Raw genomic sequence first — 115,343 nt, 5'->3', positions numbered from 1 at the left:
ACCAGTAGTTGGGTCAAACTTCGCCATTGTTGTTTTTAAGAAGTTCTCATCATCACGGTTAGGGAAATCTGGTTTATAGTGTGCACCGCGAGATTCGTTACGTAATAATGCACCTTTTGTCATTACTTTCGCAAGGTAAATCATATTTTTCAACTGACGCGTAAAGTGAGCACCTTGGTTACTCCATTTTTGTGTATCGTTGATGTTAATGTTTTCCCAACGTTTTTGGAATTCATCAAGTTTGTTTAATGTATCTTCAAGTTGGTCGTTATAACGTACTACTGTCATAGTAGCTGTCATCATTTCACCAAGCTCTTTATGAAGTAAGTAAGCGTTTTCTGTGCCATCCATTTTCATGATAGCTTCCCACTTAGCTTGTTCTTCTTGAACGCGTGCATCATAGATTTCTTGTGGAAGATCTTCAGCATGCTTTTTAAGATGTTTAACATAGTCTACTGCGTTTGGACCAGCAACCATACCACCATAGATAGCAGATAATAATGAGTTCGCACCAAGACGGTTTGCACCATGTTGAGAGTAATCACATTCACCTGCTGCAAATAATCCAGGAATTTCAGTCATTTGGTTATAGTCAACCCATAATCCACCCATTGAGTAGTGAACTGCTGGGAAAATTTTCATTGGTAATTTACGTGGATCATCACCTACGAATTTTTCGTAGATTTCAATAATACCACCAAGTTTTACATCTAATTCATGTGGATCTTTATGAGAAAGATCTAGGTATACCATGTTTTCACCGTTGATACCTAGTTTTTGGTTCACACATACGTCGAAAATTTCACGTGTTGCAATATCACGCGGTACTAAGTTACCATATGCTGGGTATTTCTCTTCTAAGAAGTACCAAGGCTTACCGTCTTTATAAGTCCAAATACGGCCACCTTCACCACGAGCTGATTCTGACATTAGACGGTTTTTGTCATCTCCAGGAATAGCTGTTGGGTGAATTTGAATGAACTCACCATTCGCGTAAGTAGCACCTTGTTGGTAAACGATAGAAGCAGCAGAACCTGTATTGATTACAGAGTTTGTTGTTTTACCGAAGATAATACCAGGGCCACCAGTCGCCATAATAACAGCGTCTGCACGGAATGATTTAATTTCTTCTGTACGCATATCTTGCGCTACGATACCACGACAAACGCCGTCAGGATCGACTATTGCACCAAGGAATTCCCAGTGCTCATATTTGTTAACTAAACCAGCTACTTCGTGAGAACGAACTTGCTCGTCTAGCGCGTATAGTAATTGTTGACCAGTTGTCGCACCAGAAAATGCTGTACGGTGGTGTAATGTACCACCAAAACGACGGAAATCAAGAAGACCTTCTGGTGTACGGTTGAACATTACACCCATACGGTCCATTAAATGAATAATACCAGGGGCTGCATCACACATACCCTTAACTGGTGGTTGGTTCGCTAAGAAGTCCCCACCGTATACTGTATCATCGAAGTGAATCCAAGGAGAATCCCCTTCACCTTTTGTATTTACCGCACCATTAATTCCGCCCTGCGCACATACAGAGTGTGAGCGTTTTACAGGAACTAATGAGAATAAATCAACTTCAGTACCAACTTCAGCTGCTTTAATCGTTGCCATCAGACCAGCTAGACCGCCGCCGACAACAATTACTTTGCTTTTCGCCATGATTATTTCTCACTCCTCTTAAAAAATTGCAATGATTGCCATGTGCTCTATAGTAGCTTCTATTACATTAAGCAAAAGCTAAAATAGCAGCCACACCAACTACACTTAGAATTACGAAAATAATGTTTGTTACATAAGTAGCAATCTTTTGAGACTGAGGAGATTGTGTAATACCCCAGCTTACTAGGAATGCCCATAAACCGTTAGATAAGTGGAAAGTTGCTGATATAATACCAACAATGTAGAATCCAAGCATGAATGGATTTGAAACGATATTTGCCATCATGTCGTAATCAACTTCTGTACCAAGTGCTTTTTGAATACGAGTTTGGAAAATATGCCATGCAATGAAGATCACTAAGAATACACCAGTGAAACGTTGTAATGAGTACATCCAGTTACGGTATGTGCTGAAACGTCCTGTATTTGGTGTAGCAGTGAATGCAATGTAGACACCATAAAATGCGTGGAACATTAATGGAATATAGATGACAATCCATTCAACTAGGATAAGGAATGGAATCTTTTCCATATTAGCGGTAGCCGCGTTGTAACTTTCTGCTCCGCCTGTTGCTGTAAAGTTAATTAACAGGTGCATCGTTAAAAACAGACCTACTGGAATGATACCAAGTAGAGAATGTAAGCGACGCAATAAAAACTCTCGATCTTTCGACAAGACTGTTACCCCCCTTAGTACTTAAAATAGCACAACAAAAGAAGTCATCATTTTGTAACTGATACTTCATTGACTGTGTATTTCATCATGGTACAATATTATGACATGTTTATTGTACTCTCAAGAGCTACGAGCGTCAAGGCAACTTAAAGTTTTTCATATTCCTTATTAAAGAGACAATCTAGTACATGATGCATAGATTTTTCTCGAAAAATCTATCTTTGCTTTATGAGTGTCAAATTTTAAGAAAATTCTAAGAAAGAAGGATTTCAATGTTAAACACTTCATCCCCTACAATCTCACCCTTTGGATATGAGATAATTCGCGATTATATTTTATCTTCCATCCTTGGTAAACATGAAGGTGATGTCCTTTATTGGGCAGGAAAAGACCTAGCACGGAAGTTCCCTTGTAAAAGTCAAGATGAACTTATCGCATTTTTCGCAGATGCCTGTTGGGGTAATTTAGAGCTTATCAAAGAATCGAAAGATGGACGTATATTCCAGTTGACAAATGATCCAGAACTGTTACGAATCGGTCTTCGTAGCTTTAGACTTGAAGCAGGATTTATAGCTGAGCAAATCCAGCAAGCAAAAGGTTATTTAACAGAATGCTATGATGAAAAACGTGAAAAGCAACAGAACGTTATGTTTACAGTAAAATGGGACGTCAAAGAACGAATCATGAACACCGTTCCAACAGAATAAAACGAAAAGGATTGTCACCCTAAATTTATGGATGGCAATCCTTTTTTTGTATATTGTATATTATAGAAGTTAATCGTAGCGTTTACTGGGCAACTCCTTAGAGATCATCAATAGAGGAACGAAGGCTAAAACCATTACGTCCTGTGATAAACCCTTCGCTTTCGCGCAAAAAACATCTGTTGGCGAGACCCCACAGCGGAAATCAACCTCTCGTTATGCCCACGAATCCTTTTTTATATTTATAGTTGAGCATGTCTTTCTTTTAATAGCACATCTATTAACGTAATAAATGCCTCCAAAATATTAAGTGAGTGTTGAATCATTTCTTCTATGTTATTAATTGACAGTTCATTCACTAATTTTTGTGCGGCCATATGTACTAATTCATGTGGCTGTTCAATCTGACGATATTCTGGTAAATTCTGATATTCCTCAAAGTGTCCATAATACCATTTCCCAAACATACATTGATGATGCGTTTTTATCGTTTCTTTATGACCAGCCTTTTGAATAGCATTTCGTAAAAAGCTAGCATGATCCATTAACCTTGCTGCCAACTGGCTAACTACGGTTTGCTCTGATGGTTTTCTAATTGTCGGCGCAATAGCTTTTAACATTTCAGATACTTGATTTTGGATTATATCCGAGAAGTCACTAGAATGTGATAATTCCGTCGTTGTTTCCGCTAAACGACCTACAGCTATTACATTTTCTTCTGATGCAACTGTTATTTGATGAATGCCATGTGCTGCTTCTTCAATATTTCTACTTGATACAGTCAGATTAGCAATATTGTCCTTCATGATACTTAAAAAGTCAGTTAAATAATGTTCGACTTGTTTAATATTTGTTATTGTATTATGTAATTTCGTATCAATGACCGATCGAATCTTTGTCATTTCTTGCAATGAACCTTTCGAGCTACTGGCTAATTTCCCTACCTCCATCGCGACAACATTAAAGCCCTTTCCATGCTCACCAGCACGCGCGGCTTCAATTGAGGCATTTAAGGATAGTAGTTGTGTCTGATCGGCGATCCCGGTTACACTTTTACCGATATCATCCATTTTAATAATTTCTTCATACAACTGCTCTGTTGACTGAGCTCCTTTGGCCAGCAACTCGTGAACCATTTCACCTTTTGTAATGGAAGATTCCATTTCTTCAACAAGGAGTAACGAATGCTGTTTTATTTCTTGAATGTTTGCATTAACATTTTGCTCAACCGCAAGCATCTCTTCTGTATTTGACGACATTTCTTCACTCATCGCTGAAATATCCCCTACATTCGTTGAGACATTTTGAACCTTTAAAGCCGTTTGAAAATTAATTAACTCCATATGCGCTAGTACAAAGTCTAAAATCGCATTTTTCACATCAATGCTTTCCTGCTGAAGTTCCAATTCCAAAATTCGCTTTTTTAATATTTGTATTTCTAGATCGTTATCTCTCTCAACGCTTTCATTCATTGGCTTTTGAAATAAACCGAATAATACCATACAACCTTCCACCTTCCCCTTGGTAAAACATGTCACATTTTATTATATAACAATAGAATTGAATTAAATATTAAAATTGATGTGAACAAAAAAGATGTGCCTTTTACTGACACATCCTCTTCAAAATTATATATAAAGCGCTTTTTCTAAATTAAATTCATCATGTAATACATTTGCTGCATGGATCATTTCGTCCTGAGGTACAACGACAGACACTTTTATTTCAGACGTACTTACCATTTTTACAGAGATATCTTCACGACGTAGACGATCAAACATTCGAGCAGCTACCCCTGGATGTGATGCCATTGCTGATCCAATGATGGAAACCTTTGCTAAACCAATTTCAAAATCAGCAAAACTAAACCCTAGTGATAATTTGCTATCTTCTAGAACACGTAATGCTTCAGCGAACTCTTCTTTTAAAATGGTAAATGATACAGTCGGCTTTAAGCCATCAATTATTGCTTGTACGATTATATCGACGTTTATGCGATTTTCTGCAAGTATTGTGAACATATCTGCTAACGAAGCATTAGAATAAGCATCATAACCAACCGTTAAGCGAATAACGTCTGACTCATAGGCAACACCACGTACAATTAAATTTTTTTCCATTTCAACTTCCTCCTTCAATAAAGTACCTACTGTATCTATTTCGCTCGACCGAATAACAACTGGGATTTGAAACTTTTTTGCTAACTCTACAGCTCTCGGGTGTAAAACTTGTGACCCTAAGTTTGATAGCTCTAGCATCTCATCATAGGAAATTTCTTTTAGCTTCTGTGCTCCAACAACACGGCTTGGATCAGCTGTGTAGACTCCATCCACATTCGTGTAAACATCTACGCGCTCCGCCTTTAACTTTGCTGCAATAGCTATAGCCGAGGTTTCTGCCCCGCCTTTACCAAGCGTCGTAATATTCCGTGAATTATCGATACCCTGTTCCCCTGCAACGATTACAATTTTCCCCTGTTTAAAATGCTTTTCTATTTGACTAGCATCAAGCTCATCAATGCGGGCATTGCTGTACATATCATCGGTTTGAATACCTGCTTGCCAGCCTGTTAATGACACTGCATCATATCCTTCTTCCTGCAAAGCAATTGCCACTAACGTACTTGATAAGTGTGAGGTTGTTGAAAATAGTGCGTCTAGTTCACGCTTAGATGCATTGTCTGATAAATCACGAGCCATTTTTGCTAATTCTTTAGCCATCCCCCTCATAGATGTAGTGACAACGACAACCTCAAAACCTCTTTCCTTTTCTGCAATCGCCTTTTTCGCAACATTTTGAATATGTTCTGTTGATGCTAATGCAGCACCACCAAATTTCATCACAATTCTCGCCATCTTTATCATTCTCCTTCGCATTCAATCATTCCACTGATTATGAAGTAGCTATACTTTTGCAGCAAAATCAAAGTGACACTTACACTCACTTTGATTTGCTCCATTTTTTAACATCTCCTCTCAGGTAGGGTTAACTGCCCTGAAAAAGTTTGTCTCTAGAAAGCAAAAAAGGCAGCTCTCACATAACGTGAAAGCTGCCTATAACATGTACAATAAAAGTAACTTGCGCATGTGTGATAGCTCTCCGAAACGTTTAGATTCGACAGTCTTACATCTCTTAAATGTAAAACCAGCACAGCATCGGAAACAACGACGCTCCACTTCGGCAAGCTCCCCTTTCATACATTTTCACTGGACTTGTTCGCCCTCGAATGTACTACTCTTGAACCTTGCACCTCTATCATCACTTAATAGTGATTGTATATAATTGAACCTTAGTGAAGAAATTTCCATTTTAATATGTAGAAACTACTAAAAAACTAAGGTGCCGAATATAACATTGCTATATTGCAGAGCAATGTTATATTCACCTTAGCATACGTCTAATCCTTTGACAATGTGTCTTTTTGAAAATCAATTTCGCCTTGGCTTAATTGTTGTTGCTGTCGCTTCGCTTTCGCACAGTTAAAGCCTTGTTGCTGTCGCTTCGCTTTCGCACAGTTAAAGCCTTGTTGCTGTCGCTTCGCTTTCGCACAGTTAAATTGCCACAGGACGTGGCGTTCTTGGACTGAGTTCATCTATTTCAGTAGGTGTTTGTACATCCACCGAAAAGGAATTCCATCTGCATTTCTCAGCATCTTTAGAGATGGGAGTCTTCTACTGAATGAAAATAATCATAGATATTGCTAGCTAGATTAGCTGGCATTCCGGCTTCCTGTAATGCCTGCATACTTGCCTCACGAATTTTTTTGACAGAGCCAAAATGCTTGAGTAATTGTTGTTTTCTCTTTGGACCAATGCCCTCTATATTATCGAGGACAGATTGTATAGCATGCTTCTCGTGCTGCTGTCGTAAGAAGGTAATAGCAAAGCGGTGCACTTCGTCCTGAATTCGTTGTAGTAAGTAGAATCCATCGCTTGTACGCTTTAACGCAATTACTTCAGGTGGATCGCCAAATAGAAGCTGTGACGTATTATGCTTTTCATCTTTTGCTAATCCGGCAATCGGAATGACAAGGCCGAGCTCATCCTCTAATACTTCACGTGCGACTTCCATTTGCCCTTTCCCACCATCAATCAGTACTAAATCTGGTAAAGGTAGACCATCTTTTAAAACGCGTGTGTATCGACGACGTATTACTTCCTGCATTGCCCCGTAATCATCGTGCTTGGCGGCGGTACGTGTTTTGTATTTTCGATACTCCTTCTTTGCAGGTTTTCCATCGATAAATACAACCATTGCAGATACAGCATCTGTCCCATGCATATGACTATTATCGAAAGCCTCAATCCGTAAAGGCGTAGAAATGCTCATAGCTTCACCGAGCGCCTCACATGCTCCTATTGTGCGTTCTTCTTGACGTTCAATAAGCTGGAACTTCGCTGCTACAGCAATTTCAGCATTTTTTGTCGCTAATTCAACTAACTCTTTTTTTTGCCCACGTTTTGGTGTCAATACCTTAACTTCCAGTAATTCCGTTAAAATTTCTGCATCAATGGTTTGTGGGATAAAAATCTCCTTAGGCTTAATGTGCTCTAGCTTATCGTAAAATCGTCCAACGAACGTTAAAAATTCCTCTTCTGCCTCTTGATAAATCGGGAAAATCGAGACATCTCGCTCAATGAGCTTTCCTTGACGAACAAAGAAAACTTGAACACACATCCAGCCCTTCTCGATGGCATAGCCAAATACATCGCGGTTAGTTGTATCACTTGAGACGATTTTTTGCTTTTGCATGACTGTATCGATATGTGCAATTTGATCACGAAATTCCTTTGCACGCTCAAACTCTAAATTTTCTGCGGCCGCTAGCATTTTTACCTCTAGCTCCTTTTTGACTTCCTCAACCCCACCATTTAAAAACTTTGTCATATCCTCAATCATATCGTGGTAAATTTCAGCATCAATATCCTTGACACAAGGAGCTAGACATTGCCCCATATGATAATACAAACAAACCTTGGTAGGGAGTTGTACACATTTTCGAAGAGGATATAAACGATCTAGCAGCTTTTTCGTCTCACTTGCGGCATACGCATTCGGATATGGACCAAAATATTTTGCCTTATCCTTTTTCACTTTTCGTGTTGTAATAAGGCGCGGGTGTTTTTCATTTGTAATTTTCAAATACGGATAGGTTTTATCATCCGTCAGCATAACATTGTACTTCGGATCATGTAGTTTTATAAGATTAAGCTCTAAAATTAAAGCTTCAATATTGGAAGATGTCACAATGTACTCAAAATCTTCTATTTCACCTACAAGCCTCTGTGTTTTCCCTTCATGCGAACCAGTAAAATACGAGCGTACTCGATTTTTCAGCACTTTTGCTTTCCCGACATAAATAATAGTTCCTTGTCGATCTTTCATCAAATAGCAGCCAGGCTGATCTGGTAAAATTTCAAGCTTTCGTTTTATTAAATCATTCATCGCCTACCTGCCCCCATTTTCTTAAAATAGCGTTAGCTTTTTCTCTATATTATATAACGAAAAAAAAGCCAAGCACATCTTATTGATGGCTTGACTCTTTTTTTCTTACAGGATCAATTATGCCTCGGCATAATTGCGTCCGGAATCGGCTTTGTGCTTAGGCCTGCTGGATGCAGGTCAGTTAACCGTTATCGCATGGATGCGATGATTTTAGGTTAACATCCTTTAAGAACTCCTTTCCGATTCCGTGACATCCGCCGGAGGTTTTAACTTCTTTCAGCGGGTGTTTGGACACCCCTGAAAAGTAGCTTAAATTCGCATTCATCTCCCATCTGTAGAGGTGGGAGACTTGTGCTGAAAGAAGTTAAGCTTGTTTTGCGATAAACGCTTCTAACGCTTCTTTTGGTTGGAAACCAACTGTTTTATCTACTAATTCACCGTCTTTGAATAATAGTAATGATGGGATAGACATAATTTGGTATTCTGCTGCAGTACCTTGGTTGTTATCTACATCTACTTTTACAATTTTAGCCGCACTACCTGCAGCATCCATTTCTTCAAGAACTGGTCCAATCATTTTACAAGGTCCGCACCAAGCAGCCCAAAAGTCTACTAGTACTAACCCTTCTTTAATATCGTCTTGGAAAGTTGCATCTGTTGCATGTACAATTGCCATTTGAAATCCTCCTTAAACTTACTATGTTTGTAGTATATCATGGATAAATTCTCTTGAGCGAACAATCTGCCTACTATGCAAAATTTATGAAAAATAAGGTCGAAGAAGGCATTATTTTGATTTGCGTTTTAGCTTAATTTTCATGATAACGACCTTTGAAGACATACGTTAACGTAATAAAAAGATAAATAGCTAATGTAATACCTGTTACGATAATCGATGTTGTAAAAATAATTCCAATTAGGATTGCACTTAACGCAATAATAGCGAACCAAGTTGTATAAGGGAACCATTTCACTGCATAGGCACTTGTTTTTTCCGGCTGTATTTTACGCGATTTCAGATGGGCAATCGCAATAATTAGCCAAATAAATAACACAGTATATCCAAGTGAACCCATTAGGAAATCAAATGTTTTGCTCCCCGCAAATAAAGAAAATATTACAGCTATATATAAAGCAAAAGTACACATTAATATAGAATATACTGGAACTTTCCTTTTTGATAAATGTGCAAAGATTTTAGGAACACGCCCGTCTACAGCTTGTGTGTACAAAACTCGTGATGAACCATAAAGCCCCGAGTTCATTGATGAAATAATTGCGAGTATAACAACAGCGTTCATAATATGGTCAGCACCTGGAATTCCAATCATTTTAAAGACCATCACAAACGGGCTTTCTGGCACCCCGTTTACTTCATTCCAAGGAATTAAGCTAACGATAATAAAGAAAGGAACTAAATAAAAAGTCACAATACGTACTAATGTACTGCGGACAGCTTTTGGCACTACTTTCTCAGGATTTTTCGTTTCAGCTAATGTAATACCAATAATTTCAGTACCACCATAAGAGTAAATAACTACAAGCATTGCAGCAACCAATCCCATCGATCCGTTCGGGAAGAAACCACCATGCTCCGTTAAATTAGAAAAACCAACAGCTGTATGATTACCAAAAGTAACAAGCAATAAAATTAATCCGGCTATGATGAACACCACAATTACGGTAATTTTAATTAACGCAAGCCAATATTCTGTTTCAGCAAAAACTTTCACCGATAATAAATTAATAGCTGTAACTAACACCGAAACAGATAATGCAAGTATCCAAATCGGGTAATCTGGCAACCAATATTGAATAAAAATGGCCGCAACTATAGATTCTGCAGCAATATTTAACACCCACATTTTCCAATAGATCCAATCTAGGAAATAAGCTGGATACTTTCCTAAAACAGCTTGCACTAAATCTCTAAATGTTCTGGCCTCGCTATTACGGACTGCCATCTCTGCTAAACCTTGCATAACAAATAGCAGGATGATCCCACCAATTAAGTACGCAATAAGTACTGACGGCCCTGCCATATCAATAGCTGCACTACTTCCTTTAAATAACCCTGCACCAATGGCACCACCTAAAGCCATCATCGTAATATGCCGTGAGGTCATCGTTCTTTTTAATCTCTGATTGTCGTTTTCCATTTTCCTTACCTCCTAAAATGAACAAATGCGCTAAAGCACTCTTTTACATCCGACAAGCGCTGGAGAGCCCAAAGCAAAAGTAAACGCTCCTCCACTTTTGCCCGAGGGATCGAAGCGACCTCGAGTATGTAGCGCTTTAGCCTAGACGAAAAAAAGGCATATCGTCTGTTCCTTCATTATCGAATGAAAGAAGAGACGATATGCCATAAGCAAACCGCGGTACCACTCTAATTGGTTCTTTAAGAACCCAGCTTAAAAACCTAATAACGAAGGTTAACCGTCCAACAAATAGAATATTCTGCAAATTCTATTTATCTTACCGCTCATAGGCAAGTTCAAAGTCTTATTGGACTGCGTCGCACCAACCCGCAGCTCTCTTTACCAAATAATGAGCTTTTACTACTCCTAATCTTTGCGTTTCTTTTGAAGAATTAAATTAATATTCATCACTATACGTTCTAAAATTAATTATGTCAACATTTTATTTTGCGATAACTTTAAAAAATCAAAAAATTAGAACATAAAAAGACGGGGAAGACTCATCCTCCCCGCGACAAAACAAATATTAATTTCGCCTTGGCGTAATTGTGTCCGGAATTTGAATTGTGCCCGCACAATTCAAATTCCGGACATCTGCCAGAGGCTTTATCTTCATTCAGCAAATTTGCTGAATGAAGATAATTTAATTAGGCATTCACTTTTAATGCTTTAAATTCTTCGATTAAAAGAGGTACTACCTCAAATAAATCACCTACGATACCGTAGTCAGCAACTTTGAAAATATTTGCTTCTGGATCTTTATTAATCGCAACGATTACTTTTGAGTTTGACATACCAGCTAAGTGCTGAATTGCTCCAGAAATACCTGCTGCGATGTAAAGGTCTGGTGTTACTACTTTACCTGTTTGACCGATTTGAAGTGAGTAGTCACAATATTCAGCATCACATGCACCACGTGAAGCACCAACTGCACCACCAAGTAAATCCGCTAGCTCTTTTAATGGTTCAAAGCCTTCCTCAGATTTTACGCCACGGCCACCCGCTACAACTACTTTCGCCTCAGAAAGATCGACACCCTCTGAAGATTTACGTACTACCTCTTTAATGATTGTACGAAGGTTTGTAATATCTACAGTAATAGAAGAGATGTCACCTGATTTACCGGCTACTTTTTCTAATGGAGCAATATTATTTGGACGAACTGAAGCTAAAACCAAACCGTCTTTTACTTTAACTTTTTCAAAAGCTTTACCAGAGTAAATTGGACGGATGAATACAACATCATCGCCAGCACCTTCAATTGACGTTACATCAGATACAAGACCTGCTTGTAATTTACTTGCAATTTTTGGTGATAAATCTTTACCGTTTGCAGTATGACCAAATACGATACCAGTTGGTTTTTCTTCCTCAATTACTGCTAATAAAGCTTGACCATAGCCATCAGATGTATATTGTTTTAAATGTGGATGCTCCACCGTTACAACACGGTCTGCACCATATTCAAATAATGGACTTGTTAAGTCTGCTACAGTATCCCCTAAAAGAACACCAACAACCTCACCACCATCTGCGATTTGCTTTGCAGCTGCAATTGCTTCGAAAGAAACATTACGTAAGCTTCCTTCGCGAACTTCACCTAATACTAATACTTTTTTTGACATAGTATATTCCCTCCGTTACCCTTTAAGATTCGATTTGTGTCATCAGATGACTTAAACTACTTTCGCCTCTGTATGCAGTAGGTTTACTAGCTCTTTTACTTGAGCAGAAAGTTCGCCTTCAAGAATACGACCTGCTGCCTTTTGAGCTGGTAAGAAAATATCGACTGTTTCTACCTTAACCTCTACATCATCTTCATCGATATCTAAATCATCTAGCTCAAGTTCTGCAAGCGGTTTCTTCTTCGCTTTCATGATTCCTGGTAAAGATGGGTAACGTGGCTCATTTAAACCTTGCTGAGCTGTTATTAAAAGTGGTAAAGATGTCTCGATAACTTCTGAATCACCTTCAATATCGCGTACAATTTTCGCAGATGTTCCGTCAATCTCAAGCTTTGTAATTGTTGTTACATAGTTAATACCTAGTAAATCTGCAACACGAGGTCCTACTTGACCAGAGCCTCCGTCAATTGCAACGTTTCCTGTTAAAATTAAATCAGCATCTTTATCTTTTAAATATTCAGCCAAAATATATGCTGCTGCATTTTGATCCAGTTCATCTAGATCGTCTTCTGTATTAATAAGAACTGCCTCATCTGCTCCCATTGCAAGAGCTGTGCGCAATTGCTTCTCTGTATCTTCGCCACCAATTGACACAACTGTCACTTTACCGCCAGCAGCGTCACGTACTTGGATTGCCTCTTCAATTGCATATTCATCGTAAGGATTTATGATGAACTCAGCGCCATCCTCTTGGATTTTACCACCCGACACAACAATTTTTTCTTCTGTATCAAACGTACGTTTAATTAATGCAAAAATATTCATATATCCATACCTCCTGCAACGTTTTTTATTTCTAAGTAAACTTATAAATATTATATATTTTCAGTGTCGATAACGTCGATAACACTCTTTCAAGTCGCTATCGACACTGATGGAATATTATTTGCCAGTAAACACAGGCTCGCGTTTTTCAATAAATGCTTGAATTCCCTCTTTTGCATCTTCCGATACGAATACTGTGCCAAAGGATTTTGCTTCTACCTCAATACCTTCATAAAACGAAGCAGGCTTAGCATATTGCAATGTTTGAATAGCTGCTTTTAAAGCAACCGGGCTCTTCTTCGCAATTTTCTTCGCTACCTTTAGCGTTTCTTCCAATAATGCTTCATCTGTAAATGCACGATTCGCTAAACCCCATTGTACAGCTTCTGCACCAGAAATCGGCTCACTTGTAAACATCATTTCTGCAGCTTTTGCAACCCCTACATATCGTGGTAGACGTTGTGTACCTCCGAAACCTGGAATAAGACCTAATTGTAATTCAGGTAGTCCTAATTTCGCAGATTCTGTCACAAAGCGCAGATGACAGCTCATCGCTAATTCAAGGCCCCCGCCTAGTGCAGCACCATGAATTGCAGCAATGATAGGTTTAGAGAACGATTCAACTCGCTCAAAAACTTGTTGACCCGTGCTCGCTAGCTTTGAAAATTCATCACCAGATGTAACCTCTGTAAATTCTTTAATGTCTGCACCAGCTGAGAAGAAACGACCTTCGCCATGAAGTACAAGGACACGTACAGTGTCATCATTTTCTACTTCATCTAGCACAGCATTTACTTCAGCAATAATTCCGCGAGATAATGCATTTGCTGGCGGGCGTGCAATTGTGATAATCGCTACTCCATCCTCTGCTTTCCAACTTAGAAATTCCATTTCTCCACATCCTTTTAAGCTTTAATTCCGTTCAAGATTAATGCCTGAACTTTTGGAACCTGTTCTATCAAATCATATCGATATTCATTCATGACCCACGATGTAATGGTTTCGTCAATTGTTCCAAATACCATTTGACGCGCCAAGCGTACATCCATCGTTTGATTGAACTCACCTGACAGCATACCCTCGATTAAAATTTGATCAAGTAATTGTAAATACTCTCTTAACACCGAATTAATCTTTAGTCGTAAATCTTTATTCGATTGTCGTAGTTCCAATTGTGTGACGGTTGCTAGGTATCGATCTGTCGCTAGAACATTAAAATGATTTTCAATCATTCGTGAAAGTTTGTCCTTAGACGTACTTCCATTTTCTATTATATCTTGTAATGACTCTACAAAAACAGCCATTTTTTCATTAAAGACAGAAATTAATATATCTTCTTTATTTTTAAAATATAAATAGATTGTTCCGTCGGCCACCCCTGCCTGTTTAGCAATCTTCGATACCTGTGCTTGGTGATACCCATTTTCTGCAATAACTATGACAGCTGCATCAATAATCTGCTTATATTTTGGCTTATCACGTTTCACTTTTATATCACCACCTAAAAAAACTTGCACACGTCTTAATTCATGCTTAATACATGATGTCATCCTTCAATGAACAGCCATTTCAAACTGAATTATTGTTAAGGATATGACGTGGTAAACTAAAAAAATATGAAAATATGAATGGTCATTCATTCATATTTTCATATTATAATTTACATCTTTGCTTGTCAATACTTTATCACGTATTTATTTCGCTTCTTTATTCACCAATTTTGTTTTTTCTTCATCAACTAATGCGCGACGCAAAATTTTTCCAACAGCTGTTTTCGGTAGCTCATCTCTAAACTCATAATAACGAGGAACTTTGAAAGCAGCTAAGTTTTGACGACAATATTTATTTAATTCGTCTTCTGTAATCGAAAATCCTTCTTTTAAAACAATATAAGCTTTTACTGTTTCTCCACGATAGGGGTCAGGTATACCCGCAACTATACATTCTTGAATTTCCTCGCGCTCGTATAATACTTCCTCTACCTCACGAGGGTAAATATTAAAACCACCTGCGATAATAATATCTTTTTTACGGTCAACTACATAGAAATAGCCTTCCTCGTCCATATAGCCAAGGTCACCTGTTAAAAACCAACCATCTACGAATGTTGCTGCTGTATCCTCAGGGCGATTCCAATAGCCTTTCATAACCTGTGGACCCTTTACAGCTATTTCACCAACCTCACCGACTGGAAGTTCCTCAGCATCCCCTGTACGCAAAATTATTGAATCCGTATTTGGCCAAGGTAAACCAATCGAGCCCATGACACGCTTACCCCAAATTGGTGTTGCATGTGTGACAGGAGAAGTCTCTGTCAATCCAAATCCTTCTACAAGTTTCCCCCCTGTTACCGCTTCAAATCTCTCCTGCACTTCTACTGGCAATGAAGCGGATCCACTTAAGCATGCTTTTATGGACGATAAGTCGTACTTTGCAATATCAGGGTGATTTAATAAACCAATATATAAAGTCGGTGCACCTGGGAATAGTGTTGGTTTTTGCTTATCAATCGTTTTCAATGCTGTCTCTGCATCAAATTTTGGTAATAACACCATTTTATTTTCCGTGAATACGGATAATAAAATAACAGCCGTCATACCATAAACATGGAAGAATGGCAGTATGCCCATAATGGTTTCCTCACCATGTACACATTTATACATCCACGCATCACACATTGTTGTATTAGCAATTAAGTTTTTATGGGTCAACATCACACCCTTAGGAAAGCCAGTCGTTCCACCGGTATATTGAAGCAGTGCTATGTCCTCTTCAAAATCAAATGGAATATCAATCATTTTGATAGGCGAAGAGCGCATAATTTCTGTAAACAAATGATTTTGACCACTATGTTCAACCTTTACACTAAAACCGTACTGCTTTTTTTGAATATAGGGATAAACCAAATTTTTAGGGAATGGTAAATAATCTTTAATAGCCGTGACAATTACATTTTCAAGTGCCGTTTCTTTTATGATTTTCATAACACGTGGATACAAAATATCCATCAATAAAATAACTTTCGCACCTGAATCAGCCATTTGATATTGAAGTTCACGCTCAGTATAAAGTGGATTTGTTTGTACGACAATCGCTCCAGCATACATTGCCCCGTAGTAAGCGATTACACTTTGCGGAGAGTTTGGCAGCATAATAGCTACTCGATCTCCCTTCTCTACTCCAAGAGCTTGTAAATAGTTTGCGAACCTTAGCGCTGACTCATATAACTCAGTGTACGTCAAATCCTTTCCCATAAAATGAATCGCAACTTTAGATGGATTCTTTTTATAGGCACGTGTCAAAAACTCTTGCACAGGAATTTCCTCAAACGTTAAAGACGATGGTATTTCTTCAGGATAATTTTTTAGCCATGGTTTTGTTGTCATACGTCCTCTCCCCTTTGTCCCAAACTTTGTAAACTCTTATTTTAATTATAATGAAAAAGAATTACTCTTTCAAACACTAAAATAGAAAATAAATGTATTTTCGATTAATTATTATGCATTTAACAACATTTATATAACTACATTCCTCAAGGTTTTGGATCGATACACCTTATGAATACTCATTCATTCTTTCTTTTTTTATGGACAAGTCTGAGCCCATATTTCTATATTCCAAAAATAATTTTTAAATGATAGCTTTTCTGATAGATGAAGGAATATTAATAGGTTTTAGTAGTATTTTATGTTGGTTTGATGTGAGGGGGGATGCGACTTAAATTTTTTTCGAGGGTATTGAGGTTTTTTATTCTACTGGAGTGAAAACATTTAACCTGAGCAGTTTTAAGGCTACCCGAGCAGTTTCCCTCTCTACCTGATGAAGTTTTGGGGCTACCCCGAGCAGTTTTCGAAACTTCAGGAGCTAATTTCTTCTGCATCTTTGCCTATCCTTCAAATAATAAACGGTTTGATTATTGTGTCCCTCCTTTTCATTGGAATATTCTTGAACTATTCTTTTCGCAAGATGTCGATTTGATAATTCTAAAAAATAACGTGCAGTTTGTGTATTAATTTTCTCATTAATTAATACACAGTAATCTTGCAATGCTTGATTAGCCGCGGTTTTATCATATATTTTACATTTCGGGCAAAACCAACTTTGTTTTTGTCGGATTAATTTGAATTGATAACAATGTCTGCAAAATATACCTTTTTTAATAGCTTTGGGATCAATATTATAATGGATACATAGTGGGGGAGTCTGAAAAACACGATGATGCTTAAGTAAAAGGTTGGCTATTTTTGATGTTGGAATCTTACTTTTTGACTTACTATTATTTATATGTTGTCTAAGAAAATACGTCAATTCACGTCTCATTAAAACTGGATACTTTCCTTCTTCATAGTAAACTTCGGCATTATTAAAGGGGAAAACTATGATACCGAATATTTCCGCTTGCAAATTTAGCTGTTTGAAAAATTCACTTAAGCCAAAAATATATTCATCGAGTTGAATTTCTGGGTGATTGAAAATATGTTTATCGCCATTCTCTAAAACACGGACCATTTGCCTTGGGCTACGCTTTAATTCTATATTACCTCGTATATTTTTACTTTCAATTATAACAACAGCATACGGAGTAATAACTACGACATCAAGTTGAATAGGAACAGGTTCAAATAAAGTGATATTATGTAAAATATAGATTTCAAGGCCCCGAGATAGCTTTTGTAATTCTCTTATAATGCTTTGCTCTCCAAAATCACCTGCTTCTAACTGCTGTAAATCTTGAGAAATTTTTATATGGAGCGGATGACTCGAATCCAATCGATGAACCAATGCACGTAATCCAGCTATCATTGCTGCTTGCTCAAATGGTTTTAATAACATGGAATACTCCCTCCTTTTTGTCTTGAATATAGCAAGTATTTCTACCTTTGCAAATAGCTTTTTTTAAAATAAAAATTTAAGCGATTAAATGTAAGCGATATTTTATATTTAAGAAAATTTGTGGATACTTAGATTTTTACTGCCTGGGCGTTACACTTCTGAGTGATCCCACACTTTACTACCTAGGTATAACCTATGCAGTTTTTGAAGGTACCTGAGCGGTTTTCGGAGATACCCGAGCGGTTTTACTCTCTACCTGATCAGTTCTCGACGATACCCGAGCGGTTTTACTCCCTACCTGATCAGTTTTCGACGATACCCGAGCGGTTTTACTCGCTACCCGATCAGTTTTCGGAGATACCCGAGCGGTTTTACTCCCTACCTGATCAGTTTTCGACGATACCCGAGCGGTTTTACTCCCTACCTGATCAGTTTTCGAGGCTACCCGAGCAGTTTCCCTCTCTACCTGATCAGTTTTCGACGATACCCGAGCGATTTTACTCGCTACCTGATCAGTTTTACCGCCAGTTTCCTGAGCAGTTCTTCTCCTTACCCATTACTATAAAAAAAACGCATCCTCATAAAAGGATGCGTTTTTTGCTTAAACGGTCATCATATAATAGACACCGACTGCCAAAAATGCGATGCAAACAATGATTAGTATTTTCGCTAATTTTTCCATGTCATTACACTCCTATGCAATACTTGCCCCAATAACAAACGATAGACCGAGTGAAATGGTAAAGGAAATGAAACCGACTGAGCGATTATCATTTGCGATTTCTTGATCGACATTAAAACGTGGGGTCATAAATTCAAATAAGAAATACGCCACAATAAGTAATGTAAAACCAAAGAGGCCCCAGCCAATCATTTCACTTAGAGTGCTATGGCGTGCAATGGAAAAGCGAAAAATATTACAGATCCCCAGTATTTTCCCACCTGTTGCGAGTGCCACAGCGACATTACCCTTTTTAATTTCTTCCCAATTTTTGTATTTCGTAACGACTTCGAACAATGCCATCGAGACGACTAAACATAACACAACAACACTAAAATATCCTGCCGTTTCGATAATTGGATATCGCCAAAAGCTAGAATTTAGCATTTTCTCCGTCCCCTTTACTGCTTATTTCAATTCCACAACTGTGACGCCTAAGCCACCCTCGCCGGCTTCACCAAAACGGAACGATTTTACACGCTTATGCTTTTTCAAATAGCTTTGAATTCCCTGACGCAATGCACCTGTACCGACACCATGAATAATTGATACACGCCCATAGTTAGCTAGCAAGGCATCATCAATATATTTTTCCGTACGTATGATGGCATCTTCATATCGTTCACCGCGTAAATCTAATTCTAATTTTACATGGCTAGTGCGATTTTTTACACCAGCAATACGTTGCACCGGTTCTTTTTCAGGTTTAATGTACTCTAGATCACTATCCGAGATTTTCATTTTCAAAATACCCATTTGGACAACCCATTCGGAATTCGATACTTTTTCGAGCAATGTACCTCGTTGTCCATAGCTTAACACCTTTACCTCGTCTCCGACAACTAAGTTTTGTGTACGGGCTTTAACTTGTGCCGCTTTTTTCAGCACTTTATTGTTTTCAAGCGGTGTAGCTTCTTCTAGTCGTTTACGAGCTTCGATGAGCTCATGCTCCTTGACAACTTGGTCTGCATTTTTGCGCATTTCCCGAAGCTCCGCAATAATTGATTCTGCTTCACTTTTTGCTTCATCAACAATTTTACGTGCCTTTTCTTTCGCTTTTTTATCGAGTGCTTCTTTACGTTCCTCGTAAGCTTGTATTTTTCCTTGTAGCTCTTTACGAAGTTCTTCAGACTCCAATAGTAATTCATGAGAGCGTTCAGCATCATCTTCTGATTGGCGACGAGTCTCTTCTAGTGATGCAATCATTGACTCTACCTCATGGCGATCTGTACCTGTAAAGCTTTTCGCACGGTCAATAATTGATTCTGGTAAGCCAAGGCGACTTGAAATTTCAAATGCATTGGAGCGGCCTGGTACACCGATAAGTAGACGATATGTTGGACTTAATGTCTCAATATCAAACTCTACACTTGCATTGGCCACTCCTGGGCGATTATAGCCGTATGCTTTTAGCTCAGGATAGTGCGTCGTTGCCATAACACGGGCGCCACGACCATGTACTTCATCTAAAATGGAGATGGCCAGAGCTGCCCCTTCTTGAGGATCTGTCCCAGCACCTAGTTCATCAAATAGAACGAGTGACTCGTTATCAAACTTTTGTAAAATATCTACTATGTTGACCATATGAGAGGAGAACGTCGACAGTGATTGCTCAATTGACTGTTCATCTCCAATATCCGCAAAAAGTTGCTTGAAAACAGCAAGCTCTGAACCATCAAGTGCAGGCACTGGTAACCCCGCCTGTGCCATTAAAGTACACAGTCCAACTGTTTTTAAAGTGACAGTTTTACCACCAGTGTTTGGTCCTGTAATGACAATTGCAGTAATGTCTTTCCCAAATTCAATATCGTTAGGAACCGCTGTTTCAATTGGTAAAAGTGGATGACGTGCACGCACAAGTCGAATATAGCCGTCATTATTCATTTTAGGCATTGTACATTTGTTCGCTTGACCGTATTTGCCTTTAGCTAAAATGATGTCAATCTCACCTAATACCTTTACTAAGTTAAATAAATCCGGAGCTACTTCTTCTACCATTGCACTTAAGGCAAGTAAAATACGTTCAATTTCAGCTTGCTCTTTCATTTTTAATCGATGAATTTCATTATTCGCTTGTACAATCGAATCTGGCTCGATAAATAATGTTTGGCCAGAAGATGATTGGTCATGCACGATTCCACCATAATGATGACGATACTCTTGCTTAACTGGAATAACAAAGCGGTCATTACGAATCGTTACAAGTGTATCTGAGAGCATTTTTGAAGCATTGCTCCCGCGTATAAGGCTTTCCAGCTTAGAACGTACTTTAGCTTCCTCTGCACGCGAAGATTGGCGAATTGAACGCAAAGTTTGGCTTGCAGAGTCTAGTACAGAGCCATTGTCATCAATACAGTTATTAATTTCATGCTGCAAGCCTGTCAATACAGGCATTGCCTCCTTTTTGGCGATGAAATGAGGAATTTCAATTACATCTTCTGATTCTATATCTTCAATGAAATTGCGAAGAATTCTACTAGCTCGAATCGTACTTGAAACTTCCATTAATTCCATCGCTGCAAGCATGCCGCCGATTTGTGCACGCCTTGCAGCTGGTCGCACATCAAAAATTCCACCCATCGGCACATTGCCTTTAACACGTAAAATGGATAGTCCTTCATCCATTTCTTCTAATAATTGCACAACTTTTTCATAGTCTGTCTGTGGTACAAGCTCATCAACCGCTGATTTACCGATAGAAGAAGTACAGTATGTAGCCACTTGCTGACGTACTTTATCATATTCTAGTGTTTTCAATGCGCGTTCTGCGATCACTGAGAACACCTCCTCAACCTATTTATTTCGTCGAATAAACGCTTCAAATTGTTCTCGCGTCCATGTATTCACAATCATATCTCTTTTCAACCATGCTCTATTTGCGTAGCGCACCCCAATATCCATAAAGCGTAAATGAGCGATATCATGGGCATCGGTATTGATTGCTACGGGCACACCAGCTGCCAAAGCCATTTCTAAATGCTCAACACATAAATCAAGACGATATGGATTCGCATTTAACTCTAAAATTTTACCATATTCCTTTGCCCACGTAATTAATTGCCCCATATCAGGATTATAGCCATTACGATCTTCAATAATGCGACCAGTTGGATGTGCAATCATATGAACGTATGGATTTTGCATAGCCGTATGTAAACGTGCCATAATTTTGTCCTGCGATTGTGTAAAGCTAGAGTGAATAGAAGCAATGACAAAATCTAATTCTTTTAGTACATCATCTTCGAAATCAAGGGAACCATCCGGCAAAATATCCATTTCTGTCCCTGCGTATAAATGGTAATCTGGATGTGCTTCATTAAATGCCTCAATTTCAGCACGTTGCTTTGTTAAGCGCTCTGGCGTTAGACCATTCGCTACTTTTAAAAATTGTGAATGGTCAGTAATAACGCTATACTGATAGCCACGTGCAATCAATGCCTCGCCCATTTCAGCTACAGAGTACGCACCATCAGACCATGTCGTATGCATATGCAAATCTGCTTTAATATCTTCTAATTTCACTAGACTATTTATGTCATCCGTTTTGTCAAATTCCGTAGTTCCTGTACGCAAGCTAGGCGGGATAAATGGTAAATCAAAATGCGCAAAAAATTCCTCTTCATCCTTAAACGTTAATACGGTGCCATTAGCCTGCTCTACACCATATTCACTGATCTTTTCACCACGGGCCTTAGCAATTTGACGCATGCGGACATTGTGATCTTTCGAGCCTGTGAAATGATGCAAGGCCGTAGCATATTCAGCATCTCTTACTAATCGGAAATCTACACTTACAGGCTCATCTAGATCTAAAATAACTGAAATCTTTGTATCACCAGCTGCTACGACTTCTTGTACAGAAAGCTCATTTAGTAACTTTTCACGTACAGTTTCAACTACTTCAGTAACAACGATAAAATCAATATCTTTACTTGTTTCAGCTGCACGACGGAAGCTTCCAGCAACAGAAAAACGTTCCACTTCTTCCATACTACCTAGAAGAGCTTCAATTTGTAAAACAACTGGCTCTAACTGCCAAATCGGCAAACGTTCTGAACGATTTGCTAAATTTGCAAGTTCCTTCAAAATCTTTTCTTCAGTTTTTGCCGCAAAGCCAGCCAGCTCACGAACTTTACCTTCCTCACAAGCAGCCTTTAAACTTTCCGCAGAATCAACCCCTAACTCTTGATGTAGCTTAGCTATTTTTTTACCACCTAAGCCTGGAAGTTTTAATAACGGGAGCAATCCTTTTGGTACAATTTCTTCTAATTCTTTTAATAAGCTTGATTCACCACTTGTCATTAAATCCTCAATAACAGCAGCTGTACCTTTCCCTATACCTTTTAGCTTTGTTACATCCTCCATCTCACTTAATGAGCGCTCGTCCCCCTCAAGTGCTGCAGCAGCTTTTCGAAAGGCAGACACTTTGAATGGATTTTCCCCTTGTAATTCCATATACAATGCAATTTTTTCAAATGTGCGAATAATTGTCTTTTTGTTCATCGGGAATTCCTCCTATCGTAAAAACACTTCCCTCAAAACCGAGAGAAGTGCACAGTTTGCTATTGCATATAAATATACCACCAGTTTTGGAACATACTTGTAATAATCGGGGTATGCTCCAAAATGAGACCACTTAACAACGACTTCGACATTAAACTTTGAATAGAATCAACTGGCAATAGAGCAAGAATGTACAGCACAATAAACATAATTAAATAGTTTTCAATCATGCCAAACAATGCTCCAAGCCAACGATTCACTGTACCTAATACAGGTAAATACGCTATAAAATCAAAGATCGATGCCACAATTTGCAATGTAATTTTCACCGCAAAGAAAATGACTGCAAAGGCAATGACACGGTAAAAAGTGCGGTCTAAATCCAGGCTATCAATAACTACTCCAAGACTACCTGAATCCGTTACACCTGGATACGGAACCCAAAACACAAATTTTTGTGCTAATGGTTTATAATAGATATACGCAACAATTAGGGCAACTATAAAGCTAACGATATGCATCATCTGTACAATGAAACCACGTTTTGCTCCAACTATGAGCCCGGCTAATAGCACCGCTAATATGATTAAATCTAACATTCACTTCAACCCTTTAATTTTTTCAATTCTTCTTCTAATTGCTCCATTTGTTCTTTTAACTGTAAATAATCGTGAACGGTATTTACTGCTGTAAGAACGGCAAGCTTTGTGCTATCAAGAGAGGGATTATGTACAATCATTTCGCGCATACGGTCATCAACAATCGAAGCGACAAGTCGCATATGTCCAATGGATTCAGAGCCGACCATTTTATATGTATGACCGTAGATTTCCACAGAAATTTTATTCTTTTCTTGATTTTCCATAGTCGCACCCCCCTTTTAAATTTTTGTGCTCATGAAATTTTTTATTTATGAGCAGCATACACAAAAAAGCTATTTATTATCATACCATGAAAGGTATAAAATTGTGAACAACGAGGACAGAAAGGAACGAGTAAATGTCAAATATTGTACTTTCCATATCAACAAACAAACAAAAAGAGGTGATGTCTTACTATGCAAAGAACTTTGTAGAACGTAAAGCTCCTGGTGTAATCTTTGCCGCAAAGCTTTCAGATACAGCAATCACAATGTACAAATCTGGTAAATTAATGTTCCAAGGAGGAGGAGCTGAGCGAGAAGCTGCACGCTGGGGAAACATAGAAGTTACAAATACCCAAAAATCATCGTCGATTGGAGCAAAGGGTGACGTTCTGCCAGAAGGTTTTGCTGCGATGTCAGTGCTAGGCTCAGATGAAACGGGTACTGGTGATTATTTCGGTCCAATAACAGTTGCAGCGGTATACGTCCCTTCATCAAAAATTGCGCTTATAAACGAACTTGGTGTCAAGGATTCGAAAATGCTAACGGATGATTACATGCGTAAAATAGCGCCAGATTTACGTGCAGCTTGCGTCCATAGTGTGCTTGTACTACGTAATGAAAAATATAACGAATTACAATCCCGAGGCTACTCTCAAGGAAAGATGAAAGCTATGATGCACAATAGGGCACTTAAAAACACACTGTCAAAAATGGCACCCGAAAAACCAGAGCATATATTAATAGATCAGTTTGCGGAACGTGGCGTGTATTACAATTACTTAAAAAATGAACGAGAAATTATTCGAGAGGATGTACTATTTTCTACTAAGGCCGAGCAACTACACGTTTCAGTAGCAACTGCATCGATATTAGCTCGTGCTGCATTTTTAAAAGAAATGGACCGACTAAGTGAGATTGCTGGGATAGAGTTGTTGAAGGGAGCTTCAGCAAAAGTAGATGCATTAGCAGCACGTATTTGGCGAAAACAAGGTGATGAATTTTTACGTGCCATTACGAAATGGCATTTTGCGAATACTGAGAAAGCTAAAAAGATGAAATAAAATTGGTCTTATAGACACAAAAAAATTTCGCTATACTCCAGCAGATTACAAGTTACGCAACTTGCTCTCTACTGGAGTTAGCGAAATCCTTTATATCAAAAACTTATTATTATCATTTTAGAAAAGTTTCGTTTCAACTTAATATTTGAATTGTTGAATCGTTTGTTGAAGATTTTCAGACATTTTAGCAAGGGCTTCAGCCGATGCAGCGATTTCTTCCATAGAAGCAAGCTGTTCCTCTGTTGCAGCGGATATATTTTGTGCACTTGCTGTATTTTCATTTGTTTGCTCAAGCACACTTTCAATTCCGATAGCCACTTGATTGGCGTGTTCAGAAATAACCTTAGATGTCTCCGAAATTTGTCCTATTTCATAGGTTACACTTTGTACATTCGTACGAATCTCTTCAAATGACTTTCCTGCCGTATTTGTTATATCAATTCCCTTTACGACCTCAGCTGAACCAGCAGCCATTGATTCAACCGCTAATTTTGTATCGGCTTGGATAAAATCAATGATATCTTTTATTTGCATTGTTGACTGTGCAGATTGCTCAGCAAGTTTTCGCACCTCATCAGCAACAACTGCAAAACCTTTTCCATGCTCTCCAGCACGAGCAGCTTCAATTGCAGCATTTAAAGCTAAAAGATTTGTTTGATCAGCAATTTGCGTAATTGCCTCTACAATACGCCCGATTTCATTTGAACGATCACTTAATGTTTGTACCGTGTTCTCAAGTGCCTGAACGGTATTTTGAATCATTTTCATTTGTCCAATAGCTGTTTGAATAGTTTCATCCCCTATCATAACAGCATTCATCGCTTTATTTGACATCGCATTAACGGTATCGGCCTTAGCTGAAATTTGCTGAATAGATGAAGACATTTCAAATACAGCGTTAGTGCTATCATTAATTGTTACTGCTTGCACATCAACCGTTTCTGCAAACATTTGAACAGAATCCACTATTTGTGTAGTTGCTCGTTTATTTTCCGACGTGCTCGCTGTCAATTCCTCCGATGATGCAGCTAACTGATTTGATTCCTCACCAATGTTACCAACTACACCACGTAAAGATAGAATCATTTTATTGAATATATCCGCCAATTTACCTATCTCATCGTGTCTTTTAATTTCAATTAAATTACGTAAATCACCGTCTCCTACCTGCTCAGCTACTGTTGACAACTTATTTAATGGCTGAATGATTGTTCTTATAATGAAAACACCAATGATTCCAAATACGATTAGAGCAATGACAATAACCGTCATAGTGTTTATTAATATTGGTTTTGTGACAGCTGCTACGTCTGCTAAATCCATTGTACCAATAATTTTCCATCCCGTTAGTTTATTGGTAGTAAAAAACACTTGATACTCTCTTCCATCTTCTTTAATGGTAAAACTACCTTCTTCTTTTCCTTGCATCTTTTCTATATATGACTTTTTGAGCTCCGATCCCACCTCTAACTGTGGATCAGCAATAATTAGATTATTGGCATTTACTAATGTAGCGTAGCCATTATCACCAATTTCCACCGTTTTCACTAGCTCGGAAATTCCATCTAAATTTAGACCAATAGAAATAGCCCCTGAACGGTCCTGTAATCCAGCTGATACCGCTAATATTAATTCACCTGTAATCGTTGATTTATAAGGATCAATCATAACGCCTTTGCCTGGTGATTCAATAGCCTTTAAGTACCATGGTCGCGTAAATGGATCATAATCAGCTGAGGATTCAGCGTGTGGTTCACGTAAAAATTTGTGCCCCTCAATTGCTAAATTGACAACAGAGACATTGCTATGTAAAGCATTATATTTTTCTAACTCCTTTAAAGCGTCTGCATCTTGCACATTCTTATTAAAAGAAGCAGCTAAATATTCCACATCACTTTGAATAGGTGATATCTCTTTTGAAATTAGTGTATTTAATAAATCGACATTTTCGCGCGAGCTATTACTTAATTCCTTGTAATATTGATCAGAAGCCTTCAAATACGAAAACGTACCAATAGCAATGCTTGGGATTAAAAGTGTTAAAGTAAACGCCCATATTAATCGGGCTCGCACGGAAAGGCCTCTTCTTTTTCGATGATTTTTCATAATAACTATCACCCCTTAGTAAAATTTTCTATCCAAATTCTACTATACACATAAAAAGATCGAAAATTTATTTTTTGTTATTTCTAAATATTGACGAAAGACCAAAATATAAGATTTAGCCTTAAGTCTTCTCTCCAGCGCTTTATTTCTCTCACACTTCCTACAAAAACTACTTGTAAATGTTAACAAAAAAAGCTGCCTCATTATGAGACAGCTCACAAAAAATATTAAATTTAGCGTACTTCTGTGCCTTCAATTGTTGCAATAGCTTTTAACACTTTGTTATGTGCTGCAACAACCTCTTCATCTGTTAAAGTACGTTCTGGATCGAAGTATGTTAGTGAGAATGCCACTGATTTTTTACCAGCCTCCATTTTTTCACCTTCATATACGTCGAACACACGAACGTCTTTCAATAATTTCACACCTGCTGAGCGAATCACAGCAGTAACCTCTCCAGCTGTTGTTGTACGGTCCATGATAAGTGCAATATCACGAGACATTGCTGGGAAACGAGGCACTGGTGTATAACCAAGAGGTGCTTCTTTTGCAGTAGCATTTAATAATGTTACTAGATTCATTTCCATTACATATGTGTCTTTTACACCCCATGCTTTTTGCTCTGCTGGATGTAATCCACCGATAATGCCCACTTGTTCACCGTCTAAAAGAATGCTAGCAGTACGTCCAGGGTGTAATCCATCTACTTCCGTTTTCAAAAATGAAATACGGTCCTCTAAACCAAGCTTACCGATAACACCTTCTACAATGCCTTTTAAGACGAAGAAATCTACCTCTTTTTTCTCACCCTGCCAAGCATGGTCAAGCCATTTTCCTGTTACTACTGCCGCCACATGATCTTCCTCATATGGTAGCCCCTCTTCTGATTGACCAAGGAATACTGAACCGATTTCATACAATGCCACATTGTCAGCTTTACGTGCAACATTGTATGCAGCAGCTTCAATTAGATGTGGGATTAGACTTTGACGTAGTGTTGAACGGTCCTCACTCATCGGCATTAGTAAACGTGTTACTGGCTCAGCTTTCAATGCAAAGCGTTGTGACAATGCATCTGAAGTTAATGAGTAAGTGACAGCTTGGTAAAGGCCTGCCCCTTCCATGTAAGTACGAACTACACGACGATTTGCTTGATATGGCGTTAGACGACCTACTTGGTTTGCGCCCTCTGGTAAGGTCATCGGAATTTCATCATAGCCGTATAAACGTGCAATTTCCTCTACAATATCTTCTTCAATTTTAATATCTTGACGACGTGTTGGTGCATCAACAATTAGTAAACCATTAGCTGCTTCTACGCCGAATTTAAGACGCTCTAAAATAGACAGCATCTCTTCTAATGAAATTTTCATACCTAAACGTTCATTAATAAAATCTGGAGAAACAACAACACGTGCTGGTGATTTATCTAGTTCATCAACGATGCATGTTCCCTCTAACACTTCACCGCCAGCTAATTCAGCTAGTAGTGCTGCAGCACGTTCTGCAGCAGGTAACACACGGTTAGGGTCTACACCCTTTTCAAAACGAGCAGAAGCATCTGATCGAAGTCCAAGATGACGCGATGTTTGACGTACTGTTAAACCGTCGAAGTATGCAGATTCGATTACAACAGTTGTTGTAGAATCACTTACTTCAGAGTTTGCACCACCCATTACACCTGCGATAGCTACTGGCTCCTTGCCATTTGTAATGACTAAATCTGTAGCTTTTAATGTACGCTCTTGATCATCTAAAGTTGTAATTTTTTCGCCTTCTGTTGCTTTACGCACTACGATTTCACCTGTTGCTAGGCTATCGTAGTCAAATGCATGAAGCGGTTGACCGTATTCCATTAAAATGTAGTTCGTAACATCGACAACATTGTTATGTGGGCGTACGCCTGCTGCCATTAAGCGATTTTGTAGCCACATCGGTGATTCCGCGATTTTTACGTTTTTCACAACTTTTGCAACATACATTGGGTTTGCTTGTAAATCTTCCACTCGAAGCTTTAACATGTCTTCTGCTTTTTCAGAAGATGTGCTGTAGGCGATTTCTGGATACTTCACTTCTTCAGTTAGAATTGCACCAACTTCGTATGCTACTCCTAGCATTGACAACGCGTCTGAGCGGTTTGGTGTTAAACCAAGCTCTAATACTGTGTCACGTAGACCTAAAATAGCAAGGGCATCCGAGCCAACCTCAGCATCCTCAGGAAGTACATAAATACCTTCAGAATATGCTTTAGGTACAAGCTTCCCTTCGATTCCTAACTCTTGTAATGAACAAATCATACCGTTTGATTCATGTCCACGAAGTTTTGCTTTTTTTATTTTAATACCGCCTGGTAAATGTGCACCTGGACGAGCAACAATAACTTTTTGACCAGCATCAACGTTTGGAGCACCACAAATAATTTGTTGTGGCTCAGCTTCACCGACATCAACTTGGCAAATATTTAATTTATCCGCTTCAGGATGTTTCTCTTTTGATACTACATAGCCGACAACAACTTTATCCATTGCGTTAGCACGGTCAATTACTGCATCCACTTCAATTCCAGAGCGCGTAATTTTTTCTGCTAACTCCTCAGGCGTTAAATCCTGTGTACTTACATAATCTTTTAACCATTCTAATGATACTAACATTTTTTATCCCCCTTACGCCTCTGTTCGCTCGAATTGTGATAAGAAACGTGTGTCACTCGTATAGAAATGACGAATATCGTCGACACCATATTTCAACATTGCGATACGTTCAGCACCAATACCGAATGCAAAGCCTGACACTTTCTTCGGATCATAGCCAGCCATTTCAAGTACATTTGGATGCACCATACCAGCTCCTAAAATTTCAATCCAGCCTGTACCTTTACATACGTTACAGCCTGAACCACCACATTTGAAGCAAGAAATATCCATTTCAACAGATGGCTCTGTGAATGGGAAGAAACTTGGTCGAAGTCGAATTTCGCGGTCTCCACCGAACATTTTTTTCGCTAATGTATCAAGCGTACCTTTAAGGTCACTCATGCGAATATTTTCACCAATCACTAACCCTTCAATTTGCATGAATTGGTGTGAGTGTGTAGCATCATCATTGTCACGTCGGAATACTTTCCCTGGACAAATAATACGAATTGATTCACCTTTCTTCTCTTCCATCGTGCGAGCTTGCACAGGAGAAGTATGCGTACGTAATAATATTTCCTCGGAAATATAGAACGAATCTTGCATATCACGAGCAGGGTGTCCCTTCGGTAAATTCAGTGCCTCAAAGTTATAATAATCCTTTTCCACTTCCGGACCTTCTGCAACTTCATAGCCCATACCGATAAATAAATCTTCAATTTCTTCAATAACACGTGTTAACGGATGACGATTGCCAACTTTAATTTCACGGCCAGGTAAAGTGACATCAATCGACTCACTTGCTAATTTTTCAGCAATTGCTGCTTTCTCTAGCAAAGTTACCTTTTCCTCTAATACAGCAGTTACATTTTCACGAACCGTATTGACTAAGGCACCCATTTTCGGGCGTTCCTCAGCTGATAATTTCCCCATACCTTTTAGTAAATCAGTGATAGGTCCTTTTTTTCCTAGATATGCTACTCGCACATCATTTAATTCCTTTAAATTTGCTGCCGCTTCAATTTTAGCAAGTGCTTCTTGCTCTAATTGTTTTAATTGCTCTTCCATGTATAAACCCTCCTTGATTAAATCATTTTCGCCTTGGCATAATTGCCGCTGCCGCTTCGCTTTCGCGCAGAAAACATTTGTAGCTGTCGCTTTGCTTTCGCTACAGATAAACAATCCGTGACATCCTTTGATGGCATAAAAAAACTCGCCCCTAAAAAAGGGACGAGGACATATTCGCGGTACCACCCTAGTTATTGCATAGAAAACTCCTAGCAATCACTTCATTGACATAACGACTAGATTAAAGCCGGCGTACCTTTACAGCATTTAGCTGGTCCCGGTAGCTGCTCGCGGGGTGAATTCAAAACTGCATTGGTACGGCACTGGCTCTCAATCTTCGTCCTGTGCTCCCTGTCGTCCATTCACAATCTTTACTACTTCCCGGTCAAAGCATTTTAGTTTACATTTTAACAGTGATTATACAATACTATACCATTTCAAATCAAGAGCCATGTGCCTATTACCATCGATATTGATGGCTTTATCGGCAATTTTATGCTCATCATCATAACGTGTGGTTGATTTCCGTTCCGACTGGGCGCTTTGTAGCTGTCGCTTTGCTTTCGCTACATGAAAACATTTGTTGCTGTCGCTTCGCTTTCGCACAGAGCAGAGCTTCCTGGGGGCGTCCGATGAGCCGCTTGGGCCAACAGGATGTTGGTCACGAAGGCGTTATCACAAGACGTGATGCTTTTAGCCTTCGTTCTCCTATGTGCTCGCTCCAGGGTCTCGGGTCAACAGATGTTTTTTTGCGCGAAAGCGTAGTGTTAACGTAGCGGCAGCAGCACCGATGTTGGTCACGAAGGCGTTATCACAGGACGTGATGGTTTTAGCCTTCGTTCCTCTATTCGCTAATCCCCAAGGAGTCGCCCATTCTCCACTCCAATCAACTACTATACAAGGCATATATAAATGTCATCCGCAACTTTTGGCGATAATCCCAATTTCGGAAATTCCACCATATACTTACAACAAGGTTGTGATTGCTTTGATTAATTACTTTACAAATCCATATAATACTATTCCTGTTGCCACTGCTACATTTAGAGACTCTGCTTGCCCCAATATCGGAATAATAATATTTTGATCTGTCATCGAAAGTAATTGTGGATGAATGCCACTTCCTTCATTCCCCATCATTATCGCAAAAGCACCAGTATGCTCAATATCACTATAAACAACTGCATCCTCATCTAAAGCTGTTCCAAATACTGGTACATCATTATCCTGTAGCTGCTCAATCCATTCCTCTAAATCGCCACGAAGGACAGGAATATGGAAATGCGAGCCTTGCGCAGAGCGAAGCGTTTTAGGATTATATAAATCCGCACAGCCCTTGCCGAGTATGACTGCATCCAAACCTGCTGCATCAGCAGTACGAATCATCGTTCCAATATTCCCTGGATCTTGGACAGCATCAATTAGTAGCACCTTGCGCCACGAAGCCATTACATCTTCGTCTAACAAAGGTTGCTTACAAACTGCAAATACACCTTGAGAAGTCTCCGTTTCAGCAAACTCCTTGGCAACAGCCGCTGTTACTTCAACGATGGCTACACTATCAATCGGCCAAAGCATCGGTAATTCTACACCTTCACGCACAATTAGTTGCAGCACTTGCTCGTTATTTTTTAATGCTTCCTCTACCAAATGGAATCCCTCTACTAAGAATTCTCCAGATCTTTCACGCTCTTTACGTGTTGTCGCAAGCTTCTTCCAATATTTCACTAACGCATTTTGCGTAGATTCAATTCTTTTCATCGTACCTCGTACCGCCTTTTTCCTATTTACTGTTCATTATTATACAGTAGAAAACGACAAATTACATAGTTATACGAAAACCATTATAAAGTTATGTCCATCACCGAGATACACGTTATAATTTTCAATATTTTGACTCATCACCAAAAGTTGTGGATGACATTTGTTTAAACATATACAATGTATTAGTTGATTGGAGTGGAGGCTGGGCGACTCCTTGGGGATCGCGAAAGGGGAACGAAGGCTAAAACCATCACGTCCTGTGATAACGCCTTCGTGACCAACATAGTGCTGCTGACGCTGCGTTAGCACTACGCTTTCGCGCAAAAAACATCTGTTGGCCCGAGACCCTGCAGCGAAGCGAAGCGGCTCATCGGACGCCCCCAGGAAGCTCTGCTCTGTGCGAAAGCGAAGCGACAGCAACAAATGTTTTCATGTAGCGAAAGCAAAGCGACAGCTACAAAGCGCCCAGTCGGAACGGAAATCAACCACACGTTATGGTGACGAGCCAATATTTTAGGAAAACGGAACAATTGCTCATTTTTTTGTGATAGGTAATAAATGACCTTACCTTCTTACTGATTCCAAGAATACATAAATAAACTTAAGGATGATAAATATGAAAAAAAATGTACATGTAGTAGGTGCCATAATTGAAAATGATAAGCATGAAATTTTTTGTGCATTAAGAAACCCTAATATGGTACTAGCAAATTATTGGGAATTCCCTGGTGGTAAAATTGAAGAGGGCGAATCGTCGGAGCAAGCTTTATCTCGTGAAATATTAGAGGAATTTAATTGCTCTATAAAAGTTGGGGACAAGGTTGAGGACACCATTTATGAATACGAAAAATTTATAGTACGCTTAGAAACATTTAAAGCTTCGATTATAAAGGGAGAGCCGATCATGCTAGAACACGCTGAAATTAGATGGGTTCCTCGAAAAGAACTACTAAATCTTAATTTTGCTCCCGCTGATATTCCAGCAATCAATAAAATACTTGCCGAAAAATTGTAGGGATAGAGTTAAACTTTAATCAGTGGGGGTTCATCATTCCCCACTGATTATTAGTCTTCACCAATTGGTCCTTTAAGGGCAGTTAATGTGGGAGAAAAGAGCAACATGTTTGTTACCCCTCTGCATACTCCTTTTTCTTTTATAGACTCTCATCTAACGCCATTTTCTATATGGCGGGATACTTTGAGGAAAATGAAATACATTAAAAGGATCATATTTCCCCTTTACTTCTCTAAGCATTCGAAGATTACGACCATAATAGGCAGTTGGCCAATCTTTTATATAACGATCAGGGAAATTCACATAATCACCAACAGTGAACGGTGACAAAGCCCGTCTTAAATTCTCAACCCACTGAATATTTTTTTCTTCTTCTTTAGCCTTTTTCCATGAGGTAATATACTCCTGAACAATTAAAGCATTTCTATAATAATAAGCTGTTCGGCTTGACGCAATTTGACTTATCGCTCCTCTAAGAGATTGCTGCCAAATGGTCGTTTCTCTATTTGGAGCGTTAGATAAAAATTCTTTCATTTGTACAATGGCAGTATGAGGGAATGGCCTTTCAATAAAGGATCCTGACCTTTTACGTAGAGCTGGTTTGTTGCCGCTCGGTAAGTCAAAAAATTCTACAGCTTTAATATACGGTACTTCCTTTATCCATATATTCGTTGGTGAACCTGTTTTCCTTAATGGTCGGAGTAGTTTCTTTAACTCAGATGCTGTACCTATAAACTCACCTTGAGCAACAATTTCACCCACTTCCTTAGATTTAAGCTCAATTTGTGAGGTCAAGCGTTCATCAGTATAAGGTGCCCATTTTTGCCATGCGTCAAAGGCGCGTTCAAAATCTTCCCATCCCCATGTAATGGAGAAGATCGATACGTTAGAAATAGGATGCAGTTTAAATGTAAGAGCTGTAACGATGCCAAAATTACCTCCGCCCCCGCCACAACTTGCCCAAAATAAATCACTATTTTTCTGCTTGTCAGCTTGGATTACTTCAGCCCCTTCATGACCGCTTGCAACAACCATTTCAAGTTCAAGTAAATTGTCACATGTTAGCCCAAATGGACGCGATAGCATGCCAATTCCCCCACCAAGCGTCAAACCAACAACCCCTACACTACCTTCAGTTCCTGCTGGGATTGTAAAACCATTTTCCCATAAGGCCCGATACACTTTTCCTAAATTAGCGCCTGCTTCAATTCTCGCTGTCATATCTTGCCGGTTAATGATTATTTCATTCATATCACTAACATCTATAACAAGACCTTCGTTCAATAATGAATAATTTTCATAGTTATGTCTTCCACTTCTGATTCGAAATGATTCATTATTTTCTCTCGCCCATCTTAATGCGTTGATAACATCTTTCGTATGTCGACAAAATACAATGATACTCGGAAATTTGGGATCATTTAAGTTATTATTTGTTCTTGCTTGCTCATAGTCCAGATCTTCAGGAGTAACAATTCTTCCTGTGAGCTTTACTTTCTTCAAAATACAACTCCTCTCTCAAATGATGCCATGCATATGTTTTATCCTATGCACATCACTTAGAAAGAATATGAAAATTGAAATTTTTATCGTTTAAAAATGAAAGATAAATGCTCATTCTCTTTATTCATACATATGATGCTATATATTGAAACCACTAAGGAGGTGTCCTAATGATTATTCATGTGGTGAGCGCTGGTGAAACAATTTGGCAAATTGCAAACAGCTATTCTGTACCTATCAATTCCATTATCCAATTAAACGCTTTATCAAATCCAGATCAATTAGTAATCGGACAATCACTCGTTATCCCTTCTCCTTACACAACTCATATTGTAAAAAGGGGTGATACCTTATGGTCGATCTCCCAACAGTATGGAGTGACTATGCAATCGATTATCACAGAAAATCATTTAACGAATCCAGATGTTTTAACACCTGGAACTAGACTAATTATTCCACCTACTACACATATTGTGCTACCAGGGGAGACTCTATCGCAAATTGCCACGCAATATGGAACGACTGTGCAAGCAATTGTTTTAGAAAATGAAATTCCAAATCCAAACATGATTTATGCTGGTACACATTTAATTATTCCGAGAGCAAAACCTTCCATTGAAGTAGTTGCTTATTCGTATCAAGAATCTAAAGAAGCTGTGCAGTCGATTAATGCAATCGGTCATCTACTAACTTATTTTAGCCCCTTTGCTTATATGGTGAAGGAGGATGGTACACTGCAGCCTATAAAGGACCAAGAAATGATTGATGCAGCTGTTGCCAAAAACATTACACCTATGCTGACACTTACGAATTTCTCTTCTACAGAAACCGGTTCCAACTTATCACATGTTATTTTATCTAGTGCAGAATTACGGGAGAAGGTTATCAACAATACTTTGCAAGTGATGCAGGAAAAGGGCTATAAAGTTCTAAACGTTGATTTTGAAAACGTTCTTCCAGCAGATCGAGAGAATTACAATACTTTCCTCCAATTAGCTGTTGATCGTCTTCACCCAAAAGGATACCTAGTATCAACGGCACTTGCGCCAAAAACAAGCGCAACACAGGCAGGTACTTTATATGAGGCACATGATTATGAAGCACACGGAAGAATTGCAGACTTTGTAATTTTAATGACATATGAATGGGGATACCGACTTGGTCCACCACAAGCCATTTCACCTATTAACGAGATGAGAAAAGTTGTGGAATATGCTTTATCGGTTATACCTGCTAACAAAATATTTTTAGGCTTTGAAATTTATGCTCGCGATTGGCTTCTACCGCATGTTAAAGGTCAAGAGGCAGAAACATTCAGCTCTCAAGAAGCCATTAACAGAGCTATAAAACATGGAGCAACCATTCAATATGATAGGACCGCACAGTCACCGTATTTCCGTTATGTTGATGAACAAGGTAAAAATCATGAGGTATGGTTTGAAGATGCTAGAAGTGCACAAGCTAAGTTTGACATGACGAAGGAATATAATCTTCGAGGTATTAGCTATTGGGCGTTAGGTTTTCCTTTCCCACAAAACTGGGCACTATTAAATAATGATTTTTCCATCAAAAAGGTTTCATTATAAACGTGGGTGATTTCTGGTAGACTAGGCACTTTCCAGTGGGTGTCTGAAGAACTACTTTGATCAAAAAGTTGTTGATTACGAAGGCGATATCTTAGCATAGTATGCGCATTTAAGGCTGATCTATTAACGCAAAAAGTTCTATATACAGTTCTACAATATATTCTTTCCTTTTCCTAGTTTTTCCCATGATAAAAAATCAATTCAAAGCCATATTAAGAAATATCAAAACGAAAGGAGAACTGAACATGGGAAGAGATAATAAGCAAGGACAAAGCGCTAACAAAGGATCATTGCCTCAAACGCCAAAAAACCAAAAAATAGCTCCAGACAAAGCTAGTGAAAAAGCTGTTGAAGAATTTTCTCAAGAGTTTATGAACATGATTAATTCTGTCACTAAAGAAGGCAAGACGAAAAAATAAGGAGGCCTTCAAGTGGATTATACACGTGCACAAGAAATTGTCGCCTCACCAAAAGAATATGAAGTAAGCTATAATGGCGTATCTATTTGGATTGACAAGCTTCATGATGATGGTAAAACAGCAACTGTCCATTTACGTCGTTCTTTAGAGGAACGATCCGAAGTGGACATAGGTGAATTAAAGGAAGATTACCTAGTACATTAGACTTTATCATCAAATAAAAAAACTGCTTACTCACTGAGGTGAAGTAAGCAGTTTTTTTACTTTTGAAAAGGACTTTTAATAACCCCAGAATATTGCCTAAGCGAAGATCCAGGAAATGACAGTAGTCCATAAAAACAAATTTTTATAATCACTAGCAAACTTTCTTAAAAACAAACCTAACGTCACAGTAATGGTTATTATTAAAAGCAAGCTTAAAATAAATTGAGCATTTGGAAAAGAATCCCTCATTGTAGAAAGAATCAATGTTTTTATAGATAAATATAAAAAGGATGTTAAAAATATTATATACCCTAATACCATTATTATTTTTTTCAATTTTTACACCTCTGATAAACCCAACTTTAAATTATGAAATCCTCTTCATATTTAAACTCGGTTAAAATATCTTTTGCTCGATTGTGTAACTCGTTAAAATTATTGAAAATCTGTTCAGCAGAGACTGGCTTACTAAATAAATACCCCTGGATATAATCACAATCACCGTTAATAAGGAAAGCAAGCTGCTCAACTTCTTCGATTCCTTCGGCAACAACCTTTAACTTCAAATGCTTCGCCATTGATAAAATCATAGAAACAAGCGCTTCATCATTTGAATTATGTTGTATATTTCTAACGAAAGCCCGGTCAATTTTTAAACAATCTATTGGAAAATCTTTTAAATACGAAAGCGACGAGTATCCTGTCCCAAAGTCATCAACAGCAATTTGGATACCAATTGCCTTTAACTCATGAAGTAGCTGTGTTATATGATCAATATTCATCGTCATACTTTCCGTAATTTCTAATTGTAAATATTGTGGTTCTAAATTTGTACGTTGTAAGATTTCTTGCACCATATACACCAAATCTTGCTGGAATAATTGCCCAATAGATAAATTGACAGCAACCTTCAATGGTGGCAAACCTTGCTCCTTCCATGTATTTGCTTGAGAGCAAGCCGTCTCTAAGATCCATTTCCCTAAAGGAATTATAAGACCAGATTCTTCAGCAATTGGGATAAACAACTCAGGTGAAACAAATCCACGGGTTGGATGACGCCAACGTACTAGCGCTTCTACCGATTCAATTTTGCCCGTTTTTAAATTTACTTGAGGCTGAAAATCCAAGTAAAATTCTTCATTGGCTAATGCTTTATGGAGTTCTTGCTCAATCAATATACGATCAGCACTGCCATTTGACATAAATGACTTATAAAAAAGAACTCTTTGAGGTATTTGACTTGCTTCTCTCATCGCTAACTGAGCATGCATTAAAAGCTCTTCACCTGAGCAATCTTCTTCATGCAGGGCGATGCCGATATTAAGATTTCCGTTGAGTGAAAATAGTTGTACTTGTAATGGTTTTTTCATAGCACTCTTCAAGTTTAAGCAAAATTGTAGCAACTCTTCTCTTGTTTTCACATGGTTAATATAAATAATGAACTGCCCCTCACGAAGCTTTGAAGCAAAATAATGAGGAGGTAATATAGCTTGAATTCTTTCAGCTATGAGCTTCATCATTGTATTAGAATAGCTAATACCTATAGATGAACCAATAGCAGCAAGGCGATCAATTTCGATTGCAATGATTGCTTTTTGACGACTATTGTCATGTAATTCCTCTTTTAAGGTTTTTAATAATAAATGTTCATTTGGAAGCTTAGTAATATCATCATGATAAGCTTGAAAATGAAGCTCCTGCTGCGAATGCTCAAGATCTCGTTTTATTTTTAATAGTTGCTGAAATGGTTTTTCAACAGTTGTATAATAAATTGCTTTTAAGAAAAAGTAGAACGCTAAAAATTGGTAAATCAATGCTAAAAAGCCCCAAATTGATTTCAAATCTTTAATGAACGCAAAGAAAATATCACTAATAATTAAATAAAGTGCTGCGGTTATAAGCCACATAACTCGTTTAGGCAACTTTTTTTTATACTTACTTAAGATCACTATCGTTACACCTTGTAAGACAGCAGACAATAAATGAACAATAGCGCTTGCTTTCAGCAACAATTGTTCTTCAAGAAAAAAATATTTTGAAGAGAGATACAATAGAAGAAGGCTCAGAAGTACAAATAATAAGGAACTGCTATATGTATAATTACGATCATTCATCGTTAAGCGTTTTTTTGGCTTTAAAATAATAAAGAGAAAACCGATCGCTAAGCATAAACGCATTATTAAATCCAACCATATTTCAAAATATAATGTTTCAGCCATTGGATATTGAGCGATAACCAAGTTCACTAATTCAAACAAAGCGATGATAAAAAATAAATTACCTATGTATAATGTTTGATTTGATAATAAGTGTGAAAAAACGAGCCAAGATTGAATAGCGATTGCCATTGTAAAAACAATAATTAGTACTTGTATAATCAAATTCAAACAAATGTAACTTTCTTCCTTAAATGAATCAAATACCTGATTACTTAAACCTAATAGTGGCAACACGAGCAATAGTGGCAATACTATATACCAAATCTCTATCTTTTCTATCTCTAGTTGTTTCAACCTATTCACCAACAATAACCCTCCATACTAATAAAAATATAAAATTAGATAGGTAATATGAACTATCAAAAGGGAAAATAAAATTAAAAATTGTATTTTTCTTTGACTTCTTACAAATCATAGCATTTTTATTGGAATTTGTATGCAAAAAGTATGCTAATATTCGTTTTGATATTAGCATACTTTTGATGCTTTTTCGTACTATTCGGCTAATATAACAACTTACGAAGCTTTATCATTATTCTTGTACGTCTTTTTTTAACAGCGTCCACAGATAAACCTAGTTCTTTAGCTATTTCCAAGTAGCTATAACCTTCTACATAGAAAAGTAGTAATATTTTTCTTTCTTCAAATTTCAAATGAGACATAATACATTCTAAAAGAACTGGGCTGCTTTCACTCATTTCATAATCTCGAATATAATTTATCGTGTCATTATCCATAGGTGTATGAGTATTTTCAAAACCTTTTTCTTTCAAAAGCTCTTTTAAAATTTCTCCTTTTACGGTTGTATAAATATAAGCAGAAAACTTCCCTTTTGATTGATCCGCTTTACGCCAAGCCTCCCACACGGCTATGGATGCTATATGACGATAATACTCAAAATCCTTATAAATGTGGCACCTTAACAAAATCGACGTTATCATCGGCTGGACTAATTCTAATACTTCATTAAATGGTTGTTCAGGCGATAACTGATTATTATGCTGTGTTGTCATCTTATTGTCCTGTCGACTATGCACAGTCCATTATTCCTAGGTACCTTTATCTTAGTTACTATACTAGGAGGATGTCGAACAGCTCTTTTGTCAATACGATTAGAAAGTCTTTATAAATCTTTTTTAATATTTATACATAATAACAGTATGATATTTCAAAAATCATATGTTTAACTTCCTTCAGCATTCATCTCCTACCTCTATAAGTGGTGAGATGAATGCTGGCTAAGTTACTTTTCAGCGTGTGTTGAAAGAAGTTAAAGCCTCCGGCGGATGTCACGGAATCTGAAAGAGCTCATAAAGGATGTTAGCCTAAAACCATCGCATCCATGCGATAACGGCTAACTGACCTGCATCTTGCAGGCCTAAGCACAAAGCCGATTCCGGACGCAATTATGCCGAGGCATAATTGATTTGTCTATCTATACATATTTCTTAAAAGGTTGGACAAAATTACTACTAAGGAGGCGAAATAGATGAATTTTCAAATAAGAGATGCGATTACGACAAACGTGCATGGCCAATCAGCGGCCGAATTTAAGGATATTGTCGAAGATGCAATTAGTCGTGGTGAAGAGCATTTACTTCCAGGGCTTGGTGTATTTTTTGAAAAATGGTGGCAGCAATCTAGTCCTGATGAGCAGGATGCATTTGTTCAAAAACTTGAAAAAGTCTTTGCTCACTAAGTTTTTATAGACAGTTCATTCCATTTCTAATAAATGCGTGATAAAGTTTAATTTATCAGAAAATTAGGAGGGATTGGAATGACTGTTGCTGTAGAATTAATAGTAAATCAACTAAAAAAGGTTTTATCTGAAGAACAGGTGTCAACAAACGAAACGGTGCGACAGCTACATGGAAAGGACGAATCTCATCATACAATGAGCTTACCAGATATCGTTGTCTTCCCTCGTTCCACGGGCGATGTAAGTGCCATCTTGAAAATTGCGCATGCGGAACGTGTACCAGTCGTACCTTTTGGTGTTGGCTCAAGCTTGGAAGGAAATGCAATTCCCATTGCAAATGGCATTTCTATCGATTTCTCTGAAATGAATGCTATTTTAGAAATTCGACCAGATGACCTGCTTGTGAAAGTACAACCGGGTGTAACACGTGCCCAATTGAATAAAGAATTAAAAAAACATGGACTTCAATTCACAGTTGACCCTGGTGCTGATGCTACACTCGGTGGAATGGCGGCAACTAATGCCAGCGGGACAACAGCAGTACGCTATGGTGTTATGCGCGATCAAGTACGAGATTTAGAGGTTGTACTCGCAGACGGTTCAGTCATTCATACCGGTAGCTTAGCAGCAAAATCTTCTTCTGGATATCACTTGAATGGCCTTTTCATTGGCTCTGAGGGTACGCTAGGTTGCTTTACAGAATTAACTTTACAAGTCTATGGTATACCCGAATTTGTAACGGCGGGACGTGCAGTTTTTACGACAGTTGGCGATGCTGTCAGTGCAGTAACCGCATTGTTGCAAGCGGGCATTTCAATTGGCCGTGTTGAACTGGTCGATGAAGCCTCTATCAAACAAGCAAATATTTATAATGAAACATCCTATGACGAAAAACCAACACTATTTTTAGAATTTCACGGAAATGAAGCAGGTATGCATGCCGATATAGAATTTGCTAAAGAAATTTTTGACGACTTTGGCTGTCTTTCTGTTGAATTTGAACATGACAATGCTGCACGTAATAAGCTCTGGGAGTCACGCCATTCATTGGCCTATGCATATATCCATGCTTATCCAGGGAAAAAGCTTATGTCGACTGATGTTTGTGTGCCTATTTCTATGCTTGCTGAATCCGTTTTATATGCTCGTGAACAGCTTGAGGATGTTGGTCTAGCAGGTGGAATAGTAGGTCATGTTGGAGACGGTAACTTTCATGCCTTGTTAATGTTAGATCCAAACGATGCCGAGGAGCAAGCAAAAGCCAACCGCTTCAATGAACATATTGTGCACTTTGCTTTACTGCGTGGTGGCACTTGTACAGGTGAACATGGTGTTGGTATTGGAAAAATGAAATATCAGTCCACAGAGCACGGTACATCTCTATCAGTGATGAAGAGCATAAAGGCAGCACTTGATCCACATAATATTATGAATCCAGGGAAAATTTTCAACATGTAATTCATTATTCTCTCAAACATATAAAACCCGTTGATGTCAAAATCAACGGGTTCATTTTTTACAGTTCATAGCGGAAGCTTTTTACTAGCTTCTGTCCTTTATAAAATTCCTTTGATTCATCTCGTACGAAGCCTAGTGATAAGTAAAGGTTAATAGCAGCCTGCATTATATCACCTGAGTGCAAATATAATGCTCGATCCTGACGATTACGAGCAAAGGCAAAGCTTTCATGCAATAATTTTTTAGCAACACCTAGCCCTCTTCCCTTAGGATGCACGCCAAGTAAGCGCACAATGGTAGATTGTATGTTAAGCTCTGGTAAACCATATGCTTTTTCAGAATCTGTAAATAATTGCAGTCCCCCTAAAATCTCATCGCCACGCTTTGCCACTAAAATTGTCTCTGCATTAGGATTACCAACAGATGCCCGAATATCACTTAAGTATGAAGCCCAGTCCTCTGGATTTTCATATTCTTTTTCATACTGTGCATAACTTTCTACTAGAACCTCTAAATAACTTGCATAGTCTTCCTCTTTCAAATGTTCAATCACTATTTCAGCTACTGTCATCGTTTGATCCCCTTTCTAAATGCCGCCCCTACTGTAGGCAGTTACTCTTTTTTCAATACGATGTGCCAGCCATTCGACAATAGCTGAAACACTCCAATAAATTAACCCGACAGCGATAAATGCCTCCAGAAACTTTAAATTAATAGAAGCAACGATATTTGCAACTCCTGTTAACTCCTTAACTGAAAGGAAAAAAGCTAGTGACGTAGCATGTAAGAACCCAATAATAACATTTGTGAAGTTAGGTATAGATTTACTAAATGCTTGGGGTAATATATAACGTCGCATCGCCTGTGAAAATGTTAAACCGACTGCATAAGCTGCCTCTAGCTGTCCCTTAGGTACACTTAAAATACCGGACCGAATTATTTCAGAGGCGTATGCTCCTGCACTTAGCGTCAAAGCCAAAATAACAAAAAATAAAATAGGGATAGAGCTTGATTGATACTCTATCTTTAGAGCTTTCGCAATGACATCAACCACAATTGGTATTCCAAAATAAACAAGCATAATGTGCATAATGATTGGTGTGCCTCTAAAAAAAGATACGTAAAAATTCAACAATGGTGCGAGAATTTTTGTTTGTTGTATCCGAACAAAAGCAACTATTATACCGATTACAATGCCCAATAAGACAGGCGTAACTGTCATGAACAAAGTTAACGGCAATACTTTACTAATTTCTATTAAAGCTTCAAAAATAAAAGCGTAATCTATTGTCATAGTATTTCCCCCTAGCTAGATGCCGCTTCCTTCGGCATATATCGATTAAGATACCGTTCATTTCGCTTTAATACCTTTTCTAACAGCATAACAATGACATAATAAACGATGGACAGCGCCAAATATATTTCCAGCGCCCTAGTCGTTGAAGCAATAAGTGTTTCTCCACGACCCACCATATCCATGACACCAATTGAAAATGCTAAAGAAGTATCCTTTAATGAACTAATCATCGTATTTGTCATATTGGGAAAGGCAACACGAATCGCCTGAGGGAGCACAATACGTAAAAAGGCCTGTATTCCACTTAATCCAACTGAATAAGCTGCCTCCATTTGTCCACGATCAACTGTTAAAATAGCTGCTCTAAAAATCTCAGCAAACGATGCAGCATTGCTCAACGTATAAGTAATAATCACAAAATACATAGCATCCATTCTTGTTACATCAATATTCACAAGCTTTAATAACGCTGGTATACCATAAAACACTAAAAACAATTGTACTAAAATCGGCGTACCTCGAATAAACGAAATATAAATCGTAATAATTTGCTTCAGAACTGGTATGTGTAGCAGCTTTGGTATAGCAATCACTATACCAAGCAGCATGCCAAAAAAAGTAGCAAATACTAAAATTTCAAGTGTTACTGGTAAATACTGAAGCAATATTGGAAGTACTTTTGCAATTAGTGTGAAGTCAAGGTCATTAGCCATACTTCCTTCTCCCTCTCCTATTTCGTTTAGAAGTCTACCGAATAATCGTCACCTAGCCATTTCTTACTTAACTTACTAATGACGCCTTCTGCCTTTAATTCTCGAATAGCATCATCAAGGCGCTCCTGTAGGACAACCTCGTCTTTATTTAATAAGAAGTAAACTTTTGAATTTAATAAAGCATCTCCTACTACCTTTTCCTGTGCTTCATTGCTTTCGTTATAGTACTTTACTGCAAATGGTGTTGTAATGATTGCATCGATTCGACCAGTCGCTAGTTGATTGTGAACATCAACCGAGCCGGACGAATAGACAATATTAGCACCTAAATTATGTTCCTTATTGTATTTCTCTATAAAAACAGCAGAGTTACTAGTTGGTGAAACACTAACGTTTTTCCCCTTCAAATCATCAATGGATTGAATAGAATTATTTTTTGCATTGACTGTTACTTTTAATGGGAATACATTATAAGGCTCTTTATTAAATAGGAATTTTTCCTCTCGTTCACTATTGACTTCCATTTGATGGGCAACAAAGTCAATCTTCCTTGTCTCTAGACTTAGTAATAAATTAGAAAATTCCATCGTTTTAAATTCAAACTCATATTCTGGTAGCTTCTCATCAATAGCGCGAACAAGCTCCACATCATAACCTGTTAAATTCCCCTTGTCATCAATGAAGCAGATATTTGGAAATTGAGTGCCGGTACCAACAATAATTTTTTGAACTTCCTTTCCACCTTGTGCTGCATTATTTTCACTAGTATCCCCTTCGGACTTTTCAGAACTTGTACATGCTGTTAAAAGTAAAGCTAGCAACAGTAGTAAATAAAATGATAATTTTTTCATAGAATCCCTCTCTTCTTATGCATGCGACGGTATATCGGCAGCAAGTGCTGCTTTTAAATACTCCAGCCCAATCTCTGTTACTGCTTTAAAGACACCATTTGATCCAATTTCGACAACCGGAACATAACGGACACCATACTTTGTTTCAAGGATGTCACGGAATGCGTCATTATGTGTTACATCTACTGTTTTGTAAGAAATGCTTTGTTGTTGTAAATATGTTTTCACTTCATCACAATAACTACAGCCTTGCTTTGACCAAACAATTACATCTATATTTTTTGCCATGTTCATTTCCTCCTTAGCTTACCGCTTCCTTTTGCTGTAAATAGACTGGACTTAATAGCTCAAATGACCGCTCCCGCTCAAATTCCTTCAACACAGGTGTATGCAAGATAAACTCATCAATTTGATAGCGCACATGATAGTCATCTAATATCGTTTTAATATCATCCGGGGTACCATATAAAATATCTGCATCATATTGCTTCACCGTAAATGACTCTCCAGATTCCTGACCAAATTTCTCTGCTAGCTCTACCGATTGTAAAGTTAGGCTTTTGCCACTCGCTAAATGTACCTTCGTAATTTTTTGATCACCAATAAGCTCTTTCGCCTCCTCTTTGGTAGGGGCTGCAATGGCTGCGATGGAAACGGCAAAATGACCGTTTGGATGATGCTTGCGATAAGCTGTAGCTGCCTGAGCTAATACATCATTATCACTATTTATAAATCGCGCAAAGACAAACGCAATGCCTAGTGTGCCTGCAAGAGCGGCACTTTGTGGACTAGCCCCAAGTAAAAATAATGCTGGCTTTACCTTTGGAATCGGTGTTGCCTGTACCCCAAATAACTCGTGCTCTGCTGGTACTGTTTGCTCAATTAATTGCTGTAAAAATGTTAATCTTTCCTCAAAATCTTCGCCTTTATTGAGCGTGCCATATTGTAAGGCCTTCGTAGAGAGAGGTAAACCGCCCGGTGCTTTCCCTATGCCTAAATCAACTCGCCCTGGCTCCAACGATGCGAGAACATGAAAATTTTCTGCTACTTTGTATGGGCTATAGTGCTGTAGCATCACTCCACCCGACCCAATATTAATAGACTTTGTTTTAGCAAGGAGATAAGATACTAATACCTCTGGAGATGACCCCGCTAATGTATCTGTATTGTGGTGCTCTGACACCCAAAAACGTGAGTAGCCCAATTGCTCTGCTTTTTGTGCTAGAGCCACTGTTTTTTGTAAGGTCTGCTCGTTTGTAGCATCCTCAATAATAGGGCTTTGATCTAATATGCCTAATGAATAGCTCATATTTTGCCTCCTTAATTATATTTATTCATATACATTTACTTGGTTTTTAGACAGACTGTTTGACGTAACGGCTTTCTTTAAATGGTAAGCCTAAGTTACCACGTAATGTGTCTGCCTCATATTCTTCACGGTATAGCCCTCTTGCTTGTAAAATCGGCACAACCTTATCTACAAAATCCTCAAGTGCTCCAGGTACAGTAACGCCTATAATAAAGCCATCAGCCGCCTCTTGCTCAAACCATTCCTGCACGAGATCAGCAACATGCTCTGCTGTACCAAAGAATGCTGTTTTTGGGGTTGCTTCACGTAAAGCAACTTGTCGCAATGTTAGCCCTTCTTGTTTGGCATATTTTTTAATATAATCAGTTGTACTTCTAAAGCTGTTCGCTCCAATATCACCAAGCTCTGGGAACAATGCATCTACATCATATTGTGTAAAATCATGATGATCAAAATATCGACCAAGATAAGCAAGTGCACGCTCTATCGAAACAAGCTCAACGATCTCCTGATACTTTGCTTCCGCTTCCTCAAGCGTATCGCCAATAATCGGAGAGATTCCTGGAAAAATTTTAACTTCCTCTGGATTGCGTCCAAATGCTGCAACCTCAGTCTTTACCCTTTTATAAAATTTCTGTGATTCTTCTAACGACGCACCATGTGTAAAAATTGCATCCGCATCCTTTGCCGCCAACCGAATACCTGCATCTGAAGAACCCGCTTGGAAAATAACAGGCTGCCCCTGCTTAGAACGTGCAATATTTAACGGACCTTTAACTGAAAAATAGTCGCCCTTATGATTTAATGTGTGCAGCTTATCAGGATCGAAAAATACATCATGTTCTACATCTGCAATGAAAGCATCATCTTCCCATGAATCCCACAAGCCCTTTGCCACTTCCAAATATTCCTCAGCAATTTGATAGCGCTCTGCGTGGTTAGGATGCTGCTCAATTGTTTTATTGTAGTTCAAGGCAGTGCTTTCTAATGGTGTCGTAACAACATTCCACCCTGCACGGCCTCCGCTAATATGATCCAAAGAGGCGAATTGGCGTGCAACTGTAAATGGTTCGCTATAGGAGGTTGATACAGTACCCACTAACCCGATGTTTTTAGTTGCTACCGCTAACGCCGAAAGAATTGTTATTGGCTCGAAACGATTTAAAAAATGCGGAATAGATTTTTCATTGATGAACAAACCATCTGCAATAAAAGCAACATCAAATTTCCCCTGCTCTGCCTTTTGTGCCTGCTGAATATAAAACGGCAAGTTTACACTTTGATTACTAGCCACCTTAGGATGACGCCAGCCTGAAATATTACCACCTACACCATGAATAATAGCCCCGAATCGAATTTTGTCCTGTCTCACCATATTTGTTCCTCCTCAATCTTTATTTTTACTAAACATAGTGGTTAAGTATGTTTTATGGTTAAAAAAATATTTTATTTATCGTTGGTTGCTCATAAATAAAATAGGATTGAGGAAGATAATACAGTTCATTTATTCCATTTGCAATAGGCTACATAATAGAAAAAAATTTACTGTCTTATAAAATATTTTATCAATTCGAATTTTATTGAATGCTTTCATATTGCATTGCAGTTTCTAATATTGTGTTCCAAAAGGCTGGCGCCAGTGTCTCTTTATTTTTATACGTTAAAAAAATGTGTTGATTCATATCAAGTAAATGCTTAACATCAACCTCAACAAACTCCCCACTTTCAAGTTCCTTTTTTACACAGAGATGTGGTAAGAAGCTCATATACTCTTTCGTACGAATAAATTCTTTCGCTACTTCTAAATGATCCGTTCGCACCTCAATATTTGCTGATACACCCTCTACCTCAAACATTTTATGCACATAATTCCAATCAAAAGCCCCACATTCAAAAAACACGATTTTCTGTTTTGCCAGTTCCTTTGCTTTCATTAGATTTTGTTGTATAAAGGAATGCTCGCGATGCATCACAAGTTTAACAGCATTACTTAGCAATAGCTCATTGCAAATTCCTTCTCTATGCACGTATTGAATAAGACCAAGATGGATTTGATGACTTTCTAGTTTCTCTAAAATTATTGATGTTGAACCTGTGATAATCTGAAAACGTAAATGTGGAAAGTCTTTCTTCCATTTGGGCAAAGCGTAAGCTAAAAAATATTGCGCTGTGACTCCATTTGTACCAATGCACACCTCATCAGATTCCTGTGTTTCTTCTAATTGTTTCTTCCCTTGTTGAAAGGTTTGCACAATCTGTGTTGCAAACGGTACAAAGTCCTTGCCTTTATCAGATAATATTACACTTCGTCCATCGCGATAAAATAGCTCTACATTTAACTCTCGCTCCAATGATTTAATACGCGCCGTCACAGTTGGTTGAGATAAAAACAAAGCATTTGCGGCCTTATGAATACTTTTATAATGCACTACATATAAAAACGCTTCAATATGGTCAATGTTCATCTGAAGCCCTCCTCAAATTACTTATTTATCCTATTATATAGATAATCGTTTTAATTCTCTATAAAAGATTGGAAAACTAGGAATTATATTTTCAACAAGAAAAAAAGTAACCTAGCGTCTCCCAGGTTACTTTATTATGTAGCGATGTGGTCATCCATCTTGATAACAAACATCACGCGTGGCTTACATCCCTCTGTCTGCAACCACTGTTATGTTATTCACATTGACACCCCCTGTTGCCAATATGAACTCTATCTATATAGTACTTCTCTAATTGAGAAGCATAATACTTGTTGTCTGTCCTTGCTCGAAAAGTTCATTTATTACATTAAGCTAGAATTGATGCTAGCACTGCTTTTTGCGCATGGAGTCTGTTTTCTGCTTGCTCAAAGATGTAGGAATTTGGGCCATCAATAACAGATGACGCTACTTCTTCTTCACGATGAGCTGGTAAACAGTGTAGGAACATATAATTCGGTTTTGCATATGCGACAAGCTCATCATTAATTTGATAACCTGCAAAGTCTTCTAGACGTTTTGCAGCCTCCTCTTCTTGCCCCATTGATGTCCATACATCAGCGTATACTACATCCGCGTTTATAACCGCATCTATAGGATCGTTTGTAATAATAATTGTGCTACCGTTTGCTTCTGCGATAGCCTGAGCTTTTGCAATAACCTCCGCATCACATTCATAGCCAACTGGTGTTGCCACCGCCACGTTCATTCCTACATGAGCAGAAGCGACTACTAAAGAGTGCGCCACGTTGTTGCCGTCTCCAACATATGCAATTTTTAATCCTTTTAGATGACCTTTATTTTCAGCGATCGTTTCTAAATCCGCTAGAGCTTGACATGGGTGATAAATATCCGTTAAGCCATTGATTACCGGTATAGATGCATGCTCTGCAAGCTCCTTTACCATTGCATGAGAGTTCGCGCGAATCATAATACCATCTAAATAGCCTTCTAACACATGTGCTGTATCATAAATCGATTCACCGCGACCAATCTGTAAATCACGCGCATGCATAAACATACCTTTTCCGCCTAATTGGTTCATACCTACTTCAAATGAAATACGAGTACGAGTTGAATGTTTTTCAAAAATCATGCCGAGTGTCTTACCTTCTAGTAACTTCGGACATTTCCCTTCTTTAGTAATCATTTTCAGCTGTGTCGCTAATTCAACTAACTGCTGAACCTCTTTACTTGTATAGTCTAGCAAGGTTAATAGGTCCTTACCTTTTAAGCTAGACACTAACTTTAACTGTACTTCTTCGAGTAATTTCATAGCCTTCACTCCTTGTTTCGTTGCTGTTGGGTTTAGTATAACAAATGCATAAATATAAAATCAACTGAATTTTTATGTTTATTTTAAAAAGTTAGACTTCTATCTTTGGATGTGTCAAAAATGCGAATATTTGAATGTTTATGCATATTTCATCTTCGATCGCATAGTTAAGATAATTGCATCATTGTTAATACATATTTATAATTAATACATATTAATTATTTAGGTGTTGAAATACATGGATAAGGATTTGGTGCATCTTGTTAAAGAGATTAATCGAGTTGATTATGAAACCAATTTAATGTTAACCGATGAATTTACCTCGTTGTTGGATGAAACATTAACTACAAAACAAGCAGTATTTTTAAGTCTTCTTCAGACGAAAGGTCCCCTTCAAACCTATGAATTAGCAAAGTTAATGGGTACATCTGCAAGTGCTGTTAGCCAACTAGTAAATAGGCTGGAGCAAGAAGGTTATATAAAAAGAACAATGAGTAAAAAGAATCGTAGAGAGGTTATTATAGAGCTAGATGAACGAGGACATCTTTATTTTCAAAAGCAGGAGGAAATTGAGCTTGCTATTATTTATAAATATTATACAAAGCTCAATACAGAGGACTTGTTACAATTAAAAGACATGCTTTTGAAATTACATTTTATTATTTCAGAGGAGCAGGAAAAAAATAAGCGTTCTTAATGGAGGTATTATTGTGGATTTACATAATTTAAAAAAGGACATATTTAAAATTGCTTATCCCTATATAAAAACCCGTCCAAATGTTGCTTTATCCATCGGTATCTTTTCTCAAGACCAAGAAGCTACTTTTACTTTTGGTGGCTCGAATTTTATGATGGAAGAAAAGCCTTATATATATGAAGTTGGATCGATTTCTAAAGTTTTTACTACATCCATATTAGGGGAAATGATTCAGGAAGGACAAGTCCATGTAGAAGATTCTATCGGCAAATACTTTTCAGCAATTCCCGATAATCACCCTGTCACACTCAAACGTTTAGCAAATCATACTTCTGGACTACCAGGAATTGGTGTGCTGAAGAACATTTCCAATCTTTTTGACGCAGAAACCCATCGTGATCCTTTTTGTCAATATTCATTGAACGAGACTATACATTATTTTAAAACACACACAGACGAGCCAAAAGTTAAATTCAGATATTCTAATGTAGGAATGGGGCTTTTAGGATATATTTTAGCCAATACACTTCATACTGATTATGAAACAGCTATTAAACAAAGATTAACAGAGCCTTTAGATATGCCAAATACATTTATCTCTATCCCTTCTGATAAAGCAGAGGCAGTATTGCAAGGATACACAATCCTTGGACATAAAAAGCCACCGCTCCAAATGAATGAATTTATGGCAGCAGGGGCAGTCCGTTCAACTGTCAATGATCTTTTAAAGTTTATGAAAGTACATTTAAGTGATGAAAATTCAGGTTATACATTAACACATCAAGCTACTGAAACCTTTTCGGAACATATGGGTATTGGTCTAGGATGGCTTCTTGAGGACAATATCATTTGGCATAACGGTTCGACGAAAGCTTTCTCTAGTTATCTTGGGTTTGACAAAACAAAACAAACAGGCGTCGTTGTTTTATCAAATTATCGCTCTCCTATATTGGCGACAAACCCTGGGCAAATTGGTAAAGATATTTTACAGCTTTTAAATAGATACGTTTTAAAATGATCCACTTTTTATTTTTATCGATAAAAATTTTGAAATTATCGTCTTACTTTTTAAATTTATCACCCAACTTTTTATATTTATCACCCAACTTTTAAATTTATCACCTAACTTTTTATATTTATCGATATAAACTAACAAACAGCCTTTAAGCATTTAAGTTTGAGGGCTGTTTTTATAATCATCACGATGTATTTCATGGGTCTAACCAACGTAAAAAGCCTCCTAACATTTTTGTTAGAAGGCTTTGTTTAGTTCACTTAGCAGTATTAGTCAAAAATAATTTTATTGACTGCATCACGGTCTAATTTTTTAATAACTTCCACCATTAATTTTACAGCGTTGTCATAATCATCACGATGTAAAATGCCTGCATGTGAGTGGATGTAGCGTGTTGCAATACCGATTGATAGTGCAGGTATACCATTTGCAGTTACGTGGATAGAACCAGCGTCTGTACCGCCACCAGCCATTGCTTCGAATTGATATGGGATATTGTGCTCATCAGCCACATCTAATACGAATTCACGTAAGCCACGGTGTGACACCATTGATGCATCGTAAACAACAATTTGTGGACCAGCGCCCATTTTACTAGTTGATTCTTTTGCAGTTACTCCTGGTGTGTCTCCTGCTACACCTACATCGACAGCAAAGCCAATATCTGGTTGGATTTTATGCGTAGCAGTTTTTGCGCCACGAAGCCCTACTTCCTCTTGAACATTCCCTACAGAATAAAGGATGTTAGGATGCTTTTCATTTTGCAATGCTTTCATAACATCAATTGCAATTGCACAGCCAATGCGGTTATCCCATGCTTTTGCTAATAAGTATTTTTCATTTTTCATGATATTAAATTCGAAATATGGTGTTACCATATCGCCAGGACGTACGCCCCATTCAAGGACTTCATCTTTTGAAGCTGCACCAACATCGATAAACATATCTTTAATGTCTACTACTTTGTTACGCACATCTGCAGGTAAAATATGAGGTGGCTTTGAACCAATAACCCCAATAATTTCTTCGCCTTTACGTGTTGTAATTGTTACACGCTGTGCAAGCATAACCTGGCTCCACCAGCCGCCTACAGTTTGGAATTTGATGAACCCTTTGTCATCGATTTGAGTAACCATGAAGCCTACTTCATCTAAGTGGCCTGCAACCATGATTTTTGGGCCATTTTCATCCCCAACTTTTTTTGCAATGACGCTACCTAAATTATCTGTTTCAACTAAGTCTGCATATGGTCCGATGTATTTTTTCATGACCTCGCGTGGTGCACGTTCATTACCTGCAATACCATTCGCATCTGTTAAGTCTTTAAACATTTGTAATGTTGGATCTAGCTGTGTCATCCTTTTGCCTCCTGACTACTCTTGTATCTTCTCTATTATACTTCGTTTACCGAAATATTCCTAGCTTAATCGTCAGAAAATTAGTGTATTTCTTACACTTTAATATCCTGAACGTTGACGATTATAATTTTCTTCATTTTTTTCTATATATGCCGCAACTACATCTTCAAACGAAAAGCCTAGATTAAACGCAAGTAACCCATAGCATTGCCAGATCGCTAAATATCTATCCTCTGTTGGTTGACTAATAAAACTTAAAATATAGTCTTGTGTCATTAAAAATGTCTCTGTTAAATTTCTCTTTTCTTCTATCACGGGCCATTTTTCTATCGCTGTATAACCTTTTAGTAAGCCAAGTGATAGTATAAAATGAATCGAATCCACATATTCTTCTAAAATCACATTACGTTCTGATGCTCCCTTTGTGCTCCAAAACTTAAAGCAACGTGTCTCATTTGCTAGTTCAGCTAGCTCTACCATTAAAGCTAAACCTTTTTCTTTAAATACATCATGTTCTATATTTTGTGTTTTCTCGATGAAATCATCAAGCTCTTTTTGCATTTTAAACAATTGTTGTAAATTCATTTTTTTCTCCTAAATTTCATAAAAATTTTTATTAAAAGTGAAACTAATTGCCCTCTACAATCGTATAGGAAGGAATAACCTTTCTTCAAGGGGGAAATAAATATGTTGCCGTTACTTATTCGTCTTGCTGTTATTGCGCTTATTATCTATGTATTTTATAAAGCGATTCGTTATATAACCGATCCTAAGCGAAAACTTGATGAAGCCTATGAAAAAGGCCAATATTATTTTTATGATGACGTCAAAAATGTCCGAAAAAATTTCTTTATCTCTTATAAGGGTGCTCTTTTCGAAGGTGAAAAATACCTCGGCACTACTAAAGATGCCTTCGAGGTTGTTACGATTTTTGTTGGCGCCCGTGACGCCGCTACACTGCAAGGTTTTACGAAAAGAGACTTTGAATACTTACAGCAAGAAATTCTCTTGAACTATCCGAGCGCAAAAATAAATTGGAAGCAGCCCATTGAAAAGCTTATGCGCAACACATCCTCGGAATGAGGATGTGTTTTTATTTATCGGAATGTTTTTGTGATTTATCACCATATTTGTACTAAGATAAAAATTTGAATAGCTGCTAGCAGTGGGAAGCCAAATGCGAAGCTGTTATGGCGTGTTTTATGACGGAATAAATACATTCCTAGTACCCCACCTACTGCACCTCCAGCGATTGCTAATGTAAATAATGTGCGTTCTGCAATACGCCATTCATGTTTTTTTGCTTTTGATTTATCCATTCCCATCATAACTAGCAGGACTATAGAAACAATCGCCATATACGCTAATAATGCTTGTCCCATTGAATACTCCTTTTTATTTTCTATTTACTACTACTCTAACACAAAAAAGACTGACGGATAAATCCATCAGTCCTTCGAAAGCATTAATTTGCTTTATTATTTAGCAACAGCTTTTTTAGCAGATTCAGCTAATTGAGTGAATGCTGCTGCATCAGTTACAGCTAGGTCAGCTAACATTTTACGGTTAACTTCGATACCAGCAACTTTTAAACCGTGCATTAAACGGCTGTATGAAAGACCGTTCATGCGTGCAGCTGCGTTGATACGAGTGATCCATAATTTACGGAAATCACGTTTTTTCTGACGACGGTCACGGTATGCATATTGACCTGACTTCATTACTGCTTGGTTTGCAACTTTGTATAATGTATGTTTTGAACCATAGTAACCTTTAGCTAATTTTAAAACCTTTTTACGACGCTTGCGCGTCACTGTTCCGCCTTTTACGCGTGGCATATGAATTACCTCCTGCTTTTCATTTAAAAATGAATGTTAGTATTTTGTTTGTGTAGTCAAATTATTTCATGTAAACAAGTAATGATTTGATGCGTTTGAAGTCACCAGATGAAACGATGTTTGCTTTACGTAGGTGACGTTTTTGTTTTGTAGATTTGTTTGCGAATAAGTGGCTTCCATAAGCACGGTCATATTTTAATTTACCTGAACCCGTTTTTTTGAAACGTTTCGCAGCTCCACGGTGAGTTTTCATTTTTGGCATGTCGAATTCCTCCTAAACTGTTCGTCTAATATTATTTCTCGTTCTTTGGTTGAAGAACTAAGAACATGCTTCGGCCTTCCATCTTCGGTTTTTGTTCAACCGTCGATACTTCAGCACAAGCTTCAGCAAAACGATCTAATACACGTTGACCAATGTCTTTGTGTGTAATCGCACGACCTTTGAAACGTAGGCTACATTTTACTTTATCGCCTTTTTCAAGGAATTTAACCGCATTACGTAGCTTCGTTTGGAAATCATGCTCATCGATTGTTGGGCTCAGACGAACCTCTTTCATTACGATGACCTTTTGATTTTTACGAATTTCACGGTCTTTCTTTTGCTGTTCAAACTTAAATTTACCATAGTCCATGATACGAGCGACTGGCGGCTTGGCTTGAGGGGCCACAAGGACAAGATCCAAGTTTACACGAGTGGCGATTTCTAGCGCTTCGTTACGTGTCTTTACACCAAGCTGGTCACCATTGTGATCGATTAATCGAAGTTCACGTGCGCGAATGCCTTCGTTTACATACATGTCTTTGCTAATAGTAATCCACCTCCAAGTAGTTGTCGCGAATACATGGTTTGGGCAAAGCCTTGCCCGGTTGAACGGTACATCCTCTTGTCATGTCCATAAAAAAAGGACGGACACTTTGAAGATGTCCGCCCGCTATATGTGCATGCGCAAGTCTGCGCAAAACAATTCAACGTGTCATACCTGTTCACAGCCCAAGAGCGTTGTATCAGGTGAGAAGCGGGCAGCCTCTACTTCAACCACAAACTTTGTATTCATTAACCTTAACTATATTAACATGTACTTTTATAAGCTGTCAAATATTTTTTAGCTTATTATTAATAAAGTAACTTAAAAATTTATAATCTAAACTATTATAATGGTTCATCTTCATAACGTGAGGTTGATTTCCGTTCCGGCTGGGCGCTTTGTCGTTGCTGTCGCTACAGAAAACATTTGTTGCTGACGCTTCGCTTTCGCGCAGAGCAAAGCTTACTGGGGACGTCCGATGAGCCGCTTGGAGCAAAAGGATGTTGGTCACGAAGGCGTTATCACAGGACGTGATGATTTTAGCCTTCGTTCCTCTATCGCTGATCTCCGAGGAGTCGCCCAGCCTCCACTCCAATCAATTATATAACGGCCTTTGTTTTAACAAGTGTCACCCCAACATTTGGTGATAAAATCAAAAAAATTGTTTTAATAAAATTAAGATTACCCTTAAAAAATTGCCGGCGAATTCTAATTAATCGCATTCACCGGCAAAATCATTAAAATTATTTTGTAATTTCTGCTTTGATGTTAGCTAAGAAGTCTTGGAAGCTAATTGTTTCTGAGTCTTTTGAGCCGTAACGACGTACATTTACGCCACCAGCCTCTACTTCTTTGTCTCCGATAACAAGCATATACGGGATTTTTTTCATTTGTGCTTCACGGATTTTGTAGCCTAGTTTTTCTTCACGGTCATCCATCTCAACACGTAAGCCCGCTGCAGTTAATTGCTCTTCAATTTGTTTTGCATAATCAAAGTGTGCTTCGTTTGAAACTGGAATAACTTCAACTTGTACTGGTGCTAACCATGTTGGGAATGCACCTTTATATTCTTCGATTAAGAAGGCAACAAATCGTTCCATTGTTGACACAACACCACGGTGAATAACAACTGGACGATGTGGTTTACCATCTTCTCCAACGTAAGTTAAGTCAAAGCGCTCTGGTAATAAGAAGTCAAGTTGAACTGTTGATAAAGTTTCTTCTTTACCAATTGCAGTTTTCACTTGTACGTCAAGTTTAGGACCATAGAATGCAGCTTCACCTTCAGCTTCGAAGTAATCTAAGCCAAGCTCATCCATTGCCTCTTTTAACATACTTTGTGCTTTTTCCCACATTGTATCGTCGTCGAAGTATTTCTCAGTATCTGCTGGGTCACGGTAAGATAAACGGAATGAGTAATCACTTAAATCGAAGTCTTTGTATACTTCTAAAATTAGCTGTACTACTTTTTGGAATTCCACTTTAATTTGGTCTGGACGAACGAAGATATGTGCATCGTTTAAAGTCATCCCACGTACACGTTGTAAGCCAGAAACTGCGCCTGACATTTCGTAACGGTGCATTGTACCAAGCTCCGCAATACGTAATGGTAGGTTACGATAAGAATGCATGCTGTTTTTGTACACCATCATATGGTGAGGACAGTTCATCGGACGCATAATTAATGTTTCATTGTCCATTTCCATTGGTGGGAAAATAGAATCTTGGTAGTGATCCCAGTGACCAGAAGTTTGGTACAGCTCTTTAGAACCAAGTACTGGTGTATAAACATGTTTATAACCTAGAGATAATTCTTTATCCACGATATAGCGCTCAATAACACGACGGATTGTTGCACCGTTTGGTAGCCATAGTGGTAAACCTTGACCAACTTTTTGAGAAGTTGTAAATAATTCTAATTCTTTACCGATTTTACGGTGATCACGTTCTTTTGCTTCTTCAAGCATTTGTAGGTGATGTTTTAATTCTTCCTTTTTAAAGAATGCTGTACCATAAATACGTTGTAGCATTTTGTTATCTGAGTTACCTCTCCAGTAAGCACCTGCTAATGAAAGAAGTTTGAACTCACGAAGCTTGCCAGTCGATGGTGCGTGGATACCACGGCAAAGGTCGAAAAATTCACCTTGATAGTAAATAGAAACTTGCTCATCAGCTGGGATTGCTTCAAGTAATTCTAATTTGTATTCATCGCCAATTTCTTGATAGATCGCTTGTGCATCTGCACGGCTAACATTTTTGCGCTCGATCTCTAGGTTTTCAGCGATAATTTTTTTCATTTCTTTTTCAATTGCTGATAGGTCTTCAGCAGTGATTGGAGTTGGTGCATCAATATCGTAGTAGAAACCACCTTCAATAACTGGACCAATACCAAGTTTAACATCTGGGAATAAACGTTTAATCGCTTGTGCTGTTAAGTGTGCAGTAGAGTGACGTAAAATTTCTAGTGCTTCCTCATCATCCTGAGTAATAATTGAGATAGTAGCATCCTCTTCAATTGGTGTTTTTAAATCGACTAAGACACCATTTACTTTACCAGCATATGCTTTTTTACGAAGTCCTGGGCTAATTGATAATGCTACGTCATCAGTAGATGTACCTTTTGCAAATTCCTTTACAGCGCCATCTGGGAAAGTTAATTTAATCATATCTGACATTTTTTCGCACTCCTTATAGTTGTTTTGTTGTGATGCATGATTGAAGTCCAAGAATCCCCGGAATATATCCTTATTCTGCAGGTGTTTTAACACCTACTGAAAAGAAACTATATCCGCATTCATCTCACCACTTTTTTCCATTTAACGGAAATAAAAAAAGCTCCGTCCCAACGAAAGGGACGAAGCGTATGCTCGTGGTTCCACCCTTCTTCCTTCCGACTTTTATAGTCAGACGAAGCTCAAGGCTAGCTAACGGGCTAGGGACCGGCGAAAGATTATCCCTTTCGCTGCTCAGCAGGTAGTAAATAGTGTGCTCGAACTAGGAAGCTTACAGCCAATGACTTCCCTCTCTAAAAGCCGTTACACAAAATTCATGTCCTCATCAATGCATTTGATCAATTATGCCTCGGCATAATTGCGTCCAGAATCGGCTTTGTGCTTGCACAAAGAACTCCTTTCCGATTCCGTGACATCCGCCGGAGGCTTTAACATCTTTCAGTGGGTGTTTGGACACCCGTTTAAAGATGTTATTTAGTATATCTGACAGTATACGCTCGAATGTCGCAAAATGCAACAGTCAATCTTACATACGGCGATTTTTGCCATGCATTTCAATTGGCTCCGTCAAGGCTTTGACACGTTCCATAATACGTCCAGCCTTCACGACTTCAATGTCACCTTTTTGCGACTGTGCTAAGTGATGCTCCAACTCACCATAATTAAAATTAGATGTAATGAACGTTGGCAATTGCTCCGCCATGCGGTAATGGAAAATAGTTCCCAGAATTTCATCTCGAGTCCAAGCTGTCATTGTTTCGGCTCCTAAATCATCGAGCATTAGCACTGGGGCCTTTTTCACATAATCTATTTTTTCATTCAACGTATTATCGCCAATTGCATTTTTCATTTCTCTTAAAAATTCAGGCACGAAAACGACTACAGAACGAATTTTGATAGCGGCTAATTCATTCGCAAGAGCTCCTAATACAAAGGATTTCCCTACACCGAATTTACCGTATAAATAATAACCTTTTGCCGGAAGCTTTCCTGTCTCCAATGTCGCCTTCACAAATTGTGCCGCTTTTTGAGCAATCATGACACGAGATTCATCGTCAATGAGTAAATCTTGAATGGTTGCTTGTAGCACATCTTTCGGCATATGCATACTCGCAATCATATTGGCTACATCACGACGTTCCTCCTCACGCATCTTTTGTTCACATCGTACATAATCAATTTCAACGGTACCCCGGACTACTCGTAAAGATGGTAAAAAACCTTTTAAGTAGTTTGTACAACTTTCTGTATTGTCACAGCCGCAGCATACTGTAGATTGACTAATAAACTCATGGAGCTTCGGTAAATTACGTTCAATTGATTCATAGCTTAACTCATCTGCATGCTCTGCTAAAAATTCTTGCACACGAGGGTTTTCTAAAATTTCTCGACGCATCGCTTCGTATCGTTCTTGAAATGATGGTACATTAACTGCTCTTTTTAATGGTCCATTAATTGGTTCGATTGTCGTTCACCCTCCTTACTTATCACTTTTCCCTAACATCTCCAATATCTTTTGACGCTCTTGCTCAAAATCAATCGTGCTTGAAGTGTTTTCTTCTTGTTGCTCATTACGTTTGTAAAACCATTCAGGTACCTTCTCTTCACGCTGATTTCCTGAACGCCCTCTCGCACTTTGATTACTTTTCCTCGGTGTTTGCGGCTTATTTTTCCACGTAGTGTACTTATCATGCTCTTGGCGTGCTAGTTCCATTGCTTCTTTTGCTGTCTGAATATTTTTACGTACCCAATGATCCGCAATCGTTTCCACATATTTCTTAGGTAGCTTCATATCAGTTGTAAGCATTACATATTCCAAAAGAGCATTAACAACGCCTACTGGCATTCCATGCTGGACAATTAAACTCTCAGCAAGTTTTACGGAAGTCTGTAGAGGTTCTTTGCCATTATTGATATCTCGCAGTACTTGCACTGGGGGAGTCGTTTCTAAATATTGTTGAAGCTCCTGATCCTTTGTTTTTTGTCCAGATTCCTCTATAGATGATGGCTCACTCACTCTAGCAAGCTTTGGTGGTTCTTTTGATACCGTTAGCTTATAAAAATCTGCAGCGGCCTTACGTAAACGTTCCAATGAAATACCTAAGTCATCATCTAATGCCAGAATCACTACTTTTTGCATATCAAGTGCAGTTAAGCGATATAAAAATGCTAATTTCGCTATTGATTCACGTACCTCAAATGTTAGTAGGCTTGCCGGTACTAGTTGCTCCGATAAGCCCGCTTGTAGTAGATCAAAGTCAAACTGGTCAAAATAAAACGGATATACTTTTTGCTGTGTATCCTTACGATTAGCATCAACTTGTAATTCATCTGGAATCTTTGTACTTACAGGCTTAAAAACATCTATGAAAGCACGCGATACTTCTTTAAATTCTGCATCTCTTGCAGATGGAATAAAACGCTGACGTAACTTCCGATATGCTTGCTCACCAATTTTACTAAATAAAAACATCGAGAGCAGTGGATCTTTCATAAAGCTATCTGCATCAAGTGGACGTATCAGCTCATATAAAAAGCTTCGCTGGTCAGCATCTTCTTTTTTCCATGTGCGTAACAGACCAATTGCTTCAAGCGCAATACGCGCCTCAAATACTTTACCAATAGGAAGTCCTAGTACATTCATTAAATAATAATGTGTCATTTGTTGCTTAGGCATTTCCTCAGCCTCAGCCCATAGTGTTAAATAAAGGCTGATTGGTTCCGCTCCAATTAAAGGCTGATAAAAAAGCGTTACTAATTGACGTTCCTGCGTAGAAAGTGCATGAGGTAGACGGATATCAAAAGGATCAGCGGGCTGCAATTCCTTATACAAATGGATCAACGCCATTCACCCTCTCTGTTTTCCCTATAATTTCTGTTCTGTCTGACGTTGGATAATTTCTTTAATTTCTTCAATAAAGACATTGATATCCTTAAATTGACGATAAACCGATGCAAAGCGCACATAAGCAACCTCATCGATTTTCGCTAAGCGATCCATTACCATTTCCCCTACATCCTCAGATCGGACTTCAGAATTCCCAATACGGCGAAGATCTTTTTCAATAGACATTACTAATCCTTCAAGCACTTCAAGAGAAACAGGACGTTTTTCGCAAGCACGAATAAGTCCACGAAGTACCTTTTCACGGCTAAATTCTTCTCGTGAACCTTCTTTTTTCACTACAACTAAAGGTGTCTCTTCAATTTTTTCAAACGTTGTGAAGCGGAAGCCACATGACTCACATTCACGACGTCTACGAATTTCTTTATTATCATCAACTGGCCTCGAATCCACAACACGCGTTCCGTTAAATTGGCAAGATGGACATCTCATATAATTACTCTCCTGATTTCACAACAATTTAATATCTCTATTATAACAAATTTCCTATGTGTAAGAAAAGTGCATTGACGTAGTGTGCTCATGATAAACCTTGAAAGGATAAAGTACAAGCATAGATTCTACATTTAAACTGCTTTCTAAATAAAAAAAGCACATTGAAATCACCGGGATTTCAATGTGCTCATTCTAATTATTATTATGCATTAACTGTTTCTAAAGCTTTTGCCACTTTTTTTACAAGATCAACTACACGTGCAGAATAGCCCCACTCATTGTCGTACCAAGCAAGTACTTTTACTTTACGGTTACCCATTACCATTGTAGAAAGTCCATCAACTGTAGAAGAGTAAGTTGTTGTATTGTAATCAGAAGATACAAGAGGCTCAACTGAGAAGTTTAAGATACCTTTCATTGGACCTTCAGTAGCAGCCTTCACAAATGCAGCGTTGATAGCATCTACTGTTACATCTGTATTTAAATCAACTACTAGGTCAACTAATGATACGTTTGGTGTTGGAACACGAAGTGCCATACCATGGATTTTACCTTCTAATTCTGGTAACACTAATTTTAATGCTTTGGCAGCACCTGTAGATGTTGGAATGATTGATTGTGCGCAACCACGTGCACGACGTAAATCTTTATGTGGATTGTCTAAGTTCTTTTGGTCATTTGTATAAGCGTGAACTGTTGTCATTAATCCGCTTTCGATACCAAATGTGTCATTTAATACTTTGGCAACTGGTGCTAAGCAGTTTGTTGTACAAGAAGCATTTGAAATAACATCATGTTTTGCGATATCAAGTTTCTCATCATTTACACCTAAAACAATTGTTACGTCCTCGTTTTTACCAGGTGCTGTTAAGATAACCTTCTTTGCTCCTGCTTCTAAGTGCATTGCTGCTTTTTCACGATCATTAAATTTACCAGTTGCTTCAATAACGATATCCACACCCATTGTTGCCCATGGTAATTTTAATGGGTCACGTTCGCTAATAATTTGAACACGTTTACCGTTTACAATTAAAGCATCGCCTGCTGGCTCAACTGAACCCTCGAATGTTCCGTGATTTGTGTCATACTTAATCAAATGTGCTAACGTTTCAGCTGGATAGCTGGCGTTAATTGCAACGATATTTAAATCTTCTTGCACGATTGCTTGGCGGAAAACCATACGTCCGATACGTCCGAAACCATTAATAGCAACTGATACTGTCATTTATAAAATCCTCCTGTGAGTACGTACTCATATTAATTATATACTTTACGGTGATTAGTATAACACAATTTTAAAAAAGATGAACATTATATATTCATAATATTAAAGTTCTTATTTTCTGAAAAATAAAATCGCCTAAATTAGTCCTTATTATGGTATAAATCCACCAAAAAATGCATAGCAAAATGTTCTTGCTACGCATCTCATAGTTAATGTTATGGCACTTTAAATCGGGTGATTTCCGTTCCAGGCTACTCGCTTTCCTGTGGGCGAGCGCCGAGCCGCATCCTCCTCTGTTGTTGTTGCTGTCGCTTCGCTTTCGCACAGATAAAACATTTGCTGCCGCTACGTTAGCACGCTTTCGTACAGAAAACATCCGCTCCGTGCAGGGTCTCGCCTATCTCGCTTTCACATATAAAACATACAGAAGTTTCTTTTTATATCTATAAATTAAAGCGCTATGCCTGAAGATACACACTATGCGAAAAGGTTGAATGGAGTGGAGGCTGGGCGACTCCTTAAGGATTAGCAATATAGGAACGAAGGCTAAAACCATCACGTCCTGTGATAACGCCTTCGTGACCAACATCCTGTTGCCCCGACGCCCCCAGGAAGCTCTGCGCGAAAGCGTAGCGTCAGACGAAGCGCCCAGCCGGAACGGAAGCCAACCCTCATTTTATTGAAAGAGCCATACTTTATTTAATATGACACCTTAATTTCATTGAAACAATAGTTTTTCAACAATAAGAATGCGTAGCAATATGTCATTGCTACGCATCGAATGATGTTACAGATTCTTAAATTAATTATATAACGTTCCAATATGTCAGGATTTTTTTTAATTGGTGCTCTGTTTGTTCTAGATTTTCATTATTGTAAATAACCGCATGTGCACCTTTTTCTTTGACTGACATAGGTAACTGAGAACGTATTCGAGCTAATGCATCTTCCTTCGATAAGTTGTTACGCTCCATTAATCGACGGAGCTGTACATCTTCACTAACCGATACAACGATAATACGCTCGACAAAATGCTGTAACTTACTTTCAAATAAAAGCGGAATATCCATCACAACATGTTTTTCTCCAGCCTCTAAATAAGCATCACGCTGGCGTAGCATTTCCTGACGAATAGCAGGATGCATAATATCATTTAACATTTTACGCTTGGCAGGTTCGTGAAAAATAATATCGCCAAGCTTGGCACGATTTAAATTGCCGTCTTCTAGCAATATATCTTGTCCAAAATTTTCAGCTATTAACTTTAAAGTCTCAGTTCCTGGTTCTACAACATCACGTGCAACAATATCTGCATCGACAATCGGTAAACCAAGTGCTGTCATCATTTTTACTACTGTACTTTTTCCGCTCGCAATACTTCCTGTTAGTCCGATAATCATAGTTAAATCCCCTTTAATGTTGACAATTTGGGCAAAAGACTGATGTGCGCCCACCTATCGTCATTTGGCTCGTTGCGGTACCACACGTTAGACACATCTTCTTACCATACATTTGCAGTCGGTTCTGCATACTTCCAGCCTCGCCATTAATATTACGATAATCTGAAATTGTTGAACCTCCTGCTTCAATGCTTTGCCGTAAAATAACGACAATTGCTTCGAATAATGCACGCTTACGCTTTTCACTGATGCGGTTCATTGTGCGGGCCGGATGAATTTTTTGAGCAAATAATGCTTCAGTAGCATAAATATTGCCACAGCCCGAAATAACCTGCCCATCCATAATTACATCTTTAACGGCCTTTTTCTCATATTTCGGTAACTTTGATTTCGCAATAAAATAATCACATGCTATTTCATCAAAAGGTTCTGGTGCCATTTTTGTTAATGGTGCATGATCTTCAATTTTTGTTAAAAAACGTAGTTCACCAAAGCGGCGTATATCCGAATAAATTAAATAGCCACCATCTGCCATTTGAAATGTAGCATGAATATGCTTTTTAAATTTCGCCTCATTGATTTCCTCAGGTGAATTCACGACAAACCATGCACCCGTCATCCCTAAATGACTAACAAGCACGTAAGGGACATCCTCTTTTAGCAAATGGAAAAAGATGTATTTCGCACGTCGTTCGACTTTTGTAATCGTCATTTGAGACAAGGATATTTCAAATGCATCAGGCTCAGCTTGCTTCACGATACATTGCTTCCCCTCTCCAAAGGAAAAACGAATAATTTCAGAAAGTTGAACCTGCTGAATTGTACGCCCTTCAATTTTAGGTTTTAATGCCTGGACGACACCTTCAACCTCTGGTAATTCAGGCATTTTAACCCCTCCTTATTTTGCTTCGTACCAAGTAGCACCATAGTTAAAATCTACTTTTAATGGTACTGAAAGCTCGATTGCGTTCTCCATAACCTCTGGTACTATTTTTTCAAGCAATGCAATCTCCTCTTTAGGTGCTTCAAAAATTAATTCATCATGCACTTGTAATAGGATCTTTGCCTGCATATTTTCTTTTTTCAAGCGAGCGTCCATATCAATCATTGCTTTTTTAATAATATCAGCTGCACTTCCCTGAATTGGTGTATTCATCGCAGTACGCTCTGCAAAGCTTCGTATATTGAAATTTGAGCTCGTAATGTCAGGTAAATATCGACGTCTATTTAAAATCGTTGTCACATATCCATTAAATTTCGCATCTTGAACGATATCCTCCATATATTGTTTTACACCCGGGAAACTCGCAAAATACTTCTCGATAAATGTAGCAGCTTCCTTACGGGTAATATCCAAGTTTTGCGATAAGCCGTAATCACTAATACCATAGACAATACCAAAGTTTACTGCTTTTGCAGCACGACGCATATTACTGTCGACCTCATCTTCTGAGACATGGAATACATCCATAGCAGTACGTGTATGAACATCCATACCTTCACGGAAAGCATCGACTAAGTTTTTATCCTTTGACATATCGGCTAACACACGCAATTCGATTTGAGAATAATCGGCAGAAAATAATATCCAATCTTCGTTCGATGGCACAAACGCTTGACGAATTTTCCGCCCTTCCTCTAAACGAATCGGGATGTTTTGCAAATTCGGATCAGTTGAGCTTAAACGCCCTGTAGCTGTTAGTGCTTGTTGGAATCGAGTATGCACCTTTCCATCCTCTTTATGGATTTCTTTTAGCAGACCTTCGATATAAGTTGACTGTAATTTCCCAAGCTGACGATATAATAGAATATGCTCAATAATGGCATGCTCTGGTTTTAATTTTTCCAATACATCTGCTGCTGTGGAATAGCCCGTCTTTGTCTTTTTAATAACAGGAAGACCTAGTTTATCAAAGAGGATGACACCTAATTGCTTTGGTGAATTAATATTGAAGGCTTCTCCTGCCTCCGTATAAATCTCCTGTTCAATCACAACTAGTTTGTCATTTAGTTCCTGCCCCATTTTCTCTAATGTAGCACGATTGACAGTGATTCCTTCACTTTCCATTTCACCTAAAATAGAAGCAAGAGGAAGCTCTAAGTTTTTATAGAGTTCGAACTGTTCGTTTTCCTTTAACAATGCCTCGAGCTTCGACTGTAAAGACCACACAGCAAAGGCTTTGCGGCTGGCATGCTCAGAAAGTGCATCAATGGCAGGTATAGCTCGTTTCGCCCCTTTACCATAAACAGTCTCATTTGCCTGTACATTACGATAGCCTAGTTCTTTCGCAAGTGTTGCCACATCATCTCCACTTAGCGCAGGATTATTAATATAAGAAGCAAGTAATAAGTCAAATTCCACACCAGCCAAACGAATTCCCGCACGTTTTAACGCAGCCTGAGATGCTTTTGAATCAGACATATACTTTATTTTAGTAGCATCTTCTAACCAAAGACGAAGGACATCTGATTTAGCTGCAATATCAAACGGCACGTACATTGTTTTCGCTCCATCTGTTAGAGCAATGCCTAGTTGCTGACATGTATGATAATGCTCGTCCTCTAGCTCCAAATGCACTGCCATTACATCTTTTAAAAACTCTTGTTTTACTTCCTGCACAATTTCATAGTCAAAAGGTGCTTGTTCCTCTTCTTCTACAGTAAAATCACTTTTATCTAGCAATGATTTAAAGCCAAGCTCTCGCCACACGTTAATTAATTCTTCTTCATTCGGACCATTATAAACAAGATCCGAAAGCGTTATATCAATCGGTGCCTCTGTAAAAATGGTAGCCAGCTTTTTACTCATTAGTGCCTGTTCTTCATTGGCAACTAATTTTTCTTTCATTTTAGAAGCCTTCACCATATCCATTGCCGCATAAAGAGACTCCACTGAACCATGCTCTTTTAGCAATTTAACAGCCGTTTTTTCACCGACACCTGGTACACCTGGAATATTATCTGAAGAATCGCCCATTAAACCTTTCATATCAATAATTTGTAGAGGGGTTAAGCCGTATTTTTCTGCTATAAAGGCTGGTGTATTTTTTTCAATTTCAGTAATACCTTTTTTAGTAATGTAAACCGTTACTTGCTCAGTCGCGAGCTGAGTTAAGTCACGATCTCCCGATACAACGATGACATCCATTTCCTGTGATGAAGCTTCTTTGGCTAGTGTTCCTATAATATCGTCCGCTTCGTACATTTCAAGCTCATATCGCTTAATACCATAAGCATCAATAAGCTTACGTATATAAGGAAACTGCTCAGATAATTCTGGTGGAGTCTTTTGGCGACCACCTTTATATTCCGTAAATGTCTCATGACGGAAGGTTGTCTTACCCGCATCAAAAGCAACCAAAATTTTCGTAGGTTGCTCTTCCTCTAAAATTCTTTGTAACATTGTTGTAAAGCCGTATGCTGCATTCGTATGAATTCCACTATCATTCGTTAATAGAGGTAACGCAAAAAACGCGCGATACGCTAAACTATTGCCGTCCAATAATAGCAATTTTTCCTGTGTCATGATTTTATCCTCCTGCGTTGTCGTCTTCTTAATTGTAAAACGAAAACGTATGTTTGAAAATGCCTCTTCCTTTTACTTTATCGAGAAAACAGGTATTTTACCAATCATAACGTTGAAAATCATCAAATTTTCTACATCAATAACTTAACTCAAGATTGTCTACAAAAAAAAGCCAATCACTCATTGTAATTGACCTTTTCCGATATTATTCACTAGCTTTACTTGTTTTTTCTTTACGATAGAAAATCTCTTCATATATAACTGTCAAAATAAAAGCATTCATAAAAGCAAATACTAAAAATAATGGCATACCACCAAGCTGTGGATGTGTAAGCTCTGTATTAAACACCATTACAGTGCCGATTTGTGCTAAGAAGAAAATAAAGCCAATCCCTACTTGCCATAAAGGACGTTTAACCTTACGTTTCTCGTACAAAAATATTCTTTTAAATATCTTGCGTACATCCTCAGCAATGATTAAACCTAATAAAAACAAAATGACAAAAAATACTGGTATATGATAAACACTTTTTGTGATCCATGTAAAATCTGATAGACGGAAGAAAAGTGTAAATAACGATGCAACAATACAGGCTATCCCTAAATTTTGGAGCCCCTTGCTAATTTGTAATTTCACAACTATTACCCCCATTTTTTATTTCTGAACATTATCATTCTATCAGATATTAGTAATTTACGAAACACAAAATTATAAATTTCTATCATTTTCATAGTATATCATCGATAATTGAAAGATATTTATATTATACATCATTAATATTACCTAAAATCAGACCACGAAAATTAAAATAAATTACTCATCATCAAAAGTCGGGGATGATATTTATTAAAACGTATGCCATTTAACTTCATTCAGCAAATGTTTTATGTGGCGAAAGCGTAGCGACAGCAACTACAAAGCGCCCAGTCGGAACGGAAATCAACTCCACGTTATGGCGAGGGGCCTTCGTATTCTTGTCAGTTTCATGGATAGTGTAAAAAAGCCGTCTCAAAAATTTGAGACGACTTCAATAATAGTATTATTTTATCCCGCATTAACGGGCAGTAATTTATCTATACCAAAAGCGACAAAACTCCCACATCAAAATTCACGTAAGCAAAGAAGTTAAGCGGGAGATTAACTGCCCGTAAAAGCCCGATTGGTGAAGACTAATAATCAGTGGGAGTTGGAGACCCCCACTAAATCAATTATGCCACGGCATAATTGCGTCCGGAATCGGCTTTGTGCTTAGGCCTGCAAGATGCAGGTCAGTTAGCCGTTATCGCATGGATGCGATGATTTTAGGCTAACATCCTTTATTAACTCCTTTCCGATTCCGTGACATCCGCCGGAGGCTTTAACTTCTTTCAGCGGATGTTAGGAAACCCACTGCAAAGTAACCGCATTCATCTCACCACCTATAGAGGTGGGAGATAAATGCTGAAAGAAGTTAAAGTTTCACTTTACATAGCCAGATAATATTTTTGCATATGGTGAAGTGGATGGCAAAATAATGACCGTATCTTCCCCTACAGTTTTCTTATACGACTCTAATGTACGGTACAATGAATAGAATTCAGGGTCTTGAGAGAACGATTTATTGTAAATCTTCGCTGCTTCTGATTCACCTTCCGCTTGAATCAATGCTGCATCCTTTTTCGCTGTTGCCAGCATTTCTTGAACTTCTTTATCTGTTTGAGCTTCAATACGGCGTTTCTCAGCATCACCTTCTGATAGGTATTTTTGCGACATTGATTCACGATCCGAAATCATATTTGTAAACACGGATTGCTCATTATCAGTAGGCAAGTCGATACGACGAATACGAACATCTATTACTTCTATTCCATAATTATCATTTGAGAGTAACTCATTGACACGTGCCGTTACCTGATCATTGATACTCCCACGTGAAGAATTTTCATCATTAATAATCTGCTTATATTCTATTCGACCAAGCTCTGAACGGATAACTGAATAGATAAACTCTTCCATACGTGATTCAACTTTTTCTATTGTCCCTGCATTGGAGATTAATTGCTTTGGATCTGTTATATGCCAAACTGCATAATTATCAATAATAATTCGTTTTTTATCTTTTGTATTAATTTCTTCTTCAGAAACTTCATATGTCATTTGGTTTTTTGGTAGCTTCGTTACGCTTTGAATAAATGGAACCTTTATTTTCAAGCCTGGCTCACTCTGAAATTTCACTACTTCTCCAAATTGTCTAACAACTGCGTATTCGGACTCTTTTACAATATAAACATTAGCAAATAATATAATGGCAATAGCAAAAACGGCTGTTAATGTTACAGCAAGCGAAATATATTTTTTCGGATTCATCGGGCCTTTTTTCGACATTTTGACCACATTATCCACTGTATCCCCTTCTTTTGGAGCCGTATTTTTGGATTTACCCGATAAAAAATTGAGGAATTTTTCAAGATCCTTATTTTTTTGATCCATTAGTTACCGCTCCCTTCTTTTTTCTCCTCTTTTGGTGTCTCTTTTGGCGCAGTTGTCTCCTTTGACTCAGGTTGCAATGCTTGAAGAGGTAAGTATTTCATCGTACTACCATCATCATTCATAATGTAAATTTGTGCTTTAGGTAATACACTTTCAAGTGTTTCCAATATTAAACGTTCGCGTGTAATTTGTTGATTGCCCTTATATTGCTCATACATTTTATTAAAAACAGCTACATCTCCTTGAGCCTGCTCAATACGGGCTGTTTTTTCTCCTTGAGCCTTGGAGATAATTGCATCCTTTTCACCTTTAGCCTCACTAATTCGCTGATTCTCATATTTTTCTGCTTGATTTATTTTTGTATTTTTCATTTCACGTGCGTCTGTAACAGCTGTAAAGGCTGCTCGCACATCTGCATTCGGTAACTCAACATCCTGTAGTTTTACCCCTAAAACACTTATACCAATATCGTATTTTTCAACAAGAGAAACGAGTAAATCTCGTGATTTTGCTTCTATGTCCGCTTTTCCCTCTGTTAACGCGGCGTCGATGGTGGAACTTCCGATAATTGATCGAATCGCACTCGACGTAGCGCTATGTAATATTTTTTCTGGATCTTGTGAGCTGAATAAATACTTTTTCGGTTCTGTAATTTTCCATTGAACGACAAGGTCTGTTAAAACAATATGCTCATCCCCTGTAATCATTTTCGTTTCAGCATCATAAGCTTCCAATTCTCCATTTTCATTTTGCTTATAGCCAAACTTTAAACTAAATGTTTCCTTCGATAAAACCTGAACCGATTGTACAGGCCAAGGTAATTTAAAATGTAAACCTGATTCTGTAACTGTATTATCGGCACGGCCGAACGTAATGACAACTGCTTGTTCTGATTCATCTACCGTGTACCACGATGTAAATACCGCAATAAGTGCAACAATGCCGAAAATACCAAGTCCCACCATCATTAGTGACCTTTTCACACTCATGTCTAATCCTCCCTTAAGCTTAGTACTATTGTATACGGGACACTTTATAAAAAGTTTCAAAATATTTTAATAAACTAGTTTTTTATTTTAGGCAGTTTGACATAAAGAGCAAGCTCACCAAACATTCCTGACAGGCCCTCATCTAAAATCATACCGCACCAAAATAGAACTAAAAAAAATCCTGCTACCATTTAAGGTAACAGGATATTGACAACTAGATGTTCAAATGCTGGGAAAAATGTTGTTGATAAAACAATGCTAATTAATGCAGCTACAATCATAGCAAGACTTGCAAACGTGCCTTCTAGCTCACCAAATTCAAATGCTTTAGAGGTACCCGCACCATGTGCACCCATTCCTAACAGTAGACCTCTAGAGGATGGTCGTTGGAAACGACATACTTTAATTACTAACGGTGCTATTAGACTCCCTAAAATACCAGTCACCATAACGAAAACAGCAGTAAGGGTAGGAGAGCCACCAATCATATTGGAGATGTCCATCGCTATTGGTGTAGTAACTGAGCGCGGAACTAAGCTATGCACTAGCTCATTATTCAATCCAATTACTACGGCAATGGTAAATGATGATGTAATAGCAACTGCTGAACCTACTGCAATACTTAGAAAAATTTCAAAAGCATGTTTCTTTAACAGATTAAAATTTCTATAAATTGGAACCGCAAATGCAACTGTTGCTGGCCCAAGTAAATTTGATAAAATACCGGTTCCTGCAACATAGGATTTATAAGATGTACCCGTTAGTAACAAGATGATAATTATCACTAATGGTGTGATCAGTATAGGTGTTAACCATTCGTTCTGATACTTTTTATAAAACATTTTACTAGTATAAAAAATTGCAATAGTACCTAGTAAACTTACTATAGCTATTAAAAAGCTCATGCAGTATCACCTTTCTTTCGTTGCCCTAGCAATTGTGCTGTGAAACCTGTTGCAAACATTACAACTATGGCACTCAATACAATTACAAGCACAGCTTTCACACCTTGCTCACCGAATAATGCAGTATAATCGATTACTCCGATAGCAGATGGAATGAAAAATAGTAATAATTCACTAAGTAATAAACCTGCACCTAGCTCAATCCATTCAAGCTTAATAATATGAAACTGCAAAAATAAAAACAATAAGACTAGTCCAATTATGCTCCCTGGAATCGGCAAGTGAAGTAGACGTGCAATACTATTCCCAACAAATAAAATTACATATAGATAGCCGATTTGCACGATACTTTTGACGATTTTCATGGTCATCCTTCTTTCAATTTTTTATCCCGCTTTTACAATCAGTAATAGAAATCACTTCTAGATAAAGTGGGCTTATTAGCTGACCGTATAAAGCCCGATTTGTTCAACTAACAAGTACATTTCTTATTAGTTGAATATTATGCTACTATACTTTACACCTATTTGCGTTATGTGTAAAACAGAAAAAGAATCTATCACCAAAAAGTTTGGCAATAGATTCTTCCTATTGGCGATAACTAAGCAACACATTCAAAAAATCTTTATCTAAAGATTTTTTTGGCTATTTTAAAGTCTTAATAATATATAGGGGGGGTTTCTACTAACAAGTATAAGTCCCTATTGTGAATCTAAAATTGTGCTTTTGTAAAGAATTCGTTAATTTTTCGGAATCATGACTATCATTTTTGTCCCGACGCCAACTTCACTTTCTACCTGAATGCGACCATGATGAGCCTCTACTAAGTGCTTCACAATAGCAAGCCCTAAACCTGTCCCTCCAGAATTTCGGCTTCGCGCACGATCCACACGATAAAACCGTTCAAAGACACGGGCAATTTCATGCTTTTCAATTCCTATACCTTGGTCTTCTATTTCAAGAATACCGTACGTTTCATTTTCCTTTAATCGAATCGTAACGATTGTATTTTCTGGAGAATACGTAATGGCATTGGTGATTAAATTAGTGACAATTTGAATGATACGATTCGCATCACCCATAACCTGAACATCACGTTCAATATCAACATGAAAGCTCATATTCTTCTCATCCAGACGAGGTCCTGTCAGCTCTGCTCCACGTATAAGTACATCTTGCAAGCCCATCGGCATAATATTAACGGTAAAACCATGCTGTTCAATTTTCGATAACTCTAGTAAATCCTGGATAAGCATCTGCAGACGGTTACTTTCCTTATAAATGATCTCCAAAAAAGATAGGAGCATTTTTTCATCCTTATATGCACCATCCAGTAAAGTTTCAGAAAAGCCTTTAATAGATGTAATAGGTGTACGCAATTCATGGGATACATTTGCTACAAAGTCCTTACGAATCTGCTCTAAACGAACAAGCTCTGTAATATCGTGCATAACGATAACGACACCTAGCCATCGACCATGATCCCCTATAACAGGTGCTCCATACACTTCCTTATTGTATAGCTCCTGTTGGACCTCCATTTTAATTTGTTGTCGATAAGGCATTTCTGTTAGAAACACATGGTCGATAAATTGCTCCAGTGATTTAGGTAAGCCAATTGTACGGAAAACTTTTCCTTGTACATCATCAATTAGCATACCGAAACGCTCTAAAAATACACGGTTCACGATAGATATATTCCCCTCACGTCCAATCATCATGAGGGAGCTTCCCATGTTTTCAATTAACGTTTTAAGCCTTTCCTCTTCTACCTCGCGAATCGTAGTAATATCCTGTAAGTTACGTGCTAAAATATTAATGGAGTGACTAAGTGGCATCATGCGTTCATGCTCATTTTCATGAGCACGAGCACGGTAATTTCCCTTCGCCAGTTCAAGTGCTGTATCTGTCACGTTATCAATAGGAGCAGTGAAATTTCGAATCATATAGCGACTTACAATAGCCATTAAAATAAGTGCTATTATAAAAAGAATCGCTAGCACAACATAAAGTCGCGCATGAACATACGATATTAGAGAATCTGTTGCCTCTATGTTTTGAGCAGTATACAGTGCCTCTTTATCTTCTTTTGATAGTTCAATCTTTCGTTCATCTAATACTTGGTTAATGGATTCTTGCATCTGTAAACTAGCCTGCTCATTGTACTGTTCTATATAAACAGGAAAAAGCTGACCTATAACAATCATTAGGACAGCTAATATAGATCCAAGCAATAGCATGAATGTCAAGAATAAGCGGTTGCTCATTGATTTCATGTCGTCTTCGGCTCCTCGAATTTATAGCCAAGGCCACGAATTGTCTTAATGAACATCGGCTTACGGCTATTTTCTTCGATTTTATCGCGAAGGTGGCTTATGTGCACATCTACAATTCGAGTATCACCGGCAAAGTCATACTTCCATACAGCACTTAATAGCTGATCACGTGTTAAAACACGGTTTTTATTTTCAAGTAGATAAATGAGAAGCTCAAATTCCTTTGGTGTAAATTCCAGTGCCTCATCTTGTAAAAATACTTCAAAACGCTCTGGAAAGACACGCAATTGTCCAAACTCATACATTTTCTCTTGAGGCCCATTCTTCTCTTCAGGCACTACATTTTGTGTAAAACGTCTCAAAACAGCCTTTACCCGTGCCAACACTTCGCGCGGACTAAAAGGCTTCGTCATATAATCATCTGCCCCTAGCTCTAGACCAAGTACTTTATCGAACTCGTCATCCTTTGCTGTTAGCATAATAATAGGTGTATTCATACGTTGTTGACGAATTTGTTTACAAACTTCCATACCATCAAGCCTTGGAAGCATCAAATCTAATAAAATTAAATCTGGCTGTATGGCAATTGCCTTATCAAGACCCTCTTGACCATCTGCAGCTGTTTCTACAACATATCCAGCCTGCTCTAAATTATATTTCAATAATGTCGCAATAGAAAATTCATCTTCTACAACTAAAATCGTTTTTGTCATGTGTAAAGCCTCCGTTAGTGATTTGAAACCCCCATTTCAAATCTCAAGACGTCTATAAAGCAAGTGGTGGTGTCACCAGCAAAATACCCTCAATCATAAGCTGTTTCTTCTCATTATATGAGTGTACCGATACAGTAATCGTATTTTCTAATTTATTTACTTCTGTTACCTCTAAAAGAGTATCAAATAATTCATAATGATAGAGCGGTTCTAAATATTTTATATGTTGCTCAATAATTCGTGCGCCTGGTCCAGGAATATACTTTGACACAGCTGAAGTAATAATGCCATTTAACATGATCGTTGGTACAATTGGCTTTTGAAAAGGTGTCATCGCTGCATAATCATGTTGAATATAAAGCGGATTATTATCATTCGTGAGTCCTAAGTAAAGCAATAAATCCTTATCTTCTATCTTCTCGGTAATATGAATCTTCTCGCCAACTGTAATTTCATCAATAGTGAGACCAAGCTTACTGTTTTTTTGAAGCAAAAATACGCCAACCCCTTTTCTATCATATACCTTCATAGTATCAATTTTATTCCAAAAGTACAACGAAAAGCAGAATAACCATTTGATCTTCATTCAGCATCGAGAGATGATTACCTCTTGAAAACAACTCTTTAGTGCAGAACAAAACATTAAAAGAATTCATATAAGCCATTTACAAAATAATTATATACGTTATCATCAATAATCTTTTCCCCGTACCCTTCAAAAAAAATTTCTTTATCTATTTCATTTTCAAAGGCATTGGGCTTTGAGCGTATTGCCAATGATACGTCATATCTTGGGTCTCCATAAGCTCCACTTCCCCAATCAATTACTCCTGTAATTCCCCCGTTGTAGACTAAAACATTATCAATTGTAAAATCTCCGTGAATCAAAGTTTGTTTATAGAAGTTGGGTTTATTAGTTTTAATTTTTTCTAATAATTTCTCATCTCCATCCACTTTATAATTTTTAAAATTATATTCAGCTTGATTTAATATTTGGTCAATCCATTTTCCTTCATAAATTAACTCTTTTGGACAAGGGGTTGTATGGATTTGAAATAAGAGTGCACCAAAATTAAATATCATTTCTTGCCGTTTCTCTTCATTTTTCTCGGTGAATAAAGCAGTCCTTAGTGTTTCCCCCTTTAAAAACTCAAGTAGAGCCCAGGAATCCCTTTGGTTTTCTTGTTCAACAAATTTCTTCACTTTTGGAACAGGTAGTTTTGTTTGATTAGTCAAACAGTTTAATACAGATATTTCTCTATTCAACCAGGAACAAAATAATTCTCCCTTTGTCCTTTTTAGTGCATAAAACCCTTGGCTATTCTCAATTAACCCAACATCAGAAGTGTAACCTTGCCTTGGAAACCTTATAGAAATAATATTTTTAAGATATTCTTTTATTTCAATTGGAATTTCATCGATATGTATTGATTGCATTGAGTACACCCCGTCTAATAAGCATTGTTACTATTTAATTCTTTCTCTATAATCATAATCCCTTCTTCAACTATAATTCAGAACTTCTATTACTGTTCATTTCCTATTGCCGTATAAATAAGCCGTTTTCTTCAATAATCTCTTTACACTTATTAAAACCTATTATTGAATTAGAATAAATTGGAAACGATAAATCATAATTCCCTATTATCATTGTATCCAGTGAAGGAAAGAAAAAATCTGTGAAATATAGTTCAGTTACTGAGAGTTTAGTTAAAAAGACAAGGGCTTCCACGTCTCCTATTTTATAAATTCCCTTACTGTGGGAAAACAGTTTTCGAAAGATGTTCGCCTCGGACCGATTTAAGCAACTTAATTTATATTTGAATGCTTTTTTACTCAAACCTTTTTTATAAATGTGTACATACACTCCACTCTCTTCTATATGAAAAAGTTGTGTAAAAGTATCCGAGAAATTTGCGCCGTACTTTAAATTATGTTTTTCTCCCAATAACTCAAATGCCTCTTCTTCAGTAAGAACGCGATTGAATACGTCCACAATACCGGTATGATTGTATAACTCACTTGGATTTTTAAGGAGGTGAGTGTTAAATCTTTTATATTTTGAATGGAGGATATTGATTTCTTCGTTTGTTGCCAATGTTAATTTCATAATTTCACCTCGATGTTTACTTGTACTAATAATATTTTGTCTCAATACTTAAAAAAAATCGAGTAGGAATGAATCCTACTCGATTTCATAAACTTTTATTAAGCTAAAATTTTCATCACGTTGCGGACAGCCTCTGCCGATTTATCTAAAGCTGCTTTTTCATTGTCTGTTAGTTCAAGTTCAAAGATTTTTTCTATACCATTTGCACCTAATAATGTCGGAACACCTAGATATAAATCATTGTAGCCATATTCGCCTTCTAAGTATGCAATAGATGGAAGTATACGCTTTTGGTCTTTAATGATAGCTTCCGCCATTTCAATAAGCGCCGCTGAAGGAGCATAATATGCAGAACCATTACCAAGAAGGTTAACGATTTCAGCGCCACCTTTACGTGTACGGTCAACAATCTCTTCAAGACGATCTGCTGGGATTAACGATTCTAATGGAATACCACCAGCGAATGAGTAACGAGTAAGTGGCACCATTGTATCACCATGACCACCTAATACAAAACCCGTGATGTCTTTTACCGAGATATTTAGTTCTTCAGCTACAAACGCACAGAAACGAGCCGTATCGAGTACACCTGATTGACCTATTACACGATTTTTAGGGAAACCAGTTTCTTTGAATACTGTGTAAGTCATCGCATCAACTGGGTTTGTAAGAACGAGGATTGTTGCATTTGGTGAGTACTTAGCAATTTCCTTAGAAACAGCTTTCATTACTTCTTGGTTAATTTGAACAAGATCGTCACGGCTCATACCTGGTTTACGAGCAACACCAGCAGTGATGATTACTACATCAGAATCTGCAGTATCTGCATAGTTAGAAGTACCTTTAACATAAGAATCATAGCCTTGCACTGGTGCAGCTTCCCACATATCTAAAGCTTTACCTTTTGTTGGGTTTTCAGCTTGAGGGATATCCACTAACACTACATCACCAAGTTCTTTTTGTGCTGCTAAAAATGCTGCAGTAGCGCCAGTAAAACCGCTACCGATTACTGAGATTTTTTTTCGTTTCAGAGACATTCGAATACGCTCCTTTAAAATTAGGTTATTTAATCAATTATGCCTCGGCATAATTGCGTCAGGAATCGGCTTTGTGCAAGCTTTCCGATTCCGTGACATCCGCCGGAGGCTTCTTCCAGCGGGTGTTTAAACACCCGCTGGAAAAAATTAAAAGAGGGAGGAGAATAAATTCCCCTCCCTCGATTAAACAAGTTCATCGTAAATATTTTATTAAGCTAAGGTCAATAGAAATTTACATTTCACCCTAATTATATCGGCAGAAATACTTCCGCTTTAACTTTAATTTCTATTTTAGAATAGAAAATTATAGGTTTTTGATTAACTCAGTAGCGAATTCTGAACATTTTACTTCTTTAGCGCCGTCCATTAAACGAGCGAAGTCGTAAGTTACAACTTTAGAAGAAATTGTTTGCTCAACAGATTTAGTAATCATGTCAGCTGCTTCTTGCCATCCTAAGTGTTCAAGCATTAATACACCTGAAAGTAATACTGAAGATGGGTTTACTTTATCTTGACCAGCATATTTTGGAGCTGTACCGTGAGTAGCTTCGAAGATCGCGTGTCCAGTTACATAGTTAATGTTCGCGCCTGGAGCGATACCGATACCACCAACTTGAGCAGCTAATGCGTCAGAAATATAGTCACCGTTTAAGTTCATTGTAGCAACTACGTCGAACTCATTTGGACGAGTTAAGATTTGTTGTAAGAAGATATCAGCGATAGAATCTTTAACTAAGATTTTACCAGCTGCTAAAGCGTCAGCTTGTGCTTTGTTTGCTGCTTCTTCACCTTGTTCAGCTTTAATAGCATCATATTGGTTCCAAGTGAACGTTTGATCAGCAAATTCTTTTTCAGCTAATTCATAACCCCATTTTTTGAATCCACCTTCAGTGAATTTCATGATGTTACCTTTGTGTACTAAAGTAACAGATGGGCGTTTATGATTAATAGCATATTCGATCGCAGAACGTACTAAACGCTCAGTACCTTCTTTAGATACAGGTTTTACACCGATACCAGAAGTTTCTGGGAAGCGGATTTGGTTAACACCAAATTCAGATTGTAGGAAGTTGATGATTTTTTGTGCTTGTTCAGAACCAGATTCGAATTCGATACCAGCGTAGATGTCTTCTGTGTTTTCGCGGAAGATAACCATTTCAACGTCTTCTGGACGTTTAACTGGAGAAGGTACTCCATCAAAGTGACGTACTGGACGTAAGCATACATATAGGTCAAGCTGTTGACGTAATGCTACGTTTAGAGAGCGGATACCACCACCGATTGGAGTAGTAAGAGGACCTTTGATTGCGATTAGGTATTCGTTAATTTTGTCTAAAGTTTCTTGTGGTAACCATTCACCAGTTTGGTTGAATGCTTTTTCACCAGCTAAAACTTCTAACCATTCGATTTTCTTTTCACCGTTGTAAGCTTTTTCTACTGCTGCGTCGATTACGCGTGATGCTGCAGCCCAAATATCTGGACCGATTCCGTCACCTTCGATGAAAGGAATCACTGGATTGTTTGGTACATTAAGTACGCCATTTTCAACTACAATTTTGTTTGACATGGATGTTGCCTCCTAAATTCATAATCATAGGACTGTGTTATCAGTAACACAGTCCCAAATATTCTAGCATATTTTCCGAATTAGCGCTCGCTGATTGGAACATATTTTTGCATGCCTGGTCCAACATACTCTGCACGTGGACGGATTAGGCGGTTGTTAGCATATTGCTCTAGAATATGAGCTACCCAACCAGAAGTACGTGATACTGCGAAAATTGGTGTAAATAGGTCATGATCAATACCTAAAGAATCATACACTGACGCAGAGAAGAAGTCTACGTTTGCAGGTAATTTCTTTTGTTCTACGATCATGTCATGGATTTTAACTGACATTTCATAAAGCTCTGGTTTACCAGTTAGCTCAGTTAATTTTTGTGACATTACACGTAAGTGTGGTGCACGTGGGTCGCCTTTGCGGTATACGCGGTGACCGAAGCCCATGATTTTTTCTTTGTTATCTAATTTATTTTGAATATAAGATTCAACGTTTTCAAGTGAGCCGATTTCAGTTAACATTTTCATAACTTGCTCATTTGCACCACCATGAAGTGGTCCTTTTAAAGCACCGATAGCTGCAGTTACACCAGAATAAACATCAGATAATGTAGCTACACATACACGTGCTGTGAATGTAGATGCATTTAATTCGTGATCAGCATGTAATACTAATGCTTTGTCGAATGCTTCAATTTCGATTGCTGCTGGTTCTTCACCTTTAAGCATGTATAAGAAGTTTGCTGCATATCCTAATTCTGGTTTTGGCGCAACTGGCTCTAAACCTTTACGAACACGTGCAAATGCAGTAACTACTGTAGCAATTTTAGCTTGTAAACGGATTGCTTTACGGTAGTTAGCTTCTGTATCCATAACATCCGCTTCTTCATCGAATACACCAAGTAAAGATACTGCAGTACGTAGTGCAGCCATTGGATGTACAGTTGAAAGTGGGTATGATTTGAATTGGTCTACAATTGCTTGTGGAATAGACATGTTGTCTGCCAATTGTTGTTTTAATTCAGCTAGCTCGTCCGCTTTTGGTAAACGAGTATGCCATAATAAATAAATTACCTCTTCGAATGACGCGTTCTCTGCTAAATCATCAATGTTGTAACCAACATATGTAAGTGTGTCATCGATAATTGAACTGATTTTAGATTCCGCTGCTACGATACCTTCTAAACCTTTAGTTGCTGACATAAATTATCGCTCCCTCATAATATATTTTTTAGTTGTAAATGCAGTTATTAGCTCACATTTACGTTTTTTGCTCATATGAACCATTAAGTTAATCGCTTACATTGCTATTATAATCATTTTTGACAGCTTTGTGAATGAAAAACCTCCGAATAAAGAAAAAGGCGCACGAGCGATTATAAATAAGTTTTAAAGAGATTCTTTTATACATTTCAATATTAATTTATCATTTGAAACGGGGTGAATTTGTAAAAATGAGGAATATTAAATATTTTTCATACGAAAGAACTACAGGTGTTTTGCTTTTTATATTCTATTTGGTTATATTGTGGTTCGTTTTACCTGTATCACTTGCGATTTTTTTGTCTTTTTCTACGTATCCTATCATGAAATTCCTTCACTCGTATTGTAGAATGACCTATTGGCTTGCAGCAATTATTGTTGAAGCACTTATACTAGCTTGCATTTTTCTTCTTGTTATCATATCTATAAACAGTATTATTCTTGTCTTCCCTGAAATCAGAGATACACTACAAAATTTCCCACTTTTCAATGAATATGAATCAATGTTCATCCAAGTTTTAAAGGAAAAATCGCTTTCTATCTTCGATTCAATCTTTTTATACACAGCTAATATTTTCCAAATATTAATGAAGCATGTAATTGAAGTATTTATATTCCTTGTTGCTTACTATTTCGCCCTATTGGAAACCCGCAAATCCCGATATTGGTTTTTTCAATATGTGCCAAAAAAATTCCGTAATGAATGGCAGAAGCACTTTTCTAAAATTATGCAGCTATTTCATTACTTTTTGTACGTGGAGTTTCAGCTATTTACGATTACACTGCTCATTCTTTGTGCGGGATTTATGATTCTCCAATTTGAACAAGCCATCATTAAAGCTTTTATAGTTGCATTTGCAGATGTACTTCCGTTCTTCGGGATTGGAGTATTCCTTGTACCCATGAGCATTTATTTTTACTTAAAAGGCAATACCTTTTTATGTGTTTCAATTTTACTTTTGTATCTCTTCGTTCAATTAACAAGGCAGCTAGCTGAATCCATGCTTTGGTCGAATACATTACAGTTACGTACTTTCCACACCTTTTTCATCAGTGCTGCCTCTATTTTATTATTTGGTTTTTACGGCATTTTACTGAGCCCTATATTTTTATTTTTGGCAGTTAAACTAAAGGATAATGCTATTTTTGAACGATGATAAATTGACCTTTTTTCATTTTTTTCCGCATCCAATAATAAAAGATTGGCTGGAACATTTTACGAGAAAAAGGCATGAGCAGTAATACTCCAACAAGATCTGTTATAAAACCTGGTAATGCTAGAAGTACACCACCACTGAAATTTAATACTGTGTCAACTAATGCTGGCCCTGGAGCTTCTCCGCGTGCTATCGTATTTTTTACCTTTTGTACAGAATTCATACCTTTATTTTTCACTATATAAATACCTATAATACTCGTAGCGACTATAAGCAATAATGTATTTAGAATACCAATACTTTGACCAATTACTATTAATAACGCCAACTCGGCTAATGCATAGACAATGAAACCAAGAAAAACTTTTCTCATATTTTTCTCCTTTCTATCTGAAAAAGCTATACCTTATATACGTTATTATAGCCCATTAAGTTTCATTAAAAAAATAATGGGTCCTATTTAAGAGATGACGACGCTATTATTTTTATAGTAAATCTCATTCCACGAGAGAAAAGGATCGATTTCAATTTGGTTAAATATTGTTTAAACGCTCATAACCATAACGTGGGGTTGATTTCCGTTCCGGCAGGGCGCTTTCCTGGGGGCGTCCAGCTTCCACTCCAATCAACTTATACACACGACATAATTATTAACAAAATGTCAGTCCTAGATTTAGGTGAAACACCGCAAAATGCTATTTACTTCTATTTAATAAGAAAAGCTCTAGTACAATTATTTGCACTAGAGCTTTTTTATAGACAAAAACATTTGCTAAAAGAAATTAAAGTACACTTGCATGCCCTTTGTAAATAACTCCTGTTTCAGCATCCATTGTAATTTCTTGACCGTGGGGAATCAATGTAGTGGCTTCTTTTACTCCGACGATAACAGGGATACCAAGGCTTAGTCCTACAACCGCTGCATGACTTGTTAGCCCGCCCTCCTCTGTAATCAGACCAATACAATTTTCAAGTGCTGGCATCATATCACGATCTGAGCCAAGCGTTACTAAAATGCATCCTTCTGTATCATAAGCTAGTGCCTCTGCTGCATTTTTCGCAACAACTGTTTTACCTACTACTGAAGCTTTGCCGATTCCTTGACCACGAGCTAATAAATCTCCGATGATGTGTACCTTCATTAAGTTAGTTGTACCTGCTTCACCTACTGGTACACCTGCTGTAATGACAACTGCATCACCGTGCGTTACAAAACCATGCTTCAAACTTTCATCAACAGCTAGCTCTAAAATTTCATCTGTTGTCGAAACTCGTTGACAAACAACTGGGTTTACACCCCAAACAAGTGTTAATGCATGAGCTGTATTGGAAGAACCTGTTACAGCGACAATCGGTACACCTGGGCGATATTTTGCAATCATTCTAGCTGTGTTTCCACTTTCTGTTGGTGCTAGTACTGCCTTTACACCTAAGTTAATCGAAGTATATGCTACAGCCTGAGAAATCGCCTCAGTCATATTTGCCTCTTTTTCACGACTACGTGTAGAGACGATTGCCTTATAGTCTAATGAATTTTCTGTACGCTGTGCGATTTTATTCATTGTTTGTACGGACTCTACTGGATAAAGCCCTGCTGCCGTTTCACCAGATAGCATAATTGCATCTGTACCATCGATAATTGCGTTTGCTACGTCACTAGCCTCTGCTCGTGTTGGGCGTGGATTACGCTGCATCGAATCTAACATTTGTGTAGCTGTAATAACTGGTTTACCTACTTGATTACATTTTAAAATTAATTTCTTTTGTACAAGTGGTACTTCTTCTGCCGGGATTTCTACACCTAGGTCACCACGTGCTACCATTAATCCATCTGAAACTAAGATGATTTCATCGATATTATCGACACCCTCTTGGTTTTCGATTTTCGGAATAATTTGAATGTGGTTACCGCCATTTTGTTCAAGTAATTCTCGAATTTCTAGTACATCCTTTGCTCGACGAACAAACGAGGCTGCAATAAAATCAACACCCTGTTTAATACCGAATAGAATGTCCTGTGCATCTTTTTCTGTAATTCCAGGAAGCTGTACAGAAACACCTGGCACGTTAACACCCTTTTTATTTTTTAAGACACCTGTATTTTCAACAATCGTATGAATAAGGCCTTTTTCCATATCTTTTGCTAATACACGTAATTGAATAAGTCCATCGTCTAATAAAATAATAGAGTTTTGCTCAACGTCCTCGATTAAACGATCATACGTTACAGAGAAGCTTGACTCAGTTCCTTCAACTTCAGTCATTGAAATATCAATTACTTGCCCTGCTGCTAAATGCAATTCTCCGTTTTTCATATTATGTGTACGAATTTCAGGACCTTTTGTGTCGAGTAAAATTCCAACTGGTTTCCCTAATTTTTGTGCTACTTCGCGAATTAAATTAATACGTACTTCGTGCTCCTCATGAGAACCATGGGAAAAGTTTAAGCGGGCTACATTCATACCTGCTTCAATTAGTTTCTCTAAAACTTCTGGTGATTCACTTGCTGGACCAATTGTACATACGATTTTTGTTTTTCTCATTTTCTGCCCACTCCGTTTTTATAACAAATTATATTGATAGTTCTTTCATTAAAGTATATAAGCTTACATCTGCCTCATGATTTTTTTCGAAAGCCTCAGGCATATCATAGTCAATAACTTGATGATTGCGGATACCTACCGCCCTGCCAGACTTCCCTTCCATTAGCAATTCAACTGCATGTGCACCGAATTGACTCGCTAGAACACGATCACGCGCAGTTGGTGAACCGCCACGTTGGATATGTCCAAGAACAGAAACACGCGTTTCTTTTCCTGTTTTTTCAAATAATAGTTTTGCCAGTTCATTACCAGACATGACACCCTCAGCAACTATAATAATGCTATGCTTTTTCTCACGAGCTGCCCCACGATCTAAGCGTGCCACAATGTCATCCAAATTATAATCTTCTTCTGGAATTAAAACCGTTTCAGCTCCAGCTGCAAGACCTGCCCATAAAGCAATGTCCCCTGCATCTCGCCCCATTACCTCAACAATAAAGGAATTTTCATGGGAAGTTGCTGTATCACGGATTTTATCAATTGATTCCACAACCGTATTTAGTGCAGTATCAAATCCTATAGTATACTCGGTTCCAGGCACGTCATTATCAATTGTTCCTGGTACGCCAACAACAGGAAAGCCTTTTTTCACTAAATCCATAGCTCCACGGTAAGAACCATCACCGCCAATAACGACTAGTCCTTCAATGCCAGCTTCACGCATATTATCAATGCCTCGCTGCTGAACAGCGTCTTCTTTAAATTCAGGACATCTTGCTGAATTTAAATGTGTACCACCACGTTGAATAATGCCACCTACTGAACCTAAATCAAGATTTTCCATGTTGCCTTTTATTAAGCCATCATAGCCATGCTTAATTCCGACAACATCAATTCCATGATATGCTGCTTTACGAACGACTGCACGAATGGCTGCATTCATTCCTGGCGCATCTCCACCACTTGTTAATACGGCAATTTTTTTCATTGTCGAACCTCCTGCAGATACTATTATTATTCACATTAACATGAAAAAACAAACTATGTAAGTGTTCTGAGGCTAGAAAAACATAACTTTTACATAAAAAATAAAAAGAATGCGCTTTCACACACTCTTTCCACTTGAAAACATCCTAAATTTAACATTTATTCAATATATCTTCATCGTTTTTTACGCTATTCACTCTCGTTTTTTTATTAATATAAATCACAATTATTAACTATTTTCGAGCAAAATAACATATTCAAAAACTTAAAAGTGTAATTTACGCTTCTGTATATTGTCCAATTTTTTTGAATTTCTCGTAACGGTCTTCAATTAATTGTTCGCCATTTAAAGAATTTAATGCTTTAAGTGTATCGCTTATACATTCTTTTATATTAAGTGCTTGCTTCGCTACATTGCGATGTGCTCCACCTGTAATCTCAGAGATAATTCCATCAATAACACCAAGTTCTTTTAAGTCAGGTGCTGTTATACGCATTGCTTCAGCTGCTTGCTTCGCTAGGCTACCATCACGCCATAAAATCGACGCAGCTCCTTCTGGTGAGATAACCGAATATGTTGAGTTTTCTAGCATAAAGACACGATTTGCTACACCTAATGCAAGTGCACCACCGCTTCCGCCTTCCCCAATAACGATTGAAATAACCGGTACTGTTAAGCCCGCCATTTCGACTAGATTTCTAGCAATCGCTTCACTTTGACCGCGTTCTTCAGCTGCCTTACCCGGATAAGCACCTTTCGTATCAATAAAACAAATAATTGGACGGTTAAACTTCTCAGCCTGTTTCATTAAACGTAATGCCTTACGATATCCTTCAGGGTGTGGCATACCGAAATTTCGACGTATGTTTTCCTTTGTGGATTTTCCGCGTTGGTGTCCAATAATTGTTATCGGCTGGCCCTCAAAAAATGCAATTCCGCCAAGAATAGCTGCATCATCACCAAACGTACGATCACCATGTAACTCAATAAAGTTTTCACATATAGCTTCTATATATTGTAAAGTTGTTGGTCGTTCTGGGTGTCTAGCAACCTGTACACGATCCCATGGCTTCATATTGGCATAAATTGATTGTTCAAGCTGTGTCAGACGTGTTTCAAGCTTTTCGATTTCGCCTGTCATATCTACATCTGCTTCGGTAGCAAGCGTTTTTAATTCATCAATTTTTTCACGTAGTTGTACTACTGGTTCTTCAAAAGCTAAATTTTTAGACATGTTGCACGCCGCCTTTCGTATGCATTTTTACAAGTACAGCTACTTGGTTTCGTAAATCTTTTCGATGGAAAATGGCATCAAGCTGACCATGCGCCAGTAAAAATTCAGCCGTTTGGAAATCACTTGGTAGTTTTTCTCTTACTGTTTCTTCGATTACACGACGACCAGCAAAGCCAATCAATGCTTGTGGCTCCGCGATATTAATATCTCCAACAGAGGCAAAACTCGCAGAAACGCCACCTGTTGTAGGATGCGTTAGTATTGAAATAAACAATAGACCTTCATCACTATGACGTTTTAATGCCACACTCGTTTTTGCCATTTGCATTAATGATAGGACGCCTTCTTGCATGCGCGCTCCGCCACTTGCTGTAAAGATAATAAACGGTACACGTAATTCAGTAGCTTTTTCAACAGCACGTGTAATTTTTTCTCCGACAACTGAGCCCATTGAACCCATACGGAAATGAGAATCCATAATTGCTACAACAATTTCTTCTCCATCAAGGGTCCCTTTTCCTGTCAGTACAGCTTCGTTTAATCCCGTTTTTTGTTGATCCGCTGAAATTTTTTCAACATAAGCAGGGAAATTAAGAGGATTACTTGTTTGTAAATGATCGTCCATTGAAACAAATGAACCTTCATCTAAAAAACAGGCTACGCGCTCCTGTGCTGTCATTTTGAAGTGATGGTCACATTTTGAACATACTTTATTATTTTTTTCTAATTCCTTCGTTAATTGAATGTGACGGCATTCTGGACATTTTGTCATAAGTCCTTCTGGAAATCCCTTTTCTTGTCCATCCTCTTTCTTTTTAGTAAATAGGCTACGAATTGCCATGTTTGACTCCCCCTTTGTTGTCTAATTACTTTGTACAGTCTTCATCCACTGCTCGTAAGCTTTTAATGCTTCTTTTTCATAGCCTAGCTGCATCGATTTCAACATAGTTTGAATGATTAATTTTTCTTCTTCTGTTGAGTTTCGATTTAAACGGTCACCGTCATAAACTGCTAATTGAAACCATACTTTTAGTGAAAGACGATTTCCTGACGTGATTATTATTTCCCGTAAAACATCCAGACAATTAATCGTATCTTCTATCTCTAGCTTTACAAAAAAACTGTCCCACACAGATAGTGTTCGCAGAGTTTCTATACAACTTATTACGCGAATAGCTTCCTTTTCATGAATTTGTCGCGTTAATTCGACATCCTTTTTTGATTTTTCATCTTCTAATATAAACATCGACAGTATTTCTACGAGCTGATGCTTTTGTGTGGAAGCTAGGAATGTACCTCCCCCATGTTTCGTTTCAATAAGACCTAACAATTCTAAGCTTCGCAATGCCTCTCTCACAGAGGATCGCCCGACACCTAGACGTTCTGAAAGGACTCGTTCAGAAGGGAGCTTTTCACCAGCCTGTATTTTTTCCGTTTTAATAAGTTGTCGTAGTTGCTGGACGATATCTAAAAACACTTTCTTTTGTTCGATTTTTTTATCCATACGATCAACTCCTCGTTCTATCATTTTCGCCTTGGCCTAATTGTTGCTGTCGCTTCGCTTTCGCACAGAAAAACATTTGTTGCTGTCGCTTCGCTTTCGCACAGAAAAACATTTGTTGCTGTCGCTTCGCTTTCGCACAGAAAAACATTTGTTGCTGTCGCTTCGCTTTCGCACAGAAAAACATTTGTTGCTGTCGCTTCGCTTTCGCACAGAAAAACATTTGTTGCTGTCGCTTCGCTTTCGCACAGAAAAACATTTGTTGCTGTCGCTTCGCTTTCGCACAGAAAAACATTTGTTGCTGTCGCTTCGCTTTCGCACAGAAAAACATTTGTTGCTGTCGCTTCGCTTTCGCACAGAAAAACATTTGTTGCTGTCGCTTCGCTTTCGCACAGAAAAACATTTGTTGCTGTCGCTTCGCTTTCGCACAGAAAAACATTTGTTGCTGTCGCTTCGCTTTCGCACAGAAAAACATTTGTTGCTGTCGCTTCGCTTTCGCACAGAAAAACATTTGTTGCTGTCGCTTCGCTTTCGCACAGAAAAACATTTGTTGCTGTCGCTTCGCTTTCGCACAGAAAAACATTTGTTGCTGTCGCTTCGCTTTCGCTACATAAAACATTTGTTGCTGTCGCTTCGCTTTCGCTACATAAAACATTTGTTGCTGTCGCTTCGCTTTTGCGCAGATAAACAATGCGTCCAAAGGCTTTATCTTCATTCAGAAAGTATTTGGAAACCTAACTAAATCCACCACCTTCGGAAGATGGAGTCTTCTACTGATTCAAGACAAAAGTGGTCTGGCCACTTTTCAACATTGACTATAGCTTACAAAAAAATTATTAAAAAGTAAAGAAAAAAACTGCATAAAAATTTATGCAGTTTCTAGAATTTTCTTCAATTTCATATTCTTTTCGTCGTTTGTGCATGTTTTACTTTCACTTGAGGTTTACCAAAGCGCCTTTCTAGCGTTCCCTCAATGTAAAGCAATTCATCTTCTAGTAACAGCTCTTGAACAAGATGAAAAACTTGCGGGAATAAAGTTACAGACACCGTTCCAAACTCATCCTGAAGCTGCACAAAGGCCATTTGTTCACCTTTTTTTGTGCGTATTTTTTTTACTTCTTCTATCATGCCAATCATTTTTACATACGTTCCATCACGAGCATGTTTTAACTCTCGGCATGTATTATTTACTTCATTCCAAAAAGCTCTTTCCTCTGAGACCGGATGTGCTGAGATATAAAAACCAAGACTTTCCTTTTCATGGAGTAATTTTTCTTTTTGTTGCATTGCTTCCGCTTCCATATACTTCGGTTTACCAAAACTAAAGGCAGTAGCCGATTCTATATCTATGTCCTCAGTTGGTCTTAACAGTTCAGCATGCTTTAAGGCTGCCTCCAATGTTGCAATTAGTACAGCACGATCTTTACCTATATAATCGAGGGCACCCGCGAAAATTAAAGATTCCATAACTTTTGGTTTAAAATGCTGTGCACTTAAAGCAACCGCCAAGTCAAATAGATTATTAAATGCTTCTGCGTTCGTTTTGCGTAAGGTACTCACCGTCTCTATAAATGTATGAGGTACTCCCTTTATTCCGGATAAACTATAGCGAATTCCATCCTTTTCAACAGTAAAAAATTTTGTACTCTGTTTTAATGAAGGTGGATAAAATGGAATCCCCTTCTCTTTCGCTTCACTCACAACCTGTAGGATTTTCTCTACATTTCCTGTTGCATTTGATAAAAGTGCTGTATAAAAGCTTTGTGGGAAATGTGCCTTTAAATAAGCCATTTGGTAGGAAATAACGCTATATGCGACAGCATGGCTTTTTGGGAAACCATAGTCTGCAAAGCGCACAATTAATGCATACACTTCTTCTGCCACATGAACGTCAAAGCCTTGCTTCATTGCTCCCTTTACAAACGCGGCACGTTGCTCCTCTAATACTTGACGATTTTTCTTACTTACCGCCCGACGCAATAAATCCGCTTGTCCCATTGTAAAACCTGCCATCACCGAAGCAATTTGCATGATCTGTTCTTGATAAACTATGACACCAAACGTCTCTCTTAAAATGGGTTCTAAAGCTGGATGTGGCATAGTAACTGATTCCCTACCTGCTTTTCGTCTTGCATATACAGGAATAAAATCCATCGGACCAGGGCGATACAAAGCGTTGATTGCTACTATATCTAAAAAATGATTTGGATGAATATCACGTAAAGCTTGCTTCATACCTTCAGATTCTAATTGGAAAATCCCTAATGTATCTCCCGTTTGAAGAAGTTTAAATGTCTTTTCATCCTGCATTGGAATAAGGTCAAACTCTATCCAAGGACCACCCGCTTTATAAATTGACCAACGTATCTGCTCTAAAATTGTCAGGTTGCGCAATCCTAAAAAGTCCATTTTGACAAGTCCACTAGCTTCTACATCTCCCATCGGCCATTGCGTACAATATATTCCATCATGCCCTTCTTCAATCGGTATCGTATTGACTAACGGTGAAGGTGACAGCACAATCCCAGCCGCATGAGTAGAAGAATTTCTTGGCAACCCTTCAAGTTTTAACGCCACTTCAAACCAGCGACGATGTTTTTCATCCTCGGCTAGCCAGCCTTGTAAGCCTTGTGATTCGGCCAGTGCTTTTTGCAATGTTATCCCAGGTTTATTTGGAATCATTTTTGAGATTTTCTCCAATGTTTCAGCGTCAAAACCAAAAACACGGGCAACATCTCTAGCTACTGCCTTAGCAGATAAAGTGCCAAACGTAATAATTTGCGCTACATTTGCCTTTCCATATTTCTGAGCGACATAATGGATGACTTTTTGTCTTTTACTGTCCACAAAATCGATATCAATATCTGGCAATGTAACACGTTCAGGGTTTAAAAATCGTTCAAATAATAAGCCGTAAACTAATGGATCTACTTGCGTAATTGATAAGCTATAAGCCACAAGAGAACTAGCTGAAGAACCACGACCAGGACCTGTTAAAATACGATTTTCTTTAGCAAAATGCATAAAATCTGCAACAATTAAAAAATAATCTGCAAAGCCCATTGAACAAATAATTTCAAGTTCATATTGAAGTCGCTCCTTATAAACTTGAGGAATTTCAGTTTGCTTTAAACGTTCTGCCAATCCTGCAAAAGCCTCTTCGACAAGCAAGCTTTCGGCCGTTTCCCCAGTTGGCACAGGAAATTTAGGCATTTGAACGTGCATTTCAGGAATTTCCGCCGTACAGCTAGCTAGCATCGTTGCACTAGACTCAAGCCATTCTGGATGATCTGAAAACCAGCTTTGCCATTCCTCTTTCGTTGGAGCGAAATAACCTTGTAAATGAGTTGATAACATTGTGCCGGTAAGCTTGTCACCTGAATCTATCGCTCTTGCAACCTCAAAGGCAAAATGATCTTCTGGACGTAAAAAATAGCAGCTCTGAGAGGCAACCATCGTTATGTTCATAGTTTCACACCATGCTACAAACGTATCTTCTTTTTCAGCTCTTATTCCTGCAGGTCTTGCTATACCCATAAATAAAAGCTTACCAAATACCTTGTTTAGAGCACTTGCTACTTCAGTCCAATCCTCAATTTCTATTAAGTCATCCGAAGAAAGTAAAGCTACACAACCCGCTGCATATCCTTCAAGCCATTTCCAAGGAAGCGCATCATCCTCTCGAATTGAAACTGCGCTACTAATCTTTAAAAGATGCTGGTAGCCTTCTTCCGTCTGAGCATATAGCACAAGTGGAACTTTTCTTTCTTGCCACTGTACATTTATTGTGAGCCCTAATACAGCATGAATATTCGCTTGCTGCAATGCTTTACTAAAAGGCAAAAGCCCGTACAATTTTGAATTGACGATTGCACAGGCTTGAGTATTTTGCTCTTGTAAAAAAGGGATCAATTGTTCAAGCCGAATCGTACTTTTCAATAAATCCGCACTCGTATGCATTTTCGTATATACATGTGTCAAATGAATCCCTTCCTTTCTAGGTTCGATCAATAAAGCAACCGTTTATTGATATGCCTTACAAATTTCCTGTAATCTCGTTATAACACGCTCTGCCTCTTCCCATGAATAAGCTGTAGCCCCAGAAGCAAGCGGATGCCCACCGCCATTAAATTCCTTCGCCAAAGTGTTAATAATAGGGCCTTTTGAGCGTAAACGCACACGAATCTGATCGGCCTCTTCAATGAAGACTACCCATGCACAAATACCTTTTACACTTCCAAGACAGCCTACTAACAAGGACGCCTCTGACGGTACAACTTTGAATTCTGCCAACAATTCTTTTGTCAGCTTGATATGTGCTGCTCCATACTCATCGATTTTGAAATTTTGATAAATATAGCCCTGTAAATTTAAAAGCTTTTGTTCCATTTCATACATTCCATCGAAAATTTGATTTCGATCAAAATTATATGTAATAAGTTCTCCTGCAATTTTAAACGTTTTTACGGTCGTACTAGGGAATTGGAAACGTCCTGTATCCCCTACAATACCAGCAAATAATAATCTTGCGGAAGCATCAGATAAAATCCAATTTGCTACTTGTTTTCCTTCTTCAAAAAGCTCATAAATCATTTCACTACAAGAGCTCGCATTGGTATCCACCCACAGTAAATCACCATACTGATCATCATTTGGATGGTGATCTATTTTAATGATCATTTTACCCTTTGTATAACGTTGATCGTCCACACGTTCAGTATTTGCCGTGTCTGTCACGATAACTAAAGCATCGTCGTATATATCATCTGTAATGTTATCTGGATTTGCTAAAAATGATAATGATTCATCATGCTCACCAACTGCAAAAACCTTCTTTTCCGGATAATTTGCTAAAATGAGCTCTTTTAACCCTTGCTGAGATCCATAAGCATCTGGATCTGGACGCACGTGGCGATGAATAATGATTGTTTCATATGAAGCAATTGTGTCGATGATTTGTCTTTTCAAATTAATTTCCCCCAAAATGATAGTAATAACCGTTAGCAATTTTCTTTAATTATCGTTACAATAATGACTAGTTATGCTAGGAGGTTTACTATGCTCAATTTAATATTTGTGTTTGCAATAATCATATCATTTGTTTTTTATTTTTATTTTAAAACAAAACAGTTCCGTTCTTCATTACCGATCGCTAAAAATTGGTACAAAAGTAAAGCGAATGTAAGCTTCGGTGGATTTATTCTTTTATTCGGTTTAAACCAAGCCTATTTATTCCCTGGGTTATTTACATTTATTATTGTAGCAATTCTTGTCGTTTTAGGCATCTTTGTTGTAATCGAAAATATTAAAAGGGTTCGTCACTACGGTCAATTTGTTGACGAGGAGTACCGAATTAACCAATAAATAATCAATTATGCCTCGGCATAATTTCGTCTGGAATCGGCTTTGCTCTTAGGCTAACATCCTTTAAGAACTCCCTTCCGATACCGTGACATCCGATGAAAGAAGTGAAAGGGATGGTCTAGCATTTACCCTAGACCATCCCTTTGTTGTGTTTTCTTAACGTTCCAGTAGCTGGAACATCATCATTGCCTTCCCAACAAGCATTTGTTGATTAAACACTTCGAAGTCCATTTTCACAAACTTACGACTCATGTCTAATATTCGAGGCTTTACAGTAAGTGTACTTTCCATTTGCACAGGCTTGATAAAATAAATCGTCATGTTTTCAGCAACTGCATCTCCACGTTTACGACGCTTTAATGCGAATGAGCCAACTTCTGCTAACAAAGTTGTAAATGCTCCATAAGAAATTGCCCCATATTGGTTTGTCATTTGAGGTGTTACTTTAAATTCTACGATTAATTCTTCATCGCCAAGCACCTTCATCTCATTTTTCACTAAATCATCAATCGTTTCACCATGCTGCGGCTGTCTTTGAGCAAGCTGAAGCGCTTTTAGTACATCTTGTCGACTAATCACACCTTGCAAAATATTGTCATCATCAACAATTGGTAATAGGTCAATCCCTTCCCAAATCATACGATGTCCTGCAGAAGCAACGCTCATTTTCATCGATCCAGCAATCGGATTTTTTGTCATAACCTTTTCAATAAGCTCGTTTTCTTCTCGACCAATAACGTCTTTTACGGTAATCATCCCAACAAGCTTATTGTTTGCTGTAACAACAGGAAATGCACCATGAGTTGTTCGTTCATTTAGCTTTTGGAAATGATGAATTGTTTCATCATTTCGAAGAACAGAAGTATCAGTCATCGGCACAAAAATATCTTCAATAAATAAAATATCTTTTTTGATTAACTGGTCATAGATTGCACGATTAATCATTGTTGCCACGGTAAAGGTATCATAGCTTGTTGAAATGATCGGTAGGTCCAAGGAATCTGCTAGCAACTTGTTTTCCTCAGTTGTATCAAAGCCCCCTGTAATTAAAACAGCAGCACCAGCTCGCAGTGCATTTTCATGTGCTTTAATACGGTTACCAACGATAAGCAAACTTCCTGCATCTGTATAACGCATCATATCTTCTAACTGCATGGCACCAATAACAAATTTCGTTAACGTTTTATGTAGACCTGTTTTGCCGCCTAAAACTTGGCCGTCTATAATGTTAACGATTTCAGCGAAAGTTAATCGCTCAATATTTTCTTTCTTTTTCTTCTCAATACGAATTGTTCCAACACGTTCAATAGAGCTTACTAATCGGCGATTTTCCGCTTCTTTAATAGCACGATATGCCGTTCCTTCACTCACTTGCATTTCCTTTGCAATTTGACGTACTGAAATTTTATCACCCACGGGTAATGATTCGATGTATTGTAAAATTCTCTCATGTTTTGTAGACAAAATATCACCTATTTCTCAAGCATCAAATTCTGCTCTTAGTGTACCATATTTTTTATAAAAATATTTAATATAAAGTGATGAATTTGTTTTACTTTTCCCATCGTTTCAACTACGCACGTGGTGCCAACTCATATAGTACAGCAGTGTCCCTGATTAGGAACAGTTTACTTTTTCACCCGCTTTTAAAATTTGAACCTCTGTATTTTCCACTAAATCTGCAAAAATTTGTGGATCCTGCTCGATTGGCGGAAATGTATTGTAATGAATTGGTACGACAATTTTCGGCTTCAAAAATGAAACTGCACAAGCCGCATCCTCTGGGCCCATCGTGAAATTGTCACCAATCGGTAAAAACGCAATATCAATAGGATGGCGTTCTCCAATTAATTTCATATCACTAAACAAAGCTGTATCCCCTGCGTGATAAATCGTTAATCCCTCAATAAATAATAAAATTCCAGCAGGCATTCCCATATAAATAATTTCATTATTTTCTGTTACATATGACGAACCATGGAACGCTTGAGTAAACTTCACTTTACCAAAATCAAATTCCTTAGCTCCCCCTATATGCATTGGATGCGCTTTCACTCCTTGCCAAGAAATCCAATTGGCTAGCTCATTTGGTGCAATGACAAGCGCATCTTTTTTCTTTGCAAGCTCCACTGTATCACCGACATGATCATTATGGCCATGTGTAAGTAGAATAATATCCGGAGCTTCATCAGCAACGTTTAAATCTGTTAGCCCATTCCCATTAATGAATGGATCTATCAATATTGTTTTCCCATTTGATTGAATTTTGACAACAGAATGTCCATGATAACTAATTTCCATATAAGTTTCCTCCCTGCGGTACATATTGTTCTACATCATTTTTTATTCGCTATCCATGCGATTTTCCCCTTTTTTTGATATGCTAGTACAGAGAATAATAGATTCTTTCCCAACAAAGATTTAATTTCGCCTTAGCGAAATTGCATGTTGGGTAGGCTATAAGTATAGCCAATCATGAAAAAATTTTTCAATGCAATAAGAGGAGGAACTGTGTATGTCAAAAGTTGAAGAAATTCAAAACTATTTACAACAAAACCAAATTGATGCCGCTTTTGTAACGACACCAGACAATGTTTTTTACGTTTCAGGCTTTAAAAGTAATCCTCACGAGAGATTACTTGGCGTGATGATTTTTAAAGAGGCAGAACCTTTTTTAATTTGCCCCAAAATGGAAATCCCAGATGCCAAAGAAGCTGGTTGGTCTTATGAGGTCATCGGTCACCAAGATACTGAAAATTCAATGGAAGTTCTTGCCCAAGCGATAAAAGATCGTAATGTTAACCCACAAACGTTTGCTATTGAAAAAGCTCAGCTCATCGTAGAGCGTTTAGAAGCCCTACAATATTCATTCCCGCAGGCAAATTTTGTTCGTCTCGACGAAAAAATCAATGCTATGCGAGTAATTAAAGATGCAAATGAATTAGAAAAATTACGTAAAGCTGCAGAACTAGCTGACTATGCTATTGAAATCGGCTGTAAAGAAATCGCTGAAGGCAAAACAGAAATGGAAATCTTAACAGCGATAGAAAGTGCTATTCAGGATAAAGGCTGCAAGATGTCCTTTGAAACAATGGTATTGAGCGGTCCAAAAACAGCCTCTCCACACGGTAAACCAGGTGCACGAAAAATAGAAAAAGGCGATATGATATTATTCGACCTTGGCGTAATTTACGATGGTTATTGTTCTGACATAACTCGTACTGTTGCCTTTGGTGAACCTAGTGAGGCACAAAAGGAAATCTACAATACAGTACTATCTGCTAACACAAATGCAATTACAGCAGTAAAACCAGGTGTTCGCGCAATGGATTTAGATAAAATCGCTCGTGATACTATTACTGACGCAGGCTATGGCGAATACTTCACGCATCGACTTGGTCATGGACTTGGCATTTCTGTACATGAATTCCCTTCTGTTACAGGCGCAAATGAAATGACTATGGAAGAAGGCATGGTCTTCACAATTGAACCAGGTATCTATAAATCCGATGTGACAGGTGTCCGTATTGAAGATGATGTAGTAGTAACAAAAGACGGAGTAGAAGTACTAACAAAATTCCCTAAAGAATTGATTGTACTGTAAGTTTATTTAAGAAAAAGGAAGCAACCAACATGGTGCTTCCTTTTTTTAGTGGCAAGTATGCTCTTCGACAAAACGGGGGCGTCCGATGAGCCACTTCGCTGCAGGTCCTCAGGCCAACAGATGTTTTTTGCGCGAAAGCGAAGCGGCAGCAAAAGGGGTTCATTCTGTGCGAAAGCGTAGTGCAACGAAGCGACAGCAACAGCACCGAAGTTGGTCACGAAGGCGTTATCACAGGATGTGATGGTTTTAGCCTTCGTTCCTCTATTTGCTGATCACCAAGGAGCCCCCAGTTTCCACCAATCAACTTATTCACATGACAAACGTTTTATCAAAATGTCATCTAACTTTTGAGTTTCATCTGAACACTTTTACGTTTTATCGCCCAACTTTTGAATTTTATCGACTAACTTTCACGTTTTATCACCCAACTTCTGAATTTTATCGACTAACTTTCACGTTTTATCATCCAACTTCTGAATTTTATCGACATCCACCTGCCAAAGCATGTATCTTCTGACACATCGTTTTATAGCAAAAAGGTTTTGTCTGTGCGACAACGAAGCTGCAGCGGAGGAAGCGGCTCAATGTTCGCTCACATGAAGCGAGTAGCCTTGAACGGAAATCAACCCTCGTTTTGCTAAGAGCCTTAGTTTTTCAACAACATAAAAGGAAGCAACCATAATGAAACATGGTGCTTCCTTTTGTTATTTTACTTATTGAATTAATTCCTCAACATTGACATATGGCAAACCTTGAGAATCTGCAACAGCCTTGTAAACAAGATGTCCGTCTATAGTATTAACACCTTTTTTCAGTGCAGCATTTTCAACACATGCTTGTCTGTAACCCTTATTCGCAATTTGAAGTGCATAAGGAATTGTATTATTTGTTAAAGCAATTGTTGATGTACGTGGTACAGCTCCTGGCATATTTGCTACTGCATAATGCACAACTCCGTGTTTTACATAAGTTGGATCATCGTGTGTCGTCACTCGATCAGATGACTCAAAAATTCCGCCTTGGTCAATAGCAATATCGACTACTACTGAACCTGGTTGCATTGACTGAATCATTTCCTCAGAAACAAGCTTCGGCGCTTTAGCTCCAGGAATTAAAACTGCCCCAACTACTAAATCTGAGTTTTTCACTGATTCTGCAATATTATAAGGGTTGGACATTAATGTTTGAACATCACGGCCAAATAAATCTTCTAATTGACGTAAACGCTCTGGGCTTAAGTCGATAACCGTTACATCAGCACCCATCCCGACAGCTATTTTCGCCGCATTAGTTCCAGCTATACCGCCACCGATTACTGTAACTTTACCGCGTGGTACACCTGAAACGCCGCCTAGTAAAATACCTTTACCTTCATGGTTTTTCTCTAAGAATTGCGCACCAATTTGCGTTGCCATTTTACCAGCAACTTCACTCATTGGTGTTAAAAGTGGTAGGGAGCCATTTGCTAATTGTACTGTTTCATATGCAATGCCTACAACTTTTTTATTTAAAAGTGCCTGCGTTAATTCAAGCTCTGGCGCTAAGTGTAAATAAGTAAATAAGATTTGACCTTCATAGAAGTAATCGTATTCTGATGCTACGGGTTCCTTTACTTTCATAATCATTTCTTGTGCCCATGCTTCTTTTGCTGTCTCAACAATATGAGCACCTGCAGCAACATAGTCGGCATCTGTAAAGCTTGAGCCTAAACCTGCTCCAGATTCAATGTACACTTCATGACCTGCATTTGTTAATGTAACAACCCCCGCTGGTGTCATGGCTACACGATTTTCATTGTTTTTAATCTCTTTTGGAATACCAACCTTCATCTTCCCTATCCCCTTCCATTACCAAAAAATAAGCACATTTTGTTACATACTCTTCGATGTATTGATGCACCCCTTGCATCTCCATATTACCAAACATAAACAAAAAATGCTTTAATTAAAATAATAATAGATAAAATTCCTAACATTCTAACAATGATATTTTTTCCTATTAACGAGGTTGTAATTTTCCAACATGCAAAAATATAAGCTTATTCTCGATCGATAATAGATTTTCTGGAGAATGCCACGTTAGTAACAAAAAATATGCATGTGATTGTAATATTTATATTGTTTGTGACTGTAAATGCCTTCACTTATTCACATTTTTTCTTCCGGAAAGTATTTCCTTTAGAAAATCATTTGGTATAATCAACATATACAAATCTGGGAGGTAATTCAAATGGCTAATAAATATAAAAGCATTGTAGTTGCAGTAGACGGTTCTAAGGAAGCTGAGTACGCTTTCCGTAAATCGATTGACGTAGCAAAACGTAACGAAGGTGCTGTATTGAATTTAGTAAATGTTATTGACACGCGTTCATTCGCTGCAATCGAAGCATATGATCGTTCAATTGCTGAGCGCGCGCAAGCATTCTCTGAAGAGCTATTAAATGGTTACAAAAAACAAGCTGAAGAAGAAGGCTTAACAAATGTTAACCTTGTAATTGAATACGGCTCACCAAAAAACATTATCACAAAAGAACTTTCTAAAATTGTAGACGCAGACTTAATCATCTGTGGTGCAACTGGTCTAAATGCAGTAGAACGCTTCCTTATCGGTTCAGTATCTGAAGCAATTGTACGCTCAGCTAAATGTGACGTACTTGTAATCCGTACACCTGAAAATTAATTTTGTCTAACATAAAAGGTATCCAAAACTGGATACCTTTTTCTTATTGTTGAAAAACTATTATGACTTTGAAAATAATGTGTCTTATTAAATAAGGCTAAAATCAATGGTTCTACACCATACAGTGATTTGACAATCGGAAACTATAGACTTAGCACTTTGAGAGGAGTGTCAAAACTTTCCCGTTTTTCTCTATGATGAGTCTTGCCTAGTAAATAATCAAATCTTTAATAGGGTTTCATCTAGCGTTTTCTACACTTCCCTTTTGCACAAGTCCCTGCAAAAACGAGGGGGTTGATTTCCGTTCCGACTGGGCGCTTTGTTGCTGCCGCTTCGCTTTCGCTACAGAAAACATTTGTTGCTGTCGCTTGCTTTCGCACTGATAAAACATTTGTAGCTGTCGCTTCGCTTTCGCGCAGAGCAGAGCTTCCTGGGGGCGTCCGATGAGCCGCTTCGCTTGCGCTCCAGGGTCTCGGGCCAACAGATGTTTTTTGCGCGAAAGCGAAGCGGCAGCAAAAGGGGTTCATTCTGTGCGAAAGCGTAGTGCAACGAAGCGACAGCAGCAGCACCGAAGTTGGTCACGAAGGCGTTATCACAGGATGTGATGGTTTTAGCCTTCGTTCCTCTATTCGCTGATCCCCAAGGAGTCGCCCAGTCTCCACTCCAATCAACCAATGCACTAAGCGTGTATCTTCTAGTGTGCCACTTAATGATAAAACGAAGCTTCAGCGATAATGTTTATTCGGAGAAAATCAACAGTAGTTTATTGGTACGCATTATTTATAGGCAAACTAAAAGGTATCCTATTTCGGATACCTTTTATACTTATCTTCCTTCTTGCCACATCTTTACTTTTTCAAAGAACATAGCAAGAGCTGGTTTATTTTGCATGTTTGGTACTTTTGCTAACAGTACCTCTTTTGGAGCTTTGAATTCCTTACCTTGCTTTTGCAAAATGACAATGCTCTTTTCAAGTGCTTTATTGGCGAACATTGTATCAGGTAATTGAATAATTGCTTGAATCCATGCATGCTTTTGAATGTATTTATGCAGTTGTTTCGACTGCTCAGACTCAAAAAGATGGGTTGGTGCTAAGAAAAATAAGTAGCCTCCATCCTTCGTGTAATTAATGGACTGCTCAATAAATAAGTGATGTGCATAACTCATTCCTTCTGAAGCGCATAGTTCATAATCTAATGCGACATCTTCATTCGGGTAATACCCGACCGGTAAATCACAAACAATAGCATCTGCAGGATTTACTAATAAATCTTGTAAAGCATCTTGACGGAATAAGGAAACTGGCTGCTCTGTCAAATCAGCTGTAGCAGCAGCTATACGAATAAGTAGCTCATCAACCTCTACACCTGTTGCTTCTATTTTTTCGTCTAATAAATTCATAACTGTTAATAGTAAATTTCCTGTACCTACCGCTGGATCTAATATAGAAATTTTTTCTGCTTCTAGACGATCTGCAAATAGTTGCTCCACAAAATAACCAACTAATAAGCCAAGAGTATCAGGTGTCATTTGGTGATTCGGCTGAGATCCTTTTCGCATCCCCTTTAAAACAGCAATTTGAATCGCTTTGCGCACATCTTCCTTTGTAGCACCATCTTGTGAAAAATCAACTTCCCCATCTAGCCATGCCTCTAAGCCATCTAAAGTACCCTCTAGCAATGTAACATTATGTTCTTTTTCTATCTTTTCAGCATGTTCATTTAGCATACCAAATAACTTTTCGATATTTTCCATACACAACTTCCTTTCACGCAGAAAGGAGCCGTGACAAAAACTTGTCACAGCTCCTTTGTCTAGTAATATCTTAGCCTAAAATCAATAAATTATGCTAGTGCTTTGACAGCTGCAATTGCCGCTTCATAGTTTGGATGGTCTGTTGCTTCAGTAACATATTCCACATATGTTACTTTGTCATTTGCATCTACAACAAACACCGCACGCGTTAGAAGGCGTAATTCTTGGATGTAGACACCGTATGCTTCACCAAATGAAAGGTCACGGTGATCTGATACTGTTTGAACAGCATCAATACCTGCTGCACCACACCAACGTTTTTGAGCAAATGGAAGGTCAACAGATACCGTATAGATAACTACATTGTCACCTAAGTTTGCTGCTTCTTCATTAAAACGACGTGTTTGTGCATCGCAAACACCAGTATCTAATGATGGTACAACGCTAAATAAGCGAATTTTACCCTCTGAATCTTTTAATGTAACAGGTGATAAATCATTCGCTAATACAGTAAAGCCTGGTGCTTTGTCTCCAACTTTTACTTCGTTACCTACAAGTGTTACTGGACCATTTTTAAATGTTACTTGTGCCATATAAACGCCTCCTAATCTTCATATGTACATAATATTACTAAATGGAGGGAATTAATTGCAACTAAGACAGCTTGTTAAAATTAGTTTTGAAAAAATAATCTTTCTAACTTGTTCAGCCATGTTTGCTTAAGGTTGCACCATTTTCCATGCTCTTCACCATAATGTAAGGTTGATTTCCGTTCTGACTGGGTGCTTTCCTTAGGGTGTCCCGATGAGCAGCTTCACTTGCGCTCTGTGACACTAATCACCCTAGCTCCATCAATCACCACTATCATCACAAAAATAAAGAGCTGTCTCTAAATAATGAGACAGCTCTAGCCATTATTCTTCGTTTTTTCCCTCTAGCTTTTCAGGTTCTGGGTTTTCCTCTAGAGGTACAGATTCAGTCTTTTCCTCTTTAATTGGCAAAGATGGTTGCACAATATCTTTTTCAATATAAACTTTTTCATGAACGACTGTTGTATCCGCGAAATAATCATGTAAACCTTGATTGTTTGGTAAAATGCCTACAAGAATATAAAGTGGCATAAAAATGCTGTTGATGATACGCCCTATCCAATCACGGAATAACACATCTGACCAAGTCAGTTTCTCATGCTTTAATGAAATAACACGTAATCCAAATATCATTTTCCCTAATGTTTGCCCGAAAAATTTCGCCATTAATACGAAATAACTGTAATAAAGTATAGCGGAAATAATCGAAATTGGTGCATACCATACTGTTTCAGATAATGACCAATCCATTAAATAAAAAATTGGGTTGACGAGAATTCCACCTACAGCTGTAATAACGAATCCGTCTAATAAAAATGCCCAAAAACGTATCCAAAAGCCTGCCGTTTTTAACGCATAATTTTTATTCGTAATTGGCTTATCTATTAGGAAGGCATTCTCCATAGAGGGTGAACCTTGCATAACAATTTCATTGTTTGTCATTGTACTCCCTCCTTAGTTTTCGCCATATAAGTACATCATTTTTGGCGCTTTATAATCTGCCATAATTTTCATCAGCATTTTTTCCTCTGCTGAAGGACCAAACATTGATCCAATCTTCATACCAACATATGATTGCCAGCCACCCACATCATATGAATACTCAAATAATTCTGCGTCCTCTAAACCAAAGTCTTTACGCAGTGCAGCAATTGTTGCTTCCTCATCGCCAAGCTCATCTACTAAGCCTGCTTCAAGAGCCTTCTTACCACTAAGAATTCGACCATCGGCAACTTTTTTCACATCGGCTTCAGACATATTACGCCCTTTTGCTACAATATTAACGAATTCCTGATAAGTTTCATTAATCATGTCTTGCATCATAGCACGCTCTTCCGGTGTCACTTCACGCATTGGGCTAAGCATATCTTTATGTTCACCTGATTTAAACGTTTCATATTTAATACCGACTTTTTCCGCTAACGCCTGATAATTAATAGATTGCATAATGACACCAATCGAACCTGTAATTGTATCACGTTGCGCAAATATTTTATCTGCAGGTGCTGAAATGTAATAACCACCTGAAGCTGCCATCGAATCCATAGAAACATAGATTGGAATTTGTCGCTCTTCTTTAATTTTCAAAAGCTTTTTATAAATTTCTGCTGATTCCTTTACTCCGCCACCTGGTGAATTAACACTTAAGACGATACCTTCCACAGTTTGATCATATAAAATATTATCTAATTGATTTAATAAAAATTGATGATCATAAGAAACTGCTTGCCATACTGTACTTGAGCCAACATCTTGAATCGTACCATCGACCTTTAAGTATGCAATACGTTTATCCATATCGCCACTTTCTTTAACCTCTTCCATTACCGTCAAGTCATTTCCAGCTACCAAGCTATCAAAATTGCTAAAGAAATCCGATTTAAATATTGCAAAAATAGTGTTGATTCCTAATGAAAACACTAATAGTACACCTGCAATTATTAAAGCGGCCCACCTTTTACCATTCATACCATTCCGCCTCCTCATAACGTAATACGATTGATACCCTAATTTGTTTCATATTTATCGCAATAATAATGTGGTCTTATCACGGTGATGAGCCAATACTATTGCTTTAACCTATTCAACCTATATTACATTACCTAATTTCATAAAAAAAATCAAAGTTCATAAAAAAGCAGGAACTTTGATTTTCGACATTATTTCCTAGGAAATTAATGATGATTGATATAATGGATTTTTTCTTGTTCACGTAATTCGACACGGCGAATTTTGCCTGATGAAGTCTTTGGTAGCTCAGTTACAAACTCGATTGCACGAGGATATTTATAAGGGGCTGTTAAAGTTTTTACATGGCTTTGTAGTTTTTTTATAAGTGCTTCATCTCCAACTACTCCATCAGAGAGCACAACAAATGCCTTTACTAGATTTCCACGAATTCCATCTGGACTCGCCACAACAGCAGTTTCTTTTACTGCTGGATGCTTCATTAATGCATCTTCTACCTCAAATGGGCCAATCGTATACCCAGACGAAATGATGACATCATCGCCACGTCCTTCAAACCAAAAATACCCATCTTCATCTTTATATGCACGATCTCCAGTAATATACCAATCTCCTCTAAACTGTATATTTGTACGTTCCGGATCGTTTAAATATTTCTTAAACAAAGCGGGTGTTTCACAGTGTACAGCAATATCCCCAACTTCTCCAATTGCAGTAGGATTTCCAAAATCATTGATAATTTCAACAGTATTACCCGGAGTAGGTTTGCCCATTGAGCCCATTCTAGCCTCCATCCCTACCATTGTACCAACAAGTAATGTATTCTCTGTTTGTCCATAACCATCTCGTACTTGTAAATTAAAGACCTCGGAAAATACTTTTATCACTTCACTATTTAAAGGTTCACCTGCTGACACAGCCTGACGTATTGTACTTAAATTGAAGTCTTGCAAATTTTCAAGACCTGCCATAAATCTGTATTCGGTCGGTGTGCAACACAGAACATTAATATTGAATTTTTCAAGCAATGCAAGGTATGTCGCCGCATCAAAGTGACCTTTGTAAACAAATGCTGTTGCACCACTTCCTAAAGTAGCAAGGAACGGGCTCCAAATCCATTTTTGCCATCCTGGAGCTGCTGTAGCCCAAACAATGTCACCTTCTTGTACACCTAACCAATTTGGAGCAGTAGTTCGTAAGTGCGCATAACCCCAGCTATGTGTATGAACAGCTGCCTTTGGATTGCCTGTTGTACCACTCGTATAAGCTAAAAATGCAATGTCTGTACTCTTAGTCGGTGTAGAACTTATGTAAGTCGTAGGTTGATTTTGCATTTTTTCAAGCAACGGCTGCCAAGGTTCGTGTGCATGACCAATGACAAATTGCTGTATTTCTTGTAAATTTCCCACATTATCGAATTGTTCAATATAAGGCTCAAATGCAACAACGCCTTTTGCATTGGCATGATTGATTCGATATTCAATATCCTTCGTTCTCAGCATTTCTGAACTAGGGATAATAGTTAATCCTGCCTTTAAGGCGGCAATATAGACGATATACGCTTCAACTGATCTTGGCACCATAACTAAAATAACATCACCTTTTTTTAAACCTTGGGATGTAAATACATGTGCTGCCTGATTCGCCTTTTCAAGTAATGCTTGATATGTTAAGTACTGAATTTCCTCATCTTCGTTATAAACTAATAATGCATTTTTTGTAGAATCATGTGCATATTTTTCAATTTCCTCTGAAATGTTATACCATTCTGGTGCGATTAAATCTTCTCTGTTCATGGCAAATGCCCCCTTTTGATACGCTCATTATAAAACTCAATTTTTATCATTTTCAATGGAATTCACTCCAATTCATTAAAGTCGTGACAACTATCATGCTCTGCTATATGGCATCAGTCACGTATTGATGCTATCCATTCGAATTAACTTTAGTGCCGTTTTCGACATGAAGAAAAAATCCCCTATTGAACACAAATGAATAATATGGTACATTTTGGTCAACTAAAAGCATGATTGCAGGGGGACTCATTTAGAGTTGAGAAGGTAAAACCTGACCCTTTGAACCTGTTAGTTAATACTGACGTAGGGAGCAACTCACATCTATTTACTGATGAAAGGCTCTTTTGCGTGTTTTTTTCTACACGAAAAAGTGCCTTTTTTGCACGCTTACGTCCATCCAACAAGGAGGACTTAAAATGGTATTTCAAACAATCCGTAAACAAAATCCACTTATTCATTGCATTACTAATTATGTTGTGGCTAATTTTCAAGCAAATGGCTTATTAGCAATAGGTGCTTCTCCAGTCATGGCTGATGACAGTCATGAGGTTGAAGAAATGGTCGCAATTGCCTCAGGCTTACTGATAAATATCGGTACCCTTAACGAACGAATGAAAGAATCAATGTTACTCGCAGGAAAAAAAGCAAATGCTCTTGGCATTCCCGTTTTTTTAGATCCTGTCGCTGCTGGTGCAACAACTTACCGCAAACAAACGGTACAGCAATTACTGGAGGACATAAAATTTGCGGCTATTCGTTGTAATATTGGAGAACTTGCAGCTATAGCCAATGTAGAATGGCAACAAAAAGGCGTAGATAGCGGTAGTGGTTCAATATCTTTAGAAGTTGAGGCACAAAAAGTAGCTCAACTCTACAATTGTATTGTTATTGTGACCGGCGAAGAGGATTTTATTACTGATGGCAAACATCAGCAATGGGTTACAGGTGGAACTTCTCAAATGACAGAAGTTACTGGAACAGGTTGCTTATTGAGTGCGATTTGCTGTGCTTCATACGCTGCAGGAAATAAACCATTTGACCAATTAATAGATACATTATCGCTTTATAAAAAAGTAGCAGAGCAAGCCGCTTCTTCAACACAATATATTGGCGATTTTCAAATTGCAGTTTTGAATGAACTACATCGCCTTTCCAAGGAAGGTGAAGAATGATGCATATTGTAACGACAATTGCTGGTTCAGATAGTGGTGGCGGTGCAGGTATACAGGCTGATTTAAAAACATTTCAGGAATTAAAGGTATTTGGTACGTCTGTTATTACAGCTTTAACCGCCCAGAATACTCTTGGTGTATCGGATGTCTTACCAATTGAAGTTAGTTTTGTTGAAAAACAACTCCAAGCACTAGTAGAGGATTTTTCAATAAGTGCCGTTAAAACCGGAATGCTGTTTTCTTCCGAAATAATCCAATCAATTGCACAAATTTTAGCTGAAATAAATATTCCGCTTATTGTAGATCCTGTCATGGTTGCAAAAGGTGGCGAAAGCTTATTACAGCAAGAAGCAATTGAGGCATTACGCAATTATTTGCTACCTTTAGCAACAATCTTAACACCGAACATTCCTGAAGCTGAAACCCTTTCTGGAAGGAAGATCAATTCTTTAGCAGATATTGAAGAAGTAGCTAAGGTCTTATTACAAATGGGCGGTCAATGCGTCATTATTAAAGGCGGTCATTTAGAGGATAAATGTTATGCTACAGATTATGTATTTTTCAAAGATGGTCATTCATTTTCCATGAAGTCCGCTCGTATTGCAACAAAAAATACGCACGGTACAGGCTGTACGTTTTCCGCTGCATTAACTGCTTTTCTTGGTCGTGGACTACCTTTAGAAGAAGCGATTAAGGAAGCTAAAAAATTTATTCAATTAGCAATAACTCATGATTTATCTATTGGTAATGGCCATGGTCCTACAAATCATTTTGCTTATCAAAACTTTAAGGATTCTTGCGAGGTGATCATTCATGAAACGTGACGATCTACAGCTATATTTTATAATGGGTACAGGTAATGTTTTAAATCAAGAGCCATTAAACGTTTTAGAGAAAGCTCTGCAATCTGGAATCACTATGTTTCAATATCGGGAAAAAGGACTAAATACACTCACTGGGCAAGCCTATGAAGATTTTGCTCGCAAATGTCAAAAGCTCTGTCAACAGTATCATGTTCCGTTTATCGTCAACGATGATGTAGAGCTAGCAATAAAACTTAAAGCGGATGGCGTTCATATTGGACAAGAGGATTTTCCTGTGTCGATGGTACGAAAAAAAATTGGTAACATGATTCTAGGTGTTTCTGTTCATTCACAAGCTGAATTACAAACGGCTCTACAATATGGTGCTGATTATGTAGGAATTGGTCCAATTTTTTCAACCACTTCTAAAAGCGACGCCAAACCTCCTAGTGGAACTGATTTTTTACAGCAAGTTCGGATACAATATCCGGAGCTCCCTATCGTTGCAATTGGAGGTATTAATTGCTCGAATGCTCATACGGTATTTAAAACAGGTGCGGATGGAATAGCAGTTATTTCTGCAATTTGCCAAAGTGAGGATATTTCAAATACAGTCTCTACATTTAAATCATTTGTAGGATAAAGTGAATCTTTAATCAGCTGGGTCTTTACATCTCTGATTATTAGTCTTCACCAATCGGGTTATTACGGGCAGTTAGCCTTTTTGCTCTTATTGAATTGAAACGGAGGACCTAACGCTTCTCTTTTGATACTGATAAATTATTGCCCGTTAATACGGGATAAAAAATAATAAATTTAAACAAACTAAAACCAGTGCCTTTTACGGTCACTGGTTTTAATTTTTGCTTAATCAGCAATTATTGGTTGTTTGGCATACCTTTTAATTGTGATTCTGCCATTTGTACAAGACGTTTAGTGATTTCACCGCCAACGGAACCGTTAGCACGAGCTGAAGCGTCAGCTCCTAATTGAACACCAAATTCTTGTGCAATTTCGTATTTCATTTGATCTAGAGCGTACTCTACACCAGGTACTGCAAGTTTGTTTGAACTGCGATTTGTTGAAGTCATGTCTCTCACCTCCTTGTGAATATAGAATGTGCGATATTAGATTTTTAATACGAAAATTTTATAGGTAAATTGTACCTCAAAAGGGAATGAACAAAAAAAAGCCGACTCAAGACTTTGAGTCGGCTCATTAGCTTAGAAATCGCAAGTTTCTTCTATAGAAGATCTGCAAATTTATCGGCTTCTTGCTCTTTTTTCGGGAAAATATAGACTTCACGGTTTTTCACTGCTCGTTCGATTAGTTCATCAAAATCCGAGAAGCTTTCGTAATGCTCAACCTTTTCAAGCTTTGGCTTTGTTTTTGGACTTGCTGGAGTAAAGATTGTACAGCAGTCTTCAAATGGCTGGATGGACGTTTCGTATGTGCCTATTTTCTCTGCAATATCAATAATTTCTAATTTATCTGATGAGATTAATGGACGTAAAATTGGTGTGTTAGTAACGGCATTAATAGCTGTTAGACTTTCAAGAGTTTGACTCGCTACTTGTCCAAGACTTTCACCTGTAACAATTGCTAGTGCACCGATTTCTTCACGTACTTTGTCAGCAACTTTTAGCATCATACGACGAGTTGTTGTCATCGATACATTAGAAGGTACTTTTTCTTTAATAAGAACTTGGATTTCAGTGAAAGGAATTACATGTAAACGTATACTAGCGCCAAATTTCGTTAATTCATTAGCAAGCACCTTTACTTTTTCCAATGAATTTTGGCTTGTATAAGGTGGACTAAAGAAGTGAATCGCCTCTAAGCGTACTCCTCGTTTCATCATTAAATAACCAGCGACAGGACTATCTATTCCACCAGAAAGCATTAATAAAGATTTACCATTCGAACCTACAGGCATTCCACCTGCACCCGGAATAACTTGTGCCATCATATACGTTGAGTCATGACGCACCTCTACACGAAGTTCGATATCAGGCTTTTTCACCTTTACTGATAAATTTTGATATTGCGGTAATACATAACCACCAATTTCGCGTTGAATGGCATGTGATTCTAACGGAAATGTTTTATCAGTGCGCTTTACTTCTACTTTAAAAGTAAGCTGCTCATTTTTAAATGTATCCATAATTGTTATGGCAAGTTTTTTCATGGCCTCAAGGTCTTTTTCACATGCTGCCACTGGACTAAATGATTGGATACCAAAAATCTTAGGTAATCCTTTTAATAAAGCGTCCATTTGTGTTTCATCTTGAATAGCGATAAACATACGATCGCGCTCTGTGCGAATGTGTAAATGTCCTAAATCCGTAAAAGCATGACGAATGTTCTCGCGCAAACGACGAATAAAATCCATCTTGTTGCGACCTTTTGTAGAAAGCTCTCCATATCGAATTAAAATTTCTTTCCAAATCATTTTTAAAATTCTCCTTTAAGTTCCATCAATACTTCATCTAATACTTGTTTAAACTTTACTATATCTTCATTTGTTACATGCGCACCAAAACTTATACGAATAACACCCTTTTTAAAGTGCTCATCAATATTTAGAGCTTCAACAACATGACTTGTTTTTGTCTGTTTCGATGAGCAAGCACTCGATGTCGATACAATTACATTGCGTTTTTGCAATGCATTAATAATAACTTCACCTTTTAAGTCGCGAATACTAAAAGATAAAATATGTGCCGCACCTTGGGGGGTTGATAAAATATGCACTACATCTCCATATCCACGTAATTGCATGCATATTTCTTCATTCCATTGACGATATTTTTTTGCACGATCATTCATCACCTCAACTGCTATTCGAGCTGCTTTGGAAAAGGCTACTGCTTGCGGTACAGCTACTGTTCCACTACGTAAACCAAACTCTTGCCCTCCGCCAAGTGCATACGGTTGCCATTTCATTTTTTTACGGAATGCTAGTACTCCTGAACCTTTAAAACCATGGATTTTATGGCCAGAAATTGAAATACAGTCTGGTCCCTCGTCATCTTTAAATGATATCGGTAACTTTCCAAAGCTTTGCACAGCATCAACGTGAAAAGCTGCACGGCTTGATTCATGAATAATTTTTGCAGCTTCAAAAATTGGTTGGATAGCACCCATTTCATTATTTACATGCATTATACTTACTAAAATGGTATCCTTGCGCACTTTTGTGCGAAGCTCCTCTAAAGAAATAACTCCATTTCCATCTGCTTGCAAGTATTCTACATCAAAACCCTCTTGCTCAAGTTGCTTAACAGATTCTAGAACAGATGGATGCTCAATTTCAGTTGTTAAAATATGATTTCCTTTATGTGTATTGCTACGTGCTAAACCAAATATAGCCGTGTTATTGGATTCAGTACCACCTGAAGTAAATAGCACATTTTTTGCTTCTGTCTGCAAAATATCTGCTACTTGCTCACGTGCACGCATTAACAATTCGTTTGATTCAACACCCATTGCATGAATGGAAGCAGGATTGGCATAATACTGCTCATTCACTGCCATAAATGCTTGCATAACCTCTTTTAAAGGTTTTGTTGTTGCACTGTTGTCTAAATAGATTGTATTAACTTCCATTAATATTCACACACTTTCAAAACGTTGATTTAACGGTATTTATCATAACGCAATCTTAGGCAATTGACTACTAACTTTAACAATTATCCTAATTTAATCACTTATTTGTTTGCTTTAATGTGAAAAACCACCCTTTATAGAGTGGCATCTAAAGACTTGCTATGAACGTTTCTAGCTAAAAATTAAGCAGCATAAAAAATAAGATTTTTGCATTGTTAGGCTCATCCCACAATTTTTCTTAATTGACTAGCCGATTCATTAACCTTTCTTCATTGTTATAAATTCAGTTGATGCTGTAAATTCCATGACTTTTTTAAAGCCTAATTTTTCGTAAAGGTGAATTGCTCTTGTATTAAATGTAGCTACTGTTAAACGAAGAGGACTATGATTTTCTTGCTGTAGCTGATTTAAAATAAATGAAAAAAATTCTGAACCATAACCTTTTCCTGTTAGCTCAGGCTTCATCCCAATCCCAACATCAATGCACTCATCTAAATACGCACCATAATCACGTCCTTTAGGTACTTGTGCAGCTGTTCCTGTACAGTAAAAACCGACTAGCTCTTCTTTATCATTGAAAATTGAATAATATGGATTTTTTAGAAATTCTTTTAGAGATTCATCGCATAGATCATTATTATAAAAATCATACGGTTCCTCATATTTCCAATTCAAAATGTCAGTCGCATAAATTTCATTCATTTCTCGAAAATAAAATTGCATTATGAACACCTCTATTTTCCATCATTTTTAATCAAAAATTGAGATAAGGTACAATGTGAAGCAAGCTTCCCGTTATTTTATGTCCAAGAGCACACGCAAAAGCACGAAAAGTCGTATAAACACCCCAATAAAATGGCTTTTTAATAAAAAAACTGTCTAAAAAGTAATAACTATACCTTTTAGACAGCTGATGTAATTCTTTATTTACTTACTACTGTTTCTTCTGCTACAAGTTCTTGAATTCGCTTTAAAGCACCTGGCTCCATTTCTTCAACTGCCGTTCCAGCCTCTTCTAATGCCTTGGAATAGCGGAATTGATTAAAGGATTTTTCTGCTTCTCTTAAACGAGTATGCAATTTTGGATTTGTTGCACGGTGACGATTACCATACTGAATAATACGTTCAATCAGCATCACATTTTCAATCAATTCATGCGCCTTCGCTTTTACATCCTCTACACAAAGTGTTGCAGCATTTAAATTATTATGAACCGTTCCCATATTGAGTGGTACCTCTTGAAGGCTTTGCATAACTATATAAATATGCTCTGCTGCCTCATCTAGACGGGCATCCATCTCTTCAGGAATACCTGGAATATTAGCCTTATTCAATAGACGATCTGTTTCTTGTAATGTTTTCTTTAGGTTTTCTACTTGCGTGCGAGCCTTGTTTTCATCAATTCGGAGCTTCTTCATCGTATTTGATAAATGACCTTGCTCCTCATGAATATGTTCAAGCTCCTCGTTAATTTCAATCAATTCTTCCTGCAAACTTGAATATGCAGATTTTTCCTCTCTAACACGCATCGCTAATAAGTCATAGCGACGTTGTAAAGCCTCTAATTGCTTTAATGCGGCTTTTGGAATTTCTGCATCTTTTTCATTTAAACGATAGCTTCGCTGCACAAAGGTTGCTTCGTCACTTACTAACTTTGTTGAACTAATAACATTAGTGATTGAGCTTAACAAACGATCACAATTTTGGTCAACATAATTTTTAGCAATAACTTCTTTTTCTAGTAGATCGTAAAGGTGATCAATCTCTTCATTTATTTCAGCTACACGTGGTTTAACAACGGTTAAATTTAGTTCTGCTAATTCATTTTTTAATGTTGCAAATTCTTCATCAAATTTATCGAGCGCCTTAGTTAGTTCTAAATGCTGTAAATAATAAGATTGCTCTTCCATTTCACGCTGGCCACTACGTAATTCCTGTACCGCTCCTGGTAGCTTTACTTGCAATTCAGTCAAAATTGATGGGACATCATTAATATATTCAAATGTCTTCTGTGATTCTTGGTTCAGGCCAATAACAATTTCTCGCGCCTGCAAATAATTCCCTTCACTAGTAAGCACATCGAATTCCTCAAACTTTTGGACAAAAGTCTCCAGCTTTTTCTCCAGAGCCGGTAATGCTACACCAAATGAATGTTGGTGAGCTAACAATGTTTTACGTGCAGAGCGATAGTATTCTTTTAATTGTTCAATTTCAATACGATTTTTTTCTTCGCTGCCAATTAATTCATTTAGTTCTTCTAAGATTTTATCTTTATTTTGTTCACACTTTTGAATGTAATCTTCTATCTCACGTTCAATTAACGTTGCTTTCTTAAAACGAAGTCTATTGATTTGATCCTCTGCATCAAATAAAAGTGAATCAATTTTTGTCATATGTACATCGATGACTTCATCCCAACTATTACGCCATCGTTCAAACATCTCTTCCGTTTCACCATTCATGTTTAAAGATTTAACTTTTGAAATTTCCTCATTTATGGGATTGTTTTGTATTTGTGATTTTTCATTTTCAAGTTTAGCAATGATTGTTGTATGTTTTCGTCGCATCATAAATCCTACTATCGCTA

Annotated in this window: 105 protein-coding genes, 2 riboswitches and 1 other annotated feature (2 of these 108 cut by a window edge); of the genes, 20 read left to right on the top strand and 85 right to left on the bottom strand. The window is 37.9% G+C overall.

Features of this window, described 5'->3' with window-relative positions:
* Positions 1-1,674, bottom strand: partial view of a succinate dehydrogenase flavoprotein subunit gene (gene sdhA / locus ACZ11_RS16220; protein ID WP_049667571.1) — the 5' portion only. 81 nt of this gene lie to the left of the window's left edge; 1,674 of the gene's 1,755 nt are visible here — the first part of the coding sequence; its start codon is at positions 1,672-1,674; its stop codon lies off the left edge, out of view.
* Positions 1,675-1,741: 67 nt separating this feature from the next.
* Entirely contained in the window at positions 1,742-2,350 is a 609-nt protein-coding gene (locus ACZ11_RS16215) for a succinate dehydrogenase cytochrome b558 subunit (protein ID WP_049667570.1), read from the bottom strand.
* A 272-nt stretch (positions 2,351-2,622) separates the two neighbouring features.
* Between ACZ11_RS16215 and ACZ11_RS16210 the strand changes: the two genes are divergently transcribed.
* A complete protein-coding gene (locus ACZ11_RS16210) occupies positions 2,623-3,057 on the top strand; it encodes a YslB family protein (RefSeq protein ID WP_049667569.1) in 435 nt (144 codons plus the stop codon).
* A gap of 239 nt (positions 3,058-3,296) precedes the next feature.
* Here the strand turns inward: ACZ11_RS16210 and ACZ11_RS16205 are convergent, their stop codons facing one another.
* The 17 genes from ACZ11_RS16205 to zapA all read right to left on the bottom strand — a co-directional run bounded on the left by ACZ11_RS16205 (position 3,297) and on the right by zapA (position 24,069).
* Positions 3,297-4,556 carry a methyl-accepting chemotaxis protein gene (locus ACZ11_RS16205; protein WP_049667568.1) on the bottom strand — a complete coding sequence of 420 codons (1,260 nt, stop codon included), beginning with the start codon at positions 4,554-4,556 and terminating at the stop codon, positions 3,297-3,299.
* 126 nt (positions 4,557-4,682) lie between these two features.
* Positions 4,683-5,909 (bottom strand): aspartate kinase, encoded by a 1,227-nt coding sequence (locus ACZ11_RS16200; protein ID WP_049667567.1) that lies wholly within the window; start codon positions 5,907-5,909, stop codon positions 4,683-4,685.
* 229 nt (positions 5,910-6,138) lie between these two features.
* A riboswitch (Lysine riboswitch) is annotated at positions 6,139-6,317 on the bottom strand.
* Between the two features lie 134 nt (positions 6,318-6,451).
* Positions 6,452-6,646, bottom strand: coding sequence for a hypothetical protein (locus ACZ11_RS16195; RefSeq protein ID WP_049667566.1), 195 nt, complete (start codon positions 6,644-6,646; stop codon positions 6,452-6,454).
* 62 nt (positions 6,647-6,708) lie between these two features.
* Positions 6,709-8,499, bottom strand: a complete 1,791-nt coding sequence (gene uvrC / locus ACZ11_RS16190) for an excinuclease ABC subunit UvrC (RefSeq protein ID WP_049667565.1) — start codon at positions 8,497-8,499, stop codon at positions 6,709-6,711.
* Positions 8,500-8,863: 364 nt separating this feature from the next.
* On the bottom strand, positions 8,864-9,175 hold the full coding sequence (gene trxA, locus ACZ11_RS16185) for a thioredoxin (protein WP_049667564.1): 312 nt from the start codon (positions 9,173-9,175) through the stop codon (positions 8,864-8,866).
* 133 nt (positions 9,176-9,308) lie between these two features.
* Positions 9,309-10,658, bottom strand: a complete 1,350-nt coding sequence (locus ACZ11_RS16180) for an amino acid permease (protein WP_049667563.1) — start codon at positions 10,656-10,658, stop codon at positions 9,309-9,311.
* A 188-nt stretch (positions 10,659-10,846) separates the two neighbouring features.
* Positions 10,847-11,080 (bottom strand) — a binding site (T-box leader).
* A 264-nt stretch (positions 11,081-11,344) separates the two neighbouring features.
* Positions 11,345-12,322, bottom strand: a complete 978-nt coding sequence (locus ACZ11_RS16175; protein ID WP_049667562.1) for an electron transfer flavoprotein subunit alpha/FixB family protein — start codon at positions 12,320-12,322, stop codon at positions 11,345-11,347.
* A gap of 51 nt (positions 12,323-12,373) precedes the next feature.
* Complete coding sequence (locus tag ACZ11_RS16170; protein ID WP_049667561.1) at positions 12,374-13,147, bottom strand: electron transfer flavoprotein subunit beta/FixA family protein; 774 nt, start codon at positions 13,145-13,147, stop codon at positions 12,374-12,376.
* Positions 13,148-13,264: 117 nt separating this feature from the next.
* Positions 13,265-14,038: an enoyl-CoA hydratase gene (locus ACZ11_RS16165; RefSeq protein WP_049667560.1), complete on the bottom strand. Its 774-nt coding sequence runs from the start codon at positions 14,036-14,038 to the stop codon at positions 13,265-13,267.
* 14 nt (positions 14,039-14,052) lie between these two features.
* Positions 14,053-14,634 (bottom strand): TetR/AcrR family transcriptional regulator, encoded by a 582-nt coding sequence (locus tag ACZ11_RS16160; protein ID WP_049667778.1) that lies wholly within the window; start codon positions 14,632-14,634, stop codon positions 14,053-14,055.
* A gap of 207 nt (positions 14,635-14,841) precedes the next feature.
* On the bottom strand, positions 14,842-16,533 hold the full coding sequence (locus ACZ11_RS16155) for an AMP-binding protein (RefSeq protein ID WP_049667559.1): 1,692 nt from the start codon (positions 16,531-16,533) through the stop codon (positions 14,842-14,844).
* A gap of 478 nt (positions 16,534-17,011) precedes the next feature.
* Positions 17,012-17,980, bottom strand: a complete 969-nt coding sequence (locus tag ACZ11_RS16150; RefSeq protein ID WP_049667558.1) for a nuclease-related domain-containing protein — start codon at positions 17,978-17,980, stop codon at positions 17,012-17,014.
* Between the two features lie 694 nt (positions 17,981-18,674).
* On the bottom strand, positions 18,675-19,088 hold the full coding sequence (locus ACZ11_RS16145; protein ID WP_049667557.1) for a DUF350 domain-containing protein: 414 nt from the start codon (positions 19,086-19,088) through the stop codon (positions 18,675-18,677).
* A 21-nt stretch (positions 19,089-19,109) separates the two neighbouring features.
* Positions 19,110-21,476 carry an endonuclease MutS2 gene (locus ACZ11_RS16140; protein WP_049667556.1) on the bottom strand — a complete coding sequence of 789 codons (2,367 nt, stop codon included), beginning with the start codon at positions 21,474-21,476 and terminating at the stop codon, positions 19,110-19,112.
* Positions 21,477-21,494: 18 nt separating this feature from the next.
* Positions 21,495-23,204, bottom strand: coding sequence for a DNA polymerase/3'-5' exonuclease PolX (gene polX / locus ACZ11_RS16135; protein WP_049667555.1), 1,710 nt, complete (start codon positions 23,202-23,204; stop codon positions 21,495-21,497).
* Positions 23,205-23,263: 59 nt separating this feature from the next.
* Complete coding sequence (locus ACZ11_RS16130; RefSeq protein ID WP_049667554.1) at positions 23,264-23,803, bottom strand: CvpA family protein; 540 nt, start codon at positions 23,801-23,803, stop codon at positions 23,264-23,266.
* A 5-nt stretch (positions 23,804-23,808) separates the two neighbouring features.
* A complete protein-coding gene (gene zapA / locus ACZ11_RS16125) occupies positions 23,809-24,069 on the bottom strand; it encodes a cell division protein ZapA (RefSeq protein WP_049667553.1) in 261 nt (86 codons plus the stop codon).
* A 134-nt stretch (positions 24,070-24,203) separates the two neighbouring features.
* Here zapA and rnhC point away from each other — a divergent pair, with 134 nt between their 5' ends.
* The gene (gene rnhC / locus ACZ11_RS16120) at positions 24,204-25,130 is read left to right on the top strand and encodes a ribonuclease HIII (protein WP_049667552.1); all 927 of its coding nucleotides are present in this window, start codon (positions 24,204-24,206) and stop codon (positions 25,128-25,130) included.
* A 138-nt stretch (positions 25,131-25,268) separates the two neighbouring features.
* Here rnhC and ACZ11_RS16115 read toward each other — a convergent pair whose 3' ends face one another.
* The 4 genes from ACZ11_RS16115 to ACZ11_RS16100 form a co-directional block, all read right to left on the bottom strand.
* The gene (locus ACZ11_RS16115; protein ID WP_082172824.1) at positions 25,269-27,236 is read right to left on the bottom strand and encodes a methyl-accepting chemotaxis protein; all 1,968 of its coding nucleotides are present in this window, start codon (positions 27,234-27,236) and stop codon (positions 25,269-25,271) included.
* A 233-nt stretch (positions 27,237-27,469) separates the two neighbouring features.
* Positions 27,470-29,887: a phenylalanine--tRNA ligase subunit beta gene (gene pheT / locus ACZ11_RS16110; RefSeq protein WP_049667550.1), complete on the bottom strand. Its 2,418-nt coding sequence runs from the start codon at positions 29,885-29,887 to the stop codon at positions 27,470-27,472.
* A 12-nt stretch (positions 29,888-29,899) separates the two neighbouring features.
* Entirely contained in the window at positions 29,900-30,937 is a 1,038-nt protein-coding gene (pheS, locus tag ACZ11_RS16105; protein WP_049667549.1) for a phenylalanine--tRNA ligase subunit alpha, read from the bottom strand.
* 417 nt (positions 30,938-31,354) lie between these two features.
* Complete coding sequence (locus tag ACZ11_RS16100) at positions 31,355-31,543, bottom strand: hypothetical protein (RefSeq protein ID WP_049667548.1); 189 nt, start codon at positions 31,541-31,543, stop codon at positions 31,355-31,357.
* Positions 31,544-31,569: 26 nt separating this feature from the next.
* Between ACZ11_RS16100 and ACZ11_RS26375 the strand changes: the two genes are divergently transcribed.
* Entirely contained in the window at positions 31,570-31,713 is a 144-nt protein-coding gene (locus ACZ11_RS26375) for a hypothetical protein (RefSeq protein WP_161804472.1), read from the top strand.
* Between the two features lie 220 nt (positions 31,714-31,933).
* Here ACZ11_RS26375 and ACZ11_RS16090 read toward each other — a convergent pair whose 3' ends face one another.
* Positions 31,934-32,698 carry a TrmH family RNA methyltransferase gene (locus tag ACZ11_RS16090; protein WP_049667546.1) on the bottom strand — a complete coding sequence of 255 codons (765 nt, stop codon included), beginning with the start codon at positions 32,696-32,698 and terminating at the stop codon, positions 31,934-31,936.
* Positions 32,699-33,317: 619 nt separating this feature from the next.
* On the opposite strand from ACZ11_RS16090, the gene ACZ11_RS16085 reads away from it, so the two are divergent.
* The gene (locus ACZ11_RS16085; protein WP_049667545.1) at positions 33,318-33,716 is read left to right on the top strand and encodes a (deoxy)nucleoside triphosphate pyrophosphohydrolase; all 399 of its coding nucleotides are present in this window, start codon (positions 33,318-33,320) and stop codon (positions 33,714-33,716) included.
* A gap of 153 nt (positions 33,717-33,869) precedes the next feature.
* Here the strand turns inward: ACZ11_RS16085 and ACZ11_RS16080 are convergent, their stop codons facing one another.
* The gene (locus ACZ11_RS16080; protein ID WP_049667544.1) at positions 33,870-35,219 is read right to left on the bottom strand and encodes an FAD-binding oxidoreductase; all 1,350 of its coding nucleotides are present in this window, start codon (positions 35,217-35,219) and stop codon (positions 33,870-33,872) included.
* A 170-nt stretch (positions 35,220-35,389) separates the two neighbouring features.
* On the opposite strand from ACZ11_RS16080, the gene ACZ11_RS16075 reads away from it, so the two are divergent.
* The 3 genes from ACZ11_RS16075 (at position 35,390) to ACZ11_RS16070 (ending at position 37,428) form a co-directional block, all read left to right on the top strand.
* Positions 35,390-36,805 carry a LysM peptidoglycan-binding domain-containing protein gene (locus ACZ11_RS16075; RefSeq protein ID WP_049667543.1) on the top strand — a complete coding sequence of 472 codons (1,416 nt, stop codon included), beginning with the start codon at positions 35,390-35,392 and terminating at the stop codon, positions 36,803-36,805.
* A gap of 245 nt (positions 36,806-37,050) precedes the next feature.
* Complete coding sequence (locus ACZ11_RS26670; RefSeq protein ID WP_166672114.1) at positions 37,051-37,224, top strand: hypothetical protein; 174 nt, start codon at positions 37,051-37,053, stop codon at positions 37,222-37,224.
* A 12-nt stretch (positions 37,225-37,236) separates the two neighbouring features.
* A complete protein-coding gene (locus ACZ11_RS16070) occupies positions 37,237-37,428 on the top strand; it encodes an H-type small acid-soluble spore protein (protein WP_049667542.1) in 192 nt (63 codons plus the stop codon).
* Between the two features lie 362 nt (positions 37,429-37,790).
* Here ACZ11_RS16070 and ACZ11_RS16065 read toward each other — a convergent pair whose 3' ends face one another.
* Both ACZ11_RS16065 and ACZ11_RS16060 read right to left on the bottom strand, forming a co-directional pair.
* On the bottom strand, positions 37,791-39,902 hold the full coding sequence (locus ACZ11_RS16065) for a bifunctional diguanylate cyclase/phosphodiesterase (RefSeq protein WP_049667777.1): 2,112 nt from the start codon (positions 39,900-39,902) through the stop codon (positions 37,791-37,793).
* A 248-nt stretch (positions 39,903-40,150) separates the two neighbouring features.
* Positions 40,151-40,684 (bottom strand): sigma-70 family RNA polymerase sigma factor, encoded by a 534-nt coding sequence (locus ACZ11_RS16060; RefSeq protein WP_236690889.1) that lies wholly within the window; start codon positions 40,682-40,684, stop codon positions 40,151-40,153.
* Between the two features lie 452 nt (positions 40,685-41,136).
* Between ACZ11_RS16060 and sspI the strand changes: the two genes are divergently transcribed.
* Positions 41,137-41,346, top strand: coding sequence for a small acid-soluble spore protein SspI (gene sspI / locus ACZ11_RS16055; protein ID WP_049667541.1), 210 nt, complete (start codon positions 41,137-41,139; stop codon positions 41,344-41,346).
* 78 nt (positions 41,347-41,424) lie between these two features.
* On the top strand, positions 41,425-42,804 hold the full coding sequence (locus ACZ11_RS16050) for an FAD-binding oxidoreductase (protein ID WP_049667540.1): 1,380 nt from the start codon (positions 41,425-41,427) through the stop codon (positions 42,802-42,804).
* A gap of 58 nt (positions 42,805-42,862) precedes the next feature.
* Here the strand turns inward: ACZ11_RS16050 and ACZ11_RS16045 are convergent, their stop codons facing one another.
* From ACZ11_RS16045 to argF, 9 genes are all read right to left on the bottom strand, one after another.
* Complete coding sequence (locus ACZ11_RS16045) at positions 42,863-43,375, bottom strand: GNAT family N-acetyltransferase (RefSeq protein WP_049667539.1); 513 nt, start codon at positions 43,373-43,375, stop codon at positions 42,863-42,865.
* A gap of 15 nt (positions 43,376-43,390) precedes the next feature.
* Positions 43,391-44,098 carry an amino acid ABC transporter permease gene (locus ACZ11_RS16040; RefSeq protein WP_049667538.1) on the bottom strand — a complete coding sequence of 236 codons (708 nt, stop codon included), beginning with the start codon at positions 44,096-44,098 and terminating at the stop codon, positions 43,391-43,393.
* Positions 44,099-44,109: 11 nt separating this feature from the next.
* Positions 44,110-44,814 (bottom strand): amino acid ABC transporter permease, encoded by a 705-nt coding sequence (locus ACZ11_RS16035; RefSeq protein WP_049667537.1) that lies wholly within the window; start codon positions 44,812-44,814, stop codon positions 44,110-44,112.
* Between the two features lie 26 nt (positions 44,815-44,840).
* Positions 44,841-45,665, bottom strand: a complete 825-nt coding sequence (locus ACZ11_RS16030) for a transporter substrate-binding domain-containing protein (RefSeq protein ID WP_049667536.1) — start codon at positions 45,663-45,665, stop codon at positions 44,841-44,843.
* A gap of 15 nt (positions 45,666-45,680) precedes the next feature.
* Entirely contained in the window at positions 45,681-45,953 is a 273-nt protein-coding gene (locus tag ACZ11_RS16025; protein WP_049667535.1) for a glutaredoxin family protein, read from the bottom strand.
* A gap of 13 nt (positions 45,954-45,966) precedes the next feature.
* The gene (locus tag ACZ11_RS16020) at positions 45,967-46,974 is read right to left on the bottom strand and encodes an LLM class flavin-dependent oxidoreductase (protein WP_049667534.1); all 1,008 of its coding nucleotides are present in this window, start codon (positions 46,972-46,974) and stop codon (positions 45,967-45,969) included.
* A gap of 46 nt (positions 46,975-47,020) precedes the next feature.
* Positions 47,021-48,349: an LLM class flavin-dependent oxidoreductase gene (locus tag ACZ11_RS16015; protein ID WP_049667533.1), complete on the bottom strand. Its 1,329-nt coding sequence runs from the start codon at positions 48,347-48,349 to the stop codon at positions 47,021-47,023.
* A 202-nt stretch (positions 48,350-48,551) separates the two neighbouring features.
* Entirely contained in the window at positions 48,552-49,439 is an 888-nt protein-coding gene (locus tag ACZ11_RS16010; protein WP_049667532.1) for a LysR family transcriptional regulator, read from the bottom strand.
* Between the two features lie 328 nt (positions 49,440-49,767).
* Positions 49,768-50,733, bottom strand: coding sequence for an ornithine carbamoyltransferase (gene argF, locus ACZ11_RS16005; protein WP_049667531.1), 966 nt, complete (start codon positions 50,731-50,733; stop codon positions 49,768-49,770).
* Between the two features lie 238 nt (positions 50,734-50,971).
* On the opposite strand from argF, the gene ACZ11_RS16000 reads away from it, so the two are divergent.
* Together ACZ11_RS16000 and ACZ11_RS15995 are read left to right on the top strand one after the other, a co-directional pair.
* Positions 50,972-51,430 carry a MarR family winged helix-turn-helix transcriptional regulator gene (locus tag ACZ11_RS16000; protein WP_049667530.1) on the top strand — a complete coding sequence of 153 codons (459 nt, stop codon included), beginning with the start codon at positions 50,972-50,974 and terminating at the stop codon, positions 51,428-51,430.
* Between the two features lie 13 nt (positions 51,431-51,443).
* Entirely contained in the window at positions 51,444-52,448 is a 1,005-nt protein-coding gene (locus tag ACZ11_RS15995; RefSeq protein WP_049667529.1) for a serine hydrolase domain-containing protein, read from the top strand.
* A 266-nt stretch (positions 52,449-52,714) separates the two neighbouring features.
* Here ACZ11_RS15995 and ACZ11_RS15990 read toward each other — a convergent pair whose 3' ends face one another.
* Positions 52,715-53,803, bottom strand: coding sequence for a M42 family metallopeptidase (locus tag ACZ11_RS15990; RefSeq protein WP_049667528.1), 1,089 nt, complete (start codon positions 53,801-53,803; stop codon positions 52,715-52,717).
* Positions 53,804-53,902: 99 nt separating this feature from the next.
* Entirely contained in the window at positions 53,903-54,388 is a 486-nt protein-coding gene (locus ACZ11_RS15985) for a dUTP diphosphatase (protein ID WP_049667527.1), read from the bottom strand.
* 102 nt (positions 54,389-54,490) lie between these two features.
* Between ACZ11_RS15985 and ACZ11_RS15980 the strand changes: the two genes are divergently transcribed.
* On the top strand, positions 54,491-54,886 hold the full coding sequence (locus tag ACZ11_RS15980) for a hypothetical protein (protein ID WP_049667526.1): 396 nt from the start codon (positions 54,491-54,493) through the stop codon (positions 54,884-54,886).
* A 38-nt stretch (positions 54,887-54,924) separates the two neighbouring features.
* Here ACZ11_RS15980 and ACZ11_RS15975 read toward each other — a convergent pair whose 3' ends face one another.
* The 4 genes from ACZ11_RS15975 to infC form a co-directional block, all read right to left on the bottom strand.
* A complete protein-coding gene (locus ACZ11_RS15975) occupies positions 54,925-55,185 on the bottom strand; it encodes a DUF1294 domain-containing protein (RefSeq protein ID WP_049667525.1) in 261 nt (86 codons plus the stop codon).
* Between the two features lie 96 nt (positions 55,186-55,281).
* Entirely contained in the window at positions 55,282-55,641 is a 360-nt protein-coding gene (gene rplT / locus ACZ11_RS15970) for a 50S ribosomal protein L20 (protein WP_049667524.1), read from the bottom strand.
* A 61-nt stretch (positions 55,642-55,702) separates the two neighbouring features.
* On the bottom strand, positions 55,703-55,903 hold the full coding sequence (gene rpmI, locus ACZ11_RS15965) for a 50S ribosomal protein L35 (protein WP_004226312.1): 201 nt from the start codon (positions 55,901-55,903) through the stop codon (positions 55,703-55,705).
* 31 nt (positions 55,904-55,934) lie between these two features.
* Positions 55,935-56,438, bottom strand: a complete 504-nt coding sequence (infC, locus tag ACZ11_RS15960) for a translation initiation factor IF-3 (RefSeq protein ID WP_049667523.1) — start codon at positions 56,436-56,438, stop codon at positions 55,935-55,937.
* A gap of 487 nt (positions 56,439-56,925) precedes the next feature.
* Between infC and ACZ11_RS27290 the strand changes: the two genes are divergently transcribed.
* Positions 56,926-57,054 (top strand): hypothetical protein, encoded by a 129-nt coding sequence (locus ACZ11_RS27290; protein WP_269079332.1) that lies wholly within the window; start codon positions 56,926-56,928, stop codon positions 57,052-57,054.
* A 136-nt stretch (positions 57,055-57,190) separates the two neighbouring features.
* Here ACZ11_RS27290 and thrS read toward each other — a convergent pair whose 3' ends face one another.
* The 21 genes from thrS to citZ all read right to left on the bottom strand — a co-directional run bounded on the left by thrS (position 57,191) and on the right by citZ (position 81,933).
* On the bottom strand, positions 57,191-59,122 hold the full coding sequence (gene thrS / locus ACZ11_RS15955) for a threonine--tRNA ligase (protein ID WP_049667522.1): 1,932 nt from the start codon (positions 59,120-59,122) through the stop codon (positions 57,191-57,193).
* Positions 59,123-59,705: 583 nt separating this feature from the next.
* Positions 59,706-60,635, bottom strand: coding sequence for a primosomal protein DnaI (gene dnaI, locus ACZ11_RS15950; protein WP_236690898.1), 930 nt, complete (start codon positions 60,633-60,635; stop codon positions 59,706-59,708).
* A gap of 24 nt (positions 60,636-60,659) precedes the next feature.
* Positions 60,660-62,021 (bottom strand): replication initiation and membrane attachment family protein, encoded by a 1,362-nt coding sequence (locus tag ACZ11_RS15945; RefSeq protein ID WP_053093232.1) that lies wholly within the window; start codon positions 62,019-62,021, stop codon positions 60,660-60,662.
* 24 nt (positions 62,022-62,045) lie between these two features.
* A complete protein-coding gene (gene nrdR, locus ACZ11_RS15940) occupies positions 62,046-62,516 on the bottom strand; it encodes a transcriptional regulator NrdR (protein ID WP_049667519.1) in 471 nt (156 codons plus the stop codon).
* Between the two features lie 205 nt (positions 62,517-62,721).
* The gene (locus tag ACZ11_RS15935; RefSeq protein ID WP_049667518.1) at positions 62,722-63,744 is read right to left on the bottom strand and encodes a glyceraldehyde-3-phosphate dehydrogenase; all 1,023 of its coding nucleotides are present in this window, start codon (positions 63,742-63,744) and stop codon (positions 62,722-62,724) included.
* Positions 63,745-64,550: 806 nt separating this feature from the next.
* Positions 64,551-65,144 carry a dephospho-CoA kinase gene (gene coaE / locus ACZ11_RS15930; protein WP_049667517.1) on the bottom strand — a complete coding sequence of 198 codons (594 nt, stop codon included), beginning with the start codon at positions 65,142-65,144 and terminating at the stop codon, positions 64,551-64,553.
* 13 nt (positions 65,145-65,157) lie between these two features.
* Entirely contained in the window at positions 65,158-66,030 is an 873-nt protein-coding gene (gene mutM / locus ACZ11_RS15925) for a bifunctional DNA-formamidopyrimidine glycosylase/DNA-(apurinic or apyrimidinic site) lyase (RefSeq protein ID WP_049667516.1), read from the bottom strand.
* A gap of 12 nt (positions 66,031-66,042) precedes the next feature.
* On the bottom strand, positions 66,043-68,670 hold the full coding sequence (gene polA, locus ACZ11_RS15920) for a DNA polymerase I (protein WP_049667515.1): 2,628 nt from the start codon (positions 68,668-68,670) through the stop codon (positions 66,043-66,045).
* Positions 68,671-68,875: 205 nt separating this feature from the next.
* Positions 68,876-69,307 carry a hypothetical protein gene (locus ACZ11_RS15915; protein ID WP_049667514.1) on the bottom strand — a complete coding sequence of 144 codons (432 nt, stop codon included), beginning with the start codon at positions 69,305-69,307 and terminating at the stop codon, positions 68,876-68,878.
* A gap of 822 nt (positions 69,308-70,129) precedes the next feature.
* Positions 70,130-71,140: a protease modulator HflC gene (hflC, locus tag ACZ11_RS15910; RefSeq protein ID WP_049667513.1), complete on the bottom strand. Its 1,011-nt coding sequence runs from the start codon at positions 71,138-71,140 to the stop codon at positions 70,130-70,132.
* Complete coding sequence (gene hflK / locus ACZ11_RS15905; protein WP_049667512.1) at positions 71,140-72,129, bottom strand: FtsH protease activity modulator HflK; 990 nt, start codon at positions 72,127-72,129, stop codon at positions 71,140-71,142. Before hflK ends, hflC begins: the two co-directional genes overlap by 1 nt.
* Positions 72,130-72,320: 191 nt before the next feature.
* On the bottom strand, positions 72,321-73,034 hold the full coding sequence (locus tag ACZ11_RS15900; protein WP_049667511.1) for an LrgB family protein: 714 nt from the start codon (positions 73,032-73,034) through the stop codon (positions 72,321-72,323).
* Positions 73,031-73,399 carry a CidA/LrgA family holin-like protein gene (locus ACZ11_RS15895; RefSeq protein WP_049667510.1) on the bottom strand — a complete coding sequence of 123 codons (369 nt, stop codon included), beginning with the start codon at positions 73,397-73,399 and terminating at the stop codon, positions 73,031-73,033. Before ACZ11_RS15895 ends, ACZ11_RS15900 begins: the two co-directional genes overlap by 4 nt.
* Positions 73,400-73,774: 375 nt before the next feature.
* A complete protein-coding gene (gene pnpS / locus ACZ11_RS15890) occupies positions 73,775-75,310 on the bottom strand; it encodes a two-component system histidine kinase PnpS (protein WP_049667509.1) in 1,536 nt (511 codons plus the stop codon).
* Positions 75,307-76,023: a response regulator transcription factor gene (locus tag ACZ11_RS15885; protein ID WP_049667508.1), complete on the bottom strand. Its 717-nt coding sequence runs from the start codon at positions 76,021-76,023 to the stop codon at positions 75,307-75,309. Before ACZ11_RS15885 ends, pnpS begins: the two co-directional genes overlap by 4 nt.
* A gap of 52 nt (positions 76,024-76,075) precedes the next feature.
* A complete protein-coding gene (locus ACZ11_RS15880) occupies positions 76,076-76,516 on the bottom strand; it encodes a MaoC/PaaZ C-terminal domain-containing protein (protein ID WP_082172833.1) in 441 nt (146 codons plus the stop codon).
* Between the two features lie 149 nt (positions 76,517-76,665).
* Positions 76,666-77,460, bottom strand: coding sequence for a phosphotransferase family protein (locus ACZ11_RS15875; protein WP_049667507.1), 795 nt, complete (start codon positions 77,458-77,460; stop codon positions 76,666-76,668).
* A gap of 103 nt (positions 77,461-77,563) precedes the next feature.
* Positions 77,564-78,133, bottom strand: coding sequence for a hypothetical protein (locus ACZ11_RS15870; RefSeq protein ID WP_049667506.1), 570 nt, complete (start codon positions 78,131-78,133; stop codon positions 77,564-77,566).
* Between the two features lie 98 nt (positions 78,134-78,231).
* A complete protein-coding gene (gene mdh / locus ACZ11_RS15865) occupies positions 78,232-79,170 on the bottom strand; it encodes a malate dehydrogenase (protein WP_049667505.1) in 939 nt (312 codons plus the stop codon).
* 304 nt (positions 79,171-79,474) lie between these two features.
* Positions 79,475-80,737, bottom strand: coding sequence for an NADP-dependent isocitrate dehydrogenase (gene icd / locus ACZ11_RS15860; RefSeq protein WP_049667504.1), 1,263 nt, complete (start codon positions 80,735-80,737; stop codon positions 79,475-79,477).
* A gap of 80 nt (positions 80,738-80,817) precedes the next feature.
* A complete protein-coding gene (gene citZ, locus ACZ11_RS15855) occupies positions 80,818-81,933 on the bottom strand; it encodes a citrate synthase (RefSeq protein WP_049667503.1) in 1,116 nt (371 codons plus the stop codon).
* A gap of 251 nt (positions 81,934-82,184) precedes the next feature.
* Here citZ and ACZ11_RS15850 point away from each other — a divergent pair, with 251 nt between their 5' ends.
* Positions 82,185-83,150, top strand: a complete 966-nt coding sequence (locus tag ACZ11_RS15850; protein ID WP_049667502.1) for an AI-2E family transporter — start codon at positions 82,185-82,187, stop codon at positions 83,148-83,150.
* On the opposite strand, the gene ACZ11_RS15845 is transcribed toward ACZ11_RS15850, so the two are convergent.
* The 9 genes from ACZ11_RS15845 to ACZ11_RS15805 form a co-directional block, all read right to left on the bottom strand.
* Positions 83,134-83,523 carry an FxsA family protein gene (locus ACZ11_RS15845; protein WP_049667501.1) on the bottom strand — a complete coding sequence of 130 codons (390 nt, stop codon included), beginning with the start codon at positions 83,521-83,523 and terminating at the stop codon, positions 83,134-83,136. The two genes, ACZ11_RS15850 and ACZ11_RS15845, sit on opposite strands and share 17 nt — an antisense overlap.
* Before the next feature lie 409 nt (positions 83,524-83,932).
* Entirely contained in the window at positions 83,933-85,693 is a 1,761-nt protein-coding gene (gene pyk, locus ACZ11_RS15840) for a pyruvate kinase (RefSeq protein ID WP_049667500.1), read from the bottom strand.
* Positions 85,694-85,721: 28 nt separating this feature from the next.
* Positions 85,722-86,681 (bottom strand): 6-phosphofructokinase, encoded by a 960-nt coding sequence (gene pfkA / locus ACZ11_RS15835; RefSeq protein WP_049667499.1) that lies wholly within the window; start codon positions 86,679-86,681, stop codon positions 85,722-85,724.
* Positions 86,682-86,958: 277 nt separating this feature from the next.
* Positions 86,959-87,915: an acetyl-CoA carboxylase carboxyltransferase subunit alpha gene (locus ACZ11_RS15830; RefSeq protein ID WP_049667498.1), complete on the bottom strand. Its 957-nt coding sequence runs from the start codon at positions 87,913-87,915 to the stop codon at positions 86,959-86,961.
* Positions 87,908-88,756 (bottom strand): acetyl-CoA carboxylase, carboxyltransferase subunit beta, encoded by an 849-nt coding sequence (gene accD, locus ACZ11_RS15825; protein ID WP_049667497.1) that lies wholly within the window; start codon positions 88,754-88,756, stop codon positions 87,908-87,910. The genes ACZ11_RS15830 and accD overlap by 8 nt, the downstream gene beginning before the upstream one ends.
* A 21-nt stretch (positions 88,757-88,777) precedes the next feature.
* Complete coding sequence (locus ACZ11_RS15820) at positions 88,778-89,419, bottom strand: FadR/GntR family transcriptional regulator (protein ID WP_049667496.1); 642 nt, start codon at positions 89,417-89,419, stop codon at positions 88,778-88,780.
* 4 nt (positions 89,420-89,423) lie between these two features.
* Positions 89,424-90,116, bottom strand: coding sequence for a hypothetical protein (locus ACZ11_RS15815; protein WP_161804471.1), 693 nt, complete (start codon positions 90,114-90,116; stop codon positions 89,424-89,426).
* A 197-nt stretch (positions 90,117-90,313) separates the two neighbouring features.
* Positions 90,314-93,397 carry a DNA polymerase III subunit alpha gene (gene dnaE, locus ACZ11_RS15810; RefSeq protein ID WP_049667494.1) on the bottom strand — a complete coding sequence of 1,028 codons (3,084 nt, stop codon included), beginning with the start codon at positions 93,395-93,397 and terminating at the stop codon, positions 90,314-90,316.
* 42 nt (positions 93,398-93,439) lie between these two features.
* Complete coding sequence (locus ACZ11_RS15805; protein WP_049667493.1) at positions 93,440-94,384, bottom strand: DHH family phosphoesterase; 945 nt, start codon at positions 94,382-94,384, stop codon at positions 93,440-93,442.
* Positions 94,385-94,474: 90 nt separating this feature from the next.
* Here ACZ11_RS15805 and ACZ11_RS15800 point away from each other — a divergent pair, with 90 nt between their 5' ends.
* Positions 94,475-94,780: a YtpI family protein gene (locus ACZ11_RS15800; protein ID WP_049667492.1), complete on the top strand. Its 306-nt coding sequence runs from the start codon at positions 94,475-94,477 to the stop codon at positions 94,778-94,780.
* 156 nt (positions 94,781-94,936) lie between these two features.
* Here ACZ11_RS15800 and ACZ11_RS15795 read toward each other — a convergent pair whose 3' ends face one another.
* Positions 94,937-96,244 carry a DRTGG domain-containing protein gene (locus ACZ11_RS15795; RefSeq protein WP_049667491.1) on the bottom strand — a complete coding sequence of 436 codons (1,308 nt, stop codon included), beginning with the start codon at positions 96,242-96,244 and terminating at the stop codon, positions 94,937-94,939.
* A 153-nt stretch (positions 96,245-96,397) separates the two neighbouring features.
* The gene (locus ACZ11_RS15790; protein ID WP_049667490.1) at positions 96,398-97,081 is read right to left on the bottom strand and encodes a metal-dependent hydrolase; all 684 of its coding nucleotides are present in this window, start codon (positions 97,079-97,081) and stop codon (positions 96,398-96,400) included.
* A 214-nt stretch (positions 97,082-97,295) separates the two neighbouring features.
* Between ACZ11_RS15790 and ACZ11_RS15785 the strand changes: the two genes are divergently transcribed.
* Positions 97,296-98,384: a M24 family metallopeptidase gene (locus ACZ11_RS15785; protein ID WP_049667489.1), complete on the top strand. Its 1,089-nt coding sequence runs from the start codon at positions 97,296-97,298 to the stop codon at positions 98,382-98,384.
* 713 nt (positions 98,385-99,097) lie between these two features.
* Here the strand turns inward: ACZ11_RS15785 and ald are convergent.
* Positions 99,098-100,213, bottom strand: a complete 1,116-nt coding sequence (gene ald / locus ACZ11_RS15780; protein WP_049667488.1) for an alanine dehydrogenase — start codon at positions 100,211-100,213, stop codon at positions 99,098-99,100.
* A 400-nt stretch (positions 100,214-100,613) separates the two neighbouring features.
* Between ald and ACZ11_RS15775 the strand changes: the two genes are divergently transcribed.
* Positions 100,614-101,063, top strand: a complete 450-nt coding sequence (locus tag ACZ11_RS15775) for a universal stress protein (protein ID WP_049667487.1) — start codon at positions 100,614-100,616, stop codon at positions 101,061-101,063.
* Positions 101,064-101,888: 825 nt separating this feature from the next.
* Here ACZ11_RS15775 and ACZ11_RS15770 read toward each other — a convergent pair.
* From ACZ11_RS15770 to mbcS, 5 genes are all read right to left on the bottom strand, one after another.
* Positions 101,889-102,818, bottom strand: a complete 930-nt coding sequence (locus ACZ11_RS15770; protein ID WP_049667486.1) for a class I SAM-dependent methyltransferase — start codon at positions 102,816-102,818, stop codon at positions 101,889-101,891.
* An 89-nt stretch (positions 102,819-102,907) separates the two neighbouring features.
* Positions 102,908-103,411 (bottom strand): thiol peroxidase, encoded by a 504-nt coding sequence (gene tpx, locus ACZ11_RS15765; protein WP_049667485.1) that lies wholly within the window; start codon positions 103,409-103,411, stop codon positions 102,908-102,910.
* A gap of 321 nt (positions 103,412-103,732) precedes the next feature.
* Positions 103,733-104,350, bottom strand: a complete 618-nt coding sequence (locus ACZ11_RS15760) for an RDD family protein (RefSeq protein ID WP_049667484.1) — start codon at positions 104,348-104,350, stop codon at positions 103,733-103,735.
* Between the two features lie 12 nt (positions 104,351-104,362).
* Positions 104,363-105,376 (bottom strand): signal peptide peptidase SppA, encoded by a 1,014-nt coding sequence (gene sppA / locus ACZ11_RS15755; RefSeq protein WP_049667483.1) that lies wholly within the window; start codon positions 105,374-105,376, stop codon positions 104,363-104,365.
* A gap of 206 nt (positions 105,377-105,582) precedes the next feature.
* On the bottom strand, positions 105,583-107,172 hold the full coding sequence (gene mbcS / locus ACZ11_RS15750) for an acyl-CoA synthetase MbcS (protein WP_049667482.1): 1,590 nt from the start codon (positions 107,170-107,172) through the stop codon (positions 105,583-105,585).
* Positions 107,173-107,400: 228 nt separating this feature from the next.
* Positions 107,401-107,499: riboswitch (TPP riboswitch) on the top strand.
* Positions 107,500-107,588: 89 nt separating this feature from the next.
* Between mbcS and thiM the strand changes: the two genes are divergently transcribed.
* Genes thiM through thiE form a run of 3 tightly spaced genes read left to right on the top strand, consistent with a single transcriptional unit; the run spans position 107,589 to position 109,790 of the window.
* Positions 107,589-108,344, top strand: coding sequence for a hydroxyethylthiazole kinase (gene thiM / locus ACZ11_RS15745; protein ID WP_049667481.1), 756 nt, complete (start codon positions 107,589-107,591; stop codon positions 108,342-108,344).
* On the top strand, positions 108,344-109,168 hold the full coding sequence (gene thiD / locus ACZ11_RS15740) for a bifunctional hydroxymethylpyrimidine kinase/phosphomethylpyrimidine kinase (RefSeq protein WP_049667774.1): 825 nt from the start codon (positions 108,344-108,346) through the stop codon (positions 109,166-109,168). The genes thiM and thiD overlap by 1 nt, the downstream gene beginning before the upstream one ends.
* Entirely contained in the window at positions 109,158-109,790 is a 633-nt protein-coding gene (gene thiE / locus ACZ11_RS15735; protein ID WP_049667480.1) for a thiamine phosphate synthase, read from the top strand. The genes thiD and thiE overlap by 11 nt, the downstream gene beginning before the upstream one ends.
* Positions 109,791-110,025: 235 nt before the next feature.
* Here the strand turns inward: thiE and ACZ11_RS15730 are convergent, their stop codons facing one another.
* The 5 genes from ACZ11_RS15730 to ezrA form a co-directional block, all read right to left on the bottom strand.
* A complete protein-coding gene (locus tag ACZ11_RS15730; protein WP_049667479.1) occupies positions 110,026-110,238 on the bottom strand; it encodes an alpha/beta-type small acid-soluble spore protein in 213 nt (70 codons plus the stop codon).
* 152 nt (positions 110,239-110,390) lie between these two features.
* Complete coding sequence (thiI, locus tag ACZ11_RS15725) at positions 110,391-111,599, bottom strand: tRNA uracil 4-sulfurtransferase ThiI (protein ID WP_049667478.1); 1,209 nt, start codon at positions 111,597-111,599, stop codon at positions 110,391-110,393.
* A 2-nt stretch (positions 111,600-111,601) separates the two neighbouring features.
* Positions 111,602-112,756: a cysteine desulfurase family protein gene (locus ACZ11_RS15720; RefSeq protein WP_049667477.1), complete on the bottom strand. Its 1,155-nt coding sequence runs from the start codon at positions 112,754-112,756 to the stop codon at positions 111,602-111,604.
* Positions 112,757-113,014: 258 nt separating this feature from the next.
* Positions 113,015-113,479 carry a GNAT family N-acetyltransferase gene (locus ACZ11_RS15715; protein WP_049667476.1) on the bottom strand — a complete coding sequence of 155 codons (465 nt, stop codon included), beginning with the start codon at positions 113,477-113,479 and terminating at the stop codon, positions 113,015-113,017.
* 200 nt (positions 113,480-113,679) lie between these two features.
* Positions 113,680-115,343: the 3' portion of a septation ring formation regulator EzrA gene (gene ezrA / locus ACZ11_RS15710; RefSeq protein ID WP_049667475.1), read on the bottom strand. Its footprint extends 40 nt past the window's final position; the window shows 1,664 of its 1,704 coding nt (coding positions 41-1,704); its start codon lies beyond the right edge, outside the window — the gene reads right to left on this strand; its stop codon occupies positions 113,680-113,682.

It is taken from the genome of Lysinibacillus xylanilyticus (assembly GCF_001183605.1).
GTDB classification, from domain to species: Bacteria; Bacillota; Bacilli; order Bacillales_A; family Planococcaceae; genus Lysinibacillus; species Lysinibacillus xylanilyticus.
This window is presented reverse-complemented; position numbering and strand designations above follow the sequence as displayed.

What these genes read in the sequence shown, in the direction of transcription:
- ACZ11_RS16045 (WP_049667539.1), bottom strand. Translation starts at nt 43,375, where the DNA reads ATGACAGTAGCTGAAATAGTGATTGAACATTTGAAAGAGGAAGACTAT.
- ACZ11_RS15980 (WP_049667526.1), top strand. Translation starts at nt 54,491, where the DNA reads ATGTTGCCGTTACTTATTCGTCTTGCTGTTATTGCGCTTATTATCTAT.
- ACZ11_RS15885 (WP_049667508.1), bottom strand. Translation starts at nt 76,023, where the DNA reads ATGACAAAAACGATTTTAGTTGTAGAAGATGAATTTTCTATTGCGACA.
- pheS (WP_049667549.1), bottom strand. Translation starts at nt 30,937, where the DNA reads ATGGAAGAGCAATTAAAACAATTAGAGCAAGAAGCACTTGCTAAAATT.
- polA (WP_049667515.1), bottom strand. Translation starts at nt 68,670, where the DNA reads ATGACACAGGAAAAATTGCTATTATTGGACGGCAATAGTTTAGCGTAT.
- pheT (WP_049667550.1), bottom strand. Translation starts at nt 29,887, where the DNA reads ATGTTAGTATCATTAGAATGGTTAAAAGATTATGTAAGTACACAGGAT.
- ACZ11_RS15850 (WP_049667502.1), top strand. Translation starts at nt 82,185, where the DNA reads ATGAGGAATATTAAATATTTTTCATACGAAAGAACTACAGGTGTTTTG.
- ACZ11_RS16175 (WP_049667562.1), bottom strand. Translation starts at nt 12,322, where the DNA reads ATGTCAAAAAAAGTATTAGTATTAGGTGAAGTTCGCGAAGGAAGCTTA.
- pnpS (WP_049667509.1), bottom strand. Translation starts at nt 75,310, where the DNA reads ATGAAATCAATGAGCAACCGCTTATTCTTGACATTCATGCTATTGCTT.
- ACZ11_RS16000 (WP_049667530.1), top strand. Translation starts at nt 50,972, where the DNA reads ATGGATAAGGATTTGGTGCATCTTGTTAAAGAGATTAATCGAGTTGAT.
- ACZ11_RS16025 (WP_049667535.1), bottom strand. Translation starts at nt 45,953, where the DNA reads ATGGCAAAAAATATAGATGTAATTGTTTGGTCAAAGCAAGGCTGTAGT.
- rnhC (WP_049667552.1), top strand. Translation starts at nt 24,204, where the DNA reads ATGTCAAATATTGTACTTTCCATATCAACAAACAAACAAAAAGAGGTG.
- ACZ11_RS15895 (WP_049667510.1), bottom strand. Translation starts at nt 73,399, where the DNA reads ATGAAAATCGTCAAAAGTATCGTGCAAATCGGCTATCTATATGTAATT.
- ACZ11_RS15760 (WP_049667484.1), bottom strand. Translation starts at nt 104,350, where the DNA reads ATGACAAACAATGAAATTGTTATGCAAGGTTCACCCTCTATGGAGAAT.
- ACZ11_RS16165 (WP_049667560.1), bottom strand. Translation starts at nt 14,038, where the DNA reads ATGGAATTTCTAAGTTGGAAAGCAGAGGATGGAGTAGCGATTATCACA.
- ald (WP_049667488.1), bottom strand. Translation starts at nt 100,213, where the DNA reads ATGAAGGTTGGTATTCCAAAAGAGATTAAAAACAATGAAAATCGTGTA.
- ACZ11_RS15975 (WP_049667525.1), bottom strand. Translation starts at nt 55,185, where the DNA reads ATGGGACAAGCATTATTAGCGTATATGGCGATTGTTTCTATAGTCCTG.
- ACZ11_RS16075 (WP_049667543.1), top strand. Translation starts at nt 35,390, where the DNA reads ATGATTATTCATGTGGTGAGCGCTGGTGAAACAATTTGGCAAATTGCA.
- ACZ11_RS16115 (WP_082172824.1), bottom strand. Translation starts at nt 27,236, where the DNA reads ATGAAAAATCATCGAAAAAGAAGAGGCCTTTCCGTGCGAGCCCGATTA.
- ACZ11_RS15870 (WP_049667506.1), bottom strand. Translation starts at nt 78,133, where the DNA reads ATGAAATTAACATTGGCAACAAACGAAGAAATCAATATCCTCCATTCA.
- trxA (WP_049667564.1), bottom strand. Translation starts at nt 9,175, where the DNA reads ATGGCAATTGTACATGCAACAGATGCAACTTTCCAAGACGATATTAAA.
- ACZ11_RS16130 (WP_049667554.1), bottom strand. Translation starts at nt 23,803, where the DNA reads ATGTTAGATTTAATCATATTAGCGGTGCTATTAGCCGGGCTCATAGTT.
- thiD (WP_049667774.1), top strand. Translation starts at nt 108,344, where the DNA reads ATGCATATTGTAACGACAATTGCTGGTTCAGATAGTGGTGGCGGTGCA.
- icd (WP_049667504.1), bottom strand. Translation starts at nt 80,737, where the DNA reads ATGTCAAACAAAATTGTAGTTGAAAATGGCGTACTTAATGTACCAAAC.
- thiI (WP_049667478.1), bottom strand. Translation starts at nt 111,599, where the DNA reads ATGATTTGGAAAGAAATTTTAATTCGATATGGAGAGCTTTCTACAAAA.
- sppA (WP_049667483.1), bottom strand. Translation starts at nt 105,376, where the DNA reads ATGAATGGTAAAAGGTGGGCCGCTTTAATAATTGCAGGTGTACTATTA.
- zapA (WP_049667553.1), bottom strand. Translation starts at nt 24,069, where the DNA reads ATGGAAAATCAAGAAAAGAATAAAATTTCTGTGGAAATCTACGGTCAT.
- ACZ11_RS15985 (WP_049667527.1), bottom strand. Translation starts at nt 54,388, where the DNA reads ATGAATTTACAACAATTGTTTAAAATGCAAAAAGAGCTTGATGATTTC.
- accD (WP_049667497.1), bottom strand. Translation starts at nt 88,756, where the DNA reads ATGGCAATTCGTAGCCTATTTACTAAAAAGAAAGAGGATGGACAAGAA.
- rplT (WP_049667524.1), bottom strand. Translation starts at nt 55,641, where the DNA reads ATGCCACGCGTAAAAGGCGGAACAGTGACGCGCAAGCGTCGTAAAAAG.
- ACZ11_RS15720 (WP_049667477.1), bottom strand. Translation starts at nt 112,756, where the DNA reads ATGGAAGTTAATACAATCTATTTAGACAACAGTGCAACAACAAAACCT.
- thiE (WP_049667480.1), top strand. Translation starts at nt 109,158, where the DNA reads ATGAAACGTGACGATCTACAGCTATATTTTATAATGGGTACAGGTAAT.
- ACZ11_RS16085 (WP_049667545.1), top strand. Translation starts at nt 33,318, where the DNA reads ATGAAAAAAAATGTACATGTAGTAGGTGCCATAATTGAAAATGATAAG.
- thrS (WP_049667522.1), bottom strand. Translation starts at nt 59,122, where the DNA reads ATGTCAGATATGATTAAATTAACTTTCCCAGATGGCGCTGTAAAGGAA.
- argF (WP_049667531.1), bottom strand. Translation starts at nt 50,733, where the DNA reads ATGAAATTACTCGAAGAAGTACAGTTAAAGTTAGTGTCTAGCTTAAAA.
- hflC (WP_049667513.1), bottom strand. Translation starts at nt 71,140, where the DNA reads ATGGATCAAAAAAATAAGGATCTTGAAAAATTCCTCAATTTTTTATCG.
- hflK (WP_049667512.1), bottom strand. Translation starts at nt 72,129, where the DNA reads ATGAGTGTGAAAAGGTCACTAATGATGGTGGGACTTGGTATTTTCGGC.
- ACZ11_RS27290 (WP_269079332.1), top strand. Translation starts at nt 56,926, where the DNA reads ATGAGCCGCTTGGAGCAAAAGGATGTTGGTCACGAAGGCGTTATCACA.
- ACZ11_RS26670 (WP_166672114.1), top strand. Translation starts at nt 37,051, where the DNA reads ATGGGAAGAGATAATAAGCAAGGACAAAGCGCTAACAAAGGATCATTG.
- ACZ11_RS16035 (WP_049667537.1), bottom strand. Translation starts at nt 44,814, where the DNA reads ATGGCTAATGACCTTGACTTCACACTAATTGCAAAAGTACTTCCAATA.
- uvrC (WP_049667565.1), bottom strand. Translation starts at nt 8,499, where the DNA reads ATGAATGATTTAATAAAACGAAAGCTTGAAATTTTACCAGATCAGCCT.
- ACZ11_RS15900 (WP_049667511.1), bottom strand. Translation starts at nt 73,034, where the DNA reads ATGAGCTTTTTAATAGCTATAGTAAGTTTACTAGGTACTATTGCAATT.
- tpx (WP_049667485.1), bottom strand. Translation starts at nt 103,411, where the DNA reads ATGGCACAAGTAACATTTAAAAATGGTCCAGTAACACTTGTAGGTAAC.
- ACZ11_RS16205 (WP_049667568.1), bottom strand. Translation starts at nt 4,556, where the DNA reads ATGGTATTATTCGGTTTATTTCAAAAGCCAATGAATGAAAGCGTTGAG.
- ACZ11_RS15770 (WP_049667486.1), bottom strand. Translation starts at nt 102,818, where the DNA reads ATGGAAAATATCGAAAAGTTATTTGGTATGCTAAATGAACATGCTGAA.
- pfkA (WP_049667499.1), bottom strand. Translation starts at nt 86,681, where the DNA reads ATGAAAAAAATTGCCGTATTAACAAGTGGTGGAGATGCGCCAGGAATG.
- thiM (WP_049667481.1), top strand. Translation starts at nt 107,589, where the DNA reads ATGGTATTTCAAACAATCCGTAAACAAAATCCACTTATTCATTGCATT.
- ACZ11_RS16020 (WP_049667534.1), bottom strand. Translation starts at nt 46,974, where the DNA reads ATGAGCTATTCATTAGGCATATTAGATCAAAGCCCTATTATTGAGGAT.
- infC (WP_049667523.1), bottom strand. Translation starts at nt 56,438, where the DNA reads ATGTATGTAAACGAAGGCATTCGCGCACGTGAACTTCGATTAATCGAT.
- ACZ11_RS16030 (WP_049667536.1), bottom strand. Translation starts at nt 45,665, where the DNA reads ATGAAAAAATTATCATTTTATTTACTACTGTTGCTAGCTTTACTTTTA.
- ACZ11_RS16050 (WP_049667540.1), top strand. Translation starts at nt 41,425, where the DNA reads ATGACTGTTGCTGTAGAATTAATAGTAAATCAACTAAAAAAGGTTTTA.
- ACZ11_RS16200 (WP_049667567.1), bottom strand. Translation starts at nt 5,909, where the DNA reads ATGGCGAGAATTGTGATGAAATTTGGTGGTGCTGCATTAGCATCAACA.
- ACZ11_RS15845 (WP_049667501.1), bottom strand. Translation starts at nt 83,523, where the DNA reads ATGAGAAAAGTTTTTCTTGGTTTCATTGTCTATGCATTAGCCGAGTTG.
- ACZ11_RS16090 (WP_049667546.1), bottom strand. Translation starts at nt 32,698, where the DNA reads ATGAAAAGAATTGAATCTACGCAAAATGCGTTAGTGAAATATTGGAAG.
- ACZ11_RS16145 (WP_049667557.1), bottom strand. Translation starts at nt 19,088, where the DNA reads ATGCTAAATTCTAGCTTTTGGCGATATCCAATTATCGAAACGGCAGGA.
- mbcS (WP_049667482.1), bottom strand. Translation starts at nt 107,172, where the DNA reads ATGAACAGAGAAGATTTAATCGCACCAGAATGGTATAACATTTCAGAG.
- rpmI (WP_004226312.1), bottom strand. Translation starts at nt 55,903, where the DNA reads ATGCCAAAAATGAAAACTCACCGTGGAGCTGCGAAACGTTTCAAAAAA.
- ACZ11_RS15785 (WP_049667489.1), top strand. Translation starts at nt 97,296, where the DNA reads ATGTCAAAAGTTGAAGAAATTCAAAACTATTTACAACAAAACCAAATT.
- ACZ11_RS16210 (WP_049667569.1), top strand. Translation starts at nt 2,623, where the DNA reads ATGTTAAACACTTCATCCCCTACAATCTCACCCTTTGGATATGAGATA.
- ACZ11_RS15875 (WP_049667507.1), bottom strand. Translation starts at nt 77,460, where the DNA reads ATGCAATCAATACATATCGATGAAATTCCAATTGAAATAAAAGAATAT.
- ACZ11_RS15990 (WP_049667528.1), bottom strand. Translation starts at nt 53,803, where the DNA reads ATGACACAGCTAGATCCAACATTACAAATGTTTAAAGACTTAACAGAT.
- ACZ11_RS15800 (WP_049667492.1), top strand. Translation starts at nt 94,475, where the DNA reads ATGCTCAATTTAATATTTGTGTTTGCAATAATCATATCATTTGTTTTT.
- ACZ11_RS26375 (WP_161804472.1), top strand. Translation starts at nt 31,570, where the DNA reads ATGAGCCGCTTGGGCCAACAGGATGTTGGTCACGAAGGCGTTATCACA.
- ACZ11_RS15775 (WP_049667487.1), top strand. Translation starts at nt 100,614, where the DNA reads ATGGCTAATAAATATAAAAGCATTGTAGTTGCAGTAGACGGTTCTAAG.
- sspI (WP_049667541.1), top strand. Translation starts at nt 41,137, where the DNA reads ATGAATTTTCAAATAAGAGATGCGATTACGACAAACGTGCATGGCCAA.
- citZ (WP_049667503.1), bottom strand. Translation starts at nt 81,933, where the DNA reads ATGTCAGCAACTAAAGGTTTAGAAGGTATCGTAGCAGCGGAATCTAAA.
- ACZ11_RS15715 (WP_049667476.1), bottom strand. Translation starts at nt 113,479, where the DNA reads ATGCAATTTTATTTTCGAGAAATGAATGAAATTTATGCGACTGACATT.
- ACZ11_RS15790 (WP_049667490.1), bottom strand. Translation starts at nt 97,081, where the DNA reads ATGGAAATTAGTTATCATGGACATTCTGTTGTCAAAATTCAATCAAAT.
- mutM (WP_049667516.1), bottom strand. Translation starts at nt 66,030, where the DNA reads ATGCCTGAATTACCAGAGGTTGAAGGTGTCGTCCAGGCATTAAAACCT.
- ACZ11_RS16040 (WP_049667538.1), bottom strand. Translation starts at nt 44,098, where the DNA reads ATGACAATAGATTACGCTTTTATTTTTGAAGCTTTAATAGAAATTAGT.
- pyk (WP_049667500.1), bottom strand. Translation starts at nt 85,693, where the DNA reads ATGAGAAAAACAAAAATCGTATGTACAATTGGTCCAGCAAGTGAATCA.
- ACZ11_RS15730 (WP_049667479.1), bottom strand. Translation starts at nt 110,238, where the DNA reads ATGACTTCAACAAATCGCAGTTCAAACAAACTTGCAGTACCTGGTGTA.
- polX (WP_049667555.1), bottom strand. Translation starts at nt 23,204, where the DNA reads ATGAACAAAAAGACAATTATTCGCACATTTGAAAAAATTGCATTGTAT.
- nrdR (WP_049667519.1), bottom strand. Translation starts at nt 62,516, where the DNA reads ATGAGATGTCCATCTTGCCAATTTAACGGAACGCGTGTTGTGGATTCG.
- ACZ11_RS16170 (WP_049667561.1), bottom strand. Translation starts at nt 13,147, where the DNA reads ATGAATATTTTTGCATTAATTAAACGTACGTTTGATACAGAAGAAAAA.
- mdh (WP_049667505.1), bottom strand. Translation starts at nt 79,170, where the DNA reads ATGTCTCTGAAACGAAAAAAAATCTCAGTAATCGGTAGCGGTTTTACT.
- ACZ11_RS15935 (WP_049667518.1), bottom strand. Translation starts at nt 63,744, where the DNA reads ATGACAGTATCAGTTGCTATTAATGGTTTCGGACGTATCGGACGTATG.
- ACZ11_RS16155 (WP_049667559.1), bottom strand. Translation starts at nt 16,533, where the DNA reads ATGACAACAAAACCATGGCTAAAAAATTATCCTGAAGAAATACCATCG.
- ACZ11_RS15820 (WP_049667496.1), bottom strand. Translation starts at nt 89,419, where the DNA reads ATGGATAAAAAAATCGAACAAAAGAAAGTGTTTTTAGATATCGTCCAG.
- ACZ11_RS16180 (WP_049667563.1), bottom strand. Translation starts at nt 10,658, where the DNA reads ATGGAAAACGACAATCAGAGATTAAAAAGAACGATGACCTCACGGCAT.
- coaE (WP_049667517.1), bottom strand. Translation starts at nt 65,144, where the DNA reads ATGATTATCGGACTAACAGGAAGTATTGCGAGCGGAAAAAGTACAGTA.
- ACZ11_RS15830 (WP_049667498.1), bottom strand. Translation starts at nt 87,915, where the DNA reads ATGTCTAAAAATTTAGCTTTTGAAGAACCAGTAGTACAACTACGTGAA.
- ACZ11_RS16150 (WP_049667558.1), bottom strand. Translation starts at nt 17,980, where the DNA reads ATGTTATTAAAACCATTTGAGCAAGCAGCAATGATAGCTGGATTACGT.
- ACZ11_RS16195 (WP_049667566.1), bottom strand. Translation starts at nt 6,646, where the DNA reads ATGAACTCAGTCCAAGAACGCCACGTCCTGTGGCAATTTAACTGTGCG.
- ACZ11_RS16015 (WP_049667533.1), bottom strand. Translation starts at nt 48,349, where the DNA reads ATGGTGAGACAGGACAAAATTCGATTCGGGGCTATTATTCATGGTGTA.
- ACZ11_RS16010 (WP_049667532.1), bottom strand. Translation starts at nt 49,439, where the DNA reads ATGAACATTGACCATATTGAAGCGTTTTTATATGTAGTGCATTATAAA.